Source organism: Mesorhizobium sp. M4B.F.Ca.ET.203.01.1.1, from assembly GCF_004791025.1.
GTDB classification, from domain to species: Bacteria; Pseudomonadota; Alphaproteobacteria; order Rhizobiales; family Rhizobiaceae; genus Mesorhizobium; species Mesorhizobium abyssinicae.
Genome location: NZ_SRUO01000008.1, coordinates 53,424 through 167,982, shown reverse-complemented (window position 1 = coordinate 167,982; position 114,559 = coordinate 53,424). Strand labels below are relative to the sequence as shown.

Here is a 114,559-nt window from a genome sequence, read left to right as displayed (position 1 = left end):
CGGTGACGCCGATCGTGTGCTCGTACTGCGCCGACAGCGAGCGGTCGCGCGTCACCGCGGTCCAGCCGTCCGACAGCACCTTCACATGCGGGCGGCCGAGGTTGATCATCGGCTCGACGGTGAAGATCATGCCCGGCCGCATCTCGACGCCCTCGGTGGCAGTGCCGTAGTGCAGGATGTTGGGCGCGTCGTGGAAGAGCTGGCCGACGCCGTGGCCGCAGAAATCGCGCACCACCGAGCAGCGCTCTGCCTCGGCATAGGTCTGGATGGCGGCGCCGATGGCGCCGGTGCGGGCGCCGGGCCTGATCGCGGCGATGCCGCGCATCAGGCACTCGTGGGTGACCTCGAGCAGGCGCTCGGCGGCGCGCTTGATGGTGCCCACCGGGTACATGCGCGAGGAATCGCCGTGCCAGCCGTCGAGGATGTAGGTGACGTCGATGTTGACGATGTCGCCATCCTTCAGCGGCTTGTTGTCGGGAATGCCGTGGCAGACGACGTGGTTGATCGAGGTGCAGGACGATTTTGTGTAGCCGCGATAGTTGAGCGTCGCCGGCAGCGCGCCATGGTCCATGCCGAACTCGTAGACGAAGCGGTCGATCGTCTCGGTGGTGACGCCGGGCGCGACCATCGGCACCAGCTCGTCGAGGCAACGTGCCGTCAGTTCGCAGGCCTTGCGCATGCCGGCAAAGCCTTCCTCGCCATAGAGGCGGATCTGGCCGGTGTTTCTGAGCGGTGCCGTGGCGGCGTCGAGATAGGTGACCATTTACGTCCGTTTACCGGGTGGGTTGGCTCCTGATGCGAGCCGTCGCGAAAATCTTCCCAGATTTGGCACCGGAAGCCGCAAGGTTCAAGGACGAACTGCCGCTGACGGACTTAAGCCCGCTCTATTTGGCCTCTACGGAGGATGTCCAAGCCGCCGCCTGGTCCGGCGCCCGGGTCGGCGCAGCGCTTTCCTTTTGCAGCTCGACGGGGTAGGCGAAGGGAAGAGTTGGAGACTTGATGGCGTACGCGCGCGCAAACTCATCGCTGTCGGCGATCAGGGCGGCCTGCTCGGGGCTGATGGCCCTGCTGCTGGTGTCGCTGCTCGGTCTCGCCCAGCAACAGGCGATCAGCGCTGCCGCTTCGGGCGGCGCCGGCATCAGCGTGGCGCGGCAGGGCGACCAGGTCGCGCTGCTGCGCATCACCGGCAAGACGCAGGCGCTCGAAATCCGCGCCGGCCGGGCGCTGCCGGTCAAGTTCCTGGGCAGCGCCAATGGCGCGCTTGCGCCGGCGACCCTTGCACTCCTCGTCGACCAGGTTTCGCCGATCCAGGCGGCGGCCGCTCCAGCCGCCACCTCCGCCCGGCAGGCGAGCACCAACCAGCCGCGCGCGCCGCCTTTCGCTTGAATTGAGCGGTCCCAGACCGCACCTTCAACCATTCCCCACTTTTCGCGTCGCGAACCGCGCGGCGGCCGTTGGCCGTCCGTCGCCGCGTGGCGCGCCATTTTCGGAAACATATTCAATGCAACGCATCAAGACATTCAAGACACTGACGCGCGGTGTCTCGGCCGCGCTGTTTCTCTCGGTCCAGGTGATCATCTGCATCGGAACCGTTTTTTGGGCGGTCGCCGAGACGCTCGGCATGGCGGGAACAGCGGCGATGGTGCTCGGCGCCATTTTCGCCGTGCCCTCGGCCTACGCCCTGTTCTTCGTCAGCCGCATGGCTTTCGAGGCAGAGACCGATCCGGCCAACCAATGAGCGCAGGCCGGGCTTACCGCACTCAGGACACATTCCTGAGTCAAAAGCCCGGCCAAAGCGATTTTTCAGGACGAACGCCGGTGCCGTGACAGCACCGGTCGGGGAGACTTGGAATGGACAGATTGCAATTCGAGGTGCCGGTGCGCATTACCCCGGCGCCCGGCCTGCCGGTCGAGGAGATCTACGGCGTCGAGCAGGCGCTGGATTTCCTGCAGGCCTGGCCGGCCCGCCGCCAGGGCAAGGTCCATGAGGCCGCCTTCAATGCCTGCTTCGGCGCCACGGTGGACGTGGTCAAGACCGAGGATGCCTGCCGCGCGTTCATGGCGTTCTGCCGCGTCAGCGGCCTGCTCGCCAGGGACATGATGGTTCCCGGTAAGCGCGGCGGCGAGGCGAGGGGACTGCGGGCCTAAGCTCGCATCGTCCGCCTTTGCCGGCATCTAGCGGCTGAATTTCAGGTCCGGCTTGTCGCCGTCCCAACCCTGAAGCCCTCCAGGCGCCTCGCGAAAGCGCAGGCACCTTGTGCCCATTCGGTCGACGTCGCTCGACTGCCTGTTCCAGGTTCCGGCTGATGCTTGCTCACTTGACCTGTTCAATCTCCGGAGCTGGCGTCTGGTCCGTCGCTGGAGCCGGCGCGCAGTCTTGCCCCTTGCACTCCAGGACAGGGTCCTCGGCCGGGGGCAGGCAATTTTGCCCCTCGCAATGAACTGACGGCTGCTCTGGCACCGCTTGCCCGTTCGGCGGAGCAGGCTGCTCCTCAGCGCTAACGGCCAGCGGCCCTGCCAAGCCGACAATGGCCGCGCACAGGAGTGCCATCCGAAGCAAATGCATTCCCGCCTCCACGGCTGAGAGCAGGCCGAACTTTACACTTTCGAGCGGAGGCCGACTCCTGTCACCCGCGAACGGCCTTAACAGCGCGTTTCTGTCCGAGGCGCGATCTCGCGTTTTCGGCGGTTGGGTTCGTCGTGGCTACGCAAGTCGCCAGCGCCAGAACTGCACTACTCCTTAGGGCGGTAGGGTTAGCGATTGCGCTTTCGCCGGGAACAATGCAGCCTAGCCTGGGGTTCGAGAAGCTACTTCCCGGCGGGACCATGCAGGACGCGGCTCAGCAACTGGTGCAGAGGTCATGACACGCGCTCAGTTGGCCGGCGTCGTCCTGGGCCTGTCGCTGGTAGCGGCGCTGACCATTGTCCGGGCGAGCGACCCGCAGCCGTTGAGACTCGCCCGCGAAGCGACTTTCGACCAATATCAGCGGCTGGCACCTCGCAGCTTCGAGGCGATGCCCGTCCGCGTGGTCGACATAGACGAGGCTTCGTTGCGGCAGTTCGGGCAGTGGCCGTGGCCCAGGGATCGCATGGCCGCCCTGGTCGATAAACTGGCGGAGCTTGGCGCGGCAGTCGTCGCATTCGACATCCTTTTCGCCGAGCCCGATCGTCTGTCGCCTCGCACTGTTGTCCGCGACGTGCCAGGCATCGATCCTGCCCTGCTCGATCGCCTGCCCGACAACGACGAGATCTTCGCCCGGTCGATCGCCGGCAAGCCGGTTGTCCTGGGTTACGGCATCTCCAACGAAGGGACCTATCACCCGCAGGTGAAGGCTGGCATTGCCTTTACCGGCGAGAGCCCGGTCGATGCTCCTCCCCATATCAAGGCAGCCACACCGCTGCGGCCGCAGCTTGAGGCCAATGCCGCCGGCATCGGACATATCAGCCTCAATCCAGGCAAATCGACCGCTGTGGTGAGGACAGCTCCACTCTTTCTGAGTGATGGCGAGCAGCTTTATCCGGGTCTTGCTCTCGAAGCCATGAGGGTAGCGCAGGGCGCCTCCACCTATCTGATTGCCGGCGCGCCCGAGGGGCAGGGCATAATGACCTCCGTCAAGATCGGCGACTTCGTTATCCCGGTGACCTCGGCAGGCGAACTCTGGCTCTATGTCAGCCCCGACAGGGCGGAACGGTATGTTTCGGCGAAGGACGTGCTTGCACCCAATGGCGTCTCGCCCCAAACAAGGGCCGCGATCGAAGGCAACATCGTGTTTGTCGGCACTTCCTCCGCCGGGCTGCAGGATATTCGTGTCACGGCGCTCGGTGAGAACGTGCCGGGCGTCTCGCTCCACGCGCAGATGGTTGAACAGGTGCTGTCCGGCCACTATCTGTCGCGGCCCGACTGGGCAAACGGGCTGGAAATCGCGTCGATCGCGATGCTGGGCAGCCTTCTGGTGCTTCTCACGATTTTCGTGAGCCCTGCGATTGCTCTCGCCTGCGGCCTGGCGATCACCGGCATGGCGCTCGTTGCATCATGGCTTGCCTTTTCGCTTGCGGGACTGCTGTTCGACCCGTTTGCGCCAATCGTCATGGGCTCGATCACGCATTTCGCGACCACCTCTTTCCGCTTCCTGGTGACTGACCGGGAGCGGCGCGCTATCCGGCGGGCGTTCGGTCAATATTTGTCGCCATCGCTGCTCTACCGTATCGAGCACACCCGCGACGCGCTTCGTCTTGGCGGCGACGACCGCGAGTTGACCGTGATGTTTGTCGATGTACGCAACTTCACCGAGATCAGCGAAAGACTGCCGCCCACCGCCGTCGTGGGGTTTCTGAACACGCTTCTCGACGCGCTCAGCCGTCATGTCACCGCCAACGAAGGCACACTCGACAAGTTCATCGGCGATTCGATCATGGCCTTTTGGAATGCCCCAATCGATGTCGCCGATCATCCCGCCAAAGCCGTTCGCGCGGCATTGGCCATGCGCGAGACGATTGCCCGCCTCAACGAAAGCGACGCATTCGGATTCGGGGCCGAGCAGGCGGTTCGCATCGGCATCGGAATCCATACCGGCGTCGCCTGCGTGGGAAACATGGGTGCTGAGTCGCGATTCAACTATTCGGCGGTGGGCGACGCAGTGAACACCGCAGCGCGTATCGAGACGGTGTGCAAGACGGTGAGCTTCGACATCCTCGCGTCCGACGACACCGTAAGATCGCTGCCAGGCTGGGCTTTCCTCGACGCGGGATCGCTGGAGCTCAAGGGAAAAAGGGCGAGGACGAGAATCAATGCCGTCGTCGGCGATGAAAGTGTTGCCTCGTCGCCGGATTTTGCGGAATTGCGGCTTCTGCACGGCAAGCTCATCGAGGCGTTGCGTTCGCGCTCGCCAGGCAGCCGAAAGATCATCGCGGCGGCCAAAGCCAAGGCCGCGGGCTTGCCGGCGGGCTTGCAGGACTTCTATGGCAGGATATCGCGCAGAGCGGATGATTTTCTTGCCAAACGGGCGGGAGCGGGGGTGGAAGCGACTGCCGGCTATGCGGAGCAACAATTCGGCTCCAACTCCTGACCTGCATTTGGACACGGCAGTTGGCCGCCGCGCTCGCTGCTCTTTTTCGGCCACACCGATCTAGAAGGACTCAGCCCCGACCGGCCAGCGAAGCCGAGCGCAGGACGCGCCAGGAAAAAGAGCGGCTGTCTGTTGCGCTTGCCCTATCAGTATTTTCGGCCAGGACCGTAGGATTTTCCGGGATTGCTGGGGTCGTGCTTGCCCGGGTCATTTCCATGACCGTTGTTGCCGTCATCCGTTGGCGGGGCCGGCGGGTCCGGCGGATCCGGCGGATTGGGTGTGCCCGGACTGGGTGGACTGGGCGCCCGTTGCTGCTGCGGCCGCGGCGTATGCTCCTGCTGAATGGCGACCTTAAGCCCGCAATTTCCGCCGGTACCGAAGCCTCCCGAAAGCTGCTGAGTGCCGGTCAGAAACGGCAACGCCCGCTGGGTGCCGAGTGCGGTGAGCACAGATCGATTGACCTTGGTAACGTCGCTCATTGCGCCTGATGGCGACGCGACCACACAATCGCAGCGCTGCTTCAGTTCCCTGCATCCGCCACCGCTGCAGAACCGAGCCGACCCCTTCAGGAGCACGACGGCGGTTTTGCCGTTGGGCGCGATGTGAACGTCGAATGCTGTTCCCCGCACCCCTATCGTGCCCGCGGGCGTGACGATCTGGTAGGCGGACGAGGACGAGCTTCCGCTTATCCAGCGAAACGTTCCCTTGGCGGCGCGGATAGTAAGGTTCTTCACCGAATTATCATCGTTGAAGACGTACTTGTCGATGACGACGGAAGAGCCCCACCCTACAGCCAGTTTGGTGCCATCCAGGAACACGAATTGGCCAAGCCCGGTATTGGATGTCCTGATACGTTCGTCCCGATGAACGGGCGCGCTGACCACCAGCGGTCCGGTTGCGCCGGTGACGGCAGTCTTGATCACGACGGCCTTGCCGACTGTTTCGGCGGCGGCTATCGGTGTCGTATTGCTGAGCGTCGCGGCAAGCGCGACAACAGCAGCCCACCTCAAGGACGGCATGGCATCCCTCCTGCCATGGCTTATTAGCACATGCGCAAAAGGCTGTCCTTACGTCAGGGCATACCTCAAATGGAGTAGGGCAGAGCCACAATCCCTCCTGGTGCCCAAGGGCTGCGGCAGCGGAATTTCCATGTAGCACGTACCATCGAACCTGATACTTTGGACTTCTCTGAACAACTCGGACTTCACTAATGGAGCGCCGGCTTACCGCGATCCTCGCTGCCGATGTGGTCGGCTACTCCAGGCTCATGGGGCTGGACGAGGCGGGCACGCTGTCGGCGCTGAAGACCCACCGACGCGAGATGGCGGACGCCAAGATTGCCGAACACCGGGGGCGGATCGTCAAGCTCACCGGCGACGGCATGCTGGTCGAATTCCCAAGCGTGGTGAACGCCGTGGCGTGTGCCGCCGAGATCCAGCGCAAAATGCGCGAGCGCAATGTCGACGTTTCGGAAGACAGGCGGATCGAGTTCCGCATCGGCGTCCATCTCGGCGATGTCATTGTCGAGGACAACGACATTTACGGCGACGGCGTCAACATCGCGGCGCGTATCGAGAGCATGGCCAGGCCGGGGGGCGTAGCAGTATCCGGCTCGGTCCGCGACAATGTTGGCAACCGGCTCGACTTGGCCTTCGACGATACGGGCGAGCAGATATTGAAGAACATCGAGCGGCCGGTCAGGGTCTATAACGTCGACCTCTTCGCAGACGCGCCGCCCCGATCCATTGCCTCGATCGCTCGAGAGAAAACCGAGCCGGCCGCCCAGGCCAAGCCGTCGATCGCCGTCCTTCCCTTCAACAACATGAGCGGCGACCCCGAGCAGGAATATTTCTCTGACGGAATCACCGAGGACATCATAACGGACCTCAGCAAGGTCGGCGCATTGGCGGTCACTGCGCGCAACACGACCTTCGCCCTCAAAGGCAAGGCAATGGACGTGAGCGAAGCGGCGCGGCAATTGCGCGTTTCGCATGTGCTGGAAGGCAGCGTGCGCAAGGCGGGTAGTCGCGTTCGCATCACCGCGCAGTTGATCGACGGGATGAGTGGGCATCATCTGTGGGCCGAGCGCTACGACCGCGATCTCAACGACATATTTGCGCTCCAGGACGAGATCGCGCGGGCCATCGTCGATGCCCTGAAAATCCGGCTGATGCCGGCCGAGCATGCTGCCATCGGCAAGCGCACGACCGAGAACGTCGAAGCCTATCAATATTACCTGATGGGACGGCAGCATTTCCTGCGTCTGGGCCGTCGCAATCACCTTTCCGCCCGACGCCTCTACCAGCGAGCGCTCGAGATCGATCCCGAATACGCGCTGGCGCGGGCCGGGCTGGCGCTGGCTGAAGGCATGTTGCTGAGATCCGGAGATCGCAGCGCAAATCTCGTCACCTTAAGCGCCGAGGCGCAGCGCGCGCTGGCATTGGACTCGACGCTGGCGGAAGCACACGTGGCCGACGCGATGGCACATTTCCAGAAGGAGCAGATCGAGTTGGCAGGCGTTGCCTGCCGGCGAGCAATCGCGCTCGATCCCAATCTCTACGAGGCGCACAGGACCCTGGGCGACGTGCTGCGCATGGAGCGCAAGTTTGCAGAGGCCGCAGCCGCCTATGAGAAGGCGGCGGAGGTCGATCGCAACAGCTATGGTGCGATGTGCATGCTGTGGGATTGCCGCAAGACCCTGGGCGACGACGAGGAGGCCCACAGGCTTTCACGGGGGGTGCTGACCCGCATCGAGAAAGCCATGCAACTGTATCCGGACGATGGGGCAGCCTATGCCTATGGCTGTTACATCCTCCACAATCTCGGCCTGGAGGAACGCGCCCTTGAGTGGGCCGAGCGCGCGATCACCATCGATCCGGAGGACTACAACAGCCACTACAATGTCGCGTGTTTCCTGGCGGCGATCGGCGCCGTCGAAAAGGCGATCGACACGTTGGAGCACAGCGTGCCGCAGCTTGGATTGCAGCAAGTGCACTGGATGGCGCAGGACGTGGATATGAATCCGCTGCGCGATCATCCGCGCTATCGGGCGCTGATCGAGCGCCTGGAGATCAGCTTGGCCGAGGCGGAAGGCCGATCAACCAGCGGGCCCGAAGCGCGGTCTGGTGGAGCTTAGCGCCACTTCCCGTACAGGATTGCGATGACGGCTGTGGGGGGCACAGGGGACTGCGAGGACAACACAGCGCTGCGCTCGGTGGAACAGCTCTCTCGTTTGTTCGGAAGCGTCTTCGAACACTCAATGAAATCAAGGCACTTGGGAATTTGGTACGCCCAAGGGGAATCGAACCCCTGTTACCGCCGTGAAAGGGCGGACTTTTCGCCTCATGGGGATCGCCTGATCGTCTACTCGTGTCTATCGGCGTATAGCATAAACCTTTGTATTCGTTTGATAGTTTGTGAGACATGTCTAGGGTTGTCTTCTCGCGTCCGCGGGTGTATTTCGGGACCGATTTCGGGTCAACTCTTGAGGCGGGACAGGCCACATGGCGCGAACCAGGACAGAAGCGGCGATAACGACGCGCAATGCCCGCAAGCAGCTCAAGCCGCGAAAGAAGCCGTATTGCCGGTCACTCGGGCCAACCCTTGCTATCGGCTACCAAAGAAAACCGCGGGGAGGGGTTTGGCAGGCGATCGAATCGCTCGGCGACAAACGTTACCGCGTTGAGCAGATTGGCATTGCGGATGATTTTTTGGACGCGGATGGCGTCAACGTTTTTGACTTTGAGCAGGCCAAGAGTGCTGCCCGGGCGAAGATTTCCTCGTGGCATGCAGCGGAAATAGCTTCCGCGGAGGGCCCTGCGCCGACAGTGCGTTCGGCCGTGGAGAACTACATTGAACTGCAGGCCGCGCGGGAACGTGCCGTGGCAGGCAAAGGCAGATTGCGGGGTGATGCACGGCTGAGGCTTTCCCGACACGTGTTGTCGGATCCCGTCTCTGATGTAGCGCTCTACGATTTGAAAGAGGCTCATTTTGACCAATGGAGGAGCCGTCGACAGCCCGATCTGTCAGTGTCGACTGTTCGCCGGGTGGTCAACGATCTCAAGGCGGCCCTCAACGCCGCAGCTGTCAAAAATCGTTCCCGCCTTCCGGCTGATGTGGCGGTCGTCATCAAGAATGGGTTGTCAGCAGGCGAGGCCGCGCCACCTATTGCTCGCGACCAGGCCGCACTGCCCGACGCAGATATCCGCCGCATAATCGAGGCGGCGAGCCTGGTCGATGCCGACCAGGGTTGGGACGGTGACCTTTTGCGCATGGTGCTGGTGCTGTCCGCGACCGGAGCCCGCTTTTCGCAAGTCGCTCGCATGACTGTAGGCGATGTTCAGATACCACAAAGCCGATTGATGGTGCCGACGAGCCGTAAGGGCAGGGGTACGAAAAAAACAACGCACGTCGGTATCAGAGTTGGCGTTGATGTTATCGATCAGTTGCGCCCCGCGATTGCAGGAAAGCAGCGCGGTGACGCTTTGCTTCAACGGTGGCGCCATGTTCAAACGAAGGCCACCGACTCCCAGCCGCCACAATGGGTTCGCGATGCCCGTGGACCTTGGATTGCAGCAAGCGAATTGGCTCGGCCTTGGCTGGAGATCGTCACCCGCGCCGGCGTGTCGCGCGAGGTCGTGCCTTATTCATTGCGGCATTCGTCCATCGTTCGCCAGCTTAGGGCAGGCCTACCCGTTCGGCTTGTGGCCGCGCTGCATGACACCAGCACGACGATGATTGAACGCCACTATGCCTCGGCCATCGTCGACCTGCTCGATGAGCTATCTGCGAGCGCCATCATTCCGCTGATAACAGACCAATGAGCAATGTTGTGCCCCTGCGCGTTGGCGAACAATGATGGGGGCCACCTTGTGGATAACGGGGATAATGTCCGAAATCGAACTCAAACCAAAAATCGCCTACAGGTCGTCCTAGCGGCTCTGCAGGCAGTTATAGAGAAATCGAATGGAAAAATCATCTGCAGCTAGTCGTAGCCGCTCTGGGGGGCGTTCCAGAAATCTTTGATTGCTCACGCGGCGATCGACCAGGGGCTTGGTCGCCAATGTCCTTGTTTACACTCATATAGACGTGCCTACTAATCGTGCTGGCTCAATTTCCCTGTGAGGCAGCATCATGACGGCTTCCAAGTCCGGCCGTACGCCAACCGCAACACCGCAGCGCCCGCAATCGGCAACAGACGTCAAGGGTGCGGTGATCTATACCGGCTTGTGCCGCGCCCAGCTCTATAAGGATATGCGTGCCGGCCTGCTAATGGCTCGTAAGAAGGGCGCCCGCACCGTCCTCTTCTACGAAGATCTAGATCGCTATCTGCGAGCCCTGCCGCACGCAAAATTCAAGCCTGCTGGCGAGGTTGCCCCGGCCGACGAAGCCGGCAGCTGCTCGTAGGTCGCGAAATGGCCGCCCCTCCAGTTCGCATCCGACAAGCCCTGCTCATCGCGATGAGTGCCGCATCGTTTCCGGGCGAGAAGCTTGCCGCGCTTGATTTCCTCCGGCGGACGCTGATCGCGATGGGACATGACGAGCACTGGCTCGTTGCCAGACTGCAGGTCGATGACAGCCCGTACGAGATCATTGTCCAGCGCAAGTTCGACGCGAGCTGGGCGGAGGGTTGGCCAACCTGACCGCCAGGCACCGTTAGCTCTGCAGGCGCGGGGCACGGGCAGATCCGGGGACAGGCGGTGATCCATGAAGCGAGCTACACCAACATGGTTGTTGCGAATGCACTAACCGACACGGAACCAACCAGCTTCGCCTGAATGAGGCAAGGCGTCCCGCGACGCTCTCGCGGATATCAAGATGCTGTGCCCCGGGGGAGCGCGGCTGAAACCGCAACGAAAGGAAAAACAATGCCCGAACTGAAAGACATCTATCCGAGCAAATATCTTTCAGCTTCAGATCTCAAGGGCAAAAAGGTCACGGTGACCATCAAGGCCGTTCACCTCGAGGACTTCGAGGAAAACGGCCGCAAGGTGCAGAAGCCCATCCTCTACTTCCATGGAGCTGACAAGGGCCTAGTCTGCAACAAAACCAATGCCATGACCGTCGCCAACATCACCGGCAAGACCGACACCGATGACTGGCTTGGCGCTCGCATAACCCTTTTTCCGACGATGGTTTCGTTCGGCGGCAAGGTGACGGACGCTATTCGCATCGAGAAGCCGACGTCCGCCGAGGTGGCGCGCGCCACCGTGGAGGCGCCCGCCGCAACGACACCGGCCCCAGCACCGGCCTATGCGCCCGTTGCCCGCGATCTCGATGACGACATCCCCTTCTGAGATCGGAATAGGAAGCGTGGCGGCGGTGTTATGACCGCCGCCAATTTCTCCTCTGCAAAAGCAAAGGACGACCGGATGCCCGCGAATCTTTACCGGTCTGCAATGGCGTATGCGACACGCGGTATGCCAGTATTTCCATGCCAGCCTCGTGGAAAGGAGCCTGCGACCGCGCGAGGCCTGTATGGTGCGACGACCGACCGCGGAATCATAGAAAGCTGGTGGGGGTCGGCAGCCGAACTAAACATCGGCATACCAACTGGTGCACCTTCTGGCTTTTTTGTCTTAGACATCGATAACGAAGACGGTGAAGCCAGCCTCCGCGCCCTTGAAAAAGCGCACTCGGCCTTGCCGCCGACCAACGAAGTGATCACAGGGCGCGGCAGACACCTGTATTTCCGATACGGGGAACATGAACTGCGCAACAGCGCCGGCAAAGTGGGCATCGGTATCGACGTGCGTGCCGAAGGTGGCTACGTGTTGGCGCCACCCAGCATCCACCCTACCGGCAGGGCCTATGCGTGGTCGGTCGACTGCACCGGTGAGTTCGCAGATGCACCGGAATGGCTCTATCAGATCGCTAGCCACTCGGAAGGCCCCGGGAAGGGCAAGAAACTGGAAGAGTGGCACAAGACTCTGACAGGTGTGATCCCTGCCGGCAGCAGAAACACCACGCTGGCGAGCATTGCCGGCAAGCTGCTTTTCCATGACGTCAACCTCATACTGCTTCGAGATCTTCTTCTTTGCATCAATGACGCGCGATGCGATCCGCCGCTTTCGGTCTCGGAAGTCGACCGGATTGTCGCGTCGGTTGCGACGACGCACTTGAACAGCGCAGGCGGCCGCAAGTGAGCGATGAAATAGATCCGGAGATCATAAAGCTGTCGGTGGCGTTGGAGTCAGATAGAAGCCGGCCAACCGATCTGGACGAGTGGGATGCCGGGGATGACGTAGACCCGATACCGCCCCGCCAATGGCTTCTAGGCAATATATTTTGCCGTCGTTTCGTCAGCTCGCTGCTTGCGGATGGCGGAACAGGAAAAACCGCACTTCGCGTGGCACAAGCGCTATCCCTCGCCACGGGCCGCAATCTGACCGGGGGACATGTTTTCCAGCGCTGCCGCGTTCTTCTGATTTCCCTCGAAGACGACAAGGACGAACTGCGCCGCCGGGTGAAGGCAGCGCAACTGCACCACGGCATTTCCGATACAGATCTGAAGGGGTGGCTTTTCCTCGCTGCGCCCGGTGGCAAAGCAGGCAAGCTGATGATTCCCGACGGCAAGGGACGCCCCGCGATCAGCAGCCTGGGTGAGGCGCTGAAACAGACCATCCAACGTAGAAAGATCGATTTCGTCTGCCTCGACCCTTTCGTCAAAACGCACGGCCTGAGCGAAAACGACAACAACCAGATGGACGGGGTGATCGAATTCCTGGCCAATTTAGCCATCGAAAAGAACGTCGCTCTTGATGTGCCCCATCACACAGCCAAGGGTGCCTCCACCCCCGGAAATGCCGACCGTGGACGGGGCGCCAGTGCCATTAAGGACGGCGCCCGTCTCGTTTATACCTTGACCACAATGAGCGACGAAGAGGCCGCTCGATTTGGGGTGTCCCTTGCCGACAGGCGGCTCTACGTTCGTATGGACAGTGGGAAGGTCAACATCACACCGCCTGCTGCCTCGGCGAAATGGTTCAAGCTGACCAGCGTTGCACTACACAACGGCAACGACCTGTATCCTGATGGCGACAATGTCCAAACCATCGAGCAGTGGTTCCCGCCGGAAACGTGGGAGGGGCTGACCGATGACCTGGTAAACCGGATTCTGAATGACATTGACGCAGGCATGCCGGACGGAGAACGCTACTCCGACGCTGGTGCCGCAAAGGCCCGCGCAGCTTGGAAAGTGGTTCAGAAACACGTCTCCAAGAAGAGCGACCAACAATGTCGCGACATCATCGCGACATGGGTCAAGAACCGGGTGCTACTCAAGGAGACATATCACAGCCCCGTGACTCGAAAGGACCGCGAGGGGCTCCATGTTGACGACATGAAACGTCCGGGACAGGTCACCTGAAGTGCATTCTGGACTTGCGCCATTGGGAAAATCTGATGGCGCACCATTGGCGCAAAAAAGCGGTGCGCCATTACCGTAGGTGCCCTAAGGAAATTCAATGGCGCATTTAGTGCGCCAATTGTATTTCCCCGATGGCGCACCGATGGCGCAATGGCGCGAGAATGGTACGCCCAGAGCTCTTCAGGATAGCAGAAGGCCGTCGGCTGCAGTATTCTGGCACCGCAATGTCAAATGCAAAATTGAACATACGCCAGGAGCGTTTCTGCTTTGGCCTCGCCGAAGGCCTTCCACAATCTCGCGCCTATGTCGAGGCGGGCTACGCTGCGCGCGGCAACGCTGCTGAGGTGGAGGCCTCCAAGATGGTCAGATTACCTAAGGTGGCCGCCCGCGTCGCTGAGTTGCGGGCCGAGGCCGCAAAGCGGTCAGAGGTTACGGTCGACGATCTGGTCGCCGAGCTTGAAATCATGCGCAAACTCGCCATGGCATGCAAGAACCCGGCCGCAGGTGTAGCGGCAGTCATGGGCAAGGCCAAGCTGCTCGGTCTGATCGTTGACAAAGCGGAGGTTGACCAGACGCTTCGGCGTCCAATGCGCGAGCCGGGTGAGGTCAAGCAGATGAGCCTCGAAGAGTGGCAGAGGCGGTTTGCGCCGAAGCCCCAGTGACCCATGATGCCGTGCTGGCAGAGCTTTAGCGTATTAGACCGTGCTTACGGCCTAGGTTTTCGGTGTCGAGCCCTACTCTTACCCGCCATTCCCAGTGCTCGCGGAGCGTCTTATTGTGTTTTTCCCTATTGCATTGGGCGTGCGCCAGGAGGAGGTTTGCTGCCACGTCAAGGCCATTTCTCGAAAGTGGGTCGACATGGTCAATCTCTCCGTTTTCGGCTTTGTCTATCGGCCTGAAGCAGCACAGGCAGAGTCCATTCTGTTTCTTGAACAAATCTTGCTTGGCCCTCGGGTCCGAGCCCCGGCGAATGCCGCCTAGCGACTCTGCCCGCTTTTTGTCGCGTTCGCGCCGCGCATCTTTGTTCTTCTCTTCATATGTTGCAGATACTTTGTTCATGCAGTTCCGGCAGTAACTGCGCAACCCGCCGGATGGCGTTGACCCGAAGAACTCTCGCGTAGCCGGCTTTGCCTCGCCACAACGGGTGCACGTTTTTCCGGACATGCGTATTGTTTCCTGTCGTCGAGTTGCTGTTCGATCCGCAGAGTGCGCACCTTCGTCGTGTCGGCGCGACGGCGCTAATCCCACATTATCTCGCGGTGTCCACCGACATTTGTACCGAAGCGAAGCTCAAATTCACCGCACCTGGGACAGCGATAGTGGCCGCTCGTTAGCGTCAACTCTCCCCAACTCTCGAATACGTGGCCGTCTCCCTTCCACCACTGACGGTCGGTTGGTGGAGTAACGTCGCCGCCTTTGCACTCTTCGCAGGATAGGGGGATGTGCTCGAAGTCGGCAGTCGTGACTGCAGCGCACGTCCTGCAGCTAACGGGCCACGCTGCATACGTTGGGTCCGTCATCCCGCCACCGAGGCTCAGAAATGTGTCGTAACCGCAGGCGAAACAGTGAGCATCAGTTGTTGTTCCCATTTGTACTCCACGGAAGCGCGAAACATGATTGCACAAACCGGCCCTGCTGACCAAGGAAGTGATGGATCGCGTCGAGGATAGTTCTTGACTTTCGACAGCTAAAAATTGTCAAATGCTGAAGCAAACGATATGACGGCGAGGCTGCAGGCTATGAACAGCAAGGCTTTGAGGCAGGCAGTGGCTTATCTCCGCACTTCATCCGCTGCCAACATTGGCACCGACAAAGACAGCGAGCGGCGCCAGGGCGAGGCCGTCAAGGAGTTTGCTCACTCAAACGGCTACGAGATCATCGACAGCTATTACGACGCAGCGGTGAGCGGTGCCGACCCGGTCACGGTGCGTCCCGGTTTTTCCGCAATGCTTGAGCGCCTCCTGTCCAATGGCGTACGCACAATCTTCGTAGAGACCGCCTCCCGTTTCGCCCGCGATCTGATCGTTCAGGAGACCGGCTACGAGATGCTGAAATCACGCGGGATCGAGCTGATAGCTGTCGATAGTCCCGACAGCTTTATCGGCAATACCCCGACTGCAAACCTGATCCGTCAAGTGCTTGGCGCGGTCTCGGAGTTTGAGAAAGCGATGCTGGTGGAGAAGCTCAGGGGTGCCCGCGAGCGCAAGCGCCGCGAGACCGGCAAGAAAGTCGGTGGGCGCCGAAACTATGCCGAGATTGATGGCGGACCTGAGCTGATTGCGCTCGCAAAGAAGCTGCACCGTTATCGGGTCAATGGCCGGCAGCGGACTCTGGCTGATGTGGCGACGGCGTTGGCGGACGCGGGGTATCTGTCGAGTGCTGGAACGCAATATACACCGACTGCAGTTTCGAGAATGTTGGCATCTGCAGGAAATAGCCATGCCCAGCCACTCAAGGGCAAGGCAAAATCATTGTCTTCGCCCCTTGAACCAGATGCTGCCGAGCTCAAGGACAATATGACCGAGGTCACGGACCCCTTAAAGCGGACACCGCTCGGCTCGCGCTGGTAGCCACGCGCCCTATTGTTTGATTTTGGGAGGACGGATGGCTCTTCAGCTCTGGGTCAACGAAGCGGCCACTATTTCGTGGACACTACGCTTGGCGACATCCAAGTGGGCCAAACTTGGTGCACGCCTTATGGCGACTGGGGGGTCGAGGTTAACGATGAGGAGTTTTCTGCGCCGGACCTCGAGGCAGCAAAAGAGCTGTTTGTCGACCTATATGATCGATCCCGGATAATGGTGAGCCCATTCGCTGTCTCCGCCGAAGGAGACGGCTTGGAAGCGAATTTCAAAATTATCGACCTGCGCCGATAAGAACGCACAAGTAGAGGCGCCCCCGGGGCATCTGCCCCCCCCGAGATTTGTCGGTGGCGGGGGTTGGGGGTGCTAGTGGGCCCCGATCAAGTGCCCCTAGCAACACAGTCGGACTTCCTCATGCCGGCCGCGTATAGCAACCCTTGCGCTGTCGAAAATGGACTTCTCATGTAAATTCGTTGGGAGCATTGAGATAATGCTCGACGATGTGCAGCGAAGATATGTGGCGAAGGTGTACGACATCGTTCCCGCAGTCACATTGCTCCGGGTGAACTTCACGCTGCCAAATCCCGTCATTGCCGACGCGGTAGTACCACCCTCTGTTTATGCCAACCCCCGTCATTTCGAGTCCGGGGTGCTCGACTTGGAGTTCACAAACCTCGATAAAATCGGGTTCGTGAGCAATCGCAACCACTCCCTTCTGATAAACGGCAGTTCCTTGCATGGTGACGTGTTGGATGAGTTCGTCCACTTCGAATGCAACGCTACGGTGTTCAGATAACAACTCTCCGATCTTGGGAAAACGCAGAGGTGCAGCATCCGCTGTGCCAAAGAGAATAATCTCAGGGACAGGGACAGTGATACCACCATACTGATCTCCATCAATGCTGCCGAGATCGGACGCGCGCGCCTTCTGGAAGAAAGCGGTGGTCCCAGAAACTATCTTGACGAAACTGTCATGATACTCCGGGAGATCCAGAGCCCGCTGAAAGAAAGGTATTTTGAGCTTGTCGTTCTTGTTTTCAATTTTCTTCCAAGGCAGGCCCAAAAGCGCCGCGAGAATAGGGTCCTCTTTGACCGGTGGAAAAAGGGCATCGGTCGAGTCCATCGATTCCTCTGCGGCGAAGTCTCGAAACACATCACGAGGACCTCTGATGTGCGCAAGGAAACATTCGTAAGGTACCTCGGTGTTCCGGAGCGGCCCCAGAAGCCAAGCATCTTGTGCTTGTGTTCTTGGACGCGCTGACTCGATGGCGAGCGCGGCCAAATCAATCGCACCTGTACGTTCTGCACAGTTTGCGAGATCAAAGGCGTAGAGGTGACCGTCTCCGTCGGCATAATCATACCGGGCCATCCTCTTGCTGAGCATTACCGGACGTTCCCCGCAATCTTCACACAGCTCCAGCGAGCGCTTGTCAGAATACACATGGCTCGCGAACCATGCGGAGACGGCAGCGCTCGCAGAGCAGTCCACGTAAAATGAGCGCCATCCATAGTGCTGCAGCAGCGCCTGCATAAAATCGAGCGAACGGGCCACCGGGCCGATGTAAGCTTCTAATGCGCTCTCGGCGTATCGGCTCCATTTCAGCATCTGACTTGGTATGCAGCCTTTTCGATCAAACGAAGTCACGACTGAGGGATTGCCGCCCTTCAAATAATGAGAGGTCTGCCCGCGAAATAGAACGCCGTAGCCCAAGCCTCTGACGACTTCGCGGAGCTCTTCTACGGTGGTAACCGCAATTTCTTCCATCTCGACACTTGCTCAGTTGGCAACTCGTGGTGTTGCAGAAAAGGAGTCACATAGTAATGAGTTTCAGACGCGCACGGGCGGCCAAGTCGCTGCCCTGCCAACCTCATTCATGTATAGATTAAGGACGGATAGCAACTTCGTTTTTTCATCTCGCCGACGCGCCGTGCCGGATTCGAGGTCGGTCCAGACAGCCACGCTGCTAGAGACGTCCGCCATTCCAGCCAAAGTAGCCATTCGATCGCAAGGATCGAATGACCGCTCTTGCGCAACGTACTGTTCTGATTGGCGAGCCGAACGGCAACTTCCCATCCATCTCGGCCATTGGCGGCAGTCAGGTGGTAGAGTTTGACCCTAGAACGCCAGCGGGTGAGACCGCCGTCGCCGGGCGGCGCTGGTCGATACCCGCTGTCGTTGGACCGACGTTTGCTGAAGATGAAGGTACCTCGCGCGAATTGCAGGCGCTGTTCGCAACCCATGAGACCGCTTATTGCGCGCTCCATCGAGTTGTTCATCGAGCGTGCAGCAGCCGGTACGACCGCCAAGACGGCGGACCCGATTGAGGAAGAGGCGTTGCTGGCCATCTGCTCCTATCCTGCGGCCACCCGAGGCGACCGCCGGGCCAACGCTGAGTACCTGTTGGCCGCTGAGGCGAGAGGTGAACTCGACCTGGAAGTGCACATGCAGGCGATCTTGCACTAGATGATGCGAAACTGATCGGGGCTGGGCCGGTCTCAAGAAGCCTCAACACGACGGCTGCGTGCGGGACGTCAGGCAGCATAGCCCGATGATGCCGGGGCGAAAGGCGGCCGGGTTTGCCGGCGACGGTGGGGATGGCTCTTGGGGCCCCTGCTACATATGCGTTTTTACGTGCTGGGCGGACTTCCATCAGAGTGGCGTCGCGAATTGACTATGCGGTTCGCAACGGTTCTCTCATCGTTGCTCGCGCCGGTTCTATGGGCGGACTCATCTTTTGCTCGTCGTCTGGGGACTTCATACCGCAGCTCGGTTCGATCCTTCTAGCGCTTCATCGATCCGAACGACATCGAGCCAGACACGGCGCCTGCCACTGCATGTCCGTTCGTGCTAGCGGGATGGCTACCGAGCGGAGGGCTCAGCCCGCGAACGACGATTTCGACTGTCAGGTCGCAGCGCATTACGCCGAGCCCTTGAGATCGGCAGGGAGGCCGTGACCCAACGCAACTACGCGGCGCGTCGTTGAGGAAAATGGAGACCCGAACGGACTCGACGAGAGTCGACGGCGGTCACGATGCTGTGGTGGTGATCGCAGTAGACGCGATCCGGTGAAGTTGGCCCAGCACAAAAACGGTAACCGCCGGGTACTGACGGGTCTTCGCTCACCGGGAAGCGGCACTGATAGACCCCTAGCTGAATGAGGGGAACGTCTCTCGAAGTTGGTCTGATATTTTCAGGCATGATGGTTTCAGATTCCTAGTTTCATAGCCATTGCCGGCCGAAGGCCGCAGTGCGACCCCGTCGGGCAAGCTTCTCTCGTTTTGGAGGTCTATAGACCAGCATATGGTGTCGGTCGCAGGGCCAATGAAGCCTGAGGCTATGCATTTGGACGCCAATTGTTTGCGACCTAAGGCCACACCTGCGCGGGTAGGAACGCACAGGGAAGTCCAATGTAGGCTGCCTCGGGCGCCGGCCCCGCCGAGGTTTGTCGGTGGCGGGGGTGGGGGGTGGCTTGTGGGGCCCTGTCAGGCGCCCCACCGACAACTCGTTCACAGTCGGGCCTTCCTCAACCGCTCTCGTGCCCAACCAAAATCACTTCGAACGACCGAGTTCGACCCCCAGCGACTTCATTGTCCGCGTTGTCGCCATTCACGCCGGATTGCCGCATCCGAAAGCCGAACTTCGTTCATCTTAGTTTTGGGGGCGCGTTACGGTGTGCGCTACGGGGAGCCGTGTAGACTTAACTGGCAGGTGCGCATCTGACTACTGCAACACTTGACGATCCCATGATCGTCCGGCCTATTCTCTAAGAGGGGAGGGATTTTCCATGGGGAGCTTAGTTCCGACGCTCGACGAGCTTCACGCTCGTCGATTCGAAGAGCATCGATCGACATCGAACGTGCTTGAGCGAGAGCGAGTGTCGGCCGATGGCTAGTGGTCCGGCCGTCGGCTGGTTCATGCTATCGGAGGCCGACCGCGACGCCGCGAACCGCTATCTGTCGAAGCTCGCGTCAGATGGGACTCGCGACGAGCTCGGGTTCGCGCCCATACACTTCGCCTTCGCCGATCGGTTCTTCCCAGGGACGTCGGTCCAGCACGCGCAGCTCCGCTACGTCTTCTTCGTGGCGTGGGCCTACCAGGAGTTGCTCGCGTCGACCGCCGGCGAGCGCTTCAGCCGCGACCGTCTGTTCGAGATCGAGCGCCGCTACTCGAGGCGGCTGATGGATACGGTGCGCCAACTGCAGAACTCGGGGATCTCGGGATGGATGAAGTATCAGACGGGCGAGCGTCCGGTGGTCCGTGCGAGCACGATCTACTGGACCGCGCTCAGATCCTGGCGGATGGCAAGCCCCGTAGCTGGCATCACCGGCGCCCCAACGGAAGTGCAGTTGCAAGGCCTCTGGCCCCGCCTGCTCACCCGTGACGACGGTGACGGCGGAAAGGTTCGGACTGGCACGCTGTTCGAGGATCTCCCCGGACCGCCACCGGGCTGGGCGAATAAGTCCGGGCAGTTGGACTTCGCCCTTCGGCGCTCGGAGGCCGACTACATCCGCTGCAAGTGGCGGGGGGCTGGCGAGGGAGGGACTCAGCCGCTTCTCAGCAGACTGGCCGAGGCCGGAGTGACGGCGCAGTCGCTCTGGTCCGCCAAGATCAGGAACGTGGCGACCGTCGAGGAGCGGAAGGATCTGCTGCTGGCGGAAAGGGCCGCCTCGGTCGCCTGCATCGCGCGGGGCGCCTACGCCGCCCTAGTCGAGGCCAAGCGCAATCAGGACCGCAGCACCGATGATCGTACTCACGCGGAGGCGCTTCCGCTACTCCGGGCGGAGCACCAGGATGCAGTCCTGGCGCTCGACGTCGCTGAACTGCGCAAGGCGACCCGCATCGACGGGCGCCTGACCAACTTCGTCGAAGCAATCATCGACTGGGTGCGCGCCGACAAGCCGCTCGAGGCAATTATGCGGATTTTGGAGACCCGCGAGCGCGACCTGAAGGATGGCCGCGCTTACCTCTTGAACCAGAAGCGGCGCGCCGACTGGCGCAAGGGGATCGCGATGCCACTCGACTACCGATGGCCCGTGGTCCGCAACATGATCGAGTGTGTGCGGAGCGTCGGATGAGCTTCCGGAAAGATGACCGCGTGTCGATCTTCGGCGCGCTGCGGCCGGATGAAGGCCAGACCGTCTCCCGCGCGGTGGTCGCGACATATTCGCTCGACCTGATCGCCATGCTGGGGCTTGTGCTGGCGCTCGGCGGGGACGCGGAGGTCGAGTTCGAAAACTCGCCACTTGGTCTCGTCCAGGCGTTCGACCGCGTGCGGGGCAAGCTCCAGGTGATCCATCAGCTCGGCCGGATCGTCGCGCCGCGCGCGCACCGCTCCGTCCTCCCGCTGCTCGACACGATGGTCTCCGCGATCGCCACGAACGAGCGCGAGCAGAGCTGGCATCCCAAGGTCGCGCTCATCCGCTACGAGGGCGACGCGGTCCAATGGCGGTTCTGGATCGGAAGCCGCAACCTCACGGGATCCTCCGACCTGGACGCCGGTCTGCTCCTCGTCAGTTCGCGCGACAAGTCAGCGCGGTCCGTCCCGGATATCTCCAGCCTCGCGCGAGACCTCCTCCGGGAGTCTAGCCTTACGGCGGACGAACTCGAGGAGCTGGGGATGGCGCGATGGGTGGCGCCGCCAGGCGTCACAGTGCGCAGCCTCCTCTGGCGCCGACCGGGCGAGACGCGCAGGTTCGTCGGAGCGCCGCTCCTCGGTCGCGGCGAGCGGGCGAGCGCGGTCAGCCCATTCATCGACCGTACTGGCTTGGCAGAGGTTCTTAAGGCTGGCTGCGCCAAGGTTACGCTGCTCACCACCGACATGGCGGCCTTCGACTGCTCGCCAGTCAGCGGCGTCGCCTTCCGCACTGCTACAGCGCCGGAACCCGAGACGGAGGTCTCGGTCGAGCAACAGATCGACGACAAGGTCGGGGAGTTCACTGAGCTGCCTCCAGCAGGCGTCCACGCGAAGCTCCTCGCCGTCACCAAAGGGAGCAGGACCGCGCTCATGGTGGGCAGCGCCAACTTGACGGAGCGCGGGCTGATCGGGCCCAACGCCGAGGCGGTCGCCATCCTCGACCTGAGGGATCCCGTGCTCGCCGACACCCTGCACGAGTTCGTCCATTCGGGTTTCGAGTTCCGCAAGGTTGAGATCGATGAGGAGCTCGCTGAGCACGAGCGCGCGAGGCGACAGCTCGACGAGCAGATCTCGATGCTACTCGAATGCGATTTCAGCCTCGCGTACGACGAGGAAGGGCTGCTGCTGCGGATCGGGGAGGGCGCCTGCGAGACGCTCGCGACCGCCCGCTTCGAAGCGTCGCCCTTCCTCGAGCCGGATGCCTGGGTGGATCTGGGCAGTGGCGTCCGGACAGTCCGTTTGCTCAAGGGCGTGGTGACGCTGAGCGAGCAGACCTCGCTCGTCGCTTTCCGGGCGAGCAGCCTCGGCGATCCCGCGATCCAGAGGAGTTGGGTGCTCTCGCTGCCGGTCGAGGGGATGGACGACGAGCGCCGCGACCGGGCGCTGCTCGTACGCTACGTCGGGGCGAGCAGGTTCCGCGACTGGCTCAGATCGCTGCTCGACGGTGTGGACGGGACGGCGGGACAGCGATGGTCGGAGCCGCGCCCGGGCAGGGAACCCGGAGTTGCCCTACGGCTGTCCGAAATGTTCACCCTTGAAACCATGCTCGCTGCTTGGGCCCGCGATCCACGGACGTTTGAGGGCCGCATCACCAGCATGATGGCAATGGTGGAATCCTTCCGGGAGGCCTTTCAGGCGCTCCCAGACGAGGAGGAAAGGCGGGCGGCGCTCGACGATCTCGACGACGTCCAACCGTTCCTCCAGGCGGTCCATGGCGCCGTGCATGGAGTGGCCTGATGGACTTGGCAGCCTTCCAACAGCGCACGGTGGAGGTGGCGCGCCAGACCCTGGAGGCCAGCGGCCCGAGGCGCTTCTTGGTCGCGGACGAGGTCGGCCTCGGCAAGACCGTCATCGCGCGTGCCATCGCCAAGGAGCTGCGCACGAGCCGGAAGCGACTGAACGTGATGTACATGTGCCCCAGTCTGGAGATCGCGGGGCAAAACAGGCCGAAGTTCGTTTCGCTCACCGAAATCGATGAGAAGGAGTATGACGCCGGCGAAGACCGGCTCGCCCTGGTACCCGGAGCCCCGCCCCAGGAAGGGGAGGGCTTCCGCATCTTCACCTTCACGCCGGAGACGAGCCTTCCAGGCTGGAAGCCGGGGCCAAGGACGGGCCGAAAGGCGGAGCGAGAGCTGATCCGGTCTGCGCTCGACCGTTTCCCGTTGCTCCGCTCCGTCGTGCTGAAACTCGACCGAGACCGTGGAGGGAATGGGCGCCGGCTACTCCAGGAGCGCGGAAACCTGAAGGGCTACACCGCCATCGGCATCGAACGCGCAATGCGCGACATCTTCGGCTGCCCGACCGGCAAGGTCGAGATGGCCGTCCTCGCCTGGCTGGACCGCGAGGACGTCGATGTGGTCGAGTTCGTCGCCCGCTTCCGCTCCGTCCTCGCACTTGCAGCACTCCGGTCCAGAACGGTGAAGCCCGATCTCGTGATCCTCGACGAGTTCCACCGCTACGCCGACCTCATACTTCCGAGGCCGGAGCAATCGGACTTGCGGCTGAAGTGCGAGCGTGCCCGAGTGCACCGACTACTCATCGACGCACTCCTCGGAGGTGAAGACCGTCCGGCGGTGCTGCTGCTTTCGGCTACGCCCTACCGGTTGCGCCGACTCGACGGCGAGGAGATCCATCCCGTCGACCACTATCGCTCCCTGATCGACCTGGTCGGGTTCCTCGCCGATGACCGAGACCACAAGGCCTTGGTCGAGGGCGCTTTCCGCGAATATCACGACGCGCTCCGCACCGGCGGCACTGCCGACGGAATACGCCAGTCGGTCCATGCGGCGAAGTTGCGCCTGGAGGGGCTGCTCCGACCCTTGATGGCGCGCACGGAGCGCGCGCTGGTTCACGAGGAGGACTTGTTCGAGCGCCGGAACCGGCAGGTGGAGATCGAAGCGCAAGACCTCGTCCTGTTCAAGCACTTCGCGGAGACATCGGGCAGCGAGTTCGCCGGCTGGGCCCCGGCAATGTGGAGCTCGATCCCTTATCCCGCTCAGACGATGCACGGCTACAAGGTGTGGGACGTCCTGACCACTGCGAAGCCGGCGCCGATCGAGGCGGGATCCGGCCGCGGTGCCTTCGCACATCCTCAGCTCCGACAACTCGCCGAGATGTCCGGCGACGCGGCGCACCTATCGTTGCCATGGCAGCCGCCGACCGTGGGTTGGTGGAAGCTCGAGGGGCCGTGGTCCACCAAGAGGCTGCTGCCGGGCAAGACGCTGCTCTTTAGCAAGTGGCGCGGTGCGCCCACCGCGATCTCCGCCCTGCTGTCGATCCACCTCTCCGGCGGGCTGCGCAAGCCGAAGGAGAAGGCGCCCACACCGCTCCTGCGTCCAGGGGGCAGCGAGACTGGGGCGCTAGTCGGCCTGTTCATGCCGTGGCCGAATCTTTCCCTCGCGGTCGAGCCTCTGAAATCGGCAGATGCGTCGGTCGCTACGGTACGTGCAGACGCGCGACGGCAGCTCGAGGACTATCTGCGCGGCAGAGGCATCAAGCTTGACGGCCGCGAGAAGCGACCGACGTGGATCGTGGCCGCCGGCGTCGAGCGAGCTCTCTCCATGTCCTCCTACCAGCGCATCTCTTCGCTAGCCTCTAGGGCGAGCCGAGGTGCCAAGGCGAAGGACTGGCAAACGCTCGGTCAGATCTTCCATATCTCCCACGCCGAACTCGTCGCGCTGGCGGAGTATCTACTCTCGTCCCCGGGCTCGATCATCGCGCGATGCGTCGCCCGACACCGCGTGCCGCAGGACACCTCTCGCAAGAGGCAGCGAGTGTTTGCCTTCGCGTGGGACAACCTGAGGCCGTATCTCGGTCACCGGACCTTCGCCGATCTGATACTCGCCGCCACCAGGCGCAAGCGCTATCCGGACGCGCTTGGCGAAGCGATGCTGAAGGGAGGCTTCGAGGCCGTCCTCGACGAGCAGATGGGACTGCTTGGCCAGCTCGGCGACGCGGAGGGAATCAAGATCATCGATCAGCTCTCCGCGAGCTTGCTGGATCGTCCAGGCTTGGTGCAGTTCCGCCGCGGCAGGACGAAGCATCGCGTGCCGGTCCAGGCGGTGTCGCCCTTCGCCGGCGGAGATCAGAGCCGCGGCGGCAAGAAGAAAGGCAAGCGCGTTCGTAGCGACACGCTGCGCCTCGCGTTCAATTCGCCCTTCTGGCCGCACATGCTTTGTACGACCTCCATCGGTCAGGAAGGACTGGACTTTCACCTATGGTGCAGCCGGATCGTTCACTGGGACCTCCCCAGCGACCCGGTCGACTTCGAGCAGCGCGAGGGACGCATCGCGCGCTACGGCAGTCTCGCGGTGCGCCAGTCCCTGGCACGCAGGCACGGCGAGGAGGCCCTGTCGCGGGCTGACACCGGGAGTCCCTTCGGCAAGCTCATCGCGCTCGCCCGACAGGTGAAGGATGGCCGGACCGGTCTGGAACGCTGGTGGCTCCCTGAGAGCGGGCGGCCGACCAGCGTCAGCTTCGACTGGCGCTTCAGCCTGAGGGCGGCACGTCGCGAGAGAATGCTGCAGGACCTGCTCTACTACCGGCTCGCACTCGGACAGCCGGATCCGGATGCGTTCGTAAGCATGCTGCAGCGCTTGGGTGCCGACGAGACCGACGCCCGAAGTCTCGCCATCGACCTATCGGCGATCTCGCGCCTTTCTGCTCCACCAGGCTGACGCGAACGCTAGGCGTCGGGGGGCGTGAGAGATGGAGCAACTGGCAGGCTGGACCTGAACCGCTCGCCGGCACATGCGGTAAGCTTTGCTGATACCCTACCGAGCGCATCAAGCTGCCCTTCGAAATCTTGTTGCTCCGGATTGGGCATCTTCCATCGCTCGTCCTTTCGCGCCCCCCATCTCCAAGAGGCATCCCGAGACTCGTGATGAAAGACCAATTCGTCGACGACCGGAATTCCTAGCCGTCGAGCACCTGCGGCGAACCCAGCAAGAGAATATTCTTCGAGTTCACCTGTTTTCAGGCCGCATTGGTTGACGCAGAGTGCGATCAACATCGGCAGCCCACGGGCGTAACAAACGTCGAGTAGCCGATCTAGGTGGCCGTTTGCGCCACTTATGAGCCAGTGTGCCTGGCTCCATGCAACATCGCTAGCCTTCGCCAGATCCCCATAGGTTATGCATCTTTGTTCGATCGCTGCCGGGCGCAAGAGAGCGAGCGACTTGTCGATGTTAAGTTTGTGCTTGATCTAGCTGCGCCTTGCCCGTTCCTCCAGCAGTTCGTGATCGAACGGCAGGGCCGTTGCGCCCTTCTGCTCGTAATGGCGGATGAAATTTTCAATCTCCTTGTCTGTCTTCGCCGGCCCCTCAGGCGGTTTAGAGGTGGGCGCCGAGCTTGCATTTCGGTGCTGTCCCTCTTGCCCTGGATTGCATCTACGAAATTCCAGCGTATCCTGCTTGTGCGCATGTGAGCAGAAGGTGGCGCCTGGCGCCTTGATTAGCCACCACACTAAGAACCACCGTCGGGATGGCGACCGACAAGGCTGATGTCACAAACGCCCCTTCCAGAAGGATGATCCACTCATGGATTCCAATGCCATTATTGCGTCCCTGCCGGTTGCAGGGGCCGACCGTGCTGTACTGATCGACGCCGCCAACACCGCGTTCGAGCGTGTAATTGAGCGGATTGAACCGAACGATGAGGAGCTAACCCGAAGCCTCTGGGATGCCGGTGACTACATCGACAGTTGGCTGGCTACCGACCTAGTCGACAAGCTGCCGATGCCGCGCGACGAGGTCGCGTACTACATCGATGTATTCCTCGTTCATCATGTCATTGGACTCGCGGTTGAGGCGGACAGAGAAGCCGCCGAACCGCAGCCCTGAACCGCCCAAGGCGGTAATCGGCTCAGGCCTTGCCAGTTGCGGCGGCGTCTGCTTGTTGCCCCGTTCTTGAGGACGGCGCGATCAAAAGGGTAAACTTTGCCGCCACCTCTTCGAGGGTGGCGGTAAGCCGGTTTATCGGTGACGCCGTTGCCGCCAACTCTGGGCCGTACCGGGTGATGAGATATTCCCGGTTCTGGCTGAGGGACTGAAGATGATTGGCGGTTTTCGCGCGAAGGCGCAGCCTCGCTTCGACGGTGTGCTTCGCCCGCGCCGCCAAGTCGAGTTGCATTTTGCGGATTTGATTGGGATCGTGGCCACGTTGGAGCAAGAGCGCCGTCAGATAGAGTCCGATCCCGTGGATGGCGGATAGTCTGAACGGCGCTCGGGTAAGCGGTTTGCCCGATCGGCCCAGCTGAAGCAGCAAGGTTGCGGCCTTTCGATACTCTTCCGCCAATTCATGTATCTGCTGCGGGGAGGCGAGCTCTCCCGGATATTTGCCCTCTGTCATCGCTCTTCACGCAATGTGGAATGTTACCGTTTGCCACAACGCGGCACGGGTCATCGAAGTATTTCCGACATAACGCTATTCGAATATTGTACGTTGAGGAAAGCCGAATCCAAGAAACCTGCGATGGGACCCGTAGGCGTCATTCCAGTTCCTCTACAACGAGCGTCGGCTTCAGGTCGCCGAAAAGGTCGACCAGAATTTCCCGCAATGTGCTACGGGGCACGAATGCAGCGCCCGGCACTTCATGATGATTCTTGCGGATCGGACGGACCCCGTTCTTGTTAGGGGTCACACGCCGCGAGTTTGGAAGGTGGTTCAGCGCCGCTAGCGGCTGACCGGGAGGGCCCCCAAACCAGAAGAACGGCCCCATGCCAAGATCGGGCTCCAGTCGGATCCAGATGGCGCATCCACTTGGTTTCTCAGCCAAAGCACGGGACAGTGAAACGGAGCCGGGCTTCTTCTGCGTTCCAGTTTTGAACTGGATGTGCCGAACGACCTTTCCCCTTGCCATAACCAGGTCGTACCCGTGGGCGTCGAATTCCGACCGGAGCACTTCAACGTCGTAAACGCCGAGCCGCCAAAGCTCGCGGAGAGCGTCCCCAACAAATACGTGCTCGACGATCCGCTCCCGCAAGGTCGAGTAGAGGTAGTTTGACGCGACCGTCCTCATATCCGGTCCACATCGAGGCCGGCGTCGACCAGCCTGCTTGCGATCTTGCGCATCTTGGCAAATTCGGTCCCAAAGGCCGGCGTCAGTCCCACGGCCTCGCAAAACTCTCTACCCGTTACGCCATCCAGGATACTGGCGTACTTGATCACCTGAACGTGAAGCTCGGCGATATATCCGTTTCTCGGCGATGTCTCGATGGCAAGCTTGATCTTCCTAAGTGCTTCGTCCGCAGTCATCCCGTACACCTCAGCAGTTATCTACCGGGTCATCGGCATAATTTAGCTAAAAGCTAATTGCAATATGCTAAGCCCATAGCGTGCAAACTTTTCTGGTCCTGAATTGCGAGGGCACGAGGATCTGAACCGACCGCAGCCTTAATCGCAGGCTCATGCTGCTTGCATTTTGTCGTAATCAATAGCGGGACGGCTAGTCCTCCCCGCCCAAAGCCTCACGAATCTTCTTCTTGAAGAATTCGGGCTGTTGTCGTGGGCGATTGGGATAGAAGGATCGACAGCGCTGGCGAATCTCGGCCTTATGCGGGTATCAAGTTGTCGCGACTGCCTGCCTTCTAGGCAGTTGTTCCGCCTTGACTGTTGATTGATTGTCGAATGCAAACAACAATCTGGAACAACCAGAGGGATTGGGGGAAAAGTGCCGATGGGCAGGGGCATAATAGTTAAGTTTCCGACGCCGGAAGCGCAGCTAAAACGCGCGGTCCGCCAGCATCTCAAGCGCCTTGGGTTCAAAAAGGGTAAGAACGGCTTGCTATTGCCGCCGGCGCAAGACAAGGAGGCGGTGCGGCAGCTCCATGGCGAGCAACGCAGAGGCAAGCTTGAGGCGAACACGGTCTTCCTTGCCCGATGTGTCGAGGAACTCCTGCCCCATTTTGCAGACGGCGACGAGATTGAACCTGCCAACATCAGGTTGGCGCTTCGGCGAGTGCGTAGCGATACCAAGGATGCGGACTTGTTCCGGCTGGCCACGCTAACCTGGTCCGTACCCGTATCGGCGGGATTTGGCCGCCGCCTGCGCTACCTGGTGTGGGACGAGGGTCACGACCGTCTGGCGGGGATCATCGCTTTGGGCGACCCTGTTTTCAATTTGTCGGTCCGCGACAAGTTGGTCGGCTGGAACTCGGCTGACCGTTCGTTGCGGCTGGTGCACCTGCTGGACGCTTATGTGCTGGGTGCTGTGCCGCCGTATTCGTTCCTGCTCGGCGGCAAGGCTGTGGCTGCACTGGTGCGGACGCAGGAAGTGGTGCGGGACTTCAAGGACACCTACGGTGAGTCCATCGGCATCATTTCGGGAGCCGCCAAGCACGCCAGCCTGCTGATGGTGACAACTAGCTCATCGATGGGGCGTTCGTCGGTCTATAATCGATTGGCCCTTGGCGGCACGCGGTACTTTCAGCCGGTGGGTTATACCATCGGCTGGGGGCACTTCCATATTACAGACGCCCTGTTTGAGAAACTGCGAACCTATCTCCGGCAGCTCAATCACGGCTACGCCGACCACCATGAGTACGGCAAGGGACCGAACTGGCGGCTGCGCACCATCAAGGCGGCGCTGACGCGGCTGGGCTTCAAAGACTCGCTGCTAAAACACGGCATTCAGCGGCAAGTGTTCCTGTGCAGCCTGGCCGCCAACACGGTCGACATCCTCCGTGGGAGCGGCGCCGATCCTGACTACAGCAACCTATTGAGCGTCGCAGAAGTGTCGGCGCTGGCCGTAAACCGCTGGATGGTACCGCGCGGCATCCGTGAGCCGGCTTATCGCAATTGGTGCAAAGACCGCGTGCCAGAGCTTGTGAGCGGCGCCGTTGCCGGTAGTCTCGCCGAGTTGAAGGAACAGTCTGCGCAACCTGCCAGTCGAACGGGTTGAGAGGATGTATTTCGCCATCGACGTTGCGAGCGGACAGCGGGTAGAGGCCTCGCTGGCGCAGCGGTACCGGCGGTACTCCTGCCCTGTGTGCGGTGCCCGCGTTAGCCCCCGGCAAGGCACCTACCGCGATGCGCACTTTGCCCACGTCTCGGGTGCCGCGCGACCGGAGTGCTACCTTTATCATGCGTCCGGGGGATGGCAGGGGCCAGGGGCGCAGTCGGCCGTGCAATCGCGGCCAGAGCCAGCCACTCCTCAGTTGCCTCTTGCCCTTACTCTGCATGTGCAGCCGCCCGTCAGCAGGGTACCTGCCCGCTGGGGCCTTGAGGTGCAGATTCCGCGCGCGCCCACCCCGAGAGGCAGGTTGACCTTCGACGGCGGTGGCGACGGGTTCCGGGTCGAGGTAGCCTGTGCCCGGCTGCATGTCGGCGCGCAGGCCTACGCGGTTAACCCTGACTCCCCGGCGTTCCGTGTGGTTTGGGTCAGCGGAGACGTGGACAACGCCTTTGGCGTCGCCGTGCAGGGGCGCATACCCGGTTTGGATTCCTTGCGGAGCACGGTCTTTTCGGCCGGCAGGGGCAGCCGACAGGCGTTGGCAACCGGCCTGGACTGGGGCACTGCCTATTACTTCGTGCAGCGTGCCGAGCTCGTCACGAGGGTGCCGCGGCAACTCGCAGTCACCCGTCTGGCCGACCTGAAGCAGTGGAGCTGCCTCCTGGTCACGCTCCCGCAGGTGGCTGACGAAGGGCTGGCCGAGTGGGTCAGGCAGGCTACCGGTTTGGCGGTACAGCAGGCCAAACGTCGGTGGGGTGTGGTGTCACCGCCCATGCACGTCATTGACGCATCGGCGCGCCTTGTCCTGGACACCAAAAGCGAATTCACCTTGGCGATCCATGCAGGCGATGGCCATGGTGAGGCCATCCTGCGCGCGCGCAGCGGTGATGACAGTGCCTCCGTACCCCTTGCACGGGGACAATGGCAATTCATACGGGTCAGCGGCTTTCCGGCGGCCGAGCCGCCTATTCTGGAGGTCGAGGGGCGGGCGTTGCCAGAGCTGCTGGTCAAACCTGTCGTGCGAGCGGCACGGGGGGCATTTCTGACCTTTGGTTCACGCTCGGTTTCGGCAAACTCGGCCGAGGCACGGCCACTACTTGAGCAGGTGCGGGCCGGCTCGCTCGACCTCTCTGGCCTCAATGTTCCGCGCGGCCTTGTTCCGAGCCTTCGGTCACGGCCAGCGGAAGCTGTCGATTGGACCCAGCGCGCCTTCGCGACCACCGCCGCGGAACTCCATTCGGCAACCGAGACAGTGACGACGGAAGCCCTCGCTAAACTACAAGACGCGCTGCGTGACACCAAATGCGACGTGGTATTGGACTTGGGTCCGTTCGGCGCATGGTGGTTCGATATGCGGGTGGCCACGGCTGGGCCGACCCGGCACCTGCCGCCAGCCACGCGTGCGCATGCCCGTTGGGTACTCGCTGCCGCTGGGCAGGCGGGCATTGCTTCAAGGTCGCAGTCCGACGAGGCGCTTTCGACCGCATTGCGCGCCATGATTGCGCCGCGTTGGCTTGAGGCTCACCACCGTATTGCCTTGACCCGCATTCGCGGAAACAGAGACGCAACATGACCCAGCCGTCGCCCACACCACAGGCTGTCGAGCGGCTACGCGCGCTTGGTGACCGCGAACTGCTGGCCTTCTTCAGCGAAGTGACCAGCAAGGCCAGCCGGGAACTGTTGCGTGTGCTGCCTAGTGTTGACGGCTTTCGCAAGGAAAGTGCCGCCAGCCTCCCGAAGCGCAAGCAGGCGCTGCTCCATCACTTTCTCAAGAAGGGCGGCGCTCCTAAGGCCAACAAGGAGCGCGCCGACCTCGCCTACTACTATCTGTGGCGCGCGTGGGCGGAACAGCACCTGAAGGATGTCGAGGGTCTCGCCGCGTTGCTCGACGCAATCGAGAATGCAACAAAAGACCATCCACAGGTGGTCACGGACCAGCCGCAAGCGGAGATTGAAGCGCTGTTCCGCTGTCTGCATGAACAGTCCTTTCTCAACAATTGTGCGGCAGAGACGATCTCGCGGCTTCTCCAATTTAGCCCCTTCGAAACCACCGATACGCTTGAGGGGCTGGTAAGCAGCGCCAAACCGCTGGTGGCGGTGGAGAGAGACCGGGAGTTGTCCATCCTCCCGAAGCGTATACAGGGCTATGAGGAACTGTTGAAAGGCCTGCAGGGCGACGTTGAGAGGTCGTCAGGCGAGGTTGCGCGATTGGCGGAGACTGTGACCGGTCTCGTGGCCCGGCCAGCCCAGGTGGTCGAAGAGGGCGCCTCTACGCGCGCACTAGAAACGGTGCTTGCCGAACTGGCGGCTGTGCGGAAGGAATTGGAAACCCATGGCGAGGCCGTTGCGCGCGTCAGCGCCACGGCAGACGGGCGCCTGAAGGCCGTTGAACGTAACGTGACCGACCTGGAGGCGCTCTGGAGTGACACCGAGGACCGGGCGGGCAAGCACACCGCGGAGCTTCAACAACAGCTTACCGACATTGCCGAAAGGGTCGGGCAACTAGGACAGAACACCAGCCCGGCTCCGGTGCAGACCGACGCGCCATCCGTGGCCTCTACGCCATCGCTACGGGTTGTGCCGCTGGAGCAACAACCGGACCCGATCAAGGCCCTGGCGACGGGTACAGAGGCTGCGGCCCTGCTGACATCGAACTACGCTGCGCTTGGCCTCAAGTCTCCGGGCGCCGCGGTCTTCGCGGAAGAAGTGCTCGCCGCTGCCGTGACCGGCAGAGTGCTGTTTCTCAAGGGATCATTCTCGACCGAGCTGGCCCGTGCGACCGCAATGACGTTCGCCGGGAAGCATGTGGTGCGGGCGCGGGTGCCGGTCGGTTTTGTCGATGCAGCGACGCTCGACACCGATGTGGTGGCAGCATTTGGCAAACAGGATGGCATGATCGGGGCGCTGGTGCTGGAGCGGGTCAACAATGCACCCTTCGAACTGCTGGCCGATGCGATCGTGGACCTGATCCGCGACGCAAGCGTCTTGGTGGTGGCAACACTGGCGGACGGAGTTTCGACGTTTCCAGAGCAGCCGCTCTATCTCCAATTGGGACCGGTGTTCGACGCGGATGTGCTGGACTGGAGCATTTTCCCCAAGGCAAACGCCATTGTCTCCGCAGGGGCGCTGGCGTCACTCGATCCCAAGGCCTTGTCGATGCAACTATCCAAAGGCAAGGCCCAAACGGAAGAGTTGTTAAGGCTTCTGCGGCGGGATCGTTCGTTGCGCAACCCGCGCATCGAGCGGACTGCAACAGCCTTCATGTCCACGCTTGAAGGTTTCCGTACTTCAAATGCGCCTACCTCGCTCCAATCCACCTCCTATGGCTGGCTGTGGCCGCTATGGCGCATGACGGGCCTGGCACCGGAGGACATCGAGGAGGAACTCGATGGCGGGCGGATCGATAGCGAGGACCATGTGGACACCCGCCTCCAACTCCTGCTCGACCTTGCTGGTATCAGGAGGGAGTAAGCACCGAGATGGCCTTGTCACTGCGTGTCCTTTCCGCCTCCGAGGTGCTGGCGAGTGCGATGGTCGGCTTGTCGATCCAAGGGCCCCCAGAAGCGGTTCGGCGCGCGTTGATTGCGGCGCACCTGCATGCGGCGTGCGACGCAGACGGAGCACGGGATGGTCACGGCGTGTTCACAGGGCGCCTTACCGACATGATCGAAACGAATCTTGGAGGCTTAATTGCGCCTGCTGAGGCGCGCCCGCTGGCTAACAAGGTGTTGGAGGCGCTCGAGGAAACGGGCGACCTTTGGCGGTCACCTAGAGGCTACTGGAAGTCAACACCTCCGCGCGCCGTCGCATTATCGGGAGGGTTGTCCTTCTTGCTAGGCGCTCTCCCGTCAGGTGGCTTTGTCACGGCAGGGGTCATGCGCTATGCGACTGCCGGCGCCACGGAGATGGTCGTGCAGAGCTTCGATGATTGGCTCGGTCGCGCTGAACCCATCGCCGTTTGGATGGGCAGGGCGCTCAAGATCTATCGCCCACGTCTCCAGCAGGCGGCAATGCCAGCCGACCACCTCGAAGTATACGCTCCGGACCAAGCGGTGCAGCAGTCGCGATCGCGCTGGATAAATGCCCGCGAGATTGAACTCGCCGGTGTCTCTTTGCGGCTGTGCCGGGCGCAGGCAAAGCCGACGTCACTCTACAACCGACCGTATTATCTCGGAGAGTTCGAACCCACGGCCGATGGGCTACTATTGCGGCGCGCAACTACGGTCGACCATGGACACGCGCGTCGGTTCCGCTTTGCCTACGATGACGCGCTTCGCGCTACACGCACGTTAAATGCCAGGCGGGACGGCGATCTGGTGCAGGTTACGCTGGTCAAGGATCTGCCCATAGAGGAGGCCCGCGTTCTGGCGCTTGGGTGGGAGTGTGAAGGCGCAACCCCTCGGTCAGTCCGTTCCATGGCCTTCCCAGTCCGCGCCATGCCGTTCGTGACACATGCGCTTGGGCGGCTGGGGATAAAACTGAGAGGGGCAGTGTCATGAGCAACGGGGTCGAGCAGAGCGAGCACGGCGTACACGCCACGGTCGGGCGGCTGGGCGCAAGCCTGCGCGGCTACATTGAGGCGCAATACCACGTGCGCAACCAGGCAATCATCCTAGAGCGGCGGCTGCTGCTGCAGGAGGACGGTGCGGTCGCGCAGGCTCCATTTGTTGAGTCTACTCCGGTTTATGAACTGGGGGCTCCCTATGACCAACTTGATCTGCCCCCAGCGCTGGCAAGGATGTTGGCGGAGCTTGCAGCGGCAAAAGCCGGCTTGTTTCCCCGGCCCTACGTCCATCAGGCACAAGCCCTTGAGAGGTACTTCGCGGGCTCCGATCTCATCGTCGCCACCGGTACCGGCTCGGGAAAGACCGAGAGCTTTCTGATGCCGATCATCGGCCAACTGACCCAAGAGGCACTCGACCGGCCAGCTACGGCGGCGCTGCCGGGCTGCCGCGCCTTGCTACTCTATCCGATGAACGCGCTTGTCAATGATCAACTCGGCCGCGTTCGCCGGCTCTTCGGCGACGAGGTTGCGTCGGCTATTGTTTCGGCGGGTCGCAACCGGCCGGTGCGCTTTGGCAGTTATACCGGCCGATCACCCTATCCCGGACTGCGCTCGGCTAAGCGCGACGGCGAGCGTATCGAACCGCTGTTCGAAAGCTTTTACCTGCCGCTGATGGCAACACCAGAAACAGTGTCAGGCCTTACCAAGATTGGGCAATGGCCGTCGAAGGACCTGGCCGCGTTCTACGGCAAGCAACACGAAGAACTGAAGCCCAATCCAAAAGGCGGTGCACCCCGGCGCTATCGTCACTGGGACCGCCGTCTCATCACCCAGCCCGGTGACCGCGAAATGATGACTCGCGATGAAACCCAGCGGGCATGCCCGGATATCCTTATCACCAACTACTCGATGCTCGAATACATGCTGATGCGGCCGATCGAGAGGTCCATTTTCCGGCAGACGAAGGAGTGGCTGCACGCTGACAGCGCCAATGAGCTGATTCTGGTACTGGATGAGGCGCACATGTATCGGGGCGCTGGCGGTGCGGAGGTTGCACTGCTGATCAGACGCTTGCTCGCACGTCTTGATGTACCGCGGGAACGCGTGCGCTTCATCTTGACCAGCGCCAGCTTGGGGCAGGGTACAGCGGCTGAGGCAGCGATCGACGAGTTCGCCCGCAATCTCACTGGATTGCCGCGCCAATCGCGGCGTGGGTTCGCGGTTATCACCGGTACGCGCGAACAGCGCCACGGCAGCGGCCAACCTAGCGACCGCGTGACCGACTTGCTCGCGGTTTTTGATTTGGCAGCTTTCGAACAATATGCAACCCATCCAGAGACTGCGCGAGACGCGGTGGCCGCATTGGCCGCTGGGTTGGGCTGGTCAGAACCAACGTCGGCGGAAGACCTGCCCGACTACCTGTTTGCCAACCTTACTGGTTTTCCAGTGCTCGAAAGGCTCATCGAGCTTGTATCCGGCAAGGCCCTCGCACTGGATGCCCTGCAGGAGCAACTATTTGAGCACCATCCCGAAGGTACTCGCGCTCTATCGGCCCTGCTTGCGCTGGCCCCTTTTGCGCGCCGCAAAGCGGACGACCGCGTACTGTTGCCCACCCGCCTGCACATGTTCTTTCGTGGCCTGCCGGGGCTATACGCCTGCGCCGATCCGAACTGTTCCCATGCACGCCATCAGGGACCCGGCCGGATTCTCGGCAGGCTACATACCCACCCCCGCCGGCAGTGCCAGTGCGGTGGACGGGTCTTCGAACTCCTGACGCACCGTGAGTGCGGTACCGCCTACTTGCGGGCTTACGCGGATGGACCGCAACCTGATTTCCTCTGGAGCACACCGTCAGGGCCGTTCCGTGAAGGCCGCCAGCCGCCGCTGGTTGAAGTGGAAGTGCTGATGGAACCGCCCAACCCGAGCTTTCTCGACTGCGTTTCCGCCTGGCTGGACATCCGGAGCGGCCGTCTTGATTACAGCGCCGAGCGGCCGGCAGAAGGCTTTACCCCCGTCTATCTGCCCACCCAGAACCAGGACTGGGTCAAGAATGGCGTAAGGTTTAGCAATTGCTGTGTCTGCGGCGAACCAACTCTGCGCAGTGAGACATCCACTATCATGGACCACGCCACCAAGGGCGAGGCGCCGTTCGCCAACCTAGTGAAGACGCAGTTGGACAGCCAACCGGCTTCGCGGACCGAAACCCGCGAGTATCCCAATGGCGGTCGGAAGGTGCTTCTCTTTTCGGACGGTCGGCAGAAGGCGGCCCGGTTGGCTCGCGATATTCCGCGGGAGGTAGAGCAGGACATTTTTCGACAAGTGTTGGCGCTGGCCACACGGGCGCTGCTCCAGGCGGGTCGCGAACCGCGGCCTGATCGCGGTCTTTACATCGCCGTGCTCAAGGTTCTGAGCGACAGCAATTTGCCAATCTTTGACCGAGAGGATGCGCAAACAATCGAGGACCAGGTGAAGCGCCTCCAAAAGGATCATGCAGACCAACCTATTGAGGAATTGCTGGCCGACTTCGACCCTGGACCGCCGCCCAGCCGCTACAGAATGGCCCTGCTTAGGCAACTGTGCGGGCGATATTACTCGCTGGCCGGCACGACGGTGGGTTGCCTCTTTCCGGCCCGGCGCGCGCTGGCGAAGCTTGTCAGTGCGGCTGCACCGTTGGTTCCAACGCTTCCCGCTGCAGACATGTCCGGCCTGGCCGCCGGGTGGCTAATGCATGTGGCGGACGGCTACGCCTTTGACCATACCATCGAGGGGAACGTCCGCGGGTCGGCGGCAGGCCGCTGGAGGAACGCGTGGGGCAGCAACGGCGCTTTTCCGAAGGCGATCCGGCCTGCGCTGGCCGCCGCCCTGCAGATCGACCTGGCTACCCTCGGTTTGGTCGAGAAGGAACTCGCGAACGAATTGGGGCTGGCTGACTCCACCGGCGCGATCTTCATCGATCCTGCCAAGGTCATCGTTCACATCGACCTGGACATGACATGGCATCACTGCGCCGACTGCACCGCGCTGTTGCCGATGACCGTTCATGGTCATTGCGCGGCTTGTGGATCAGGATCCGTCCAGTCGGTCACGCCTTCCCAGAGCGAATATATCAGGGCACGCAAGGGCTTTTGGCGTGCGCCGGTGGAACGTGTGCTGACAGGCGGTGCGCAACTGCGCAGCATTTCGGTCGAGGAACATACCGCCCAATTGTCAAACCGCGACAATGCACGGGTGCACGCGACCACCGAGCAATTTGAGCTGCGTTTCAAGGACGTCCGTATTGCGAAGTCCGACAAGCCGATAGACGTGCTGAGCTGCACCACGACCATGGAAGTGGGTGTCGATATCGGCTCCCTGGTTGCGGTAGGCCTGCGCAACGTGCCGCCGCAGCGGGAGAATTACCAGCAGCGAGCCGGCCGGGCGGGACGCCGCGGCTCGTCGCTTTCAACCGTGCTGACCTATGCCCAGAATGGCCCTCACGACGGCTACTACTACAACAACCCCAAACAGATCGTCGCGGGCGATCCCCGCAATCCCGACGTCAAGGTCGACAACCCAAAGATCGCGCGGCGCCACATCGTCGCCTACCTCTTCCAAACGTTTTTCCACAACTACATGGACCATCACGATGTATCCGTCGGGGCTGGATCGTCTGCCCTGTTCCGGGCACTTGGCAAGGCTACGGACTTTTTCCTCGGCGAGCCGATGTCGGGGCTCGATATTGCAAGCTTCGATATGTGGGTGCGTCAGGAGCTTCTTGCGCCAACCGGCCAACTGCGCCCTCTAATTCGCAACTGGCTGCCGGACAACCTCCGCGTCGCCCCTCGAACGATCGACGCCTGGATCGGCGATGAGGCCGCAGACTTGCTGGCGACTCTCGCCCGTTTCCGGGCTGAACTGGTAGCAGCAACCGCAGCAGGCGAAGGTGAGGAAAATGCTGCCGCAGGCGGCGAAGAGGAGGAGGACCGGCGTTCCGAGCGCGAGGCCATCGCTGATCAAGAACTGCTTGAGTTCCTATTCGCCAAGGGTTTGCTGCCCAGCTATGCTTTCCCCACGGACCTATCGAGTTTCCTTGTGGAGCGCCTGATTCAGCGCAACAACGAGTGGAAGATGGAGGTCGTCGAACGGCCGCAGCAGTCCATTGGCAAGGCCCTGAGCGAATATGCTCCCGGACGTCTGATTGTCATCAACAAGGAAACCTATCGCTCCGGCGGGGTGGTCGCGAACACATTGCCCGACGTCGAGAATCGCGCAGAGGCGATCTTCGAGCAACGCCACACGTTGGTGCACTGTGAGAACTGTAGCTTTGTCGCGGATTTGAATGACGTGACACAGGGTGGGGCGCGTTGTCCGGTGTGCGAAAGCGACCTGAGACATACGCACATGGTGGTGCCGCAGGTATTCCTGCCAGAGGAAGGCAGGGCGCTCAAGGACGACGATCGCGATCAGGACATTACCTACGCGACGGCCGCGCAGTTTCCCGTCCCGGTGGGCAAGGATGATCTGCCCAGCCTGCGACCCGTCGGCCGCAACCTCATGTACGTAGTCACCACTGACCGCCAGTTGGTGACCGTCAACAAGGGACAGGAGACGTCGGACGGTCGCAGCGGGTTCTGGATATGCAACCAGTGCGGACGCGCCTCGGTCGACGAGCAGCCGCACTTGTCACACAGCCGACCCTATAAGATTGAGTTCTCGTACGGGAAGCCGAGGCCGGGGTATCAGTGTGCTGGTACCTATGAAAACGTGTTCCTAGGTCACGTATTTTCCACCGATTTGCTGTTGCTGCGTATCAGCCTGAGGCAGCCGCTTGTTACCGAAACGGGCGACCCCCTGCAGTTGAGGATACTCGAAGACGCCCTGTACTCGGTTGCCGAAGGCTTGCGGCTGGCAGCCAGCCGGCATCCACAAATCGATCTTGATCCTTCCGAGTTCGGTGCGGGCTTCCGTATCGTCCCGAACCGGGAGGATGACACGCTACTGCTCGACGTCTACCTTTACGATACCTTGTCCGGTGGGGCCGGCTACGCCGATCTCGCGGCAAGGAACATTGAGGAAATCCTCCAGCAAACCCTCGCGCTGTTGGAGCAATGCCCCGCCAAATGCGAGCAGTCATGCGAGAGTTGCCTGCGACACTATCATAACCAGTACCTCAAGGAACGTCTTGACCGGAACCTCGGTGCCGAGCTGCTCCGCTACGCGCTCGATGGCACGCTGCCTGAGGAGAAGGCACCGGCGGCACAGGCCAATCTACTGCGCAACCTTCAACGGCTGCTCGAACTCGAGGGCTTTGCGTGTAAAGGACCTGTCGAAATGCAAGGAGTCACTGTGCCACTTGGCGTTTCCAGCTCCAATCAGCAAATCGCTGTTGGGCTGCGCCCTGCTTTGCTTACGCCGGAATGGCAAGGGCACTCGTTCAGTAACCTACCCCCAACAACCTCCTCAGTCGTGCTGAACGAATTCGTCCTGGGTCGTAATCTGCCAGATGAACATCAGATGGTGCGCAACGCAGTCCTCTATGAGAAATAGGTCAACCAACTAACCGCTGGCTCGGGACGGCGGCTGGAAGTTGGTCGGAGAAAGGCGATCCGCCGTCTTCGCAGCCTTCGAGCCTGCGGAACTCGGGACGTGCTCGTGGACCGAGTCCACTCGGGACGTGCTCGTGGACCGAGTGTCCGGATAGGGCATCGGGCCGACGGTGCACGCCGTTTGAAATACGTCATCTTGGCGGATCTGGGCTCCCTGAGGGGAGCCAGCGCCATTTTCGTCGAAGGCGCCAATACCAAGACTTTACGATCAGGGCTTTCGTAAGGAAGGAAAAATTGCGGATATGCCAGCAAGCGCACCCAGCGCGATCATCAGGACCGCGGCTCCGGAGCTAAGCTTCCCGGCAGCATTTGCGGCAATCATTCCTGGGCCAGCAGTCGCGATACCGATCGCAACAGCACGAATAGAAGCTAGGACAAGCGATCCGCCAAAGATCATCTGGAGAGAGATGTCTTGGCATACACGATCTTCTCCGTCGCCCTCTGCCGAAAGGAATAGTCTAATACCGCTAACGCGCCTCATCACCTCCGGTTCGGCTGCAAAAACGTAGCGCTTCAAGTCATAACGTGAATCGATGACGCTGCGTTTGGCAGATGCAAACTGGATCGAATCGTCATTTGCCTCGGCGACCAAGGCAAGTTCCTTTGGCGTCGGCCGGGCACCATCAGCGTCGATCGGGTGCTCGAACAACCTAAGGCAGTACACCTCGCATTCGTAGCGCTTGCCAGTCCGAAGTCGAAACGCGCCCTGCTCGACAGCACTCGACCGAGGCCAAGTTCCAAACCAGCTTCGGCCGGAGATCCTGCTGATCTGACGTACAGCGAAGAACGCGCTTTGCTCGGCTGCGAACGATTTATGACGGCTCAGCTGCTTTGCAGTCTCCTCAAAGGCTTCGAACGTCAAACGCTGGTGCGGTCGCAACTCAAAGTCGAGGGAAAAGCAATAGAACTCACTCGGCGCTTGAGCTGCGCTAGGCAAGCGCTCGCGACAGGCAGGACTGATTGCTGCGCGCAATTCACCAGTTGTCGCTTCACTGACATAGGCATCGGCAGCAAGAGTAAATATGTAAGACGTTCCGACGCTCTCAGCCCGAACAATGCGAGCGATGCGAATAGGTATCAATTCATATGGGACTGGATCACCGCTACCGGCTACAAAGCACACTAGTGCATACTCGCCGGCGAGTTGCTCGCAAGGAACCCTGTTACGAACATCGTCAGCAAGCCACTTGCTATCGTAGCGGAACTGCAACTGGCCGCCACGTGGAAGCGCGAGCATGCGGATGATATCATCCGCATAGCGGGCTCGGGCCGACGAAGACAGAAACACGATCATAGCGACCGATTCCCGAACTGACTAGCGCACGAAATTCGGCAGACCCGGCTTCGTTTCCCAAATAAGGTGGATCCAACCCTTAGGAATGTAGTGAGATAAGCCCTGACTGTCGAAGATGCGGTGACCGCCGCTGTCGCTCACGTTCAGCCTCTGCGGACTATCGATGCGGACCTTAGCACCCGATTCAAAATGATACTCGCGCCACGCCTCGCTGGAGATATCGCTGAAAACGAGATCGCTTTCGTTCTTGAACTCCGACGCTGTCGCAGAGGCCATGATGCGGTTCCGTCCTGTCTCTTGTCCAAATTTCATACAGTGATTTGGCCTCACGCGCAGCTTCATTCTGAGGTGGCGGTTCGTACTGTTTCAAACTCAGCAGCGATGACGTTACTGATCTAGCGATCGACTCAGTGCCGTTTTTGAAACTTCACAATATCAGAGCGCAAATGATACCTCTCGGCCATCGGTCGAATGTGATGTTCTCGTGACATTTACTAGGTCTTTGTCCTCCAAAGAAGGCTAGCTTTGCGCCCCTTCGTCCTTTCACTGCAACGCTTTCAGGACTGGAGCCTTCTACCTGCGCCCGAAAAATGCGCCGGGCGCAAAAGCCTCACGGGTTCACAATCCTGCCTCGATATTTGGGGCAGAGCACTGTGAAGGCTGGCGCGGCGAAGATGCCGCCGGATGCACAGTTCTCGTCAACGGGCATTTTGAAGGTCATCTCCCCTAACCTGAGGGTTCCCTTGCTGCAATTTGCCACCGCACTAATTTCGTCGCCAAGGAGGGTCACCTTCGTTTCGCGAATGCACTTTTCCGGCGACGAGAAGGTGCCTTGGGCCACATAGCCTTCATGGCATGCCTTAACGATGTCTGGTTCGCTGAACTTTGCCTTGGCCCGCGCATGTTTAGTGTTTACGCCCGTAAGCTCGATAACTGTCGCAGGCGGCTCGATGCAGCTTCGCTGGAGCTCGGCGCCTGGTGCCGAAGCGGCGAAGGCCAAGAAGCCGATGGCGAAGATGATGGCGCTAGTTGAGGACATCTGTAGCAGCGCCCTACGGGGAGCGACCCCCGACGCGGTTTGGGTTTGTTCAAGGTCTCGTCCGGCATGGTTCATCCTCCTGGTCCGACAGCTGTTGGGCGGTTGTTCCCCGCCGACGGCTCGAGCCCGCCTGAGCAGTTCGCTCATCTGCACTTCGCAGGTGCTGGCTGAGAGAGTAGGATTAGAACCCACGGTAGGCCTGCACGCACTTGATGCCCCAACCAATTCGCCATCTCTCCATTCCGCTTTTTGCCCGAAAAAATGCGCCGGCGCAAAAAACAATCGCGCCGAAGACATTGCCTATCTCGGCCATTTCTCCCAGAGCGCAGGCTCCCGCACTAGGATCTATTCTTCTGCAGGGTTGGTGGTTTGCACGCTCACGCTCTGAACCCAGCGCGAGCGGTTCGTTTTGCGCTCGTGTATAGCCAGGAACAAAGATCGTCCGTTTCGCAGCAGCGCGAGCGCGTCGCTCGCAAAGTATGGGGAAACGCGAAGCCACACAGTCCAGCATCGCTCGCCGCGGATCTTGGCGATGAGCCCCATGCCTGGGGGAGGAGTGTAAATCGGGATCTGTCGACCGCGGTATTGGCGATATTTGGGCGCACCGTACTTGTCGCGCTCCTGCGCATCTTTGAGTGTCGCACCGATGTCGCCTGAGCCCAAGTTGTCGCCGGAGACTGTGATCTCATAGGTGTCGCCCGCGCGCTCCTCTGGGTAGATGGATATTCCGGCGACAGTCAGTCTCGTAGTGAACCGATACAGGGGGGCGTCATCGTCTGAGTCCCAAGCGGATTGCGGCGAGTAGACGTTGTAGTTGACGGCACCCTCGACGCTCGCCTCGTAACGCTCCACTCTGATGACGAGATACGTGTGATCGTCTTCGGGCCGTTTCTGGCACTTCCTCTTGCGGAGCATCGGAACATCCGCCCAATAACTGATCGCTTTCATTCATTGGCGTAATGGGGACTTGAGGCAAGAATTCAACCGAACGAACCGTCTATCTACCCAGTCGCGCGCGAGAAGCTCCGCTGTCATGCAGGTTGATTCTGGTCACAGTGACGGCTGCTTTTCGGGTCTCTTATCGGGACCAAAAGCAGGCAGGTCAGCTAAGTGCTTGAAATTTCTGGTACGCCCAAGGGGAATCGAACCCCTGTTACCGCCGTGAAAGGGCGGTGTCCTGACCGCTAGACGATGGGCGCGCTCAGATGAAGCGGCTTATAATTGCGTTGTTCGCAACCGGCAACCCGTCTGCCGCCGCCTGCGACAACTTTTTTCAACAGTGGCAAAAATCGCGATTTGGGCACGCCGAGGGATGGGTTTCGAGCCCAAGCGGTTTCGGAAACAGTGCCGGCAATCGGCAAGGCTGGTGAAGGATCAGCCGTCGCCGCCGCCGCTGCGCCGGCGGCAGCGCCAGTTCCAGTCGCGCTCGGGACCGACGTCAACATGGATGGATTCGGTGTGGCAGTAGGTGCCGACGCCGCCGCGGCCGGGCATGGAGCGGACGTAGCTTGCCAGCTCCCATTTGGAGACGCCGGGAACCTGGATGTCGGCGGCGGCGCAATACATGTGCAGCGAATTCTTGGCGCCGTTGGCGCGGCGGTTGCGGGACGGGTCGCGATAGCCTGAGGTGACGACCATCTTGCGGCCATAGTGGCCCTCGATCGTCTTCAGCACCCGCACCAGCGACGGCTTCAGGCAGGCGACGTCGACGCTTTCGTTCTGCTTCAAGAGGCCGTTGGGCGCGAGCCGCGCCATGCCGGCGGCCGACGCCACCTGGTAGGAGCCGCCCTCATCCTCGTTGAGGTCGACGTCGCTCTCGTCGTCGATGCCGGACTTGCGCTTGATCTCGAACAGCGCCGTCTGGCGCACGCCGGGCAAGGCATCGGCGCCGGTGATGTGGTTGCTCGGGTCGTCGAGCGAGGCCAGTTGCACCGGCTTTTCGGCCGGGGTGGCGGAAGCGAGCGTGATGATTGGCTTGGCGGGCGCAGTCGCCTTGGCGGCCGCCGGCTGTTCGCCCGAGCGCGTGTTGACCAGCGGCGTGGGCGCCGCCGACGCCGGCGCGGTGCTGAACAGCGAGGCAAACAGGCCCTTCTTCGGCGCGGCGATCGGCTGCTGGGGTGCTTCGCCGGCGGTCACGTAGACGCCGTTGTTCATCGGCCGCGCGGCGGCCTCGGCCTGCGGCTTGGCTGCGGTCGCGGCGGCATCGCCAGCGGCGACCTGCTGCGCGACGGCCTGCGTCTGCTCGGCTGCCTGGGCCTGCTGCACCAGTGGCTGCGGCGTGTTGCCGGCGATGGTGTCGGCGCCGGCGGGCACGTTGATCGGGAAGGCCGATCCGGGCTTCGTCACCGGTACGTAGGCAACCTTCTCAGGCAGAGGCTTGTCGTCCTCGCTCATCACGGTCGACACCGCCTCCGATGAGGCCGACGTCACCTGCAGAGACGAATCGGTCGAGGTCGCTGGCTTGGCGCCGGTTGCAGCGCTCATCTCGGTGGTGGTGGTATTGTAGCCGGGCATGCCGACCGACATCGTGGGGTCGCCGGCGGAGGTGCAGGAGGCCAGAAGCACTGAGAAAAGCGCTGCCGCAATGCTGCGACCTTCCCTCCGCGCGAGACGCCAACCACCTGATCTCAAAACTAAATTCCCCCTCGGTATCCGGCCGTCTGGTCATCGCCGCAGCGTTCTACGCCCCTCGCAACGGCTGTTCTGTTCCCAAACCGGAAACGGGACCTGTGTCAAATCTGCAAGCCTCGGAAGTAATCGTTTTTTCCAGGCGAAATGAAGCCGCCAGATAGCTGACGCCACCATTTCGACCTGTTTTAGCGGGCCGTCAACTCACCAGACATTACAGACTGTTACACGCGCACCTTGACATAGGTGCCCGGCGCATCGCCCAAGGTTTTCATATGCTTGCCGGGTTTGCGCGCCGGCACGCGGGCTTTGTCCTGGGTCTCGACCCAGTGCTGCCAGTGCGTCCACCAGGAGCCGGGATGCTCCACGGCGGCGGCGAACCACTGGCCGAAATCACCCACCGGTTTGCCGCCGGTCCAGTACTGATACTTCTTCGCGGCCGGCGGATTGACGACACCGGCGATGTGGCCGGAGCCCGCCACTACATATTCGACGTTGCCGCCGAAATAGCGCGAGCCGAGGAACACCGACAGCGCAGGCGCGATGTGATCCTCCTTGGTGGCCAGGTTGTAGACGGGGATCCTGATGTCGCCCAGCGAGACGGTGCGGCCGGCAAGCTCCATAGTGCCGCGCGAGAGGTTGTTCTCGAGATAGCAGTTGCGCAGGTAGAAGGAATGGTTGGCCGCCGCCATGCGGGTCGAATCGGCATTCCAGTACAAGAGGTCGAAGGGCAGGGGATCCTTGCCGCGCATGTAGTTGTTGATGACATAGGGCCAGATCAGGTCGCCCGAGCGCAGCATGTTGAAGGCGGTCGCCATCTTGGTGCCGTCGAGATAGCCCTTCTCGTTCATCGACCGCTCGACCGCCGCGACCTGGTCCTCGTCGACGAATACTTTCAGGTCGCCGGCATAGGTGAAGTCGACCTGCGTGGTGAAGAAGGTCGCCGATTTGATGCGGTTGTCGCCCTCTTGCGCCAACAGCGCCAGCGCCGCGGCGAGCAGCGTGCCGCCGACGCAGTAGCCGATGGCGTTGACTTCCTTCTCGCCGGTGGCCTTCTCGACCATGTCGAGGCCGAATTGCAGGCCTTCGCGGATATAGGCTTCCCAACCCTTGGAGCCGTGGCGCTCGTCCGGATTGATCCAGGAGATGACGAAGACGGTGTGGCCCTGCTCGATCGCCCAGCGGATGAAGGATTTCTGCGGGTTGAGATCGAGGATGTAGAACTTGTTGATCCACGGCGGGCAGATCAGCAAGGGACGCTTGAGCACGGTCTCGGTCACCGGATCGTACTGGATGATCTCGGCGACGTCGCTGCGACCGACCACCTTGCCGGGCGTCGTCGCCACGTTCTTGCCGATCTCGAAGGGCGAATAGTCGGCCTGGCGGAGCTTCAGGTCGCCCTTGCCGGCGGCGATATCCTCAGCCAGCATCTTCATGCCGCGAACCAGGTTCTCGCCGTTGGAGGCGACGGTCTCTCGGAACAGTTCCGGGTTGGTCAGGATGAAGTTCGACGGCGCGATCGCGTTGGACACCTGCTTGACGTAGAAGCTGGCCTTGTGGCGCGTGTGCTCGTCGAGACCCTCGGCATGCTCGACCAGATCGGCCGCCCAGCGCGAGGTGACGAGATAGGCCTGCTTCAGGAAATCGAAGAAGGCGTTGCGGCCCCATTCCGGGTCCTGGAAGCGCTTGTCGCCGCGTTCGGGCTTGACGGCGTCGTCAGGCGGCGCCTCGCCATTCGGGCTGACACGCTGGATGGCGTTTGCCCATACCGTCATGTAGCCGGCGAACAGCCGCGTCTGCGCCTCCAGCGCGCGCTGCGGGTCGGCCAGCCAGTACTCGCTGAGCTTGGAGAAGGTCTTGACCATGTCGACGACAGGCTCGGCGACGTGGTCGCGCACCTCGCCCTTCTCGCGCGGCTCGGCCCAGGCGGAAGCCGCCTTGCCGGCCTGCTCGACCATGCGCGCCATGTTCAACGCGAAGCGTTCCGGGTCCTTGACCAGATATTGCTCGACCGACGAAGGTCCGCCATCTTCCGCTTTGTCCGAATCGGCAGCTTTGGACATGGTTCGCGGGGTTCCTCCCGGGGCGTTTTCTTGACATATTATCATGGGACATCTGACCGGGTCCAACACGCTCTAACCCGGCTGCCAGGAAAACAATATGACGATTAATATTGGCAAGACGGTTTTTTCGGACGCCGGTCGCATTTGCCGCAACGCCGCGGCGATGGCGTTGCTGTCGGCCGGCATGCTGGCGGCGGGCGGCTGCTCGACCAGCAACACTTCGAATACGGCGCCGGTCGCCGGCGTCGAAGGGCCGAAGGACACCGGTTCCTATCCGAACCTCAACATTCCGCCGCAAGTGGCCGCCAAGCAGCTCACCAAGGAGGAGACGGACGCCAAGCTTGCCCAGTTGAAGGGCGAGCAGCAGGCGCAACTCGCCAAGAGCGGTGGCGGCGGCCAGACCGCAAGCCCGGCGGCGCTCAACTCGCTGGCCAAGAACCATGGCGACCAGGCGCTGAAGCAGATCGAGACGAAATGCGATCCCGCCCTCGACCCTAGCTGCAATTAGGGATATATCGCGCGCCGAAAACCACCTTTGAATGTCTGGAACTGACATGGAAGAATTTCACAAGGTCCGCCGGCTTCCGCCTTACGTGTTCGAGCAGGTCAACCGGCTGAAGGCCAGCGCCCGCTCGCGCGGCGCCGACATCATCGACCTTGGGATGGGCAATCCGGACCTGCCGACGCCGAAGGCCATCGTCGACAAATTGTGCGAAGTGGTGCGCGATCCGCGCACGCATCGCTATTCCTCCTCGCGCGGCATTCCGGGCCTGCGCCGCGCCCAGGCGGCGTACTATCAGCGCCGCTTCGGCGTGAAGCTCAATCCCGACACGCAGGTGGTGGCGACGCTTGGCTCGAAGGAAGGCTTCGCCAACATGGCGCAGGCGATCACCGCGCCCGGCGACGTGATCCTCTGCCCGAATCCGACCTATCCGATCCACGCTTTCGGCTTCATCATGTCGGGCGGCGTCATCCGCTCGCTGCAGGTGGAACCCGACGACGGCTTCATCCCGGCGGTCGAGCGCGGCATCCGGCACTCGATCCCGAAGCCGCTGGCGCTGATCCTCAACTATCCGTCGAACCCGACGGCGCTGGTCGCATCGCTCGATTTCTACAAGGACGTCGTCGCCTTCGCCAAGAAGAACGACATCATCATCCTGTCGGATCTCGCCTATTCCGAGATCTATTTCGACGGCAATCCGCCGCCCTCGGTGCTGCAGGTGCCGGGCGCGATCGACGTCTGCGTCGAGTTCACCTCAATGTCGAAGACCTTTTCCATGCCCGGCTGGCGCATGGGCTTCGCCGTCGGCAACGAGCGGCTGATCTCGGCGCTGACGCGGGTGAAGTCCTACCTCGACTACGGCGCCTTCACGCCGATCCAGGTGGCGGCGGCGCATGCGCTCAACGGCGACGGCGCCGACATCGCCGAGGTGCGCGAGGTCTATCACAAGCGCCGCGACGTGATGGTCGATTCCTTCAGCCGTGCCGGCTGGAGCATTCCGGCGCCGGCAGCCTCGATGTTCGCCTGGGCGCCGATCCCGGAGCAGTTCCGTCACCTCGGCTCGCTCGAATTCTCCAAGCTCTTGATCGAGCACGCCGACGTGGCGGTGGCGCCCGGCGTCGGCTTCGGCGAGCATGGCGACGATTTCGTGCGCGTGGCGCTGGTCGAGAACGAGCACCGCATCCGCCAGGCGGCCCGCAACATCAAGCGCTTCCTGGCGTCCACCGCCAAGCAGCCCAACAATGTGGTGCCGCTCTCCGCGCACCGCTGAGTTCGCCTGACATCACCGATCGAATTTTTGAGGGGCATCGCCGGACATGGCTGAAGCGTTGCGTGTTGGAATTGCCGGCCTCGGCACGGTCGGCGCCTCGGTGGCGCGCGTGTTGCGCGACAAGGCGGCCGAGCTCACCCGCCAGTGCGGCCGCGACATCGTCGTGGCAGCCGTCTCGGCCCGCGATCCCAAGCGCGACCGCGGCGTCGACCTTGGTGGCGCTCAATGGTTCGACGATGCGGTCAGGATGGCGGAGACGGCCGATATCGACGTCTTCGTCGAACTGATCGGCGGCGACGAGGGGCCCGCGCGGGCCTCGGTGAAAGCAGCACTCGAGGCCGGTCGCCATGTGGTCACCGCCAACAAGGCGCTGCTGGCCAAGCATGGCGTGCAGCTGGCCGAGATCGCCGAGAAGAAGGGCGTGCTGCTGAACTACGAAGCGGCGGTCGCCGGCGGCATCCCGGTGATCAAGACGATGCGCGAGGCGATGGCCGGCAATTCGGTCACCCGCGTCTTCGGCATCCTCAACGGCACCTGCAACTATATCCTGACCCGCATGGAAGCCGAGGGCATCACCTTCGACGCCTGCCTGAAGGACGCGCAACGGCTCGGCTATGCCGAAGCCGATCCGACCTTCGACATCGAGGGCCACGACACCGCGCACAAGCTGTCGATCCTGACCAGCCTTGCCTTCGGCACGAAGATCGCCGCCAACGACATCTACATGGAAGGCATCTCCAACATCACCCAGGCCGACATCCGCGCGGCCGGCGACCTCGGCTACCGCATCAAGCTGCTTGGCGTCGCGCAGCGCACCGAGAGCGGCATCGAGCAGCGCGTGCACCCGACCATGGTGCCGACGGCTTCCGTCATCGCGCAGGTGCACGGCGTCACCAACGCGGTGGCGATCGAGACCGACATCCTGGGCGAGCTCCTGCTTTCCGGCCCCGGCGCCGGCGGCAACGCTACCGCCTCGGCGGTGATCGGCGATATTGCCGACATCGCCAAGAGCCGGCCGGGCTTCCAGCACGGTCCGGTCTTCGGCCGCCCGGCGAAGGAGCTGAAGCCCTACAAAAGGGCGCAGATGCGCAGCCATGCCGGCGGCTATTTCATCCGGCTCACCGTGCACGATCGCATCGGCGTCTTCGCAGCGATCGCCAAGCGCATGGCCGACAACGACATCTCGCTGGAATCGATCGTCCAGCAGGCGGCCGGGCCTGAAACCGACGCCCAGAAGACCGTCATCCTCGTCACCCACGAGACGACGGAGGCCGCGGTGCGCAAGGCTGTCGAAGGCATCACCAAGGACGGCCATTTGACCGACAAGCCGCAGGTGATCCGCATCGAGCGGGCGGAATAGCCAAACTCTCCTTTAATCGATTGATATTGCTGGGATTTCAAAAAATCCGCGGCCAAGTCTTGCCGTTGTCACGGAGCTTTGACACAAGAAACGCGCCTCTGGCGGGAGGCAGCGTTTCAACGAGGAACTGCCGCTTATGAACATCGCGCAGAACATTGTCGCCGGCCTCGACCGGATACTCACCATGGAGTTGGTGCGCGTCACCGAGCGGGCAGCGGTGGCGGCCGCCAGACTGCGCGGGCGGGGTGACGAGAAGGCGGCCGACCAGGTCGCGGTCGATGCCATGCGCCAGGAGCTCAACCGCCTCGCCATCAAGGGCACGGTGGTGATCGGCGAGGGCGAGCGCGACGAAGCGCCGATGCTCTACATCGGCGAGGAGGTCGGCACCGGCAAAGGCCCGGCGGTCGATATCGCGCTCGATCCGCTCGAAGGCACGACGATCTGCGCCAAGAACCTGCCCAACGCGCTGGCGGTCATCGCCATCGCGGAAAAGGGCAGTCTGCTGTTCGCGCCCGACGTCTATATGGACAAGATCGCCATCGGTCCCGGCTATGCCGACGGCGTCATCGACATCGATGCCGCGCCGGCCGACAACATCGCCAGTCTGGCCAAGGCCAAAGGTGTCGCGGTGTCCGACATCACCGCCTGCATCCTCGACCGCCCGCGCCACGCCAAGCTGATCGATGCGGTGCGCGCGACGGGCGCGGCGATCCGGCTGATCGGCGACGGCGATGTCGCCGGCGTCATCCACACCACCGATCCGGAAGAAACCGGCATCGACATCTATCTCGGCACCGGCGGCGCGCCGGAAGGCGTGCTGGCGGCGGCGGCGCTGCGCTGCACCGGCGGCCAGATGCAGGGCCGGCTGATCCTCGAGACGCCGGAGAAGGTGGCGCGCGCCGCCAAGATGGGCATTTCCGATCCGAAACGGGTCTATCAGGCGAAGGACATGGCGCGCGGCGACGTGCTGTTCGCGGCAACCGGCGTCACCGACGGCAACATGCTCGACGGCGTCAAGTTCGGCCGCACCTTCATCACCACCCACACCATCGTGCTGCGGTCCTCGTCGCGGACGGTGCGCGAGATCAAGGCGCGCCACCAGGATCTGGAAAAGTTTTGATTCCGTCCCGATTAGCCGTCGCATATTAGTATCGGCACTATGAAAATATGCGGGCGGCGCGTCGCATGACGGGCGAAAGACGGCTTTTCCTGGATGTCAGGCAGTCGGCCACCGGTGTCTCCTGGGAGCACCGGCTGACCGAACGGCAGGATATGAACGCGCTCGCCATCGCCCAGGGCCACGGCGTGCCCGACATCGTCGCACGCGTGCTGGCCGGACGCGGCGTCACTGCCGAGCAGACCGAGCGCTTCCTCGACCCGACGATCCGCGACCTGTTGCCGAACCCGGCCTCGCTCACCGACATGGACAGGGCGGCGGCGCGCATCGCGGAAGCGATCGTCGCCAAGGAGAAGGTGGCGATCTTCGGCGACTACGATGTCGACGGCGCCGCGTCGTCGGCGCTGCTCAAACGGTTCCTGGCGCATTTCTCGGTGCCGTCGGAAATCTATATTCCCGACCGCATCTTCGAGGGGTACGGCCCCAATCCGGAAGCCATGCGCGACCTCGTCTCGCGCGGCGCCAAGCTGATCGTCACCGTCGACTGCGGCACCAACAGCGCCGTCTCGATCGAGGCGGCGAAGGAAGCGGGCGCCGATGTCGTGGTGCTCGACCACCACCAGGTCGGCGGACCGCTGCCAGCGGCGAATGCGGTGGTCAATCCCAACCGCGAAGACGATCTTTCCGGGCAGGGCCATCTTTGCGCCGCCGGCGTCGTCTTCCTCTGCCTGGTGCAGACGGCGAAGGTGCTGCGCGGCCGGCTGCCCGAGGCGGCACAGCCGGACCTTCTGTCATTGCTCGACCTGGTGGCGCTGGCCACCGTCTGTGACGTCGTCCCGCTCACCGGCGTCAACCGCGCCTTCGTCGTCAAGGGGCTGCAGGTGGCGCGCCAGCAGAAGAACGAGGGTCTGGCAGCCCTTGCCCGGGTGTCGCGCATCGGCGAGCCGATCAGCACCTTCCACCTCGCCTATCTGATCGGGCCGCGCATCAATGCCGGCGGGCGCATCGGCGACGCCGCGCTCGGCAGCCGCCTGCTTGCCACCGACGATCCGGTCGAGGCCGGCACGATCGCCGAGACGCTCGACCGGCTGAATCAGGAGCGCCAGCAGATGGAGCTGGAGATGCTGGCCGAGGCCCGCGCCGAAGCCGATGCCGAGCTTGCCGGCGGCAATGGCCCGGCCATCGTCGTCACCGCCAGCCAGACCTGGCATCCGGGCATTGTCGGGCTGCTCGCCTCGCGGCTCAAGGACCATGCACGGCGGCCGGCCTTCGCCATCGCCTTCAACGCCAATGGCGTCGGCACCGGCTCCGGGCGATCGGTGTCTGGCTTCGATCTCGGGCGGCTGGTGCGCGAGGCGGCCGATGCCGGGCTGATCGTCAAGGGCGGCGGCCACGGCATGGCGGCCGGCATCACGGTCGAGCGGGCCGGGCTCGGCGCGCTACGCGCCTTTTTCGAAGAGCGCGCGGCGGCCGATGTGTTCAGGCTGCAGGACGAGGAGAGCCTGGCGATCGACGGCGCGCTCGCCGCCGAGGGGGCGACGCTCGCCTTGCTCGACGCGCTGGAAAAGGCCGGTCCGTTCGGCGCCGGCCATGTCGCGCCGGTGTTCGCGCTGCCGCGCCACCGGCTGACCGACGCGCGGCCGGTCGGCACCAATCACATCCGCGCCGAGCTGCAGTCGCAAAGCGGCGGCCGCATCCAGGCGATCGCCTTTCGCGCCGTCGATACGGCGCTCGGCGAATTCCTGTTCAGGAACCGGGGCAGGACGGTGCATATCGCCGGGTCGCTGTCCGGCAACTACTGGAACGGCAACCGCACGGTGCAGTTCCGCATCACCGACGCGGCGCTGGCCTGAGGCTTTCGGGTGATCGTGAATTAGGCGAGAACGGTCTGCAGCCGGGTCAGTTCGCCGATCTGCGCCTTCGTCGCCTGGTAGCCGAGGCTGATCGCCTCGTCGGCGCGATGGAATTCGGTCAGGCCGATATGGCTGAGCTTGGGCTGCAGCGACATGTCGGGCGGGTCGCCGGCGAGCCTGGCGCGCGAGATCCGGTCCTGGATGATGTTGAAGGCTTCGACCATGACGCCGGTGATGCCAAGCCGCGTCTGGTGCGACTGGTGCGCAGCATCGATGTGGCCGGGTTGAGGCGCGTCCTTCTCGATGACCAGCTCGCCGGCGCTGTGCTTGATGACGGCGGCGCGGCCGAACAGGTCATAGTGGAGGTTGACCGCCACGACGAGCGGCTGCTCGTAGGCGCGGCAGACCGAAACCGGCACCGGGTTGACCAGCGCGCCGTCGACCAGAACGCGGCCGTTACAGTTCACCGGCTCGAACACGCCCGGCAGCGCATAAGAAGCGCGCATGGCCGTGATCAGCGAACCGTTGGACAGCCAGATCTCATGGCCGGTGCGGATTTCCGAGGTGACGGCGACGAAGGGCTTCGACAGGTCCTCGAAGCGGATGCCGGCCATATGCTCGCGCAGCCTTGCGTCGAGCTTCAGGCCGCCGAACAGGCCGCTGCCGCGCAGATTGAGATCGAGGAGGCCGAAGATGCGCCGCTTGGTCAGGCTGCGGGCGAATTCCTCCAACTGGTCCAGCTTGCCGGCCAGGTAGCAGCCGCCGACCAGGGCGCCGATCGAGGTGCCGGCGATCATCGACACTTCAATGCCGGCCTCGTCGAGCGCGCGCAGCACGCCGATATGGGCCCAGCCGCGCGCGCAGCCACCGCCGAGCGCCAGCGAAATACCCGTCTTCTTGCCAGGCTTCTGGTCGGATGCGCCGCCGGACGAGGAGGGGCCGTTGGCCTCTCGAACATCTGGTCTGCCACGTAATGACGCCCATTCGAGCATCATAATCTCCCCTTATCCCACATTCCTTCTACAGCAAGGATGTTTGAGAATAGTGAACATGAGTGGTTTGTGAATATTGAATGGTTCACACCGGCTTCCGATACGTTTCACCCGCATCGAACAGCGGCCTGCTGCCGTCGTCGGCAAGCACCGCCTTGCCGTCGTTCAGCCCCACCGTCCGATAAAAGCAGGAACGTCGACCGGTGTGACAGGTTGCGTCGTGGCCCAACACTTTCACGCGAAGCCATATCGAATCCTGGTCACAATCTGTGAGCATCTCGACGACGGTCTGGACATTGCCCGAGGTCTCGCCCTTCTTCCACAGCGCGTTGCGGGAGCGCGACCAGTAGTGGGCGATGCCGGTTTCCAGCGTCAGCGCCAGTGCCTCGGCATTCATGTGCGCGACCATCAGCAGCTTGCCGTCCTCGGCGTCGGTGACGACCGCGGTGACAAGGCCGGCTGCATCGAAGCGCGGCGAAAAGGCGGTGCCTTCCTCCAGCGCTTTCTTGTCTGATGGAGCCTCTGGGAATTGCAGTGCCGACATCGCCGGTCCTTAGCTATTAAAGATATTCAGGGGAGGCTGGGCCATGCAAAATGGCGGCTTCCGCCGCTTCCAGTGCTCACGTACTTTTCATACGCTCAGCTCCGGACCTCGGAAACCACCATTTTCGACTAAGCCTACGCCTTTGGCAGGTGACGGCCGACGATCAGCCGCGCACCATGGTGACGAAGCGGACCTGCTCCTCGGGCGTGTCCTTGAAGACGCCGGTGAAGGTCGAGGTCAGCGTGGTGGAGTCCTGCTTGCGGATGCCGCGCATGGCCATGCACATATGCTCGGCCTCGATCATGACGGCGACCCCGCGCGGATTGAGCACGTCCTGGATGACGCCGGCGATCTGCGCCGTCATCGCTTCCTGCGTCTGCAGGCGATGGGCGAAGATATCGACGACGCGGGCGATCTTGGAAAGGCCGACGACCTTGCCGTCGGGCAGGTAGCCGACATGCGCCTTGCCGATGATCGGCACCATGTGGTGCTCGCAATGCGAATGGAATTTTATGTCCCTGACGATGACGAGGTCGTCATAGCCGGCGACTTCCTCGAAGGTGCGGCCGAGTTCGTCGGCCGGGCACATGTCGTAGCCGTTGAACATTTCGCGGAACGCCTTGGTCACACGCTTCGGCGTGTCGATCAGGCCCTCGCGATCCGGATTGTCGCCGGTCCAGCGCAGCAGCGTGCGCACGGCGGCCTCGACCTCGGCTTCGCTCGGCCGATCGGTGATCGGCTTCTCCATGTATTCGGAGGGTGGCATGAGTTTCTTGATGACGGCATCCATAAAAGGCGTCTCCCGTAGTCCCTCTCTCAGGAGGAACGAGTTGAACGGACCACGACCTTTCGGGTGTTAGAAACTCGCCCGGTTTCCAGCCCGCAAGCGGCGTGAACAAATTTGGGCAGCGATGGCGGCTTTTGGCTGCCTTGTCGATGCCCGACTGCCAGCATTATATATGGTCGTGCCGAGCGAATGAAAGACGCATCAGCGGCAATCCTTGTTCGCTGGGCGGCGACAGATTGGAAAAATATGATCGACGACGTCTACAATGCGAAAATCCTCGGCTTCGCCGGAAACATCGCCCGGATCGGCCGGCTCGAGCAGCCCGATGCGACGGCGCGCGCGCATTCCAAGCTGTGCGGCTCGACCGTCACCGTCGACCTCAAGATGGACGGCGACGTCGTCACCGATTTCGCGCATGACGTGAAGGCCTGTGCGCTCGGCCAGGCCTCGTCCTCGATCATGGCCCAGAATGTCGTCGGCGCCCACGCCGATGAGTTGCGCGCAGTGCGCGAAACCATGCTGAAGATGTTGAAGGAAAACGGCGCGCCGCCCGAGGGCCGCTTCGCCGACCTCAAATTCCTGGAGCCGGTGCGCGACTACAAGGCGCGCCATGCCTCGACCATGCTGACCTTCGATGCCGTGGTCGACGCCATCGGCCAGATCGAGAGGAAGCGGGCCGGGCAGGCGGCCTGAGGATCGGGCTAGGCAGCTCTTCTGGTCACGGCGAACTCGCTTCTGATCCACTCGGCGAACGCCTTGGCGGGTTCCGGCAGATCCCGCAAGCTCCTGGCCACCAGCCAATAGGCGCCGGAAGCAACATCGATGTCGAACGGCTTTATCAAAGTGCCTGACGCGAGTTCCTCGCCGACCTGTAGGAGATCGCCGAGGGCCACGCCATGGCCGAGCAGGGCCGCCTGCTTCGAAAGCGAGATGTCGGCCAGCATCGGGCCTCGCGCGGCTACCGCGTCGGCGGGCACGCCGGCAGCCTGGAACCAGCGCGCCCAACCCTGGCGGTTTTCTTCGTGCAGCAGGGTGTAATGGCGAAGGTCGATCGGCTTTTCCAGGGGAGGGCCCGATGCCAGCAAGCCCGGTGACAAGACAGGTGAATCGACAGTCGAGACCAGGCGCTCGGCTTCAGCGCGCGGCCATGACGTGGCGTGCGCGCTGAAACGCAAGGCGAGTTCGGGCTGATCGCTGCGGAACTCGATCGGTCGCACATCGACTTCCAGCGACACGTCGATGTCGGGCCGCAATTGGCGAAAGCGATTGAGCCGCGGGACCAGCCACACGGCGGCGAGCGATGGTTCGACGCTGACGCGGACCACGGATTGCGCGGGCGAGGCCGCCAGGTCAGAAAGCACCCGGTCGATGTCGTCGAAGCTTCTGACCAATCGGTCGAGCAGCCGTTGCCCCGCATCCGTCAGCTCGACCCGCCGATGCAGGCGATGGAACAGCGGTTGGCGCAGGAAGGCTTCGAGTTCCCTGATCTGACGGCTGATGGCGGCCTGCGAAACGAAAAGCTCTTCGGCGGCGCGGCTGAAGCTCAGATGCCGGCCGGCGGCTTCGAAACTTCTGAGAGCCGTGAGGGGCAGGCGGCCGCGTTTCATTCGCATAACCTCAAGTTATCCGACCTGGACGTTATACTCGTTTGAGGGAGAAGACCAGCGGCGGTCTAATCGGCACTCAAAGGAGAGCTGACATGATCCAGTTCCTGAACATTCTTCACGATGTCATGCGGATCGCGACGTTCCAGTGGCGGGGCGACACGCAGCAGAGCGGATGCGGCGAACGATGGCCCGGCCACGGCCGCGGCGAAAGCGCGTCGATCGATCGCCATCGCATCCGTCGTGCGCGGCCGTGAGGACGATCGCCGACATGGGATTGCGTTCGGCGCGCAACCTCCACATCTATGGCGGGGAGAACGCGGCGATGCGGAGATTGCGGTGCACGATCACCAAGGGCATGCGCACGGCGCCGGGCCGGTCCGGCGCGGGCGCAACTGGCCGGGACCCTGGCGCAGGACGCCGGGCCGTGTCTTCGGCACGTCGCTTGTCCGTCTCTATCAACTGACGCTGTCCGGCTTCGTCGGCAATTCCTGCCGGCATCTGCCGACCTGCTCCGAATACGCGCATGAGGCGATCGCCCGCCACGGCCTGTGGGCCGGCGGCTGGATGGGGCTTTTCCGGGTGCTGCGCTGCGGTCCGTTCGGAACGCATGGCATCGACCTTGTGCCCGAGACGCTCGCCAAACGCTATCTCTGGTTCACGCCCTGGCGCTACCGCCAGATCGGCAAGAAGCGCGGCGATCTCGAGGCCTGAGGGTCTGCCACGGAGCGGTGGCCGGACCATCAAGTCTTAACGATCTGGTTAGGTTAACCGCATGTTGCTGTGAACTCGCGCATTTGAGACAAAATCGAGACAAGAGGCCCCGCTAAGTCGCTCCTGTACCCTTCAGGAGAGAGACTGCCATGCGCCAGATAGATCGCCTTCCGTTCGTTTTTGCCGCCGTTCTCTTCCTGCTGGCCTGGCTGCTCGGGTTCCCGATGCGCGCGCAGTCGGCGCCGCTCGGAGATATCGAATGCACGCTGATCCAGGATGCGGCGAGCGGTGACACACTCTATCGCGACGGTGTCTGCGACCAGCGCTTCAGCCCGGCCTCGACCTTCAAGGTGCCGCTGGCGCTCATCGGCTATGATGCCGGTGTTCTCACCGACGAACATACGCCGAGCTGGGACTACAAGCCTGAGTTCAACGCGGTGAAGCGCGATCGGAAGACGGTCGATCCGACAGTCTGGGAGCGCGATTCCGTGCTCTGGTACTCCCGCGAAATCACGCGCAAGGTCGGCAGCGAGCGCTTCGCCGGCTACGTTTCGAAATTCGGCTATGGCAACATGGATGTCTCCGGCAATGCCGGCAAGAATGACGGCCTCACACATTCCTGGGTGAATTCCTCGCTGGAGATATCGCCTGCGGAGCAGACTGCCTTCTTGCGGCTGCTGCTTGCCGGCAAGATGCCGGTTTCGGCCAAGGCGCATCAGATGGCGGAGGCGATCGTCCCGAGCTTCGAGGCCGGGGGCTGGGCGGTGCAGGGCAAGACCGGCAGCACGAGACTGGGCAAGGGCGGCGAGGACGAGCGCTCGCTCGGCTGGTTCGTCGGCTGGGCCGCAAAGGGCGAGCGCCGGATCGTCTTTGCCCGGCTGGTCGTCGACACGAACCGCAGCGATATGCCAAAGGGTCCGAAGACGCGGGCAGGGTTCCTGAAGGATTTGCCCGGCCTGGTCAAATAGAGGGGTGCTGCAGCTTTACGGCGGCGGCATCTGCCCATAAAAGACTGCCGCCGCCGGACGCATCCGGCATTTCACCACCCGCGCTCGTTTGCGGGACTGGATAGGAGAACTCCATGCTGAATTCCGTTTCCCTGACATTTCCCGATGGCTCCGTCCGCGACTACGACGCGGCGATGACCGGCGCCGGCCTTGCCGAATCGATCTCGAAGTCGCTGGCCAAGAAGGCCGTGGCCTATGCCATCGACGGCACCGTGCGCGACCTTTCCGATCCGCTCGGCAAGTCCGGCAAGGTCGAGATCATCACCCGCGAGGATCCGCGCGCGCTGGAACTGATCCGGCACGATGCGGCGCACGTGCTGGCGGAAGCCGTGCAGGAACTGTGGCCGGGAACGCAGGTGACCATCGGGCCGGTGATCGAGAACGGATTCTATTACGACTTCGCCCGCAACGAACCGTTCACGCCCGACGATTTCCCGGTGATCGAGAAGAAGATGCGCGAGATCATCCAGCGCAACAAGCCGTTCAGCAAGGAAGTCTGGTCGCGCGAGAAGGCGAAGAAAGTGTTTGCCGACAAGGGCGAGCGCTACAAGCTGGAGCTGATCGACGCCATCCCGGACGACCGGGACCTCAAGATCTACGCGCAGGGCGACTGGTTCGACCTCTGCCGTGGACCGCACATGGCCTCGACCGGGCAGATCGGCAACGCCTTCAAGCTGATGAAGGTGGCCGGCGCCTATTGGCGCGGCGACTCCAACAACCCGATGCTGACGCGCATCTACGGCACGGCCTGGGCCGACCAGGCGCAGCTCGACGCTTACCAGACGATGCTGGAAGAGGCCGAGAAGCGCGATCACCGCAAGCTCGGCCGCGAGATGGATCTGTTCCATTTCCAGGAAGAGGGCCCTGGCGTCGTCTTCTGGCATGCCAAGGGCTGGAAGATGTTCCAGAACCTGGTCAACTACATGCGCCGGCGCCTCGACGAGCAGGGCTATCAGGAGGTCAACGCACCCCAGGTTCTGGACAAGAGCCTGTGGGAGACATCGGGCCACTGGGGTTGGTATCGCGACGCCATGTTCAAGGTGACGGTGGCCGGCGACGACACCGACGACGACCGGGTGTTCGCATTGAAGCCGATGAACTGTCCGGGCCATGTGCAGATCTTCAAGCATGGGTTGAAGTCTTATCGCGACCTGCCCGTCAAGCTTGCGGAATTCGGCAATGTCCATCGCTACGAACCTTCGGGCGCGCTGCATGGGCTGATGCGCGTGCGCGGCTTCACGCAGGACGATGCGCATATCTTCTGCACCGAGGAGCAGCTTGCGTCCGAGTGCCTGCGCATCAACGACCTGATCCTGTCCACCTATGCCGACTTCGGCTTCGACGAGATCAGCGTGAAGCTGTCGACGCGGCCCGACAAGCGCGTCGGTACCGACGAGGCCTGGGACCATGCCGAGGAGATCATGAGCGGCGTGCTGGACACGATCCGCACTCGGTCGGGCAATCGCATCAAGACCTCGATCAACCCGGGCGAGGGCGCCTTCTACGGCCCGAAATTCGAATATGTGCTGAAGGACGCCATCGGCCGCGAATGGCAGTGCGGAACCACGCAGGTCGACTTCAACCTGCCGGAACGCTTCGGCGCCTTCTACATCGGCTCGGATTCGGAAAAGAAGCAGCCGGTGATGGTGCACCGTGCCATCTGCGGCTCGATGGAGCGTTTCCTCGGCATCCTGATCGAGAACTATTCCGGCCATTTCCCGCTGTGGTTCGCGCCGCTGCAGGTGGTGGTGGCGACGATCACCTCGGATGCCGACGACTACGCGAACGAGGTGGTGGCCAAGCTCAAAGCCGCCGGACTTTTGGCGGAGGCGGACCTGCGCAACGAGAAGATCAACTACAAGGTCCGCGAGCATTCGCTGGCCAAGGTCCCGGTCATCCTCGTTTGCGGCAAGCGCGAAGCCGAGGAGCAGACGGTCAACATCCGCCGGCTGGGGTCGCGCGACCAGGAATCGCTCGGCCTGGCCGAGGCGATCGCACGGTTGAGCGAGGAAGCGGTAACGCCGGATCGCAAGCGCAAACGCGCTGCCTGACCCGCACATTCCCGATGGCATGGCGGTGGAGCGTTCCACCGCCATTTTCATATGCCTGTCACGCCAAGCCTGTAACGAGCCGCCATGCTCAAGCTGAAACTGCGGGAAAGGCCGTTTCCCGAGCTTTCCTATGCCAGTTCGCATCAGCCGGCGCTGACGCGCTGGCTCATCCATTCGGTCGAGGGCCTGTCCGGCCGCGACCGTTTTGCAGCACTTTATGATTTCTGGCGGCGCCAGGTGGCGCCGAGCGGCGAGCGCGTGTTCAGCCGCATGCTGGAACTCATCGACGTCAGGGTCCGGAACGCCGCTCCATGGCCGCCGGCGAAGCTGCCCGACACGCCATTGGTGATCGTCGCCAACCATCCGTTCGGCATCGGCGACGGCATTGCCGTGCTGTCGCTGGCCGAGCAGCTCGGACGGCCGTTCCGCGTCATGATCCACAAGGATCTGCTCAAGATCCGCGAGATGGAACCCTATTCGCTGCCGATCGACTTTTCCGAGACTAAGGAGGCGCTGAAGAACAATTTGGCGGTGCGCCATGAGGCGGTGCGGCTCTTGAAGGAAGGCATCACCATCGTTGTCTTCCCGGCCGGCGGCGTCGCCACCGCGCCGAAGGGATTCGGCCGAGCAATCGACCTGCCATGGAAGATGTTCCCGGCCAGGCTCATCCAGGACGCCAAGGCCTCGGTCGTCCCCATGCATTTTTCCGGCCAGAACGGCCGGCTGTTCCATCTGGTCAGCGGTCCGATGAACATGGCCGAGCGCGAAGGGCGGGTGGCGAAGTTCGTCGGCAAGGCGTCGCTGACGCTGCGCTTGTCGCTGCTCATCCGTGAATTCGCGCGGCTGTCGGGCAAGGCCATCGACGTGCGCGTCGGCGATATCCTGACCTGGAACGAACTGGAGCCGCTGCGCGACCGCAAGGCGCTGCTCAACCGGCTCCATCGCGGCGTCTTCGACCTGGCGCCGATCGCGCCGCGCGGTCGCGTGCAATTTCTGCCGCGCCGCATGCGCAAGGCGGCCTGACGGGCAGATCGATCAGTCCGCGCCTTCCTCGGGATCGATCGCCGAAGCCTCTGTGGCCAGCACCTCTATCTCCTGGTTCTGGCCGGCGACGACGGTGAAATCCTTCTGGTAGATGCGGTCGCGGTTCTTGGCGATAATGGTGTAGTCGCCTTCGGCCAGCACCATCGAGGCGAAGGCGCCGACGGTTTCCTTGATCGGGTCGCCGGATTCGTTGAGCAGCGACCAGGAGGTGTCGGCGATCGCTTCGCCGCCGGCCTCGCGCACCAGCTTCATCGTCATCTCGGCGGCGCGATGCTCGACGGTCGCTTCGGTCAGCTTGCCGGCCTCGACGCGGATGTCGGAGCGGATGACGGCATTCACCGAGCCGTAGGTGGAGACGACATGGTAGGTGCCGGCATTCAGCCGCACCACTGCGTTCGGCTCGACGTCAGGGACGATCAGCGCGCGGTCGCCATTGGCCTCGACCTTGTCCTCGTAGATCGAGAAACGCAGCTTTTTCGGCGGTATGTGCACGCCGCCCGACAGCACGGCGTCGAGCTTGAGGCCGCCGGCGTCGAGGACCAGGCTTTCGCGCTTGGCCTCTTTGCCGACGGTGATGCGCTTGGTGGCGCCGGCACGTCCGTAGGAAGCATGGACAAGATAGCTGCCGGGCTCGAGCTGGAACACGGCGGTGCCGCCATGCGCCGAAGCCACCATCGGCAGCTGGCCGTCGCTGGCCGGCTCGGGCTTGAAGACCCGCCAGACGATGCCACGGGTGATGTCGGCGCCCTTGTCGGTCAGTTGCGCCGATAGCGTAATGGCGCCGCCGCCGCTCAAGGCCAGCGACGTGTCGCCTTTCGGCGTCGCATAGCTCGAAATTCCCGGCAGCTTCAGATTGCTGATGCCGTCCGCGTTCTGCGCAAAAACCGGCGAAACCGGCACTGCGAGCAGTGCGGCCGCGAGCCAGACCAGGAAAAGGCGCAGTGTCCCCTCAAACATGCCTTGCGTTGAAGCCCAAGGCGGTGGCAATTTCAAGGCTTAAGAGTCTACAAGGCTCTTGCCGTCCGGCGCGAAGCGCCATTGCCCGAGCCGCCCGAATTCCCGCCGGCGCGCTTCAGCCCAAAACTTATCTTCTAGGAGACTTGCGCCCATGGCGTCGCCGATCATCGACTTCCTGCTGACCCGGAACTCCGCGCCGATCCCGGACCTGAAGGAACCGGCGCCCAGCGACGCCGAGATCGCCACCCTGATCACCGCCGCCACGCGCGTGCCGGATCACGGCCGTCTCGAGCCTTGGCGCTTCATCCTCTACCGCGGCGAGGCGCGCATCGAGATCGGCAAGAAGCTGGCGGCCTTGGCCGAGCAGCGCGAGGGACCGCTGCCCGAGGGCCGGCGCAACCAGGAGCTGGCGCGCTTCTCGCGTGCGCCGCTGGTGATCGGCGTGGTGTCGGTGCCGAAGGAGAATCCGAAGATCCCGCAATGGGAGATGTTCCTCTCGGGCGGCATGGCGGCTATGAATCTGATGATCGCGGCCAACGCGCTGGGCTACGGCACCAACATGATCAGCAACTGGTATTCCGACGTGCCGGAGGGCCGGGCGATCCTTGGCTTGGCGCCGCAAGAGCGCGTCATCGGCTTCGTCCATATCGGCTCCTACGAGGGACCGGCGCCGGAGCGGCCGCGGCCAGATCCGGCAAAACTCTATGCCGACTATTCCGGACCTTGGGCAGGCTAGAGGCCAGATGTTCTACGAACCGTCGAAGGGCCACGGCCTGCCACACGATCCGTCCAAGGCGATCGTGGCGCCGCGCCCGATCGGCTGGATCTCGACCATCGACCGGCAAGGCAAGATCAACCTCGCCCCCTATTCGTTCTTCAACGCCTTTTCGACAAAGCCCTTCATCGTCTGGTTCTCGTCCGAGGGCGAGAAGGACAGCGCCACCTTCGCCGAGGAGACCGGCGAGTTCGTCGCCAATCTGGTCAGCCGCGAGCTGGCGCAGAAGATGAATCGCACTGCGGTCGACGCGCCGCGCGGCGTCAGCGAATTCGGTTACGCCGATCTCACCATGGCGCCGTCGCGCCTCGTCGCGCCGCCCCGGGTGGCCGAGGCGCCCGCCGCGCTCGAATGCCGGGTGACCGAGATCATCCGGCCGCGCGCGCTCGATGGCACGCAGACCAGTGCCGTCGTCGTCGCCGGCGAGGTGGTCGGAATCCACATCGACGACGCTTACCTGAAGGACGGCATGTTCGACATCGTCAGAGCCGGCAATGTCGGCCGGCTCGGCTACATGGACTATGCCAGCGTCGACCAGACCTTCTCGATGCGCCGGCCGCGCTGGGAAAAGGGCTGAACAGAGCTCGGGCAGACGCCGGCGGGGCAAGTCACGAAAGGCTGGTCATGATCGCGAGACTGATCCTGCAGACATTCGTGTGGTTCGGCGTCATGGGCGCCGTGCTGTTCCTCTCGGCCGGCACGCTGAACTGGCCGGGAGCCTGGGTGTATCTGGTGGTGATGATCGGGCTCAGCCTGACGCTCGGCATGTCGCTGGCCCGTCGCGATCCCGGCCTGATGAACGAGCGGCTCAGCCCTCCCATCCAGAAGAACCAGCCCCTGGTCGACAAGGTGCTGCTTTCGACACTGCTCGTCGCCATTTTCGCGTGGCTGGCTCTGATTGGGCTCGACCTCCGTTTCGGCTGGTCGGCGGTTCCGTTGTGGGTATTGGTGATCGGCGGGGTGATCCTGCTGGTTGGACTCTGGATCTGCTACCTGACGATGCTGGAGAACAGCTTCGCGGCGCCCGTCGTGAAGATCCAGGACGAGCGCGGACAGCATGTGATCACCACAGGTCCCTACAGCTATGTCCGCCATCCGATGTACGCCGGCGCCATCCTCTATTTTGCCGGCACGGCGCTTCTGCTTGGTTCCTGGTGGGGGCTGGCATCGGTGCTCTTCTTCGTCGGGCTGTTGGCGATCCGCACCTTCATCGAGGAGCAGGCGCTGCGGACCGGCCTGCGGGGCTATGACGACTACGCGGCCAATGTCCGCTACCGCCTGATTCCGCTGGTCTGGTAACGGTCAGGCGGAAATCCCCGCGGCGCGGGCGCGCGCCAGGAGACGCTCGGCCAGGCGCAGGTGTGGCCGGTCGTACATCTTGCCGTCGATGCCGACCACGCCCGGATTTCCGGCCGCCGCGAAGGCATCGACGATTGCCTGTGAGTGTTTTACGGCTTCTGCCGACGGCGTGAAGGCGGCGTTGATGACCGGCACCTGGGCCGGATGGATCGCCATCTTGCCGGTGAAGCCGTCGCGCTCGGCCTCGAGGCATTCGGCTTCGAAGGCGGCCATGTCGCGGAAATCCGGAAAGACGGTGTCGATCGCCGCGACTTCGGCCGCACCGGCCGCAAGGATGGTCATGGCGCGGGCGAGACGGAAGACATCGGTGTAACGGCCGTTCTCGCCGCGCGCGGCGCGGGCGCCGATCGCGGCCGACAGGTCCTCGGCGCCCCAGGTGAGGCCGGCGAGCCGCGCGCTGGTTCCGGCGTAACTCCCCGCCGCCAGTACGCCCACCGGCGTCTCGGTGATGATCGGCAGGATCCTGATCGCGCCGTCGGGCAGGCCGTTCTCGGCCTCGTGCATCCTAAGCTTGGCCGAGAGCTGCTGGACATCCTGGCCGCTGTTCGACTTCGGCAGCATGATGCCGTCGGGTCGAACGGGAACAAGGGCTGCGAGATCGTCGTCGGTGAGGCCGGTCGACAGATCGTTGACACGTACATAGATCGCGGAGGCCGTCTGGTGCCTGTGCCCGGCGATGAAACGCGCCGCGATGTCGCGCGCGGCGGGCTTGTTGCCGGCTGCGACGGAATCCTCGAGGTCGACGATGACGACGTCGGCGCCTGCGCCGAAACCCTTTTCGAGCTTCTTTTCGGAGTCGCCGGGAACGAACAGCAGCGAGCGCATCAGGCCGCCTTCTTCATCATCATCGCCTGCCTGGTGCATTTGGCGACGAGAACGTCATCCTGGTTGTAGGCGCGATGCTCGAACTCGACGATGCCGCGATCGGGTTTTGAGCGGGACTCGCGCACCGAGATCACCGTGGTTTCGACACGGATGGTGTCGCCATGGAAGACCGGATGCGGAAACACGGTTTCCTTCATGCCGAGATTGGCGACGGTGGTGCCGACGGTGATGTCGTTGACCGAAATGCCGATCATCAACCCCAGCGTGAACAGCGAGTTGACCAGCGGCTTGCCCCATTCGCTCTTGGCGGCGAAGTCGAAATCGATGTGCAGCGGCTGCGGGTTCAGCGTCATCACCGAAAACAGCATGTTGTCGCTCTCGGTGACGGTCTTGCGCAGCGTGTGGCGGAAGACGTGGCCGACGACGAACTCTTCGAGATAAAGCCCGGCCATGCACGATCTCCTCAACGGCTCATGGGTTGATAGGCGCTGCCTGCGGTGCCCGCAAGCCAGTTAATAAACATGGTGAACCGTTCGTAAACCATTTCAGGCCTACGGTTTCCAACGGGGCCGGGACGTTCCGGCAAGGGCGCAAGCTGGTCGGCATGATTGTTTCGCATTTTCTAAAATGGATCGATACGGCAAGGGTTGCCGAACGCGCCGCCGCGGCCAGCGCGCTGGCTCGCGCCTATATCAAGTCCGACCTGCCTTTCGAGGACCGCTGCGCCGCGGAAGCGGCGTTGACGCTGCTGCTCGACGACGCCTCGTCGAAAGTGCGGCTCGCGCTCGCCGAGGCGCTGTCGATGAGCCATCACGCGCCGATCCAGATCATCAGCGCGCTGGCCTCCGACCAGCCGGAAGTGGCCGCCATGGTGCTGGCGCGTTCGCCACTGCTTACCGATGCCGATTTGATCGACCGGGTCGCCGGCGGCCAGAAGGCGACGCAGAAACTGATTGCCGACCGGCCGGTCGTCTCGATGGCGCTGGCGGCGGCGATCGCCGAAATCGGCGAGCCGGAGGCCTGCGCCGTGCTGCTCGCCAACAGCGGCGCCGATATCGCATCGCTGAGCTTCCGCCGCATGGCTGAGCGCCACGGCCATCTGCCGCTGGTGCGCGAGGCGCTGATCGCCGACGAGCGCTTGCCCGCCGATTGCCGGCACATGTTGCTGGTCAAGCTCGGCGAGACGCTGAAAGGCTCGCCGCTGGTGCTGGCGCTGATGGGCGCGGCAAGAGCCGATCGCGTCATGCGCGATGCCTGCGTGAAGGCCTCGGTGACACTGATCGAAGGCACGCGGGCGGAGGAACACGCCGCGCTGATCGAACATCTGCGCCTGCGCGGCGACCTCACAGCGAGTTTCATCATCCGCACCATCGCGCATGGCAAGGTCGACTTCTTCGGTTCTGCGCTGGTGGCGCTTGCCCAGCAGTCCGAGCAACGGGTGAGGGCGCTGCTCGCCGGTGGGCACGACGTAGCGCTGCAGGCGCTGTTCCGCAGCGCCGGCCTTGCCGCGGCCACCCACGGCATCATCCTGCGCGCGCTCAAAGTGTGGCGCGAGGTGGCCAATGGCAAACGCGTCGCCGGCGTGCAGGAAGTGAGCTGGCTGATGCTGAAGGAGCTCGGCGGGCAATCGGCCGAGGGCGACCTTGCCGGGCTGGTGAAGTCGATCCATCTCGACGCGCTGCGCGAAAACGCGCGAGGGCATGCGCTGGCGATCGCAGCGGCCTAGCCGGCGTCAGCCCGGCCCTTCGCGAAGAAATCCGGATAGTCCTCCATCGCGGCGGCGATGATGCGCAGCGAGGCGGCGACCTGCAGCATTTCGGCCTTGTCGCTGCGCTCGGCGATGCTCGCCGCATATTGCCTGGCGACGGCGATGGTCGTCGTCTGCGGTTCGCCAGGCCTGCGAAACAGCAGCTCGCGCGCTAGCCCGCGCAGGAAATTGGTGATCGAGAGAACCGTTTCCGGCGGGATCTCCGCATCCTGCTGGGCGCTGCGCAGCCGCAGGATCTCGAGCCCGACGGTCACCGCCGCGATGCTACCGCCGAGCACGGCGTCGCCCTTCCTGCCGACGCGCTGCAACAGCGGCATCAACTGGTTGACCCGGTCATAGGCCAGACTCTCGAAGGCCGACCTTCGGGGCACGCGTTCATGCAGGCAAAGCCGGGCCAGGTCTTCGCGCATGGCCTGGAGGATGCGGTTGACGGTGACCCATGGATCGGCGGGCAGCACGACGATGAAGACGCCGATGGCGATGAGAATGCCGACCAGGATCGACGCCGACCCGGCGAGGAACGGGCCAGGATCGTAGGTCATGGCCTGATGCGGACTGAGGAAGGCGAGGAAATTGATGGCGAAGGCGGTGGCGACGCCGACATGGCGCGGATTGGCCATGCCGAGAGCCGCCGGCACCATGATCGGCACGACGAAGAGCGTGAACCAGCCGAAGCCGGGGAGCGCCGGCAGTGCGACCTGGCCGACGAGGAACGCAAAGGGCAGCGCAAGCAAGGTCCCCTTGAAGAAACCCCACGCCGAGTCGACAGGGTCGGGGCGGGCGGCGAACAGGCTGGAGACGACGGCGACGAGGATGACCGTGCCGGCGGCTTCCGACCATTTCGTCGTCAGCCAGAACGCCGTGACCAACAGCGTCGCAAGGCCCGCCCGAACGGCGTTGCGCCAGGCGGCATGATAGTCGCGATGGACGACGAGCGCCGGCTGGCGGCGGTCGCGCGAGGGCCGCGAAGCCGGCGAACGGAGCGCGTCCAGCCCGCGCAGCACCTGCTTCAGCGCTTCGGCAAAATCGGCGGCGATGGTGAGGCGGGTGATGGCGCCGAGGCGGTCGCTTTCGGGATCCGGTGACGCCTCGGGCGTCTGCCGCGCCTCATGGGCGATCGCGTCGAGCCGCGCCACCCACGGGCCGGTGTCATCCAGCGCGCCCGGGCTGGTCGCCATTTCGCCGACCAGGGCCTGCAATTCGCTGCGGACCGGGATAAGGGCGGCATTCTTCGGCGCGGCATGCGAATGCAATGCGCGTGCCGCCGAGAGCGCCCACAGGAGCTGGCCGATCGTGCGCCGGACCGGATGGGCGCGGGGAGCAAAGCTCGGCGCTTCGAGCCTTGCGTAGGTGCGCATCTCGGCCAGCGTCTGGGCGTCGGCGATCAGCTTCCTCTGCAGACCGGCCAGGGTGGCGGCGTCACCGCCCGAAAAGGCGCCGCCGGCATAGGTGGCAAGGTCGAGGATGCTGCGCTTCAGCCTGGAGATGATGGCGTCGGCGGCCAGCTTCGGCAGGATCAGCCGACTGGTGAGGCCGGCGCAGACGATGCCAAGCACGATCTCGGCGCAGCGCGCGACGGCAAGGTCAACGACGAGGTGCGGCTGGCCGAAGGCAGGCAGGCCGATGATCATCGCGGTGTAGCCGGCAAGCGCGGCGCCATAGGCTTCGGGGTTGCGCAGCAGCGACGAGACCAGCGTGCAGATCCCGATCCACATCGCGAGCACGACGACCAGCAGCCAGGGATTGGCGCCGAACAGGGAGGTGATGCCGATCGCCGCTAACCCGCCTGCCAGCGTGCCAAGCAGGCGGTAGAAACCCTTGGCCAGCACCATGCCGGCGACGGGCTGAGCAACGATGAACACCGTCATCATCGCCCATTGCGGGTGGTCGAGCTTGAGGGCGTAGGCGGCGAGCAGCGCGATCAGCCCGGCCGAAACGGTGCGCAGGGCGAAGATCCAGTCCGAACGCGTCGGCCGGGTCAGCCCACCGAACCTCGCCTCGATAAGACCCTTCAGCCGCGCCAAGGTCACATGCTCGTCTCCGCAACGGAGCCTTTATGGACCGGTCAGCACTCAGATATCCAGCACGTCCGCCTCGGCGAATTCGGCGCGTTCCTGGATGAAGCGGAAGCGGGCTTCCGGCTTGGTGCCCATCAGTTCGTCGACCCTGTCCTTGGTCGCCGCCGCGGCTTCGATCACGTCGACCCTGAGCAGCGTGCGCTTCCTCGGGTCCATGGTCGTCTCCTTGAGCTGCGAGGCCATCATCTCGCCCAGGCCCTTGAAGCGGCCGATCTCGACCTTGGCGCGGCCGGTGAATTCGGTGCGCAGCAGCTCGTCCTTGTGCGCGTCGTCGCGGGCATAGGCGACCTTGCCGCCCTGCCGGATCGAATAGAGCGGCGGCACCGCCAGATAGAGATGGCCGCCGTTCACCAGATTCGGCATTTCCTGGTAGAAGAAGGTGATCAGCAGCGACGCGATGTGGGCGCCGTCGACATCGGCGTCGGTCATGATGATGACGCGGTCGTAGCGCAAATCCTCGTCGCGGTATTTGGAGCGCGTGCCGCAGCCGAGCGCCTGAACCAGGTCCGAGATCTGCTGGTTGGCCGCCAGCTTGTCGCTGCCGGCGCTGGCGACGTTGAGGATCTTGCCGCGCAGCGGCAGCACCGCCTGGCTGGCGCGGTCGCGCGCCTGCTTGGCCGAACCGCCGGCGGAATCGCCTTCGACGATGAACAGCTCGGCGCCGGCCGCAGCGTTCTGCGTGCAGTCGGCGAGCTTGCCCGGCAGACGCAGCTTGCGCACCGCGCTCTTGCGCGACACTTCCTTCTCCTGGCGCCGCTTGACGCGCTCGTCGGCGCGCGCGATCACCCAGTCGAGAAGCTTGGAGCCTTCCTGCGGATTGTCGGCCAGCCAGTGGTCGAACGGATCGCGGAGCGCCGTCTCGACGATGCGCATGGCTTCGATCGTCGCCAGCCTGTCCTTGGTCTGGCCGACGAATTCCGGCTCGCGGATGAACACCGACAGCATGCCGGCGGCCGAGATCATGACGTCTTCCGAGGTGATGATCGAGGCGCGCTTGTTGCCGATCAGGTCGGCATAGGCGCGCAAGCCCCTGGTCAGCACGTTGCGGAAGCCGGCCTCGTGCGTGCCACCCTCGGCGGTCGGGATGGTGTTGCAGTAGGAGTTGAGGAAGCCGTCGCCGCCGAACCAGGTCACGGCCCATTCGAGCGAGCCGTGGCCGCCCTGCTTGTCGCTCTTGCCGGCAAAGACTTCGCGCGTGACCTGGAACTCGTCGCCGAGCGTAGCCTTCAGATAATCCTTGAGACCGCCCGGGAAATGGAACTCGGCCTTGGCTGGGGTGGTGTCCTTGCCCTTGATCAGCGAGGGATCGCAGGTCCAGCGGATCTCGACGCCGCCGAACAGATAGGCTTTCGAGCGCGTCATGCGGTAGAGCCGCGCCGGCTCGAAGGCGGCGCCCTTGCCGAAGATCTGCTCGTCGGGATGGAAGCGGGTCCTGGTGCCGCGGCGGTTGTGCACCTCGCCGAGGTGCTCCAGACCGCTCACCGGAATGCCGCGCGAGAAGCGCTGGCGATAGAGCTGGCGCCCGCGCGCGACCTCGACCTCGAGGTGGTCGGACAGCGCGTTGACCACGGAGACGCCGACGCCGTGCAGGCCGCCCGAGGTCTCGTATACCTTGCTGTCGAACTTGCCGCCGGAATGCAGCGTCGTCATGATGACTTCGAGCGCCGGCTTCTTGAATTTGGGGTGCGGATCGACCGGAATGCCGCGTCCGTTGTCGGTGACGGTCAGATAGCCGTCGGCCGAAAGCTCGACATCGATGAAGGTGGCGTGGCCGGCGACCGCCTCGTCCATCGAATTGTCGATGACCTCGGCGAACAGGTGGTGCATCGCCTTGTCGTCGGTGCCGCCAATATACATGCCGGGCCGCCGGCGCACCGGTTCCAGACCCTCCAGCACTTCGATGTCGGCGGCGCTGTAGCCCTCGCTGCCGTCGCGCGAGGCGGCCGGGCGCCTGGCCGCCGCCTGCACCAGGGAGTCTGCAGGGCGCGTGCTGGCGCGAACCGGCTGCGGTTGCTTTTCCAGGTTGCCGAAAAGGTCGTTGTTGTCGTCCATGCTCGCCTAGAGTCCGGTACTGCGAATCACTCCTCGATACTGCCACGCTTTTGACGGGCGAACGAGGTTCCTGTTCCGTTCGGGGTTTGGAGCCCTCTTATCCTAAAACCTTTCGATAACCAAGCCGGCTGAAATAGGTCGAATCCAACGGGTTCGGATACGTGTTTCTTTAACAATAACCCCTAGCGTAAGCCCTAACGAACAAAAGACCACGGGCGTCAGGGGTTTCGCGTGAGGGGCAAGGCCATAACCATGATCGGCATCGCCGCCGTTTTCGGCGCGATCTCGATCTTTGCCGCCGATTTCTGGGTCAAGAGCCAGGCGAGAGCCGATTCCGAAGAGAAAACGGCCTCGATCGTGGTGCCCCAGGCGCCCAAGGTCGAGTTCAAGACCATCGTGGTGGCGAACGCGCCGCTGCGCTACGGCATGCAGCTCGACAAGGCTCAGCTCAACGAAATCCCGTGGCCGCAGGATTCCCTGCCGCAAGGCGCGTTCACCTCCGTCGACGAGTTGCTCAAGGAAGGCAGCCGCGTGGTGCTGTCGCCGATCGAGGTCAACGAGCCGGTGCTGCTCACCAAACTGTCGGGGCCGAACGGCCGCGCGACGCTCTCCAACATGCTGTCGCCGGGGATGCGGGCGGTGACCATCCGCACCGATGAGATCGCCGGCGTCGGCGGCTTCGTGACGCCGGGCGACCGCGTCGATGTCGTGCTGACCCGCGACGCCGGCGATATCCAGGAAGTGGCCAAGAACGCGCAGGGCGCATCCGGCTCGACGATCACGTCCGAGATCGTGGTCGCCGATGCCAAGGTTCTGTCGGTCGGCCAGGGCGCTGACGAACGCCAGACCGAGCCGCAGGTTGCCAATTCCGTGACCCTCGAGGTGACGACCGACGGCGCGAAGCAGGTGGCGCTGGCCCGCACCGTCGGCACGCTGTCGCTGTCGCTCCGCTCGGCCAGCGACAGCAGCGCCGGCACGGACGGTCTCACCACGATCTCGTCCTTCGGCGGTTCGGTGGCGGCAACCGCGGGGGCGGCGGCCGGCTCGCTGTTCAACGCGGTGGCCACGGAGCCTGAGAAGCCGAAGTTCAAGACGATCATCGTGACGCGCGGCACGCAGGCGGAAGAGTACAAGGTGCCTTCGCCGGACCAGCAGCAGCAATAGCCGGTGGGGACCGGCGGGGACAGGGATAATGTTTGGGCTGAACACACATAGCTTGACGCAGGGGCTGCGCCTCGCAGGCGCGCTCGTCGTGGCGGTTGCGCTGGCCGGGGCTGGAGTGCTTGCGTTCGGCGGGCCGGCGCGAGCCGGCAATGACGTCGTCTATGTCTCGGCGACCAAGAACGCCTCGATCAAGGTTGCCAAGGGCAAGCCGCGGACGATCATGACGAGCGCGGCCTTCTACCAGATCGTCATCGGCGATCCGGAGATCGCCAACGTCAACCCGTTGACCGACAAGTCCTTCTATGTGCTCGGCAACAACCTCGGCACCACCGGCATCGCGCTGTTCAACGAGAGCAAGCAGCTGGTCGGCACGATCGACATCGAGGTGACGCTCGACACCGAGCAGCTGGCGAACACCATCCGCGCCAGCGTGCCGGACGCCAAGATCAACGTCGGCTCGGCCAACGGCCGCGTGGTGCTGTCGGGCGAGGCGGACGATGCGGTCGCCGCCGAGAAGGCGAACAAGATCGCCAGCCGTTTTTCCGGCAACGAGGAGGTGATCAACTCGGTCAACATCTCGTCCTCGCAGCAGGTCCAGCTCAACGTCCGCTTCGTCGAGATCAACCGCCAGGCCGGAATTGATCTCGGCGCCAAATACAGCGCCAATTTCGCGTACGGCCTCGGCGGCCGCGACGTGACGATCGATCCGGGAACGATCCCGGCGGCGGGAACCGGCGAGATCATCGGCCGGCTGCTATCCAACGGCGTCTCGATCGACATCGCCATCAAGGCGCTGGAGGAGCGCGGCCTCGCCCGGCGGCTGGCCGAGCCGAACCTGATCGCCCGCTCGGGCCAGACGGCAAGCTTCCTCGCCGGCGGCGAATTTCCGATCCCGGTCTCGGAAGAAAATGGCAAGATCAGCGTCAGCTACAAGAAATACGGCGTCAGCCTCGATTTCACCCCGACCGTGCTGAAGGACGGGCTGGTCAGCCTCGACATCGCGCCGGAAGTGTCGTCGATCGATGCGTCGGCCTCCTACAATATCGGCGAGATCTCGGTGCCGGGCTTCATCGTGCGCCGGGCCAAGACCTCGATCGACCTGAAGAACGGCCAGAGCTTCATGATCGCCGGCCTGCTGCAGTCGCAGAACGACATCACCACGTCGCGCCTTCCAGGTCTCGGCAAGCTGCCGGTGCTGGGTTCGCTGTTCTCGTCCAAGGCCTATCAGCGGCGCGAGACCGATCTGGTGATCATCGTCACGCCCTATCTGGTCAAGCCGGTCGATCCGTCGAAGAAGATGGTCGAGCCGACCGACGGCACGCAGCCGGCCAGCAATTCGGATTATTTCCTCAACAACACCGAGGAAGTGAAGGTTTCCGATTCAAACCGCGCCGTGGCGATGGCCGATGGCCGCGTCACCCAGCCTGCCGCGCCGACGGCCGGGCATTTCCTCGATCTGCCGAAGGATTGAAGCCATGCGTCCGGTTCCGCGACTGATGCTAGCCCTGTTGCTCGCCGGCCTCTGCGGCTGCACCAGCGACGACTATGTGCGCACCGAGGGCGTGTCGCCCGCCGCCGGCAACGCGCAGGCGGCCAATACGGTCATGCAGATGGTCGATCCATGGAAATACGGCGTCCAGAACACCAGGCTGCTGGTGCCGGCGCAGCGCAGCAGCGCGACCGCCAGCGGCGGCGCCGACCAGGCGGCAGGCGAGAAGACGGCGCAGACGAGCACGACAACCAACTGATTTCTTTGACCTGACGGGTTGACGACATGGCAAGCGGCATCAAGAGCAAGAAGATCCTGCTCGTATCCACCGACAGGACGTTCCTGCAGGACACCCGCACGGCGTTCGCCGCCTCGGACGTCATCGAGCTTCTGACGGTCGAGAAGAACGTCACCGAGCTGCGCGGCGAGGTCCAGGAGGCGGATTTCGGCGCGCTGATCGTGGACATGGACGCGGCCAAGCTGGAGGAGATCGAGTCGCTGCAGCGCGTCATGCGCCGGCTGGAGGGCCGCGTGCCGGTCGTCGTGGTCACGCAGGAATTCAACGCCGCGGCGGTGCGCATCCTGGTCCAGCTCCAGGTCGCCGACTTCCTGGTCAAGCCGATCACCACCGCCGACCTGGTGCGTTCCGTGGTGCGGGCGCTGCAAGGGCCGGGGCGCGAGGAAAACACCGAGTCGCAGATCTACACCTTCATGCCCGCCGCCGGCGGCGTCGGCACCACGACGCTGGCGCTGCAGACCGCCTTCCAGCTGCATCATTCGGTGACGCGCGGCGCCTCGACCTGCGTCGTCGACCTCAATTTCCAGCAGGGCGCCTGCGCCGAATATCTCGACCTCGAGCCGCGCTTCGACATCACCGAAATCGAGAACCAGCCTGAGCGGCTCGACCGGCAGCTGCTGGATGTGATGCTGTCCAAGCATGCGAGCGGGCTGTGCGTACTGGCCGCACCGACGCGCCCATCGGAAATGCGCTCCTTCAAGACCGACGTCGTGGTGCGCATGCTCGATCTCGTCTCGGCCTATTTCGACAATGTCGTCATCGACATGCCGCGCACCTGGTTCCCGTGGACCGAGACGGTGCTGCTCGGTTCCAACAAGCTCTACATCGTGGCCGAGATGACGGTGCCGTGCCTGCGCCACACGCAGCGCCTGATCCAGGCGATCTACGAGACCGCCGGCAGGGAAGTGAAGCCGAACGTCATCGTCAACCGCTTCGAGCAGAAGATGTTCGACAACGGCATCAAGCAGGCCGACGTCCAGGACATCCTCGGCGAGCATTTCGTCGGCGGCATCGCGAACAACTACCGGCTGGTGCGCGAAGCCGTGGACCGTGGCGTGCCGCTGCACGACATCGATCCGAACGCCAATGTCGTCAACGATCTCAAGAAGATCATCTTGCCCGAGGAAGCGGTGACGACGACGGTCAAGTCGAAGTCGCTGTTCGGCATCGGCAAGGGTCTCTTGAAGAGGAAGGCCGGATGACCAGCCGCTTTTCAACCCTGCAGAACCGCGACCTGCGTCCCCAGCGCCCGGCCGAGGCCGCTCCGGTCGCGCACCATGCCGTCGTCATCCCGACGACCCGCAAGCCCGTGGCGCCCAAGGCCGAAGCAGCGCCCGGCAAGAACACCAACAAGGTGCTCGACGCGCGTGTGCGCATCCACCGCATGCTGCTGGAGGAGATCAACCTCGTCGCGCTGGAGCGCCTGCCGAAGGACGAGATGCGCCGGCAGGTGCATGAATTCGTCTCGGAAAAGACCCGCCAGGAGCGGATGGCGATCAACACCGCCGAACTCGACGCGCTGGTCGACGACATCGTCGACGAGATGGTCGGCCTCGGCCCGCTGGAGCCGCTGCTCAAGGACCCGGAGATCAACGACATCCTGATCAACGGCCACCAGAACTGCTTCGTCGAAAGGCGCGGCAAGCTGCAGCAGGTGCACATCCCGTTCAAGGATGAGGCGCATCTGCTTCGAATCATAAACAAAATCGTCGCCGCTGTCGGCCGCCGCGTCGATGAATCGGCGCCGATGGTGGACGCGCGCATGCTCGACGGCTCGCGCTTCAACGCAGCCATCCGGCCGGTCGGCGTCGACGGGCCGCTGGTGTCGATCCGGAAATTCTCCAAGAACAAGCTCGGCCTGCACAAGCTGGTCGAGTTCGGCGCCATCACCCAGAACATGGCCGAGGTGCTGGCGGCGGCCGTGCACGCGCGCAAGACCACGATCATCTCGGGCGGCACAGGCACCGGCAAGACGACGATGCTGAACGCGCTGTCGGCCTTCATCCCCGAGGACGAGCGGCTGATCACCATCGAGGACGCGGCCGAACTGCAGCTGCAGCAGCCGCATGTCGCGCGCATGGAGACGCGCCCGGCCAATATCGAAGGCCACGGTGAATTGAAACAGCGCGACCTGGTCAAGAACGCGCTGCGCATGCGTCCCGACCGTGTCATCCTCGGCGAGTGCCGCGGCGAGGAAGCCTTCGACATGCTGCAAGCGATGAACACCGGCCATGAAGGCTCAATGGCGACCATCCACGCCAACACGCCGCGCGACGCCATTTCGCGCCTTGAGCAGATGCTCGGCATGACCGGCATGCCGATGACCGTGCAGTCGATCCGCAGCCAGATCGCCAGCGCCATCGACATCATCGTGCAGTTGACCCGCCTGTCGGACGGCAAGCGCAAGGTGACCAGCGTCGCCGAGGTGACCGGAATGGAAGGCGACGTCATCCAGATGCAGGAGATCTTCCGCTTCGTGCGCACCGGCATGGAGGCCGACGGCAAGATCCTCGGCCATTACGAGGCGACCGGCATCCGCCCGCGTTTCCTCGAGGACCTGCGCGCCATGGGCATCGAATTCCCGGGCAAGTATTTCGAACCCGGCCGTCCGCAGGAGTGAACGGTGTTCGAGGGTTTTAGCGCGATCTACGTCGTCTACGCCGCCGCCGCGCTCACCGGCATCATGATCGCCGAGGCGTGCTACCTGCTTTATGCCGGCCGCAGCGACAAGCGCACGGCCATCAACCGGCGCATGAAGCTGCAGGAGAACAAGATCAGCCAGGAGCAGGTGCTGATCCAGCTGCGCAAGGAACGCGGCCTGGAGGCCGGCGCCTCGGCGTTCTCGCTCGACCGGTTCCGCGCGTTGCGCACCCAGTCCGGCATGACGATGCCCTTGTCCAAGTTCCTGACCATCACCTCCGGCGTGGCGCTGGTGCTGGGCTGCGTGGCCGTCTGGTACGGACTGCCGCTGCTGATGGGCCTTCTCCTGTTTGTCGTGCTGCTGCCGGTGCTGCCGGTCATGGCGATGCGTTTCCAGCGCGGCCGCCGGCTGAAGCGGTTCGGCATGCAGTTGCCGGAGGCGCTGGAACTGATCACGCGCGGCCTCAAGGCCGGCCATCCGGTGCCGGTGGCCATCGCCATGGTGGCGCGCGAGATGCCGGACCCGATCGGTACCGAGTTCGGCGTCATCGCCGACGAGGTGACCTACGGCTCGGACCTGGTGTCGGCGCTGAACTCGCTGTTCGACCGCGTCGGCCACGAAGACCTGCCGCTGTTCGTCACCGCGGTCTCGATCCAGACCAGCTCGGGCGGCAATCTGCGCGAAATCCTGGACGGGCTGTCGTCGACGATCCGCGAGCGCGGCAAGCTGCGCCGAAAGGTGCGCGCGATTTCGACCGAGGGCCGCATGTCCGCCTACATCCTGACGGCGGTGCCGGCGCTGCTGTTCGCCGCCATCATGGTGCTGATGCCGCGGTTCTATCGCGAGGTGTGGGGCGAAGCGAAGACCTGGTACCTGCTGGGCGGCTCGATAACCTGGCTGATGCTGGGCAACGCCATCATGTTCAAGATGTCGAACTTCCGGTTCTGACATGCAGCGCGTGATCGAATTCCTCGCCTCGCTCGCGCCGACCTCGCTGATGCCGGTGGCAGTGCTGCTGCTCCTGCTCGGCGGCAGCGCGGTGGCCTGGCCGCTGGTCGTTGCCAAGGGCGACCGCAACGAGGTCAAGCGCCGGCTGAAGGTCGAGGAGGCGAGCAAACCCGTCGAACAGGCCGAACCGGCGCCGCGCAAGAATTCCAACGCGGTGCGCGAGAAGGCGGTAAAGCGGGCGCAGGAATTCTACGCCAAGAGCGACCCGGAAAATGTCGCGCGGCTGCGCATGAAGCTCATCCAGGCCGGCTACATGGAACCGCGCGCGATCGGCACCTTCTTCCTGATCCGCTTCGCGGCCTTCATCGGTCTGGCTCTCGGCGCCTTCCTGGTCAACCACTGGATGGCCAGCGCCGATTCGACCATGACCAGCCGCTGGAGCTTCGTCATCCTTTCGGGCGCCGCCGGCTACTTCCTGCCCGGCCTGGTGCTGAGCCAGAAGGTGCGCGAGAAGATGCGCGAATACCGCAATGGCTTTCCCGACTTCATGGACCTGATGATCGTCTGCTCCGATGCCGGCATGAGCATGGAGGCCGGCATCGAGCGCGTCTCTAAGGAGCTCGCCAAGACCTATCCGGCACTCAGCCAGAACCTGCAGCTGGTTTCGCTGGAGCTGAGGGCTGGCCGCAGCCTCGACGACGCGTTGAAGGCGCTCGCCGATCGCTTGAGCCTCGACGAGGTGCGCTCCTTCGCAACGCTGCTGCAGCAGTCGAAGGAGTTGGGCACCAGCCTGTCGGGCGCGCTGCGCGTCTTCTCCGACGAAATGCGCCACAAGCGCATGTCGCTCGCCGAGGAAAAGGCGCATGCCTTGCCGGCCAAGATGTCGGTGCCGGTGACGGTGTGCATCCTGCCCGTGGTGCTGATGATCGCCATCATTCCCATCATCGTCAAAATGACGGCGCACTAAGGTTTACGCTCCGCGCCGGTTCTCGGAATCCGCCTAGTTTGGTCGCTTCGCGCCCGTCTCCGACTCCGGCTCGGCCTGACCTGAGTCTCAACAGACCTTGGGTCGAATTGGACCTTTGTTCGAAACCAATTCTTAGGCGCGTTTCGGCACCGAAGGTTAATCGCCCTCTTGTAGAGTGCTTCCTGAAGAACGACCCGGCAAATCGGGCGATGGGGCAGGGGCATGCGTCACAGACTTCCCACGGCAGCGGCCGCACTGGCAGCCGTCTTGATGATCACCGGTTGCACGACCAACAACGCCGTCGACACGACCAAGACGACCGCGATCCAGCCGACGTCCAAGGACGTCAGCGCGTCGGACCTGGCGGAAGGCAAGGCGCAGTTCCGCGAAGCGAATTACGGCCTTGCCGAAAAGCATTTCCGCAAGGCGGTCGAGCTCAAGGCCGACAATGCCGAGGCGTGGATGGGGCTCGCCGCTTCCTATGACGAGCTCGGCCGTTTCGACTTCGCCGACCGCGCCTACGACCAGCTCCTGAAGGTCGCCGGGCGCAAGCCGCAGATCGTCAACAATATGGGCTATTCGCAGCTGCTGCGCGGCAACAAGAAGAAGGCCAGGGTCCTGCTGCTCGAGGCCAAGGCCCACATGGCCGACCAGACCGTCGTCGACGCCAATCTGGCACTGCTGAACAAGAGCTAGAGGCCTTACCAGGCTGGACTGGGTCGTTCCGCTCGAATTCACCGGCTATTCGCCGGTTGGTTTCGCGCTGGCGGACGGCCCGCCTCGTCCGCTGGCTTGTCCGATTCACAACATCGGCGTGCGTCCTCCTTGGGAGGGATCGACACGGGGTCGCAACAGAACTGTTCCAATATAAACCATAACGTTCCTAGTCTTCATATCTGCCATGCCAAGTAGTGGACGCTTTGTAAACCTTGTCTGAAAGTAGGGTCGAAAGGTTAGCGGAAAACGGTGTCGGCGGGCCGCCGTTAACCTAGAATGGGGGTGCAACCGACGACTCCCAAGAGGCTGCGCTCAAGAATGTTGGATTTTAGTTCGCTCCTGCTCGCCGCGGCGCTGTCGGGCACGTGCCTAAGCATAACCATGCTGGCGATCTGGTTCACCGCTCCGCGGGCGCGCTTCGTGCTGACGGTGGCGTGCGGCATCCTCGTGCTCGTTGCGCATGTCGTGCTGTTCTGGCAGTACACCAAAGAGCCCAACCCCTGGCTCTGCCAGGCGGTGCTGGCGCTGCTCAGCCTCGGCTTCCTCATCATCTGCCTGTCGGCCATGCAATATCTGGGTGTCGGCAACCAGGGCAGCGTCGTTGTGCCGACGGTGACGGCCATGGCCGTCTGCGCGCTCGTGACCTATCTCGGCTTTGACGGTGTCGGCTTCATCATCACCTATACGACCGTCACGGCGCTGCTCGCCGTGATCGGGGTGATGTTCTGGACCAAGGGCGGTCACGATCGTCGGATCCTGCTGGTCGTCTCGTTTCTCAGCGGTACCTGTGCGGTGTCCTTCGCGCTATGCGGCGCGATGCTGGCGATCCATGGACAATGGGTGCTCGGCGTGGCGCCCGATAACTGGGCGGAGCGGCTGAATACCGTCGTGGCGGTCGCCTGCATGACCGGTCTCGGCGCGCTGACGCTTTCGCTGCATCATCTGCAGGCGCAGATCGAATTGAAGGCCGAGACGCTGACCGATCCGCTGACAGGGCTGATGAACCGGCGGGCGCTGAACTCGCTCTACGGCGAGCGTGCCTTCGGTCCGTTCATGGCGGTCGTCATGTTCGACCTCGACCATTTCAAGAGGACGAACGACCTGTTCGGCCATCCGGTTGGCGACAAGGTCTTGTGCCGCTTCGCCGCGATCATCAGGAAGTACGGCAGGAACGGCGTCGATGCCTTCCGCCTGGGCGGCGAGGAGTTCGCGCTGGTCATCTCGCGCATGACGGAAGAGAAAGCTTACGATCTTGCCAGCAAGATCGGCGTCGCCTTCGGCGCCGAGGTCGTGCCGACGCCGCGCGGTCCGTTGCGAAGCACCGTCAGTGGCGGCATCGGCTTTGGCGCGGCCGGCGGCAGCAGCCTGGACGAAGTGCTGGCCGAGGCGGACAAGGCGCTCTATGCCGCCAAGCACGCCGGACGGAACCGCGTGCTCGTCCTCGACAAGGAGAGCAAGGCCGGCGGGCCGGCCCTGCGTTCCGCCTGATTGCCGGCCAGGCTACTCGGCGGCGCCCAGATATTCCGACAGCGGCGGGCAGGAGCAGACGAGGTTGCGGTCGCCGGCGACATTGTCGATGCGCGATACCGGCGGCCAGTATTTGGCCGACGTGTCGGCATCGCCGGCGGGATAGGCCGCCTCCAGCCGCGAATAGGGATGCGACCACTCGCCGGCCAGCGCCTCCGCCGCGGTGTGCGGCGCGTTGACCAGCGGGTTGTCGTTGAGCGGCCACTCGCCCTTCGCCACCTTGGCCGCCTCGCCGGCGATGGCAATCATCGCCTCGCAGAAGCGGTCGAGCTCGCGCTTGGGCTCGGACTCGGTCGGCTCCACCATCAGCGTGCCGGCGACCGGGAACGACATGGTCGGCGCGTGGAAGCCGTAGTCGATCAGGCGCTTGGCGATGTCATCGACGCTGATGCCGGCGCTCTCCTTGAGCACGCGGGTGTCGAGGATGCACTCGTGGGCGATGCGATCGTGCCTGCCCTTGTAGAGGAGCGGGAAGTGCGGCGCGAGCCGTGTCGCCACATAGTTGGCCGAGATGATGGCGGTCTCGGTAGCCTGCTTCAGTCCGGAAGCGCCCATCATGCGGATGTACATCCAGGTGATCGGCAGGATGGACGCGCTGCCGAAGGGTGCTGCCGCCACCGCATGCGCAGAGCCTTCAGTGACATGACCCGGCAGATAGGGTTTCAGGTGGGCCTTGACGCCGATCGGGCCGACGCCGGGGCCGCCTCCGCCATGCGGGATGCAGAAGGTCTTGTGCAGGTTCATATGGCAGACGTCGGCGCCGATGTCGGCGGGACGGGCAAGGGCGACCAGGGCGTTGAGGTTGGCGCCATCGAAATAGACCTGGCCGCCATGTTCGTGGATGAGGGCGCAGAGGTGGCGCGCGCCTTCCTCGTAAACGCCATGCGTCGAGGGATAGGTGAACATCAGCGCCGCGAGATTTTTGGAATGCTCGTTGGCCTTGGCCCTCATATCGTCCATGTCGATATTGCCGTCCTCCAGGCAGCGCACGACGACGACGCTCATTCCCGCCATAGCCGCGCTTGCCGGATTGGTGCCATGCGCGGAGGAGGGGATCAGGCATACGGTGCGATGGCTTTCGCCGCGCGAGCGGTGATAGGCGCGGATGGCGAGCAGCCCGGCATATTCGCCCTGGCTGCCGGCATTGGGCTGCAGGCTGACCGCGTCGAAGCCGGTGATCTCCGACAGCCAGCCCTCCAGTTCGCCGACCATGGCGCGATACCCCGCCGAATGGCTGGCAGGCGCGAAGGGATGCAGGTTGGCGACGCTAGGCCAGCTGACCGGCATCATTTCGGCCGCAGCGTTGAGCTTCATGGTGCAGGATCCCAGCGGGATCATGGCGCGGTCGAGCGCAAGGTCTTTGTCGGCCAGCCGGCGCAGGAAGCGCATCATGTCGGTCTCGGAGTGGTTCTCGTGGAAGACCGGCTGGGTCAAAAACTCCTTGCCGCGCGGTTTTCCCGGTACGGTGCGATCGGCCGCTGCGGCGGCCTTGGCGGCGAACAGCGCGGCGATCGCCTCGAGGTCGGCCTCGGTCGAGGTTTCGTCGAAGGCGACGCCGACATGGTCGGCGTCGATGACGCGCAGCAGCCGGCCGATCTTCTCGGCGGCGGCGGCGATCGATTTCGCCTTGCCCTTCACTTCGACCGTCACCGTGTCGAAGTGGCTGGCGCCGAGCACGGAAACGCCCGATGCGGTTAGGCCGGCGGCCAGGCGGCTGGCGAGCCCATGGATGCGCTCGGCGATCGCCTGCAGGCCGGCGGGACCATGCCAGATCGCATAGGCGGTCGCCATGTTGGCGAGCAGCGCCTGGGCGGTGCAGATGTTGGAGGTCGCCTTGTCGCGGCGGATGTGCTGCTCGCGCGTCTGCAGCGCCAGCCGGTAACCGGGACGCCCCTTGCTGTCGGTCGACTGGCCGACGAGGCGGCCAGGCATCAGCCGGGTCAACTTGTCGGAAACGGCGCAATAGGCGGCATGCGGGCCGCCAAAACCCATCGGCACGCCGAAGCGCTGCATCGGGCCAACGGCGATGTCGGCGCCGAGCTTGGCTGGCGTGTCGGTCAGCGTCAGGCCGAGCGGATCGGCGATGAAGATGACCAGCGCGCCGGTGGCGCGGGCTTTCTCGATCGCCGCCTTGTGGTCGCCGTAGACGCCGAACGTGTCGGGCCAGGAAACGAGAAGAGCGGCGGTGTTGTCGTCGATCGTCTCGCCGTCGACCTCGGTGCCGAGCGGCTCGGCGCGGGTGCGCACGACGTCCAGCGTCTGCGGGTGCGGCGTGCCGGCAAGCGCCACCTTGGTGCGCTTGTCGCGATGATGGCGCAGCGCAATGCCGACGGCTTCGGCGACGGCTGTCGCCTCATCGAGCAGCGAGGCCGACGCCACCGGCAGGCCGGTCAATTCGGTGACCAGGGTCTGGAAGTTGAACAGCATTTCCAGCCGGCCCTGGCTGATCTCGGCCTGGTAGGGCGTGTAGGCGGTGTACCAGGCCGGGTTCTCGAACAGGTTGCGCTGGATGACCGGCGGCACGTGGACGCCGTGATAGCCGGTGCCGATGAAGCTCTTCAGCACCTTGTTCTTCGCCATCGTCGCAGACAATTCGGCCAGCGCCTCGGCTTCGCTGGCCGGCGCGGGCAGGGTCAGCGGCAGGTCGAGGCGGATCGATCTCGGCACGGCCTGGCTGATCAGCGTCTCGACCGACGGAACGCCGATCACGGCCAGCATCGCTCGGACATCGTTGAGGCCGGGGCCGATATGGCGGGCCGAGAAGGGGTATGGTGCTGCGGTCATCGTAACTGTCCTGCTTTTCAGCCGATATGGGCTTTGTAGGCGGCCTCATCCAGCAGGCCTTCGAGCTGGCTTTCGTTGGAAAGCCTCATCTTCCACAGCCAGCCGTCGCCGGTGGCGGCCGAATTGACCAGCGAGGGGTCCGACGAGAGCGAGCTGTTGGCCTCGGTGATCTCGCCGTCGACCGGCGCATAGACGTCGGATGCCGCCTTGACAGACTCGACCACGACGGCGGTGTCGCCCTTGGTCAGCTTGCGGCCGGTTTCCGGCAATTCGACGAAGACGAGATCGCCGAGCTGCTCTTGTGCATAGTCGGTTATGCCGACCGTGGCGACGCCGCCCTCGACACGGAGCCATTCATGGTCTTCGGTGAAATAGGTTTTTGCCATCGGGACTTATCCTTTGCGGTAGCGATGAGGTGTGAAGGGCAAGGGGTTGATATCGATCGGGATTTTCGCCCCGCGCACATCGGCGAACAGTTTTGTTCCGGGCTTGGCCAGTGCTGTGTTGACATAGCCCATGGCAACCGGATGGCCAGCCGAGGGGCCGAAACCGCCCGATGTGACATGGCCGGCCCGATTGCCGTCGGCGTCGAACAGGGCAGCGCCCGCACGCACCGGCTGGCGGCCCTCCGGCTTCAGCCCGACACGTTTCTGCGCCGGGCCGCGCTCCAGGATGGCGCGCAGCGCGTCGGCGCCGATGAAGGAGCCGGTCGCCCGGATGTCCTTGGGGATGGCCCACATCAGGCCGGCGCTGGTCGGGTCGAATTCCTCGGTGATGTCCTGGCCGTGGAGGCAGAGCCCCGCTTCCAGCCGCAGACTGTCGCGAGCTGCAAGGCCGATCCAAGCGACGCGCTCGTCCTTGAGCAATGTCGCGACCAGATCCCGCGCATCCGCTTCCGGCAGACCGATCTCGAAGCCGTCCTCGCCGGTGTAGCCGGAACGGCTCATGAACCAGTTTTGGCGCGGCTCGATGCCGTGCATGAACAGCAGCGAGCCGGTCTCGATGCCGGCGCGGGCGAGGGCGGCCCAGGCCTCGGGACCCTGGATGGCGAGGAAGACGCGGTCGAGCGCATCCACCTTTGCCTCGAAATCCCCGGCCAGTGCCCGCAGATGCTTCTCGTCGACGGCTGCGTTGCCGGCATTGGCGACGACCATGAAGCGGTCGTCGCCAAGCCTGGTGATGATGAGGTCGTCGATGATGCCGGCGGCCTCGTTGAGGAAGAAGGTGTATTTCGACTGGGAAATCTCAAGCGCGCCGGCATCGAGCGGGCAGGCGCGGTTGAGCAGGGCAATCGCGCCCGGGCCGCTAACCAGGAACAGCTTCATGTGCGAAATGTCGAACAGGCCGGCATGCTCGCGGGTGTGAAGGTGCTCCTTCATCACCCCGGCAGGATAGGTGAGCGGCATCGACCAGCCGGCGAACGCACCAAAGCGCGCGCCAGCAGCCGTATGCAGATCTTCGAGGGGTAGGTGTTTGGTTTCGTCGCCCGTCATGTCATCTCCAGAGTCGCACGCAATCGGCCGCTGATGGCGACCAGTCCGTGCCCCTCTGTCTGAAGCCTGAGAGACTCGCGCCCCGTAACTCTGTCGGCAGCGCTTACACCTTCGGCGCGGGGCACGAGCCCCGACTTTCCAGAGTGTCTTTCCCGTCTACGGTTCTTTTGCCTGAGAGATTTCGGGCGATTTCCCCTTCGGCGGCAGCTCTCGCTGCTCTCTCCCGCAAACAGGTAGGACTCAGGGTTGAGCCCTCGACTCCTCATCCATAGCCCGTCAACGACACCTTGTCACCTGCCTGCGACATCTTGCTGACAAGTCTTCGCTAACCACGCGGTTTGCCGGTTTTTCAAGACACTGCTGGTATGTTGGTCGAAACGACCTTTGGGTCCGGCTAAGGCCGGCGGCGACGGGGACAAAAATGGGCGAACTGATCATGAGCGCTCCGGTGGCGGGGCTGACCTCCAAGAACCGAATCACGGCCGAAGACGTGGTGATGCTGCGCCGCGAAGTATTTGGTGACGGCGTGGTAAGCCGTGGCGAGGCCGAGGCGCTGTTCGCGCTCGACCAGACGGCGCGCGACAAATGCCAGGAATGGCCGGCGTTCTTCGTCGAGGCGGTCACCGATTACATCGTCCACCAGGAAAAGCCGACGGGCTATATCTCCGAGGACAATGCCGACTGGCTGATCCGGACGATCTCGCGCGACGGCATGGTCGACAGCCTGACCGAGCTCGAGCTCCTGGTGCATGTGCTGGAGAAAGCCAAATCGTCGCCCAGCCGGCTTTCCGCCTATGCGCTGGAGCAGGTCTCGCATGCGGTGGTCGACGGCAAGGGGCCGCTGATGCTGGGCGGCCAACTGGTTCCGGGATTGGTGGCCAAGGCCGAAGTCGACCTGTTGCGCCGCATCCTCTACGCCTACGGCGGCGACGGCAATATCGCGATAACCCGCGCCGAGGCAGACGTGCTGTTCAGGATCAACGAGAGCACGGCGGTGGCCAGCAACGATCCGTCCTGGAACGAACTGTTCGTGAAGGCGATCGCCAACTTCGTCATGTGCTCGGCCGGCTACGAAGCGCCGACGCGGGATGTGGCGCTGCGCCAGGAGAACTTCCTCGATGCGGGCGAGCCGAACATCGGCGGCTTCTTCGGCCGCATGGTTTCCGGCGGGCTTGCCGGCATCATGGAGGCCTACCGCTCGCCCGACGATATCGAGGCCGATTGGGAAGCCAGGAACCGGGCCGTCGAGGCAATGGCCCGCCGCGCCGAGACGGTCGACGCCGGCGAAGCGAAGTGGCTGGCGGAGCGGATCGGCCCGAACCGGCCGCTCAGCGAGAACGAGCGCGCGCTGCTGACGCTGATCAAGCACGCCTCGCCGGAAATCCATCCGGCACTGAAGCCGCTGCTGGATAAGGTCGCCTAGGCGGCGACCGTCCTGCAGAGAATGATGTTGGAATGGCCTTCGGGCCACCCGGCGAATTCGCCCATACGCTCGAAGCCCGCCCTCTCGTAGAGACCCGGTGCCTGGAAGTCGTGCGTTGCGACCCAGATGCGTCGAACTCCTCTCGCGGAAGCCTCGGCTACGAAGGCATCGAGCAGCTTACTGCCATGGCCAAGACCTCGACAGGCCTCGTCGACCCACATCAGCTTTAGTTCGGCGATCCCCGCCCAGGAATGGCCCGCAGCGATGCCAATCGGGCGTCCGGCTGTGTCCCGCAGCAGAAAGACTAGGCCGCGATCATCGTCGCGGCCTGTCAGACGCCGGTTGTCGCCGTCGAGACGTTCCTCAATGGCGTTGAGCTCGGTCGGCGCAAGATCGTGCTCAGCCCGCAGGCGAGGAAAATCAAATGCCGCCGTACCAGTCGTAGCCATTGTCTTCCCAGTAGCCGCCGCGGCCGCCGCCGATCGCGGCGAAGCTGTCGACCAGTTCGATCTTGTAGAGATACTTCGGCATCTTGTAGCCAAGCTGGCGCTCGACGCGTACGCGCAGCGGCGCGCCGTTCTCGACCGGCAGCGGCTTGCCGTTGACGCCGTAGGCGAGGATCGTCTGCGGGTGGCGGGCATCGATCAGGTCGATGGTGCCGTAATATTTGACGTCGCCCGAGAGGCTGCGGTCGATCGTGTCGAGGCAGTGGAACATCACATACCGGGCCTGGGGTTTCACCACCGCCTGGTCGAGAACTAGGGACAGCGGCGTGCCGGTCCATTTGGCGATGCAGCTCCAGCCCTCGACGCAGTCGTGGCGAGTGATCTGGGTGCGGCTCGGCATATTCTGCAGCTGCTCGCGGGTCAGCGACAGCGGTTTCTCGACAAGGCCGGAGACCTCGAGGCGCCAGTCGGCGAAGTTGTTGGCAAGCAGGCCCTTATAGGTGTCGTCGTCGGGGGCGGTGACGCCGTTCGGCCGCTGCGGCTGGCGGATATCGGCCTCGGTGAACTCCTGCGCCAGCGCGTCGCGGCCGGCGAGCAGGCGCTGGGCCCGGTATGTCAGGCCATTGGCATTCTCGAGGAAGCTGCGCAGACCGCCGCCGATGCCGAGCCCGCCGTCGAAGGCATCGCAGCCCGACAGCGCGATGCCGGACAGGCCGAGACTGGCGGAGGTGAGGAATTTCCTGCGGTTGATTTGAAACTTGGCCATATCAGGCGCTCCTCTCGGACGAGCTGTCGTCATGCGCCGGCGGGTCGGTGCGGTACCAGCCGGTGATGATCGAGCGCAATTCGTTGATCGGGCCGGCGGCGAGGATCATCAGCATGTGGATGATGAAGAAGCCGACGAGCAGCACCATGACAGTGAAGTGGATGGTGCGCGCCGTCTGCCGGCCGCCGAGCACATCATTTAGCCAGGGCAGCACCGAATTCATGCTCGGCGACATGGCGAGGCCGGTGATGATCATTAGCGGCAACAGCACGAACAGCACGCCGCCATAAGCCATTTTCTGCAGCGTGTTGTATTCGCGCGTGTGATGGAACTTCAGCTTCGCGTGGTCGACGATGTCCCGCGGCAATCGCCGGAGATCGTCGAGGCGCGGGGCGAGATCGCGCCTGACATGGCCGTTGATCAGGCCGGCGACCAGCCAGACGAGCAAGGTGGCGGAGAGCACCCAGGCGAAGAAGAAATGAACGACGCGGGCGGTGCCGAGATCATAGTAGGAGGGGATCGTCGCCCAGGACGGGAAAGCGCGGGGCGACTCCTGTCCGGGCGGTCCGGACCAGCCGAGCACGCCGGTCGTGTCGAAGTGTTTGCCGAAGATTTCGGTGTAGCCGCGCGGACCCTGGTCGGTGTTTTCGGCGCCGATGGCGAAGATGGTGTTGTTGTAGCCGAAGCCGGATTCCTTGCCGATATAAAGCTGGGGGCGGGCGTTGAATATCTGCAGGCCGGAAAGCAGCATGAAGAACAGCGCGATCGCCCAGAGCCAGTGGGTCAGTCGCGTCCAGCGGGACTGGCGGTAGATCAGCGTCGCGTCCTTCGATGCGGCTTGCGCATCGGCGGCGGGCTCGCTCCTGGCAACGGTTTCCATCGTCCTTCGTTCTCCCGGCCTTGTAGCTCTTCGTTCTCCTCCCAATACGTCGCCAGCCAAAGCGATGTTTCATCCGATCACGGATTTATTACGGGCAAGCGGTCAAGGACTGCTCAGGCTGACGGCGAGATTCACCGCCGCCGCGACGATCACCGTGTTGAAGAAGAACGACAGGATCGAATGGATGAGCACCACCTGGCGCATGTGCGAGGTGGTGATGGCGGTGTCGGCGGTCTGCGCGGTCATGCCGATGACGGTCGCAAAATAGAGGAAATCCCAGCCCTCGGGACGCTTGTCGCCGGGGAAATCCAGACCACCGACCGGAACCTTCTTCTTGGTGGCGACGTCGATCTCTTCGCCGTTCATCCAGTAGACATGCGCGTAGTGGAGCGAGGCCATGGCGTGGATCGTGAACCAGCCGAGCGGAATCGACAGGATGGCGAAGCTGAGCTCGAATGGATGCGCGGCCTCCTTCTGGTTGATCAGATGGAACAGCGAAACGGTGGCGACGCCGACGATGAAAAGGGTAACCGCAAAGATACCAAGTACCGGGAGATCGGTAGCGCGCGCGTTCTTGCTGAGATAGCGGCCGGTAAGCCTCGGCATCAAGGCGAGGACGAGAATGATGTAGGTGGCAAAAAAGACATTCGCGCCGATCGAATAGGCGAGCGGCACGCGCAGCAGCGAGGCCAGCAACAAAGCGACAATGCCAATGGCCGCCGACAAAGCGAACTGGATATGCGGATGCATCGGCGTTTTGACGGATGTGTCGTCGTCACCCATGGCCCGGCCTCCAGATCAGTCCGGTGTGGCGGATTTCAGCGCCCGCCGCAAGATGCGGTCGAGTTCGCCAAGAAAGCGCGAGCGGTCCTGCGGCGTGAACCCGGCATTGTAGCCTTTGCTTTCACCAGTCTCGCGCAGATGCTGCTTGAGGTCGCGCATCGCCACCGCCATGCCGATGGTTTCAGGCGTGAAGGGACGGCCGGTCGGGCCCAACACATGCGCGCCGAGCGCCACGGTGCGCGCGGCAAGCGGGATGTCGGCCGTCACCACGATGTCGTTGGACAGTGCATTCTCCACGATCCAATCGTCGGCGGCATCGGCGCTCTTGGATACAACGACGTTGCGGATCATCGGATCGCGCGATGGGCGCAGGCCGCCATTGGAGACATAGGTGACCATGACGCCGTGGCGCTCCGCCACCTTCTCGACCTCCGCCTTGACCGGGCAGGCGTCGGCATCGACGTAGATGATGGGTGCGGGCATCGTCCCTCCAAAACGAACATGGGGCCGGTTTTGACCGGCCCCATGGCAGAAATTCTCGAACTTGTCAGGCCGGCAAGGCGCCGGACTTCTTGGCCGTCCAGGTGGCGATGTAGTCCATCAGGCCGGGGTTGAGGCAGTCATAGGGTTCGAGCCCGATCGACTTCAGCTGGGCGCGGATACCGTCCATGCGTTTCGGATCGACACCGGATTCGATGATCGAGGAGACGAAGGCGGTGAAGCCCGGAGGCGACCAGCCGTCCTCCTCGAAACGCTCGGGATGGATGAAGCTCAGGCCCTTGAACGGATGGTCGCGCTCGACCGGTCCGTGCATGTGGACGCCGCAGCCGGTGCAGGCATGGCGCTGGATCAGCGCGCTCGGATCGACCACTTTCAGCTTGTCGCCATTCTCCACGACGGTGACGTCGCCGGTGCCGGCAACGGCCACGACGGAGAAGATCGCGCCCTCGGGCTTCCAGCATTTGGTGCAGCCGCAGGCGTGGTTGTGGGCGATCTGGCCCTTGACCTTCACCTTCACCGGCTTGCTGGTGCAGGCGCAGACCAGCGTGCCGCCGGAGAAGCTCGCGCTTTCCTTGGGCAGGCCATTGTCGATTCTAGGATGCAGTTTTTCCGGCATTCCATTCCTCCCATGTTTCACCACAGAGGTCGCTGGCCGGTAGGCCGGCGGCGTGCGGCTTCCTCAGTAAACCACGACACTGCGGATCGACTTGCCCTCATGCATGAGGTCGAAGCCCTTGTTGATGTCCTCCAGCTTCAGCGTATGGGTGATCATCGGATCGATCTGGATCTTGCCCTCCATGTACCAGTCGACGATCCGCGGCACGTCGGTGCGGCCGCGCGCGCCGCCGAAGGCGGTGCCCATCCAGGTGCGGCCGGTGACCAGCTGGAACGGACGTGTCGAAATCTCCTGGCCGGCGCCGGCGACGCCGATGATGACCGATTTGCCCCAGCCACGATGCGAGGCCTCGAGCGCCTGGCGCATCACCTTGGTGCTGCCGGTGCAGTCGAAGGTGTAGTCGGCGCCGCCGATCTGGTCGGCGCCGCGCTTGGTCATGTTGACCAGATAAGGCACGATGTCGCCGTCGATCTCCTTCGGATTGACGAAATGCGTCATGCCGAACCGCTCGCCCCACGGCTTCTTGTCGTTGTTCAGATCGACGCCGATGATCATGTCGGCGCCGGCAAGCTTCAGGCCCTGGATGACGTTGAGGCCGATGCCGCCGAGGCCGAAGACCACGGCGGTGGCGCCTTGCTCGACCTTGGCGGTGTTGATCACCGCGCCGATGCCGGTGGTGACGCCGCAGCCGATGTAGCAGATCTTGTCGAACGGAGCGTCGGGATTGACCTTGGCCAGCGCGATCTCGGGCAGCACGGTGAAGTTGGAGAAAGTCGAGCAGCCCATATAGTGGAACAGCTTGTCCTTGCCGATCGAGAAGCGTGACGAGCCGTCCGGCATCAGGCCTTGCCCCTGCGTGGCGCGGATCGCGGTGCAGAGGTTGGTCTTGCGCGAGAGGCAGGACGGGCATTGGCGGCATTCGGGCGTGTAGAGCGGGATGACGTGGTCGCCCTTCTTGACCGAGGTCACGCCCCTGCCGACGTCGACGACGATGCCGGCGCCTTCATGGCCGAGGATCGCCGGAAACAGGCCTTCCGGATCGGCGCCCGACAGCGTGAACTCGTCGGTGTGGCAGATGCCGGTCGCCTTGATCTCGACCAGCACCTCGCCGTCGCGCGGCCCTTCGAGGTCGACCTCCATGATCTCCAGCGGCTTTCCGGCGGCGACAGCAACAGCGGCGCGCGTTTTCATGAGGCAGTTCCTCCCAAGGCAATAGACAAACTCTGATGTGGCCGGCTTGTTGAGCCTGCCCGGCGAAGCGAAATGCCCGCCAGCCCTCCGCAATGAGCCACGCGCCACTCTACAGAGTTCGGCGACGGCGGCCAACTTCCTTGCGACGTTTTTCGGCGCGGTATTCGCAATCCGGGCAGGGCGGATGCTCGTCGCCCGGCCACTTGAGCCATGGCGGGATTGTCCATAGAACTGGTTTCTCGCCGGAGGAACGACGCCCGAATGTTCAAGAAGATCCTGATCGCCAATCGCGGCGAGATCGCCTGCCGTGTGATCAAGACGGCGCGCAAGATGGGGATTGCCACCGTCGCGGTCTATTCGGACGCCGATCGCGACGCCGTGCATGTCGAGATGGCTGACGAAGCCGTGCATATCGGGCCTTCGCCCGCGGCGCAAAGCTATCTGCTCGCCGACAAGATCCTTGCCGCCTGCAAGCAGACCGGAGCGGAGGCCGTGCATCCCGGCTATGGCTTTCTTTCCGAACGCGCCGCCTTCTGCGAGGCGCTGGAGAAGGAAGGCATCGTCTTCATCGGCCCGAAGCCCAAGGCGATCAGGGCGATGGGCGACAAGATCGAATCGAAGAAATTCGCCAACGAGGCGAAAGTGTCGACAGTGCCCGGCTGGCTGGGCGTCATCGAGAACGCCGACCATGCCGAAAGAATAGCCGGCGAGATCGGCTATCCGGTGATGATCAAGGCCTCGGCCGGCGGCGGCGGCAAGGGCATGCGCATCGCCTGGGGCGAGGCGGAAGTGCGCGACGGCTTCGATCGGGCGCGCTCGGAAGCGAAAAGCTCGTTCGGCGACGACCGAGTCTTCATCGAGAAGTTCGTGGTCGATCCGCGCCATATCGAGATCCAGGTATTGGCCGACGCGCATGGCACTGCGCTCTATCTCGGCGAGCGCGAATGCTCGATCCAGCGGCGCAACCAGAAGGTGGTCGAGGAGGCGCCGTCGCCATTCCTCGACGCCACGACCCGAAAGGCGATGGGCGAGCAGGCGGTGGCGCTGGCCAGGGCCGTCGGCTACCAGAGCGCCGGCACGGTGGAATTCATCGTCGACAGCGAAAAGAACTTCTATTTCCTTGAAATGAATACGCGATTGCAGGTCGAGCACCCGGTGACCGAGCTCGTCACCGGCATCGATCTGGTCGAGCAGATGATCCGTGTCGCCGCTGGCGAGAAGCTCGCCATCAAGCAGAGCGACGTGAAACTGAACGGCTGGGCGGTGGAAAGCCGCCTCTATGCCGAGGATCCGTACCGCAATTTCCTGCCCTCGATCGGCCGGCTGACGCGCTATCGGCCGCCGGAGGAGGGGACGTTCGGCGATGTGGTCATCCGCAACGATACCGGGGTCACCGAAGGCTCCGAGATTTCGATGTTCTACGATCCGATGGTGGCCAAGCTTTGCACCTGGGCGCCGACCAGGCTCGAGGCGATCGACGCCATGTCGGAGGCGCTCGACAGTTTCGTCGTCGATGGCATCGAGCACAACATTCCGTTCCTGGCGGCGCTGATGCAGCATCCGCGCTGGCGGGAGGGGCGACTGTCGACCGGCTTCATCGCCGAGGAATATCCGCACGGATTCGCGCCGATCGCGCCGGACGCCGAAGAAAAGGCGGTGCTGGCGGCGGTCGCAACGGCGATGGAACTGCTGCGCCGCGACCGGCTCGACCGGCTGAGCGGACGGCTGGCGCCGCATTCGGGCATCCTCAAGCGGGACTGGGTGGTCAAGATCGGCGCCGACTACCTTTCGGCCGCTGTTCTCGAAGGCATGGTCTCGATCCCCATGGAAGTCGATCTGTCGATCGATGGCGGCAAGCCGCTGACGGTGGCGTCCGACTGGCGGCCGGGCGATCTCATCTGGCGCGGCACGGTCGGGAGCAACACGGTCGCGGCACAGGTGCGCCCGGCGCTGAACGGCTTGCGCATCGCCTGGAAAGGCATGTCGGTGACGGCCCAGGCCATGCTGCCGCGCACCGCCGAGCTCGAAAGGTTGATGCCGGAAAAGCTGCCGCCGGATACGTCGAAGATGCTGCTTTGCCCGATGCCGGGCCTCGTCGTATCGATCGCCGTCGCCGAGGGACAGGAAGTCAAGGCCGGCGAGACGCTGGCCGTGGTCGAGGCGATGAAGATGGAGAACGTGCTGCGCGCCGAACGCGACCTCACCGTGTCCAGGCTCAACGCAAAACCGGGCGACAGTCTCACCGTCGATGCGGTGATCATGGAATTCGCCTGACCTGTGCACAGGAGATCGCTGGACTCGCATCCCGCGCTCCCGGACAATACATCTGCACTGATTGTTGAGTCCTTTCGAGCGACGCGAGCCCCATGGCGGATGAACGACTTCCACGCGACCCGTTGCTGCGCGAAGCAGCGGTAAAGGAAGCGCGTCCGGAAACGCCGGCGCGGCCGTTCATCCATCTGCGCGTGCACTCTGCCTATTCGCTGCTCGAAGGCGCCTTGCAGCTCGGCGCCATCGTCGGCCATGCGGTCAAGGACGAGTGCCCGGCGATCGCCGTCACCGACACCAACAATCTGTTCGGGGCGCTGGAATTCGCGCAGAAGGCGGTGAAGGACGGCATCCAGCCGATCCTCGGCTGCCAGATCGATCTCGCCTTTTCCGGCGAGGCGGGCGATGGCCAGCGCGACCGCCGCCGCCAGGGGCCGGAGATGCACGCCGTCGTGCTGATCGCCGCCACCGAGGCCGGCTACGCCAATCTGGTCAGGCTGATCAGCCGGGTCTATCTGGAAACGCCGCCCGGCGAGCCGGTGCACCTGACCAGCGCGATGCTCGAGGGACAATCCGACGGCTTGATCTGCCTGACCGGCGGTCCGCGCGGTCCGATCGGCCGCGCCTTGAAGGAGGACCGCCGCGACCTCGCCGAGCAGCGGCTGCTGACGCTGAAGGCGATGTTCGGCGATCGGCTCTACGTCGAGCTGGAGCGGGTCCAGGGCTACGACCGCATGATCGAGAAATCGACGGTCGACCTTGCCTACAGCCACGATCTGCCACTAGTCGCCACCAACGAGGCGTTCTTTTCCAGGCGCGACGACTATGAGGCGCATGACGCGCTGGTCGCCATCGCCGAGGGTTCGGTGGTCGCCGCCGACAATCGCCGGCGGCTCTCGCCGGACAATTTCCTGCGCAGCCAGGCGGAGATGGCGAAGCTGTTCTGCGACCTGCCGGAAGCAATCGACAACACGGTCGAGATCGCGCTGCGCTGTTCCTACTATCCGAAGAACCGCAGCCCGATCCTGCCGCGCTTCACCGGCGGCGATATCGCCGACAAGGATGCGGCGGAGAAGGCGGAGGCGGCCGAGCTCGCCCGCCAGGCGCGCGAGGGGCTGGAGGCGCGGCTGGCCGCGCACGGTCCGACGCCGGGCTATACGGTCGAGCAATATCGCGAGCGGCTCGATTTCGAGCTCGGCATCATCGAGAAGATGAAATTCCCGGGCTACTTCCTGATCGTTGCCGACTTCATCAAATGGGCGAAGTCGCAAGGCATTCCGGTCGGGCCGGGACGCGGTTCGGGCGCCGGTTCGCTGGTCGCCTATTCGACGACCATCACCGATATCGACCCGCTGCGCTTCTCGCTGCTGTTCGAGCGCTTCCTCAATCCCGATCGCGTCTCGATGCCTGACTTCGACATCGACTTCTGCCAGGACCGGCGCGAGGAGGTGATCCGCTACGTCCAGCAGAAATACGGCCGCGACCAGGTCGGGCAGATCATCACCTTCGGTACGCTGCAGGCGCGCGCGGTGCTGCGCGACGTCGGCCGCGTGCTGCAGATGCCTTATGGCCAGGTCGACAAGCTCTCCAAGATGGTGCCGCAGAATCCGGCTAATCCGGTCAAGCTGGCGGACGCCATCGCCAACGAGCCGCGCTTCGCCGAGGAGGCGGAGAAGGAGCCGATCGTCCAGACGCTTCTCGATACGGCGCAGAAGCTCGAAGGCCTTTATCGCCATGCCTCGACGCATGCCGCCGGCATCGTCATCGGCGACCGGCCTTTGTCGGAACTGGTGCCGATGTACCGCGATCCGCGCTCGGACATGCCGGTCACCCAGTTCAACATGAAATATGTCGAGCAGGCCGGGCTGGTGAAGTTCGACTTCCTCGGCCTGAAGACGCTGACCGTGCTGGAAACGGCGGTGAAGCTGATCCGCCGTCGCGGCATCGACATCGATCTCGCAACGATCCCGCTCGACGATCCCGATACCTACGCCATGCTGTCGCGCGGCGAGGTGGTCGGCGTGTTCCAGGTGGAAAGCGCCGGCATGCGCAAGGCGCTGATCGGCATGCGGCCGGACTGCATCGAGGACATCATCGCGCTGGTGGCGCTCTACCGCCCCGGCCCGATGGAGAACATCCCGACCTACAACGCCCGCAAGCATGGCGAGGAGGAGATGGCCTCGATCCATCCCAAGATCGACCATCTGGTGAAGGAGACGCAGGGCGTCATCGTCTACCAGGAACAGGTGATGCAGATCGCGCAGGAGCTTTCCGGCTATTCGCTCGGCGAAGCCGACCTTCTGCGCCGCGCCATGGGCAAGAAGATCCGCGCCGAGATGGACAAGCAGCGCGAGCGCTTCGTCACGGGCGCGGTCGAGCGCGGCGTCGGCAAGCCGCAGGCCGATTTCATTTTCGACCTTCTGGCGAAGTTCGCCGACTACGGCTTCAACAAGTCGCACGCCGCGGCTTACGCGGTCGTGTCCTATCAGACCGCCTACCTCAAGGCGCACTATCCGGTCGAATTCCTCGCGGCATCGATGACGCTCGACATGGGCAACACCGACAAGCTCGCCGATTTCCGCCAGGATGCGCTGCGGCTCGGCATCGAGGTGGTGGCGCCGTCGGTGATGTCGAGCTTCCGCCCCTTCGAGGTCGGCCAGAACAAGATTTTCTATTCGCTGGCCGCGCTCAAAGGCGTCGGCGACGCGGCGGTCGAGCACATCGTCGCCATGCGCGGCGAAAAACCATTCAAGAGCCTGGCCGACTTCTGCGAAAGGGTCGATCCGAAGATCGTCGGCAAGCGCGTCTTCGAAAGCCTGATCATGGCCGGCGCGCTGGACTGCTTCGGCCATGACCGCGCCGCCATGATGGCCGGCGTCGAGCGGATGATGGGGCTGGCCTCTCTGGCGCAGCAGAATGCCGTCTCCGGCCAGGCCGACATATTCGGCGCCTCGCTCGGCGCCCAGTCGCAGGCGCTCAATTTGCCGGCGACCGAACCGTGGCTGGCGGCCGACCGGCTGCACCGCGAATTCCAGGTGGTCGGCTTCTATCTCTCGGCGCACCCGCTGGACGAGTACAAAGCGGCGCTGCAGAAGATGCGGGTGCAGAACTGGGCGGAGTTCTCGGCCGCCGTCAAGCGAGGTGCCGCCGCCGGGCGACTCGCCGGCACGGTCACCACCAAGCAGGAGCGAAAGACGCGCACCGGCAACAAGATGGGCGTGGTGCAATTTTCCGACACGACGGGGCAATACGAGGCGGTGCTGTTCTCCGAAGGCCTGGCGCAATTTCGCGACATGCTGGAGCCTGGCCGCTCGGTGGTGATCACGGTTTCGGCCGAAGACAGGCCGGAGGGCATCAATCTGCGCATCCAGACGGTGCAGTCGCTGGAGGATGAGGCCAGCCGCATCCAGAAGGCCCTACGCATCTTTGTCAGGGACGATAGGCCATCGTCGATCATTCAGGCCCAGCTCAAGCAGCGCGGCGACAGCCAGGTCAGCATCATCCTTCTCAAGGGAGAAGCGCAGGGCGAGATCGAGATCGATTTGGGTCGTTACCGCGTCTCGCCGCAAATCGCGTCCGCCATGCGCGCGGTGCAGGGCGTGGTGGAAGTGGAACTTATCTAGGAGAAGCGGTACCATCTCCAAGCCTGCGGATGGGGGGAGGCATGGACCCGCGAACAGCCGCTTTCGAAGTGATACGCATGGTCAATGAGTACCGGGTGTCGCAAGCGATCTCGGTCGCGGCGATGCTCGGCATCGCCGACCACATCAAGGATGGCAAGCGCTCGGCCGTCGATCTCGCGAGCCTGACCGGCACCCATCCGCGCGCGCTCTACCGCTTGCTGCGCGCGCTCGCGGCGGCCGGCATATTTCACGAGGCGGAAGACGGGCAGTTCTCGCTGACGCCGCTCGGCGGCGCCTTGCGCTCCGACGCCGAGCATTCAGCAGCGCCCTGGGCGGCGTTTGTCGGTCGGCCTTACTATCGGCAGGCGTGGAGCGATTTGCTCTACAGCATCCAGTGCGGCAGGAATGCGTTCCGCCACGCGCATGGCAAGGGCGTCTGGGAATACCGGGCCGAACACCCCGAGGAATCCGGCATTTTCGATCTTGCGATGGCGGCGAACTCGCGCGGCGTCGCGGCGGCGATCCTTGCGGCCTATGATTTCTCGCGCTTCCCGGTCATCATGGATGTCGGCGGCGGGCAAGGTGCGCTGCTCGCCGAAATCCTCGCCGCCAATCCCCGCAGCCGCGGCATTCTGTTCGACCAGCCGCATGTGGTGGCTGCGGCCGGCCGGGTGATGGCCGAGAAAGGCGTGGCCGAACGTTGCGACATCGTAGGTGGTGATTTCCTCGCGGCGCTGCCCTCAGCGGCGGACGCGCTGCTGCTCAAATGGATCCTGCATGACTGGGACGACGAGACCAACATCTCGATCCTGAAAAATTGCCGCAAGGCCATGCGCGCGGACGGGAAGCTGCTGGTGTTCGAGGCCGTGCTCGCGCCGCCCAATGAAGGGGCGACGGCCAAATTCGCCGACCTCAACATGCTGGTCGCGCCCGGCGGCGAGGAGCGCACGGCCGAAGAGTTTCGGTCGCTGCTGGCAAAGGGCGGCTTCGAGGTCGCCGATATCATCGAAGCGGGGCCACGCATCAGCGTTATCGAGGCGAGGCCGGTCTGATGTCGCGGAGGTGGCGCGCAGCGCCGCTATGAAGCGGCGATCTCGGCCGGCTGCGGTGCCTTTTCAGGTTGAGCAGGTTGCCCGTCAGGATCAGCAGTGCGCCGCCGGCGGTGAAGACATCGATCTGCTCGTGGTAGAGCAGCCATCCGATCAACGCCGACAGCGGCACGCGCAGGAAATCCATAGGCGAGATGAGTGTGGCGTCGGCATGGGTAAGGGCGCGGGCCATGCAGAAATGCGACGACATGCCGGTGAAGGCGATCACCACGATCCACGGCCAGAGCTCGAGCGGCGGGTTGCGCCATTCGTAGAGCGCCGGAGCCAGGCCGAGCACGGACTGGATGATGAGCATCCAGAAGATGATGCTGACGACGCTGTCGGTGCGGGTCAGCGACTTGACCAACACCACCGAGGTACCGAAGCAAACCGCTGCGCCCAGTACGATAAGCTCCCCCAGATTCATGGTGCCTAGCCCGGGCCGTACGATGATGACCACGCCGATCAGCCCGAGCACGATCGCCGCCAGCCTTGGCCGCGAAAGCTTTTCGCCAAGGAAGCTGACGGCGAGGATGGCGGTCCAGATCGGTGTCGTGAACTCGATCGAGATCAGCACCGCCAGCGGGATCAGGGTGAGCGCGTAGAGCCAGGCGGCCTGACCGGAATAGTGGACGATGTTGCGGGCAAGATGGGCGAGCGGACGCTCGGTGCGCATCGCCGCGAAGCCGCCGCTCATCATCACCAGCGGCAGCAGGATGAGGAAGCCGATGACCGAGCGCAGCTCCAGCACCTGGAAGACGTTGAGCTCCGCCGTCGTGGCGCGGCCGGCGACCGACATCGCCAGGAACGAGGCGATCGACAGCGCCATCCAGAACGCGGCCTTGGGGATCGAGGGAGCGGGTGCCATGCGCGCTATGTCGCAAGCCGGACCTTCGAGGGCAACCGCTAGTCGGCGCATTCGACTGGGCCAGCCTCGTTAAAAAACAGTCACGTTGAAGGCGGAACCTGGGGTCGCCGCAGGCGTTCGAGTCCCTATATCCGCGCTTAGGCATTTCCGATTCTACCGGGGGAGACCTTCGATGAAATCAATGCTGCTGCTTCTGCTCGCCGGCGGCCTGACCGCCGTGAGCCCCGCGCATGCCGACGATGCCGATTTCCTGCGCTCGTTCCAGGGCAGTTTCGCCGGCAACGGCACCGTCAAGGTGACCACCAATGCGCCGACGGTGAACGTCTCCTGCACCTTCAATTCCGGCGCGACGTCGACTTCGCTGTCGCTCGACGGCAATTGCCGAGGTCTCGTGCTGGTGACGCGGGCGATCAGCGCGGATTTGAAATCCAACGGCAAAGGCTATACCGGCGTTTATGTCGGCTCCCGTACCGGGCCGGCGCAGTTGAATGGCAAGCGGTCGGGCAATGCGCTCAGCCTCGCAATCCGATGGGCCAAAGAGGTGAATGGCGACCGGACAGCGCGGCTAACCGTCGAGAAGACCAGCGGGGACGGCATGCGGCTCACCGTGACAGACGCCGATCCGAAAACCGGCAAGACGGTGGTGACAAGCCGGATCGATCTCAAACGCACGTGAGTGGCGGAAGCCGGATTCGATCACTCCTCGATCGGCTCCGGCGGATTGGCGCCGCGGCCCCTGCCGAACGTATAGCCGGTTTCCACGGCCTTCTTGCCGAACTTGTCGCGCAATGAATCGATGGCGCCCTCGGCCAGCGCGCGCTTGCGCGACTGGATGTCGACCAGGTCGGGCGGGTCGGCCTTCCCGTCATCGGACAGATCGCTGACGCCGATGCCGAGCAGCCGGTATTTTGTCCCGTCGGCTTCCCGGCGCAAGAGGTCGAGGCCGGTCTGGAAAATCCGGTCGGCCAGACGCGTGGGATCGGCAAGCTGGCGGTTGCGCGTGCGGAGCTTGAAGTCCTGTGTCTTCAGCTTCAGCACCACGGTGCGCCCGGCAATGCCCGATTTCTTCAGCCGCGCCGAGACCTTTTCCGACAGCGCCCGCAGCACCGGCACCAGTTCGGCCATGGCGCCGATGTCGGTGTCGAAGGTGGTCTCGGCCGACACGCTCTTGGCGTCGCCATCCGGGTCGACCCGGCGGTCGTCCTCGCCGCGCGAGAGCCGGTAAAGCCGGTCGCCCATCACGCCATAGCGGCGCATCAGCTCGGCCCGCTCCATGCGTTGAAGCTGGCCGATGCTGCGGATGCCGTCGCGTCCCAGCGTGGCGGCGAAGGCCTTGCCGACGCCCCAGATCATCGTCACCGGCTGTTCGGCCAGGAAGTCCATCGCCTCGGCCTCGCCGATCACCGAAAGGCCGCGCGGCTTGCGGAAGTCGGACGCCACCTTGGCGAGGAACTTGCAGTAGGAAAGACCGGCCGAGACGGTGATGCCGAGCTCCTTTTCCACGGACAGCGCGAAACGCGCCAGGACGAGGGCAGGGGGCATGCCGTGCAGGCGCTCGGTGCCGGCAAGATCGAGGAAGGCCTCGTCGATGGAGAGCGGCTCGACCAGCGGCGTCAATGCCTGCATCAACGCGCGGACTTCACGCCCGACCCGGACATATTTCTCCATGTCGGGAGGAATGACCACCGCCTCAGGACAGGCTTCCAGCGCCTTGAACATCGGCATCGCCGAGCGCACGCCGTGGATGCGGGCGATGTAGCAAGCGGTGGAGACGACGCCGCGCCGGCCGCCGCCGACGATCACTGGGCGGTCCTTCAGCGCGGGATTGTCGCGCTTTTCGATGGCGGCGTAGAAGGCGTCGCAGTCGATATGGGCAAGATGCAGCCGGTAGAGTTCGGCATGGCGAGCAAGCCTGGGGCTGCCGCAGCGCTCGCAGCGACGTGCATCGCCGCGCTGCAAGGCCAGGCAGTCACGGCAAAAACCGTGTTCGGGATTGTTGACAGGAGCCGCCATTGCTGCGAACATAAAGAGAACAAACGCAATGGTACGACAGCGCAGGGCAAGCAACAAGGTTGGCCTGGGGAGAACGCATGAGCACGACCATCGCGCCGCTGGCGCCCGAGCTCTGGGCGGATTTCGAGGATCTTTTCGGCAAGCAGGGCGCCTGTTACGGCTGCTGGTGCACGCATTTCCGTTTGGCGCCGGCGGTACGACGGGCCAACGACAAGCAGCGCAACAAGGACCATATCAAGGCGCGCATCGAAGCCGGGCCGCCGCCGGGGTTACTGGCTTTCGAGGATGGCAAGGCGGTCGGCTGGATGCAGATCGGGCCGCGCGCCGACGTGCCCGAATGGAACAACCAGGGCAGGGGGTCGGCGCCGGTCGATCTGGCCGATGCCGCCGACGCGGGAGTCTGGGCGATCTCGTGCTTCTTCATCCGCGTCAAGGCGCGGGGCAGGGGCATCAGCCATCGCCTCGTCGAAGGCGGCATCGACTTTGCCCGCCGGAACGGCGCGCGGCTGGTCGAGGCCTGCCCGATCGACCTGTCGCGCGATTCGCGTTCGATCGGCCTGTTCGTCGGCTCGTCACGGGTGTTCGAGAAGGCGGGCTTCGAGCGGCTTGTCGAGCGCAAGCCCGGCCGGCCGCTGATGCGGCTGGTGCTTTAGGAAGGCGACTAGCCTTTGTCTTGCGGCTGTGATGGTATTTGCCTACCAGCAGCGCGAAGCGATTTTGTCTTCCGAGCCCAAACGGAGAATCGACGTGAAGCGTGTCCTGCCCCTAGTTTTCCTTCTCGCGCTCGGCGCGCCGGCTTTCGCCCAGACGGTCGATAGCCAAGGCGCCAAGCAGCTTTCCGAGGACCTGTCCCGCTACGTCGGCAAGAAGGCGCTCGACACCGGCGTGCTGAAGGTCTCCGTCGAAGGCGACGCCTACCGGATCGCCATTGATTTCAAGGCGCTGGTCGAGGCCCTGCCGGACCAGAAGCTGCTGAAGTTCGACGTCGCGCCTTATGCCTTGAAGGTGAAGCCGCGCAGCGATGGATCCTGGGACGTCTCGATGGATTTCTCGCAGAGCGCGTCCTTCGAGTTCAACGGGCCGGAAGGGCTGCAAAGCACCCAGTTCACCGTGAAGGACGGCAAGGGCAGCGGCGTCTATGACCCCGCGCTCGCAGCCTTCACCAGCGGCGTCAGCACCATAGCCAGCATGACGATGACGTCCAAGGACGCCAAACAGCATGTTGACGCCAGCTTCGGCGCCGGCACGGCGAACTTCGCCGCGACCAAGGCCGCCAATGGCGGCGTTGACGTCACGATGACGCAGAAGATGTCGAGCTTTACAGAGGCGGTCAATTTCGACGATCCCGAGAGCGGAATGAAATTTCCGGTGACGATAAAGTCGCCGGAGCTGTCGGTGACCGCGAACGGCAAGGGCGTGCGAAGCAAGCCGCTGCTCGACCTGCTGGCCTTTGCCGTGGCCAATGAGGACGAAGCGGCGCTGAAGGCGAACCAGGCGCAGCTCAAGTCGCTGCTGCTTGCCGCGCTGCCGGTATGGGAAAGGCTCGATGGAACCTATGGGTTCAAGGATTTCGCGGTCGAAAGCCCGATCGGTACGTTCGGGGCGACGCAATTGAGCACGGCCTTCGGAATGGACGGCGTCTCCCAGAGCGGCAAGATCAACTACGCGATCAAGGCCTCTGGCCTGAAGATTCCGCAGCAGATGCTGCCCGGCTGGAGCGTGGCGTTGCTGCCCACCGACATCGACCTGAACTTCGGCGGCGCCAACATCGATCTCGACAGCATGGCGAAGAAGGCGATCGAAACGCTTGATCTCAATAAGAATCCGCCGCTGCCGGAAGATTTTGGCGACCAGATCTCCGCCGATTTCCTGGCCAAGACGCCCAAGGCCGTCATCGGCCACAGCACGCTGAAGAACAAGGACATCGAGATCGCGCTGGAAGGCGAGATGACCTTCCCCGGCGAGAAGCCCGATGCGAGCGTGACGGTCGATATCGCAGGCTACGACAAGATCGTCGAAGCCTTGCAGACCGCGGCCAAGACCGACCCGGAAGCCGCGCAGTATTTTCCGATGGTGCTTGCGGTCAAAGGGTTCGGCAAGATGCTGCCTGACGGACGCATCGAATGGGCGATCAACGCCAAGCCCGATGGTTCGGTGACGGTCAATGGTGCCATGCTGAAGCCGGCGGATGCCGTTGAGGACGATAGCACCGATCAGGATGACGGCACCGATCAGGATGTCGTTCCCGGCGAGGGCAATAGCGGGGCGGGCGCGAAGCTGCAGCCCTGACGCATTTTCGGGAAAGGGCGGAGCGGTTTTCCGCCCCCGGGTTCTAGAGCGGTTCAGCGTTTCATGGAATCGCTGAACCGCTCTAACTATTTGTTTCTACGCAATTCCGGACGGAAAACCGTTACACACTTTTCCACGAACTTGCTCTAGAGCCCGAGCGCGCTGACGATCTTCGGCGCCGCCTCGTGCCAATCCTCGACCGAGACGATGCCTTCGGGCGTTGGCGGCAGGAAGGCGCGCAGCGAGTTGTCTGCCATCAGGTGGAAGAGATGCGCGTCTGCCACCGAGTGGCGCACCGACAGAAGGTTGTACGGCTGGTCGTCGACGAAGGCGACCGGCCGACCGTTGGCGCCGCGCAGTTTGGCGACGGCCGGTCCTTTCGCCATCTCCGTCGTCAGCAGCGGATAGTTCAGCCCAAGCGCGTCGAGGTGGGCGCGGCGCGCCGCGCGGTGCTTGTGCGGCATGGCCGTCAAAAGCACGATCTCGGCACGGCCGCCGAATGTCGACAGCGCTTGCGCCGCACCATCGGTGACGCTTTGCCATTCGGCCTGGGCGTCGAAGAACTCGCCGAGAAGCGCCGTCACCTCAGCCTGCTCGATCAACCGGCCGCTTGCCGTCTCGGCAATGTTGCCGGTGAGGCGGAAGGAGGCCAGCGTCAGGGCGAAGCCGCGCGATTGCAGAAAATGCGGGAACGGCCGGATGAACTCCAGCACGACGTCGTCGACGTCGAGCACCAGAAGCGGCCGGTCGTCCGCGGCAAGCTCTTCGATCTGCCGCGCCGTCTCGGGATCGTCGCTCATACCGAGCGCTCGTGATCGTCGTTGCCGAGCGGCAGCGCCCGCAAGGCCTTGCCGACGGCGTCCGGCGGCGTGCCGGTCTCCTCGGCGAAGCGCAGCAGCGTCGGCTCATGGGCGAGGATGAACTGCAGCACGCCGGCCAAAAAGCCTGGCTCGCCCGCCGCCCGCCGGATCGAGTGCGCCTCGATGCCGGTGATCGCCAGGAAGCGCGGCAGGAGCTCAGGATCGGCGGCGACGAAGCCGAGAGCCCTGATGGCAAGGGCTTCCGCTTCCTCGCGCATTGACGCCGCGTTTGTCATGACTACCTTTTGTGCGTGGAATTTGAGTCTCTCCGCAGTAACGGCAAGCGCGACTTGCGGCAAGCCATTGCCCTCCCCGAGACGGGATCCGGCCAGTTTTTTGGGGCCACCGGTTTGCGTTTCGTCAATCATATTGGCGTAGCGTGGATGAGGGTTGGGTGCGATCCGGCAAGGACGCATGACGGTGGTCTTCGGCGTCGAGGACCGTCGGGACGGGAAATCGATGCCTAAGAAGGTCATGATCGTCGAGGACAACGAGCTCAACATGAAGCTCTTTCGCGACCTCATCGAAGCCAGCGGCTACGACACGGTTCGCACGCGCAACGGCCTCGAGGCGCTGGACCTGGCGCGCAAGCACCGGCCGGACCTGATCCTGATGGACATCCAACTGCCCGAAGTGTCCGGGCTGGAGGTGACCAAGTGGCTGAAGGAGGATGACGACCTCCATTCGATTCCGGTCATCGCGGTGACCGCATTCGCCATGAAGGGCGACGAGGAGCGCATTCGCCAGGGTGGCTGCGAGGCCTATATCTCGAAGCCGATCTCGGTGCCGCGTTTCATCGAAACCATCAAATCCTATCTGGGCGATGCCTGATGCCCAGCCAGACCGGAGCCTTGTGAGATGACCGCGCGGATCCTCGTCGTCGACGACATCCCTGCCAATGTCAGGCTGCTCGAGGTCAGGCTGCTGGCCGAGTATTTCGAGGTGCTGACCGCCTCCAACGGACCGGACGCCATCGAGACCTGCGAGAACGGCAAGGTCGATGTCGTGCTGCTCGACGTGATGATGCCCGACATGGACGGCTTCGAGGTCTGCCGGCGGCTGAAGAGCGACCCGGCGACATCGCATATCCCGGTCGTCATGATCACCGCGCTCGATCAGGTCTCCGACCGGGTGCGCGGCCTGGAGGCCGGCGCCGACGATTTCCTGACCAAGCCGGTCAACGACCTGCAGCTGATGACGCGCGTCAAGAGCCTTGTCCGGCTGAAGTCGCTGACCGACGAATTGCGGCTGCGCGCCTCGACCACGCGCAACATCGGCATCGAGGAGCTGTTGAGCCGCAACTTCGCCGCCGAGGATGCGAAGCCGAAGGTGCTGCTGATCGACGAGCGCAAATCGTCCTTCGAGCGCATCAAGAAGATGCTGCGAAGCAGCGCCGAGCTCGACGTCGCCACCGATCCCAATGCCAGTTTCTTCCAGGCTGCCGAGACCGCCTACGAGTGCGTGCTGATCTCGACCGCTTTCGCCGACTTCGATCCGCTGCGACTGTGTTCGCAACTGCGGTCGCTCGACCGCACCCGCTTCCTGCCGATCATCCTTTTGGCGGACGCAGGCGAGGAGGGGCGCATCATCCGCGGTCTCGAACTCGGCATCAACGACTATCTGACGCGGCCGGTCGACCAGCAGGAACTGACCGCGAGGCTGCGCACCCAGGTGCGCCGCAAGCGCTACAACGACCAGCTGCGCGCCAGCGTCACCCAGACCATCGAGATGGCGGTGACCGACGGGCTGACCGGGCTGCACAACCGCCGCTACCTCGACAGCCATCTGCAGACGCTGTTCGACCGCGCGGTGGCGCGGCGGCGTCCGCTGTCGGTGATGATCACCGACCTCGACCGCTTCAAATCCATCAACGATGCGCATGGCCATGACGGCGGCGACGACGTGCTGCGCGAGTTCGCGCGGCGGTTGCGCAAGAACGTGCGCGGCATCGATCTCGCCTGCCGTTTCGGCGGCGAGGAGTTCGTGGTGGTGATGCCCGACACGGAGGGCGCGGTGGCGGAAAAGGTCGCGGAACGCATCCGCGCCGAAATCGCCCAGTTGCCGTTTGCGATGGGCCATGAGGGCAAGGCGATCGAGGTCACCGTCAGCGTCGGCGTGTCGTCGCTGCTCAAGGGGGCCGATACGGTGGCCGCCCTGATGAAGCGCGCCGATCTCGCTCTCTACGAGGCCAAGAGCGGCGGGCGCAACCGCGTGGTCGCCAAGGCGGCGTAGGCTTGGGCGCCAATTAACCGGTCAATCCGACAGGGTTAGCAATTTACCTTAATCCAAGCGATTCGGGTGGCTTGGTTAAGAAACTGTTGATTTTCATAAGCTCTTGCGCAAATGTACAGCATAGACAAAACGAGGCCGGCACGAGGGTAGACCGCCGGATCGTTCCGTTAAATACCCCATGATGCTCAGGTCCGCCGCATCTCCTGGGTCCGTGGGGTCGGCCGGCCGGCGCTGGCACATAGTGGCCTCCTCGTACCGCTGCCAAACGCCGACCGGCCCCCTTTTTCCAAAAAAATGAACGTCAGGACTTCGCGCCAATCGGCGGAAGCTTCTGCTATCGGGTCAGGCCGAATCGCCGGCCAAAAACAAAAACGCCGCCCAAAGGGCGGATAATTGCCTTTGTCTTTCAAAGCGAAAGTGGTGGAAACCCTTGCAAACTAACGCGTTTCGTTGACATTGGCGTCACCTGTAACCATAGTAGCCACCAGAAAGGTTATGGTGGATAGTATGGTAAGGAACAAGTTGACCGACGCAAAAATCAAGGGACTTAGCAAGCCAGGCGTCTATGCCGATGGAGCGGGACTATATATCCGCGTCCATCCTGGCGGTAGCAAGTCATGGTTTTTCATTTATCGCCGCAAAGGGATTCGGCGCGAAATCGGGCTGGGCGGGCTCGCTGGCACGGCGCCCGTTACGCTCGCTATAGCGCGCCGTAAGGCAGACGACATGCGGGACATGCTAGCCAATGACCGAGACCCCTTCGCTGCCCGTCAGGCTGCCAAAACAACGCCAACATTCGCCAAAGTCGCGGAACAACTGATTGAAGCCAAGCGCAAGGAATGGACGCCGAAAACTGAACAAGAGTGGCGGGTTCACTTGCTTGAGCATGCATCCAAGCTCGGCAACCTTGCCGTGGACATTGTCGGTACTGAGATAATCGAATCCACCCTCTTACCGATTTGGAAGAAAACACCGGCCACGGGCCAACGCGTGCGCGGCAAGATCGAGTCGGTGCTGGACTTCGCCATAGCCAAGAAGCTCCGTACGGGCGACAACCCGGCACGCTGGAGCGGACACCTTGAGCACATTCTGTCGGCTGCCAAGCGCACCACCGATGCCAACCATGAGGCGCTGCCGTATGCCGAGGTGGCAAAATTCCTAAGCGTCCTTGGAGGCACGCCGGAGGAGAGGTGCCTTCGGTTCACCGTATTGACGGCGTGCCGCTCTGCTTCGGCGATTGAGGCGCATTGGGACGAGATTGATTTGGCGACGAAGACATGGACCATCCCGACGCCACGCACAAAAACCAAGGTCAAGCCGCACATTGTCCCGCTATCCGACGCGGCGATTGCCGTCCTTGGAGAGGCGGGAACAGGATTTGTGTTTAAGGGTGCGCGCGAGGGCCGGCCGATAGGCAACAGCCGCATGCGCGAGGTGATGGCTGAAAAGCGCCCTGGCGTGACTGTTCACGGCTTTCGCAGCACGTTCCGCGACTGGGCCGGGGAGGAGACGAACTATCCGCGCGAGATTGCGGAATGGGCGCTTGAGCACTTGGTCGGCAACGACGTCGAGCGAGCTTATCGCCGCGGCGATGCGCTAGAGAAGCGGCGCGCGCTAATGGCGGATTGGGCCAATTATTGCGGCAAGTTGACGCGACAATAAAAACTGCTTGACATTCTTTCTTTTTGCGAGACTCGTTTTTTCTTGACACGCAAGGCGAAAACGCTTATAAGTGCCGCCATGGTTATCTTGGATAGCCACTGAGCAGCGGCATCGCCGTCGTAGGCCCTCACGAAACGAGGGCGGTGCAAAGCGCCGGTCAATCCTCTTCCACAAATCCCATACGTTTTGCGCGCGCTCGATTCCGCTCGGGCGCTAAAGAGGAATCTTATGAACGACAATCTCGAACTCGTTTCGCTAAACGAGGCTGCCCGCATGACCAGCCTCTCACGCACGTTTCTCAATCGGCTAAGAGACCAAGGACGCTTTCCGGCCGCAGTGCCAATGGGCGAGCGCCGCATCGCCTTCGTCAAAAGCGAGGTGCTTGGCTTTATTCGCGACCGTATCGCTGCCCGCGCAGCCTAAACCAACAAAAGAGCAGCCGATGAACGGCGCCCGCAACCACGACCCACAACGGGAACAAACCCTCTTGAATATTCTGGATATCAGGCCGGAGCCGCCAGGTTCGGGCAGCACACTTGCACGCTTTGATTTGCAGCTGACGCCGACGTGCCGGCTGTTCAATCTGAAGCTTGTCGACGGACCTCGAGGCGTTCGGGCCTACGCCGCTTCTGCGTTTGGCACCAACACAGCAACTTTTCACCCTGATCTCGCCGACGACATTAGACGCGCCGCCTTGGCAGCCCTTGGAGAGAAGACCGCGCATGACCGCATCGCAGCCTGAAGACACGCGCCGCGAGCGCGCGGAGGCATACCAGCAAGAGTGGGGCGGGACGACCTTCGAACAATCTGACGGCGATTGGCTCGTTGTCGGTTCAACGATCGGCACCGGAGCAGTGCAGTCCGTCCGGTTCACCCATACTGGAATAAGAAAGGTCGATATCCCGTTGGGCGGCAGGTCGCGGCCGAAGCCCGCACCCGCCAACGACAACAAGAAGAGCGCCAAGCACGAAGCGGCGCCATTTCCTGGCGTTGTCTCGAGCGGCGAGTTCGTCGCTGACTTCACACCGCCCGACTACCACATTGACGGCGTAGCGCAGGCTGCGTTCATCTACTCGCTCACCGGCATGACAGGCGCCGGCAAGACGGCCGTTCTGCTCTGCCTTACGTACTGCACAGCGCTCGGCAAACGGCTGGGCGATCGTGAGGTGCGGAAGGGCCGGGTTATCTACAGTGCGGGCGAGAATCCGGTCGATGTGCGCATGCGTTGGCTGGCTATGGCGCACGAACTGCAGTTCGACCCAACCGACATCGACGTCCACTTCATCGCCGGCACGTACAGTATTCCGGACTCGATATCGAAAATCGAGGAAGCGGCCGAGGCATTGGGTGGCGTCGACCTCGTCATTGTCGACACCAGTGCGGCCTACTTTCAAGGATCCGATGAGAACAGCAACGTCGAGATGGGCAACCACGCTCGAGACATGCGCAAGCTGACCGAGTTACCCGGCAAGCCCTGCGTCTTCGTCGCCGCCCATCCTGTCAAAAACGCCAGCGCGGAAAACCTTTTGCCGAAAGGCGGCGGCAGTTTCCTCAACGAAATCGACGGCAACCTGACGCTGGCGAAGGTAGACGGGGGTGCGCGGATGCACTGGCAAGGCAAACATCGCGGACCGGACTTCGAACCGGTGCACTTTGAAGTGAGGACCGTCACCGCGCCTGCTCTGGTGGACAGCAAAGGCAAGCCGATACCGACCGTCATGGCTCACGCATTGACGAGCCGCGGCGCTCGCCAGGCTGCCGATACCGCACGCAAAGATGAGGACGAGGTGCTTCTGCAAATAGAGCGCGACGGGAAGCAGTCGCTCACCGACATGGCTGGTGCCTTGGGCTGGCAGGACAAGGAAGGCGTAACGGATAAGCGGCGCGTTTCCTATGCCGCCGAAAAGCTCAAGAAGAAGCTCGTCACATATGACGAGCCCCGCAAGAAATGGACGCTAACCGCGGCAGGCCAAGTGGCCGCAACCGAGGTGCGCCAGCGGCGTCACGTGAGCAGCAATATTGCTGCCATGGTGGCGAGAAGCGGGGCCCGCGATGACGACTAAAATCGTCCGAAACGCTCCGTACGAACCGATCGGTTCGATTTGCCATTTTTCCGCAAATCGTCCGTACGGACGAAATCCCGTACGACTTCAACAAAAACAGGCAAAAAGCTCAATGAAATCAAACCGTACGCTCCGTACGGCTTTTCTCTAAAAACAGCATTGGTGGTGGGTGGTTTTAACCACCAACCACCGTCGTACGTACGTACCCTTTTCCTAGGAACGGACGAACGGACGATTTCACCGAGACCAACCAACCAGAGGAGAGAACCATGAAAGCACAGAAATGTTTGCAATCGAATCGTACGCCGCTGAACGCCAGCGCTTCACCAAGAACGACAAGGGCGGCCTAGACTGCCCATGGGAGCCGTGCCGGGTGATTGGCGTGACAAAGGATGGGGACGGCGAGTTGGTCTTCATTGTTGAAACCCAACACGGCCGCGACCGCATGCTGGAAACCGAAACGTACGTGCGGCGCGCATGAAGAAGGTGCCGCTGGACAATCAGCGCTTGGCCGATCGACGCCTCGGCGGTGACCTCCGCGTACCGCGTGCGGGCTCTTCATCGCGAAACAGACTCCGAGCCGCTTCGCGGGAGTTCTCGCGAACAATCATCATGGCCAGGTAACCCGCCAGGCCAAACATCAACCATCTCAACATCGATCAGATCCTTGTCGAGACCAGCAACGCGGCTGCACCGTCGCGGTTCCACGCCCAGCCCCCGGAGGGGTACTTCCATCTCTAGGGGCATCGACTCCACGGACCGCTGGCAACCCCATCGTGCATATGCGCGAGGGACCGGTTGAGAAAATATTTGACCTCGCTTTGAGCAACAAGGCGTTGTGGCCTGAGAACAGGTGAAATCAGCATGAAATCAGATACGATTCAGGCGGCAAAACCGCCCACCCACCTACGTCCAGCGACAAAGAAGTGGTTCAAATCCGTCACCGAAAACTACGAACTCGACGGCCACCACGTGCGCCTTCTCACACTGGCAGCCGAAGCCTGGGACCAAGCCCAGACTGCGCGAGAGGTTCTGGATAGAGACGGCCAGACTTTCAACGATCGCTTCGGCCAGCCGAAGGAAAGGCCAGAAGTTTCCATCAACAATTCGGCTCGCATCGCGTTCGCCAGGCTCATCCGTGAACTGGCACTAGACGTCGATGCGCCTGCCGACAGCCGACCGCCAAGGACAAGGGAATATCGCTGATGGTCCGTCGCATCAAACAGCGCCGCTCCAAGCGCACCGAAATCCCGCTAGTTGACGCCGACCTCTTGATGCGAGCTGGGCGCGACTATTTCGAATGCCTGGCGGATTACGGTTTCGACCCAGCGCCGAGACCGGGCATGATCGAGGATGAGACGATGCTCGCAATTTGGGATGACCACTGCGACGAACTCGAGGCCGCATGGCGGGATCCGCGGTCACCGTTCAGAATGTGGCCCGAGCAGGCCGAGCCGTACATTTACGAAGTGCTACGGAGGCACGCATGAGACGGTTGAAGGCGAGACGAAAGCATGCCGTCCGCGCCGACTTCCCGATCTCGCGGGAACTGAAGGCGGCGTTCGACGCCTATCTGGCCAGCGAGCCCCACCAGCCGGCAAGCGCCTGGCCGGAGTTCATTCGGCTGGCGGATATGCTCGAGGAAGCCGGCGCGCCGGTTCAACCGCTGTTGGCCGGATGCGTGTGTTGGCATCCGCGAGCAGGCGGCATGACGATGCCGGGTGAATTGGCAGTTTATAGGCGATTGGTGGCGCTATAACGAACGGCAGTTCCGGTGTGCAAACTTCAAGATCGCTCGATCAGTGAATTCAGAGTAACTCGTGTCGCTGCCATCTGAATTCTTTGAAATGTCTTCGTGCGCGATTTGGTGGGCGACAGCCCAGATTACCCCCAACTTGAAGTCGATGCTTGGACCATCATGCATGCGGAGATAGAAGTTAAAAGAACCATACTTGGTCACCTCAGAATCGGCGATCTTCCCGTCAGCGTAGGCTTGTAGAAAAGCTGTTCCTTGATCGTACGCTATTTTGAATAGACGATCCTCCTCGTCGCGGAATCCTGCACTTGATGCTAAAGCGGCACACTCAAAAGCAGCCCACGACCGGACGCTCATATTGGCTATTTCTTGAGTAGTCGCAGCCGAAGCGGGGCTCGCCGCAACGCAGCACACCGCCAGAACCATGAACCGCATAGGACACACCCCTCCGCTGTTCAGCATGCACAACGGTGAGCGAGGTTGCAACTTTTCGCCACCAATTTATCCGCCGCAGCCGTGCAAAATCGCGAGCGCAATAGTCACAAGTATCTGGAGAAGCTTGAACACCTCATCTCGCGTGAGGCGCCACCATGGCTGCTTCGGTTTCCGGGGAGTGCGCACGTAGATCTCCATTAACAAAAGTCATGAAGATCATTTCGGTGCGATTTAGATTCCTTGGACCAACCGTCCTGGTTGCGTCAAGAGCAGGATCTCGGTGTTAACGGATAGCACGGGCTTTCTGGGGATAAAGCCGTTGAAAGATGGGCCGCGGGTAGGCGGTTTGAAAGGCCACCAGTCGGCTGCGGATCGCAAAGCGTTGCTCATTTGCAACGAACTTTCCCATTATAGACGGGCTCGCAAATTTCTGAGCCTAACCGGTCCCCTTTTGGCCTTTGAGCCCGGAGTATAGTGAAGGGGTGCGGTTCCTTATTCGCGATCTCGTGACCCTGTAATAGTGAGGGCCAACGTACCTAGCGCCGCAAAATGCGGTTGAGCACGGAGTATAATGAGGGCTGGTTATAACCAGTCGGCCGCCAAGTCGCCTATAAGGTAGGTAGTGCGCACCAGATTCCCGAAACTACCAGTAATGGTAGGAGGGCTTGGTACGTACCAGTTTGCCGCCAGGTTGCCTTTATATAGGCAGCATGCGCAGTTCGGCGCCAGGATGCCTATAGGTAGGCAGGAACACCTCCAACGTCATTCGTCATTGCTGCAGTTCAGCAGGCGATAGCTCGCGCTCCGGCGCGGGCTTTTTTTTAAACCCATCGCAATCGCGATTTTCCAACTTCAAGGAACAAACATGACTTCCACAGCACAGGCCGTGGGCGCT

Annotated in this window: 101 protein-coding genes, 2 tRNA genes and 1 riboswitch (2 of these 104 only partly in view); of the genes, 64 read left to right on the top strand and 39 right to left on the bottom strand. The window is 63.1% G+C overall.

Annotated features, from left to right (window positions below; genetic code table 11):
* Positions 1-763 carry the 5' portion of a type I methionyl aminopeptidase gene (map, locus tag EN846_RS19170; RefSeq protein WP_127285547.1) on the bottom strand. 65 nt of this gene lie to the left of the window's left edge, so only the first 763 of its 828 coding nucleotides appear in the window; its start codon is at positions 761-763; the stop codon falls past the left edge of the window.
* Positions 764-999: 236 nt separating this feature from the next.
* On the opposite strand from map, the gene EN846_RS19165 reads away from it, so the two are divergent.
* The 4 genes from EN846_RS19165 to EN846_RS19150 all read left to right on the top strand — a co-directional run bounded on the left by EN846_RS19165 (position 1,000) and on the right by EN846_RS19150 (position 5,066).
* Positions 1,000-1,386, top strand: a complete 387-nt coding sequence (locus tag EN846_RS19165; RefSeq protein ID WP_245478495.1) for a hypothetical protein — start codon at positions 1,000-1,002, stop codon at positions 1,384-1,386.
* A 115-nt stretch (positions 1,387-1,501) separates the two neighbouring features.
* A complete protein-coding gene (locus EN846_RS19160) occupies positions 1,502-1,738 on the top strand; it encodes a hypothetical protein (RefSeq protein ID WP_127285546.1) in 237 nt (78 codons plus the stop codon).
* A 113-nt stretch (positions 1,739-1,851) separates the two neighbouring features.
* Complete coding sequence (locus EN846_RS19155; protein ID WP_127285545.1) at positions 1,852-2,148, top strand: DUF982 domain-containing protein; 297 nt, start codon at positions 1,852-1,854, stop codon at positions 2,146-2,148.
* Between the two features lie 713 nt (positions 2,149-2,861).
* On the top strand, positions 2,862-5,066 hold the full coding sequence (locus EN846_RS19150; protein WP_127285544.1) for an adenylate/guanylate cyclase domain-containing protein: 2,205 nt from the start codon (positions 2,862-2,864) through the stop codon (positions 5,064-5,066).
* 146 nt (positions 5,067-5,212) lie between these two features.
* Here EN846_RS19150 and EN846_RS19145 read toward each other — a convergent pair whose 3' ends face one another.
* Positions 5,213-6,085, bottom strand: a complete 873-nt coding sequence (locus EN846_RS19145; protein WP_127285543.1) for a FecR domain-containing protein — start codon at positions 6,083-6,085, stop codon at positions 5,213-5,215.
* A 191-nt stretch (positions 6,086-6,276) separates the two neighbouring features.
* On the opposite strand from EN846_RS19145, the gene EN846_RS19140 reads away from it, so the two are divergent.
* Positions 6,277-8,202: an adenylate/guanylate cyclase domain-containing protein gene (locus tag EN846_RS19140; RefSeq protein ID WP_127391555.1), complete on the top strand. Its 1,926-nt coding sequence runs from the start codon at positions 6,277-6,279 to the stop codon at positions 8,200-8,202.
* Positions 8,203-8,349: 147 nt separating this feature from the next.
* On the opposite strand, the gene EN846_RS19135 is transcribed toward EN846_RS19140, so the two are convergent.
* Positions 8,350-8,421, bottom strand: a tRNA-OTHER gene (locus tag EN846_RS19135).
* Between the two features lie 148 nt (positions 8,422-8,569).
* On the opposite strand from EN846_RS19135, the gene EN846_RS19130 reads away from it, so the two are divergent.
* From EN846_RS19130 to EN846_RS19090, 8 genes are all read left to right on the top strand, one after another.
* Positions 8,570-9,889, top strand: a complete 1,320-nt coding sequence (locus EN846_RS19130; RefSeq protein ID WP_127391556.1) for a site-specific integrase — start codon at positions 8,570-8,572, stop codon at positions 9,887-9,889.
* A 310-nt stretch (positions 9,890-10,199) separates the two neighbouring features.
* Positions 10,200-10,472 carry a hypothetical protein gene (locus EN846_RS19125; RefSeq protein WP_127391557.1) on the top strand — a complete coding sequence of 91 codons (273 nt, stop codon included), beginning with the start codon at positions 10,200-10,202 and terminating at the stop codon, positions 10,470-10,472.
* 8 nt (positions 10,473-10,480) lie between these two features.
* A complete protein-coding gene (locus EN846_RS19120) occupies positions 10,481-10,708 on the top strand; it encodes a hypothetical protein (RefSeq protein ID WP_127391558.1) in 228 nt (75 codons plus the stop codon).
* Between the two features lie 225 nt (positions 10,709-10,933).
* Positions 10,934-11,362 carry a hypothetical protein gene (locus tag EN846_RS19115; RefSeq protein WP_127391559.1) on the top strand — a complete coding sequence of 143 codons (429 nt, stop codon included), beginning with the start codon at positions 10,934-10,936 and terminating at the stop codon, positions 11,360-11,362.
* 30 nt (positions 11,363-11,392) lie between these two features.
* Positions 11,393-12,211 (top strand): bifunctional DNA primase/polymerase, encoded by an 819-nt coding sequence (locus EN846_RS19110; protein WP_127391560.1) that lies wholly within the window; start codon positions 11,393-11,395, stop codon positions 12,209-12,211.
* Entirely contained in the window at positions 12,208-13,434 is a 1,227-nt protein-coding gene (locus tag EN846_RS19105) for an AAA family ATPase (protein WP_189379526.1), read from the top strand. The genes EN846_RS19110 and EN846_RS19105 overlap by 4 nt, the downstream gene beginning before the upstream one ends.
* Before the next feature lie 224 nt (positions 13,435-13,658).
* Complete coding sequence (locus tag EN846_RS19100) at positions 13,659-14,096, top strand: terminase small subunit (protein ID WP_127391562.1); 438 nt, start codon at positions 13,659-13,661, stop codon at positions 14,094-14,096.
* Between the two features lie 1,077 nt (positions 14,097-15,173).
* Positions 15,174-16,004, top strand: coding sequence for a recombinase family protein (locus EN846_RS19090; protein WP_189379528.1), 831 nt, complete (start codon positions 15,174-15,176; stop codon positions 16,002-16,004).
* 472 nt (positions 16,005-16,476) lie between these two features.
* On the opposite strand, the gene EN846_RS19085 is transcribed toward EN846_RS19090, so the two are convergent.
* Together EN846_RS19085 and EN846_RS35190 are read right to left on the bottom strand one after the other, a co-directional pair.
* Complete coding sequence (locus EN846_RS19085) at positions 16,477-17,781, bottom strand: hypothetical protein (protein WP_127391564.1); 1,305 nt, start codon at positions 17,779-17,781, stop codon at positions 16,477-16,479.
* A 107-nt stretch (positions 17,782-17,888) separates the two neighbouring features.
* Complete coding sequence (locus tag EN846_RS35190; protein WP_128347099.1) at positions 17,889-18,362, bottom strand: hypothetical protein; 474 nt, start codon at positions 18,360-18,362, stop codon at positions 17,889-17,891.
* Positions 18,363-19,901: 1,539 nt separating this feature from the next.
* On the opposite strand from EN846_RS35190, the gene EN846_RS19070 reads away from it, so the two are divergent.
* The 4 genes from EN846_RS19070 (at position 19,902) to EN846_RS19050 (ending at position 26,991) form a co-directional block, all read left to right on the top strand.
* On the top strand, positions 19,902-21,092 hold the full coding sequence (locus EN846_RS19070; protein ID WP_127391171.1) for a DUF6361 family protein: 1,191 nt from the start codon (positions 19,902-19,904) through the stop codon (positions 21,090-21,092).
* Positions 21,089-22,888, top strand: a complete 1,800-nt coding sequence (locus tag EN846_RS19065) for a phospholipase D family protein (RefSeq protein ID WP_127391172.1) — start codon at positions 21,089-21,091, stop codon at positions 22,886-22,888. The genes EN846_RS19070 and EN846_RS19065 overlap by 4 nt, the downstream gene beginning before the upstream one ends.
* Positions 22,888-25,827 carry a DEAD/DEAH box helicase family protein gene (locus tag EN846_RS19060; protein WP_127391173.1) on the top strand — a complete coding sequence of 980 codons (2,940 nt, stop codon included), beginning with the start codon at positions 22,888-22,890 and terminating at the stop codon, positions 25,825-25,827. Before EN846_RS19065 ends, EN846_RS19060 begins: the two co-directional genes overlap by 1 nt.
* Before the next feature lie 861 nt (positions 25,828-26,688).
* Positions 26,689-26,991, top strand: coding sequence for a hypothetical protein (locus EN846_RS19050; protein WP_127391174.1), 303 nt, complete (start codon positions 26,689-26,691; stop codon positions 26,989-26,991).
* 22 nt (positions 26,992-27,013) lie between these two features.
* Here the strand turns inward: EN846_RS19050 and EN846_RS19045 are convergent, their stop codons facing one another.
* The 3 genes from EN846_RS19045 to EN846_RS19035 form a co-directional block, all read right to left on the bottom strand.
* Positions 27,014-27,499, bottom strand: a complete 486-nt coding sequence (locus tag EN846_RS19045) for a hypothetical protein (protein ID WP_127391175.1) — start codon at positions 27,497-27,499, stop codon at positions 27,014-27,016.
* A 139-nt stretch (positions 27,500-27,638) separates the two neighbouring features.
* A complete protein-coding gene (locus tag EN846_RS19040) occupies positions 27,639-28,169 on the bottom strand; it encodes a hypothetical protein (RefSeq protein WP_127391176.1) in 531 nt (176 codons plus the stop codon).
* Complete coding sequence (locus EN846_RS19035; RefSeq protein WP_127391177.1) at positions 28,166-28,405, bottom strand: transcription factor; 240 nt, start codon at positions 28,403-28,405, stop codon at positions 28,166-28,168. The genes EN846_RS19040 and EN846_RS19035 overlap by 4 nt, the downstream gene beginning before the upstream one ends.
* Positions 28,406-28,826: 421 nt before the next feature.
* Between EN846_RS19035 and EN846_RS19030 the strand changes: the two genes are divergently transcribed.
* The 5 genes from EN846_RS19030 (at position 28,827) to EN846_RS19010 (ending at position 40,131) form a co-directional block, all read left to right on the top strand.
* Positions 28,827-30,050: a Druantia anti-phage system protein DruA gene (locus EN846_RS19030; protein WP_127391178.1), complete on the top strand. Its 1,224-nt coding sequence runs from the start codon at positions 28,827-28,829 to the stop codon at positions 30,048-30,050.
* Between the two features lie 361 nt (positions 30,051-30,411).
* Positions 30,412-31,674: a hypothetical protein gene (locus EN846_RS19025; protein ID WP_127391179.1), complete on the top strand. Its 1,263-nt coding sequence runs from the start codon at positions 30,412-30,414 to the stop codon at positions 31,672-31,674.
* Positions 31,671-33,572: a hypothetical protein gene (locus tag EN846_RS19020; RefSeq protein WP_127391180.1), complete on the top strand. Its 1,902-nt coding sequence runs from the start codon at positions 31,671-31,673 to the stop codon at positions 33,570-33,572. The genes EN846_RS19025 and EN846_RS19020 overlap by 4 nt, the downstream gene beginning before the upstream one ends.
* Before the next feature lie 8 nt (positions 33,573-33,580).
* Complete coding sequence (locus EN846_RS19015) at positions 33,581-34,600, top strand: hypothetical protein (RefSeq protein WP_127391181.1); 1,020 nt, start codon at positions 33,581-33,583, stop codon at positions 34,598-34,600.
* Complete coding sequence (locus EN846_RS19010; RefSeq protein ID WP_127391182.1) at positions 34,597-40,131, top strand: DEAD/DEAH box helicase; 5,535 nt, start codon at positions 34,597-34,599, stop codon at positions 40,129-40,131. The genes EN846_RS19015 and EN846_RS19010 overlap by 4 nt, the downstream gene beginning before the upstream one ends.
* 267 nt (positions 40,132-40,398) lie before the next feature.
* Here EN846_RS19010 and EN846_RS19005 read toward each other — a convergent pair whose 3' ends face one another.
* From EN846_RS19005 to phaC, 7 genes are all read right to left on the bottom strand, one after another.
* Positions 40,399-41,484: a hypothetical protein gene (locus EN846_RS19005; RefSeq protein WP_127391183.1), complete on the bottom strand. Its 1,086-nt coding sequence runs from the start codon at positions 41,482-41,484 to the stop codon at positions 40,399-40,401.
* Positions 41,485-41,505: 21 nt separating this feature from the next.
* Positions 41,506-41,760 (bottom strand): hypothetical protein, encoded by a 255-nt coding sequence (locus EN846_RS19000; RefSeq protein ID WP_127391184.1) that lies wholly within the window; start codon positions 41,758-41,760, stop codon positions 41,506-41,508.
* A gap of 334 nt (positions 41,761-42,094) precedes the next feature.
* The gene (locus tag EN846_RS18995; RefSeq protein WP_127391185.1) at positions 42,095-42,598 is read right to left on the bottom strand and encodes a hypothetical protein; all 504 of its coding nucleotides are present in this window, start codon (positions 42,596-42,598) and stop codon (positions 42,095-42,097) included.
* Between the two features lie 270 nt (positions 42,599-42,868).
* Entirely contained in the window at positions 42,869-43,471 is a 603-nt protein-coding gene (locus EN846_RS18990) for a hypothetical protein (protein WP_127391186.1), read from the bottom strand.
* Positions 43,472-43,647: 176 nt separating this feature from the next.
* A tRNA-Glu gene (locus tag EN846_RS18985) sits at positions 43,648-43,722 on the bottom strand.
* Positions 43,723-43,897: 175 nt separating this feature from the next.
* Positions 43,898-45,049, bottom strand: a complete 1,152-nt coding sequence (locus EN846_RS18980) for a YcbK family protein (RefSeq protein ID WP_245493296.1) — start codon at positions 45,047-45,049, stop codon at positions 43,898-43,900.
* A gap of 326 nt (positions 45,050-45,375) precedes the next feature.
* Entirely contained in the window at positions 45,376-47,214 is a 1,839-nt protein-coding gene (phaC, locus tag EN846_RS18975) for a class I poly(R)-hydroxyalkanoic acid synthase (protein WP_127283310.1), read from the bottom strand.
* A 97-nt stretch (positions 47,215-47,311) separates the two neighbouring features.
* On the opposite strand from phaC, the gene EN846_RS18970 reads away from it, so the two are divergent.
* The 5 genes from EN846_RS18970 to recJ all read left to right on the top strand — a co-directional run bounded on the left by EN846_RS18970 (position 47,312) and on the right by recJ (position 53,316).
* A complete protein-coding gene (locus EN846_RS18970; RefSeq protein WP_187331290.1) occupies positions 47,312-47,722 on the top strand; it encodes a hypothetical protein in 411 nt (136 codons plus the stop codon).
* 46 nt (positions 47,723-47,768) lie between these two features.
* On the top strand, positions 47,769-48,986 hold the full coding sequence (locus EN846_RS18965) for an LL-diaminopimelate aminotransferase (RefSeq protein ID WP_127283311.1): 1,218 nt from the start codon (positions 47,769-47,771) through the stop codon (positions 48,984-48,986).
* A gap of 46 nt (positions 48,987-49,032) precedes the next feature.
* The gene (locus EN846_RS18960; RefSeq protein ID WP_128346125.1) at positions 49,033-50,346 is read left to right on the top strand and encodes a homoserine dehydrogenase; all 1,314 of its coding nucleotides are present in this window, start codon (positions 49,033-49,035) and stop codon (positions 50,344-50,346) included.
* 136 nt (positions 50,347-50,482) lie between these two features.
* A complete protein-coding gene (glpX, locus tag EN846_RS18955) occupies positions 50,483-51,466 on the top strand; it encodes a class II fructose-bisphosphatase (protein WP_127283313.1) in 984 nt (327 codons plus the stop codon).
* Between the two features lie 65 nt (positions 51,467-51,531).
* Positions 51,532-53,316 carry a single-stranded-DNA-specific exonuclease RecJ gene (gene recJ, locus EN846_RS18950; protein WP_127283314.1) on the top strand — a complete coding sequence of 595 codons (1,785 nt, stop codon included), beginning with the start codon at positions 51,532-51,534 and terminating at the stop codon, positions 53,314-53,316.
* 20 nt (positions 53,317-53,336) lie between these two features.
* Here recJ and EN846_RS18945 read toward each other — a convergent pair whose 3' ends face one another.
* From EN846_RS18945 to folE, 3 genes are all read right to left on the bottom strand, one after another.
* A complete protein-coding gene (locus tag EN846_RS18945) occupies positions 53,337-54,308 on the bottom strand; it encodes a patatin family protein (protein WP_127311330.1) in 972 nt (323 codons plus the stop codon).
* Positions 54,309-54,393: 85 nt separating this feature from the next.
* Positions 54,394-54,852, bottom strand: a complete 459-nt coding sequence (gene hisI, locus EN846_RS18940; RefSeq protein ID WP_127283316.1) for a phosphoribosyl-AMP cyclohydrolase — start codon at positions 54,850-54,852, stop codon at positions 54,394-54,396.
* A gap of 163 nt (positions 54,853-55,015) precedes the next feature.
* Entirely contained in the window at positions 55,016-55,642 is a 627-nt protein-coding gene (gene folE / locus EN846_RS18935; protein WP_127283317.1) for a GTP cyclohydrolase I FolE, read from the bottom strand.
* A gap of 243 nt (positions 55,643-55,885) precedes the next feature.
* Here folE and EN846_RS18930 point away from each other — a divergent pair, with 243 nt between their 5' ends.
* Positions 55,886-56,332 (top strand): iron-sulfur cluster assembly scaffold protein, encoded by a 447-nt coding sequence (locus EN846_RS18930; RefSeq protein ID WP_127283318.1) that lies wholly within the window; start codon positions 55,886-55,888, stop codon positions 56,330-56,332.
* Positions 56,333-56,340: 8 nt separating this feature from the next.
* Here EN846_RS18930 and EN846_RS18925 read toward each other — a convergent pair whose 3' ends face one another.
* Entirely contained in the window at positions 56,341-57,246 is a 906-nt protein-coding gene (locus EN846_RS18925; protein WP_127283319.1) for a LysR substrate-binding domain-containing protein, read from the bottom strand.
* A 92-nt stretch (positions 57,247-57,338) separates the two neighbouring features.
* Between EN846_RS18925 and EN846_RS35185 the strand changes: the two genes are divergently transcribed.
* The 5 genes from EN846_RS35185 to EN846_RS18905 all read left to right on the top strand — a co-directional run bounded on the left by EN846_RS35185 (position 57,339) and on the right by EN846_RS18905 (position 62,038).
* Positions 57,339-57,500: a hypothetical protein gene (locus EN846_RS35185; protein ID WP_187331291.1), complete on the top strand. Its 162-nt coding sequence runs from the start codon at positions 57,339-57,341 to the stop codon at positions 57,498-57,500.
* Between the two features lie 82 nt (positions 57,501-57,582).
* A complete protein-coding gene (gene yidD, locus EN846_RS18920; protein ID WP_127283320.1) occupies positions 57,583-57,957 on the top strand; it encodes a membrane protein insertion efficiency factor YidD in 375 nt (124 codons plus the stop codon).
* 149 nt (positions 57,958-58,106) lie between these two features.
* On the top strand, positions 58,107-58,925 hold the full coding sequence (gene blaOXA, locus EN846_RS18915; protein WP_128346531.1) for a class D beta-lactamase: 819 nt from the start codon (positions 58,107-58,109) through the stop codon (positions 58,923-58,925).
* A 113-nt stretch (positions 58,926-59,038) separates the two neighbouring features.
* Positions 59,039-61,015 carry a threonine--tRNA ligase gene (thrS, locus tag EN846_RS18910; protein WP_127394046.1) on the top strand — a complete coding sequence of 659 codons (1,977 nt, stop codon included), beginning with the start codon at positions 59,039-59,041 and terminating at the stop codon, positions 61,013-61,015.
* Between the two features lie 84 nt (positions 61,016-61,099).
* On the top strand, positions 61,100-62,038 hold the full coding sequence (locus tag EN846_RS18905; RefSeq protein WP_128275423.1) for a GNAT family N-acetyltransferase: 939 nt from the start codon (positions 61,100-61,102) through the stop codon (positions 62,036-62,038).
* 12 nt (positions 62,039-62,050) lie between these two features.
* On the opposite strand, the gene EN846_RS18900 is transcribed toward EN846_RS18905, so the two are convergent.
* Positions 62,051-63,016, bottom strand: a complete 966-nt coding sequence (locus tag EN846_RS18900; protein WP_127283324.1) for a hypothetical protein — start codon at positions 63,014-63,016, stop codon at positions 62,051-62,053.
* A 151-nt stretch (positions 63,017-63,167) separates the two neighbouring features.
* Between EN846_RS18900 and EN846_RS18895 the strand changes: the two genes are divergently transcribed.
* The 3 genes from EN846_RS18895 to EN846_RS18885 are packed head-to-tail and all read left to right on the top strand — an operon-like array spanning position 63,168 to position 65,090.
* Positions 63,168-63,752 (top strand): nitroreductase, encoded by a 585-nt coding sequence (locus tag EN846_RS18895; RefSeq protein ID WP_127393967.1) that lies wholly within the window; start codon positions 63,168-63,170, stop codon positions 63,750-63,752.
* Positions 63,753-63,759: 7 nt separating this feature from the next.
* On the top strand, positions 63,760-64,368 hold the full coding sequence (locus tag EN846_RS18890; protein WP_127393968.1) for a flavin reductase family protein: 609 nt from the start codon (positions 63,760-63,762) through the stop codon (positions 64,366-64,368).
* A 47-nt stretch (positions 64,369-64,415) separates the two neighbouring features.
* Positions 64,416-65,090: an isoprenylcysteine carboxylmethyltransferase family protein gene (locus EN846_RS18885; protein WP_127393969.1), complete on the top strand. Its 675-nt coding sequence runs from the start codon at positions 64,416-64,418 to the stop codon at positions 65,088-65,090.
* A gap of 3 nt (positions 65,091-65,093) precedes the next feature.
* Here the strand turns inward: EN846_RS18885 and EN846_RS18880 are convergent, their stop codons facing one another.
* Together EN846_RS18880 and EN846_RS18875 are read right to left on the bottom strand one after the other, a co-directional pair.
* Positions 65,094-65,975: a CoA ester lyase gene (locus EN846_RS18880; RefSeq protein WP_128346530.1), complete on the bottom strand. Its 882-nt coding sequence runs from the start codon at positions 65,973-65,975 to the stop codon at positions 65,094-65,096.
* Positions 65,975-66,427 carry a MaoC family dehydratase gene (locus EN846_RS18875; RefSeq protein ID WP_127283329.1) on the bottom strand — a complete coding sequence of 151 codons (453 nt, stop codon included), beginning with the start codon at positions 66,425-66,427 and terminating at the stop codon, positions 65,975-65,977. Before EN846_RS18875 ends, EN846_RS18880 begins: the two co-directional genes overlap by 1 nt.
* Before the next feature lie 152 nt (positions 66,428-66,579).
* Between EN846_RS18875 and EN846_RS18870 the strand changes: the two genes are divergently transcribed.
* Positions 66,580-67,701: a DUF2336 domain-containing protein gene (locus tag EN846_RS18870; RefSeq protein ID WP_127394196.1), complete on the top strand. Its 1,122-nt coding sequence runs from the start codon at positions 66,580-66,582 to the stop codon at positions 67,699-67,701.
* Here EN846_RS18870 and EN846_RS18865 read toward each other — a convergent pair.
* Complete coding sequence (locus EN846_RS18865) at positions 67,698-69,773, bottom strand: FUSC family protein (protein ID WP_135858387.1); 2,076 nt, start codon at positions 69,771-69,773, stop codon at positions 67,698-67,700. The two genes, EN846_RS18870 and EN846_RS18865, sit on opposite strands and share 4 nt — an antisense overlap.
* A gap of 42 nt (positions 69,774-69,815) precedes the next feature.
* Positions 69,816-71,873: a DNA topoisomerase IV subunit B gene (parE, locus tag EN846_RS18860; protein WP_135913944.1), complete on the bottom strand. Its 2,058-nt coding sequence runs from the start codon at positions 71,871-71,873 to the stop codon at positions 69,816-69,818.
* Between the two features lie 231 nt (positions 71,874-72,104).
* Between parE and cpaB the strand changes: the two genes are divergently transcribed.
* The 9 genes from cpaB (at position 72,105) to EN846_RS18815 (ending at position 81,585) form a co-directional block, all read left to right on the top strand.
* Positions 72,105-73,037: a Flp pilus assembly protein CpaB gene (gene cpaB / locus EN846_RS18855; protein WP_245493463.1), complete on the top strand. Its 933-nt coding sequence runs from the start codon at positions 72,105-72,107 to the stop codon at positions 73,035-73,037.
* Positions 73,038-73,065: 28 nt separating this feature from the next.
* Complete coding sequence (locus EN846_RS18850; protein WP_127391510.1) at positions 73,066-74,508, top strand: type II and III secretion system protein family protein; 1,443 nt, start codon at positions 73,066-73,068, stop codon at positions 74,506-74,508.
* A 4-nt stretch (positions 74,509-74,512) separates the two neighbouring features.
* On the top strand, positions 74,513-74,785 hold the full coding sequence (locus EN846_RS18845; protein WP_127391509.1) for a hypothetical protein: 273 nt from the start codon (positions 74,513-74,515) through the stop codon (positions 74,783-74,785).
* Positions 74,786-74,811: 26 nt separating this feature from the next.
* On the top strand, positions 74,812-76,026 hold the full coding sequence (locus tag EN846_RS18840; protein WP_127310889.1) for a response regulator: 1,215 nt from the start codon (positions 74,812-74,814) through the stop codon (positions 76,024-76,026).
* Entirely contained in the window at positions 76,023-77,444 is a 1,422-nt protein-coding gene (locus tag EN846_RS18835; RefSeq protein ID WP_127285763.1) for a CpaF family protein, read from the top strand. Before EN846_RS18840 ends, EN846_RS18835 begins: the two co-directional genes overlap by 4 nt.
* Before the next feature lie 3 nt (positions 77,445-77,447).
* Positions 77,448-78,413 carry a type II secretion system F family protein gene (locus tag EN846_RS18830; RefSeq protein ID WP_127285764.1) on the top strand — a complete coding sequence of 322 codons (966 nt, stop codon included), beginning with the start codon at positions 77,448-77,450 and terminating at the stop codon, positions 78,411-78,413.
* A gap of 1 nt (position 78,414) precedes the next feature.
* Complete coding sequence (locus EN846_RS18825) at positions 78,415-79,380, top strand: type II secretion system F family protein (protein WP_127285765.1); 966 nt, start codon at positions 78,415-78,417, stop codon at positions 79,378-79,380.
* Positions 79,381-79,602: 222 nt separating this feature from the next.
* Positions 79,603-80,076, top strand: a complete 474-nt coding sequence (locus EN846_RS18820; RefSeq protein ID WP_127285766.1) for a tetratricopeptide repeat protein — start codon at positions 79,603-79,605, stop codon at positions 80,074-80,076.
* A gap of 339 nt (positions 80,077-80,415) precedes the next feature.
* Positions 80,416-81,585, top strand: coding sequence for a GGDEF domain-containing protein (locus EN846_RS18815; RefSeq protein ID WP_127391508.1), 1,170 nt, complete (start codon positions 80,416-80,418; stop codon positions 81,583-81,585).
* A 12-nt stretch (positions 81,586-81,597) separates the two neighbouring features.
* Here the strand turns inward: EN846_RS18815 and gcvP are convergent, their stop codons facing one another.
* The 3 genes from gcvP to gcvT are packed head-to-tail and all read right to left on the bottom strand — an operon-like array spanning position 81,598 to position 85,901.
* On the bottom strand, positions 81,598-84,408 hold the full coding sequence (gcvP, locus tag EN846_RS18810; RefSeq protein WP_127391507.1) for an aminomethyl-transferring glycine dehydrogenase: 2,811 nt from the start codon (positions 84,406-84,408) through the stop codon (positions 81,598-81,600).
* Between the two features lie 17 nt (positions 84,409-84,425).
* Positions 84,426-84,794, bottom strand: a complete 369-nt coding sequence (gcvH, locus tag EN846_RS18805) for a glycine cleavage system protein GcvH (RefSeq protein WP_127287394.1) — start codon at positions 84,792-84,794, stop codon at positions 84,426-84,428.
* Positions 84,795-84,800: 6 nt separating this feature from the next.
* Positions 84,801-85,901: a glycine cleavage system aminomethyltransferase GcvT gene (gene gcvT, locus EN846_RS18800; protein WP_127391506.1), complete on the bottom strand. Its 1,101-nt coding sequence runs from the start codon at positions 85,899-85,901 to the stop codon at positions 84,801-84,803.
* A gap of 149 nt (positions 85,902-86,050) precedes the next feature.
* A riboswitch (glycine riboswitch) is annotated at positions 86,051-86,137 on the bottom strand.
* Positions 86,138-86,322: 185 nt separating this feature from the next.
* Here gcvT and EN846_RS18795 point away from each other — a divergent pair.
* Positions 86,323-87,324, top strand: a complete 1,002-nt coding sequence (locus tag EN846_RS18795) for a hypothetical protein (protein ID WP_128346878.1) — start codon at positions 86,323-86,325, stop codon at positions 87,322-87,324.
* On the opposite strand, the gene EN846_RS18790 is transcribed toward EN846_RS18795, so the two are convergent.
* The 7 genes from EN846_RS18790 to EN846_RS18760 all read right to left on the bottom strand — a co-directional run bounded on the left by EN846_RS18790 (position 87,321) and on the right by EN846_RS18760 (position 92,507).
* Entirely contained in the window at positions 87,321-87,773 is a 453-nt protein-coding gene (locus tag EN846_RS18790) for a GNAT family N-acetyltransferase (RefSeq protein WP_127391867.1), read from the bottom strand. The two genes, EN846_RS18795 and EN846_RS18790, sit on opposite strands and share 4 nt — an antisense overlap.
* Positions 87,745-88,536, bottom strand: a complete 792-nt coding sequence (locus EN846_RS18785; RefSeq protein WP_127286471.1) for a molybdopterin-binding protein — start codon at positions 88,534-88,536, stop codon at positions 87,745-87,747. Before EN846_RS18785 ends, EN846_RS18790 begins: the two co-directional genes overlap by 29 nt.
* 1 nt (position 88,537) lies before the next feature.
* Positions 88,538-89,416, bottom strand: coding sequence for a cytochrome b/b6 domain-containing protein (locus EN846_RS18780; protein ID WP_127286470.1), 879 nt, complete (start codon positions 89,414-89,416; stop codon positions 88,538-88,540).
* A gap of 102 nt (positions 89,417-89,518) precedes the next feature.
* Positions 89,519-90,199 (bottom strand): DUF1345 domain-containing protein, encoded by a 681-nt coding sequence (locus tag EN846_RS18775; RefSeq protein WP_127311423.1) that lies wholly within the window; start codon positions 90,197-90,199, stop codon positions 89,519-89,521.
* 15 nt (positions 90,200-90,214) lie between these two features.
* Positions 90,215-90,682 carry a YaiI/YqxD family protein gene (locus EN846_RS18770; protein ID WP_127286469.1) on the bottom strand — a complete coding sequence of 156 codons (468 nt, stop codon included), beginning with the start codon at positions 90,680-90,682 and terminating at the stop codon, positions 90,215-90,217.
* A gap of 64 nt (positions 90,683-90,746) precedes the next feature.
* Positions 90,747-91,316 carry an S-(hydroxymethyl)glutathione synthase gene (gene gfa, locus EN846_RS18765; protein WP_127286468.1) on the bottom strand — a complete coding sequence of 190 codons (570 nt, stop codon included), beginning with the start codon at positions 91,314-91,316 and terminating at the stop codon, positions 90,747-90,749.
* Positions 91,317-91,379: 63 nt separating this feature from the next.
* A complete protein-coding gene (locus EN846_RS18760) occupies positions 91,380-92,507 on the bottom strand; it encodes an S-(hydroxymethyl)glutathione dehydrogenase/class III alcohol dehydrogenase (protein WP_127391868.1) in 1,128 nt (375 codons plus the stop codon).
* Positions 92,508-92,768: 261 nt separating this feature from the next.
* On the opposite strand from EN846_RS18760, the gene EN846_RS18755 reads away from it, so the two are divergent.
* From EN846_RS18755 to EN846_RS18745, 3 genes are all read left to right on the top strand, one after another.
* Entirely contained in the window at positions 92,769-94,781 is a 2,013-nt protein-coding gene (locus EN846_RS18755) for an acetyl/propionyl/methylcrotonyl-CoA carboxylase subunit alpha (protein ID WP_127391869.1), read from the top strand.
* Between the two features lie 92 nt (positions 94,782-94,873).
* Entirely contained in the window at positions 94,874-98,398 is a 3,525-nt protein-coding gene (dnaE, locus tag EN846_RS18750; RefSeq protein ID WP_127391870.1) for a DNA polymerase III subunit alpha, read from the top strand.
* A 41-nt stretch (positions 98,399-98,439) separates the two neighbouring features.
* Positions 98,440-99,450, top strand: a complete 1,011-nt coding sequence (locus tag EN846_RS18745) for a methyltransferase (RefSeq protein ID WP_127311401.1) — start codon at positions 98,440-98,442, stop codon at positions 99,448-99,450.
* On the opposite strand, the gene EN846_RS18740 is transcribed toward EN846_RS18745, so the two are convergent.
* Positions 99,428-100,354, bottom strand: coding sequence for a DMT family transporter (locus EN846_RS18740; RefSeq protein WP_127391871.1), 927 nt, complete (start codon positions 100,352-100,354; stop codon positions 99,428-99,430). The genes EN846_RS18745 and EN846_RS18740 overlap by 23 nt on opposite strands.
* Positions 100,355-100,526: 172 nt before the next feature.
* Between EN846_RS18740 and EN846_RS18735 the strand changes: the two genes are divergently transcribed.
* Positions 100,527-101,030 (top strand): hypothetical protein, encoded by a 504-nt coding sequence (locus tag EN846_RS18735; RefSeq protein ID WP_127391872.1) that lies wholly within the window; start codon positions 100,527-100,529, stop codon positions 101,028-101,030.
* A gap of 20 nt (positions 101,031-101,050) precedes the next feature.
* On the opposite strand, the gene EN846_RS18730 is transcribed toward EN846_RS18735, so the two are convergent.
* Positions 101,051-102,379, bottom strand: a complete 1,329-nt coding sequence (locus tag EN846_RS18730) for a DNA polymerase IV (RefSeq protein ID WP_127391873.1) — start codon at positions 102,377-102,379, stop codon at positions 101,051-101,053.
* A gap of 65 nt (positions 102,380-102,444) precedes the next feature.
* Between EN846_RS18730 and EN846_RS18725 the strand changes: the two genes are divergently transcribed.
* Together EN846_RS18725 and EN846_RS18720 are read left to right on the top strand one after the other, a co-directional pair.
* Positions 102,445-103,020, top strand: coding sequence for a GNAT family N-acetyltransferase (locus EN846_RS18725; RefSeq protein WP_127391874.1), 576 nt, complete (start codon positions 102,445-102,447; stop codon positions 103,018-103,020).
* 94 nt (positions 103,021-103,114) lie between these two features.
* Positions 103,115-104,656 (top strand): hypothetical protein, encoded by a 1,542-nt coding sequence (locus EN846_RS18720; RefSeq protein WP_128346567.1) that lies wholly within the window; start codon positions 103,115-103,117, stop codon positions 104,654-104,656.
* Positions 104,657-104,802: 146 nt separating this feature from the next.
* Here the strand turns inward: EN846_RS18720 and EN846_RS18715 are convergent, their stop codons facing one another.
* Complete coding sequence (locus EN846_RS18715) at positions 104,803-105,456, bottom strand: hypothetical protein (RefSeq protein ID WP_127393644.1); 654 nt, start codon at positions 105,454-105,456, stop codon at positions 104,803-104,805.
* A complete protein-coding gene (locus EN846_RS18710; RefSeq protein WP_127283334.1) occupies positions 105,453-105,752 on the bottom strand; it encodes a DUF3572 domain-containing protein in 300 nt (99 codons plus the stop codon). The genes EN846_RS18715 and EN846_RS18710 overlap by 4 nt, the downstream gene beginning before the upstream one ends.
* 223 nt (positions 105,753-105,975) lie before the next feature.
* Between EN846_RS18710 and EN846_RS18705 the strand changes: the two genes are divergently transcribed.
* The 10 genes from EN846_RS18705 (at position 105,976) to EN846_RS18655 (ending at position 113,232) form a co-directional block, all read left to right on the top strand.
* Positions 105,976-106,347 carry a response regulator gene (locus EN846_RS18705; protein ID WP_127283351.1) on the top strand — a complete coding sequence of 124 codons (372 nt, stop codon included), beginning with the start codon at positions 105,976-105,978 and terminating at the stop codon, positions 106,345-106,347.
* Positions 106,348-106,374: 27 nt separating this feature from the next.
* Positions 106,375-107,748 (top strand): PleD family two-component system response regulator, encoded by a 1,374-nt coding sequence (locus EN846_RS18700; RefSeq protein WP_127393643.1) that lies wholly within the window; start codon positions 106,375-106,377, stop codon positions 107,746-107,748.
* 522 nt (positions 107,749-108,270) lie between these two features.
* Positions 108,271-109,410 (top strand): site-specific integrase, encoded by a 1,140-nt coding sequence (locus EN846_RS18690; RefSeq protein ID WP_189523708.1) that lies wholly within the window; start codon positions 108,271-108,273, stop codon positions 109,408-109,410.
* Between the two features lie 228 nt (positions 109,411-109,638).
* On the top strand, positions 109,639-109,833 hold the full coding sequence (locus EN846_RS18685) for an AlpA family phage regulatory protein (RefSeq protein ID WP_127392575.1): 195 nt from the start codon (positions 109,639-109,641) through the stop codon (positions 109,831-109,833).
* A 19-nt stretch (positions 109,834-109,852) separates the two neighbouring features.
* A complete protein-coding gene (locus tag EN846_RS18680) occupies positions 109,853-110,152 on the top strand; it encodes a hypothetical protein (protein ID WP_127392576.1) in 300 nt (99 codons plus the stop codon).
* Positions 110,133-111,473: an AAA family ATPase gene (locus EN846_RS18675; protein ID WP_127392577.1), complete on the top strand. Its 1,341-nt coding sequence runs from the start codon at positions 110,133-110,135 to the stop codon at positions 111,471-111,473. Before EN846_RS18680 ends, EN846_RS18675 begins: the two co-directional genes overlap by 20 nt.
* 283 nt (positions 111,474-111,756) lie before the next feature.
* Positions 111,757-111,954: a hypothetical protein gene (locus EN846_RS18670; RefSeq protein ID WP_127392578.1), complete on the top strand. Its 198-nt coding sequence runs from the start codon at positions 111,757-111,759 to the stop codon at positions 111,952-111,954.
* Between the two features lie 383 nt (positions 111,955-112,337).
* Positions 112,338-112,679 carry a P27 family phage terminase small subunit gene (locus EN846_RS18665; RefSeq protein WP_127392579.1) on the top strand — a complete coding sequence of 114 codons (342 nt, stop codon included), beginning with the start codon at positions 112,338-112,340 and terminating at the stop codon, positions 112,677-112,679.
* Positions 112,679-112,963 (top strand): hypothetical protein, encoded by a 285-nt coding sequence (locus EN846_RS18660; protein ID WP_127392580.1) that lies wholly within the window; start codon positions 112,679-112,681, stop codon positions 112,961-112,963. The genes EN846_RS18665 and EN846_RS18660 overlap by 1 nt, the downstream gene beginning before the upstream one ends.
* Positions 112,960-113,232, top strand: a complete 273-nt coding sequence (locus EN846_RS18655; protein ID WP_127392581.1) for a hypothetical protein — start codon at positions 112,960-112,962, stop codon at positions 113,230-113,232. Before EN846_RS18660 ends, EN846_RS18655 begins: the two co-directional genes overlap by 4 nt.
* Here EN846_RS18655 and EN846_RS18650 read toward each other — a convergent pair.
* Complete coding sequence (locus EN846_RS18650; RefSeq protein ID WP_127392582.1) at positions 113,227-113,664, bottom strand: hypothetical protein; 438 nt, start codon at positions 113,662-113,664, stop codon at positions 113,227-113,229. The two genes, EN846_RS18655 and EN846_RS18650, sit on opposite strands and share 6 nt — an antisense overlap.
* A gap of 865 nt (positions 113,665-114,529) precedes the next feature.
* Here EN846_RS18650 and EN846_RS18645 point away from each other — a divergent pair.
* Positions 114,530-114,559 carry the start of a hypothetical protein gene (locus tag EN846_RS18645; protein ID WP_127392583.1) on the top strand. It continues 507 nt past the right edge of the window, so only the first 30 of its 537 coding nucleotides appear in the window; its start codon is at positions 114,530-114,532; its stop codon lies off the right edge, out of view.

What these genes read in the sequence shown, in the direction of transcription:
- EN846_RS18895 (WP_127393967.1), top strand. Translation starts at nt 63,168, where the DNA reads ATGGCGTCGCCGATCATCGACTTCCTGCTGACCCGGAACTCCGCGCCG.
- EN846_RS18960 (WP_128346125.1), top strand. Translation starts at nt 49,033, where the DNA reads ATGGCTGAAGCGTTGCGTGTTGGAATTGCCGGCCTCGGCACGGTCGGC.
- EN846_RS19005 (WP_127391183.1), bottom strand. Translation starts at nt 41,484, where the DNA reads ATGATCGTGTTTCTGTCTTCGTCGGCCCGAGCCCGCTATGCGGATGAT.
- EN846_RS18770 (WP_127286469.1), bottom strand. Translation starts at nt 90,682, where the DNA reads ATGCCCGCACCCATCATCTACGTCGATGCCGACGCCTGCCCGGTCAAG.
- phaC (WP_127283310.1), bottom strand. Translation starts at nt 47,214, where the DNA reads ATGTCCAAAGCTGCCGATTCGGACAAAGCGGAAGATGGCGGACCTTCG.
- EN846_RS19020 (WP_127391180.1), top strand. Translation starts at nt 31,671, where the DNA reads ATGACCCAGCCGTCGCCCACACCACAGGCTGTCGAGCGGCTACGCGCG.
- gcvP (WP_127391507.1), bottom strand. Translation starts at nt 84,408, where the DNA reads ATGACCGCAGCACCATACCCCTTCTCGGCCCGCCATATCGGCCCCGGC.
- EN846_RS18820 (WP_127285766.1), top strand. Translation starts at nt 79,603, where the DNA reads ATGCGTCACAGACTTCCCACGGCAGCGGCCGCACTGGCAGCCGTCTTG.
- EN846_RS18780 (WP_127286470.1), bottom strand. Translation starts at nt 89,416, where the DNA reads ATGGAAACCGTTGCCAGGAGCGAGCCCGCCGCCGATGCGCAAGCCGCA.
- EN846_RS19150 (WP_127285544.1), top strand. Translation starts at nt 2,862, where the DNA reads ATGACACGCGCTCAGTTGGCCGGCGTCGTCCTGGGCCTGTCGCTGGTA.
- dnaE (WP_127391870.1), top strand. Translation starts at nt 94,874, where the DNA reads ATGGCGGATGAACGACTTCCACGCGACCCGTTGCTGCGCGAAGCAGCG.
- EN846_RS18785 (WP_127286471.1), bottom strand. Translation starts at nt 88,536, where the DNA reads ATGGCCAAGTTTCAAATCAACCGCAGGAAATTCCTCACCTCCGCCAGT.
- EN846_RS18730 (WP_127391873.1), bottom strand. Translation starts at nt 102,379, where the DNA reads ATGTTCGCAGCAATGGCGGCTCCTGTCAACAATCCCGAACACGGTTTT.
- gcvT (WP_127391506.1), bottom strand. Translation starts at nt 85,901, where the DNA reads ATGACGGGCGACGAAACCAAACACCTACCCCTCGAAGATCTGCATACG.
- EN846_RS19090 (WP_189379528.1), top strand. Translation starts at nt 15,174, where the DNA reads ATGAACAGCAAGGCTTTGAGGCAGGCAGTGGCTTATCTCCGCACTTCA.
- EN846_RS18875 (WP_127283329.1), bottom strand. Translation starts at nt 66,427, where the DNA reads ATGGCCGGGCTTTATCTCGAAGAGTTCGTCGTCGGCCACGTCTTCCGC.
- EN846_RS18705 (WP_127283351.1), top strand. Translation starts at nt 105,976, where the DNA reads ATGCCTAAGAAGGTCATGATCGTCGAGGACAACGAGCTCAACATGAAG.
- EN846_RS18980 (WP_245493296.1), bottom strand. Translation starts at nt 45,049, where the DNA reads ATGTCGGTCGGCATGCCCGGCTACAATACCACCACCACCGAGATGAGC.
- EN846_RS18670 (WP_127392578.1), top strand. Translation starts at nt 111,757, where the DNA reads ATGTTTGCAATCGAATCGTACGCCGCTGAACGCCAGCGCTTCACCAAG.
- EN846_RS19140 (WP_127391555.1), top strand. Translation starts at nt 6,277, where the DNA reads ATGGAGCGCCGGCTTACCGCGATCCTCGCTGCCGATGTGGTCGGCTAC.
- glpX (WP_127283313.1), top strand. Translation starts at nt 50,483, where the DNA reads ATGAACATCGCGCAGAACATTGTCGCCGGCCTCGACCGGATACTCACC.
- EN846_RS18990 (WP_127391186.1), bottom strand. Translation starts at nt 43,471, where the DNA reads ATGAAAGCGATCAGTTATTGGGCGGATGTTCCGATGCTCCGCAAGAGG.
- EN846_RS18900 (WP_127283324.1), bottom strand. Translation starts at nt 63,016, where the DNA reads ATGTTTGAGGGGACACTGCGCCTTTTCCTGGTCTGGCTCGCGGCCGCA.
- EN846_RS18885 (WP_127393969.1), top strand. Translation starts at nt 64,416, where the DNA reads ATGATCGCGAGACTGATCCTGCAGACATTCGTGTGGTTCGGCGTCATG.
- EN846_RS18685 (WP_127392575.1), top strand. Translation starts at nt 109,639, where the DNA reads ATGAACGACAATCTCGAACTCGTTTCGCTAAACGAGGCTGCCCGCATG.
- thrS (WP_127394046.1), top strand. Translation starts at nt 59,039, where the DNA reads ATGCTGAATTCCGTTTCCCTGACATTTCCCGATGGCTCCGTCCGCGAC.
- EN846_RS19070 (WP_127391171.1), top strand. Translation starts at nt 19,902, where the DNA reads ATGGCTAGTGGTCCGGCCGTCGGCTGGTTCATGCTATCGGAGGCCGAC.
- EN846_RS18845 (WP_127391509.1), top strand. Translation starts at nt 74,513, where the DNA reads ATGCGTCCGGTTCCGCGACTGATGCTAGCCCTGTTGCTCGCCGGCCTC.
- EN846_RS19015 (WP_127391181.1), top strand. Translation starts at nt 33,581, where the DNA reads ATGGCCTTGTCACTGCGTGTCCTTTCCGCCTCCGAGGTGCTGGCGAGT.
- EN846_RS35185 (WP_187331291.1), top strand. Translation starts at nt 57,339, where the DNA reads ATGATCCAGTTCCTGAACATTCTTCACGATGTCATGCGGATCGCGACG.
- EN846_RS18745 (WP_127311401.1), top strand. Translation starts at nt 98,440, where the DNA reads ATGGACCCGCGAACAGCCGCTTTCGAAGTGATACGCATGGTCAATGAG.
- EN846_RS18850 (WP_127391510.1), top strand. Translation starts at nt 73,066, where the DNA reads ATGTTTGGGCTGAACACACATAGCTTGACGCAGGGGCTGCGCCTCGCA.
- EN846_RS18675 (WP_127392577.1), top strand. Translation starts at nt 110,133, where the DNA reads ATGACCGCATCGCAGCCTGAAGACACGCGCCGCGAGCGCGCGGAGGCA.
- EN846_RS18945 (WP_127311330.1), bottom strand. Translation starts at nt 54,308, where the DNA reads ATGCTCGAATGGGCGTCATTACGTGGCAGACCAGATGTTCGAGAGGCC.
- EN846_RS18755 (WP_127391869.1), top strand. Translation starts at nt 92,769, where the DNA reads ATGTTCAAGAAGATCCTGATCGCCAATCGCGGCGAGATCGCCTGCCGT.
- EN846_RS18680 (WP_127392576.1), top strand. Translation starts at nt 109,853, where the DNA reads ATGAACGGCGCCCGCAACCACGACCCACAACGGGAACAAACCCTCTTG.
- EN846_RS18725 (WP_127391874.1), top strand. Translation starts at nt 102,445, where the DNA reads ATGAGCACGACCATCGCGCCGCTGGCGCCCGAGCTCTGGGCGGATTTC.
- EN846_RS18840 (WP_127310889.1), top strand. Translation starts at nt 74,812, where the DNA reads ATGGCAAGCGGCATCAAGAGCAAGAAGATCCTGCTCGTATCCACCGAC.
- EN846_RS18660 (WP_127392580.1), top strand. Translation starts at nt 112,679, where the DNA reads ATGGTCCGTCGCATCAAACAGCGCCGCTCCAAGCGCACCGAAATCCCG.
- EN846_RS18795 (WP_128346878.1), top strand. Translation starts at nt 86,323, where the DNA reads ATGGGCGAACTGATCATGAGCGCTCCGGTGGCGGGGCTGACCTCCAAG.
- EN846_RS19000 (WP_127391184.1), bottom strand. Translation starts at nt 41,760, where the DNA reads ATGGCCTCTGCGACAGCGTCGGAGTTCAAGAACGAAAGCGATCTCGTT.
- EN846_RS18760 (WP_127391868.1), bottom strand. Translation starts at nt 92,507, where the DNA reads ATGAAAACGCGCGCCGCTGTTGCTGTCGCCGCCGGAAAGCCGCTGGAG.
- EN846_RS19145 (WP_127285543.1), bottom strand. Translation starts at nt 6,085, where the DNA reads ATGCCGTCCTTGAGGTGGGCTGCTGTTGTCGCGCTTGCCGCGACGCTC.
- gfa (WP_127286468.1), bottom strand. Translation starts at nt 91,316, where the DNA reads ATGCCGGAAAAACTGCATCCTAGAATCGACAATGGCCTGCCCAAGGAA.
- EN846_RS19155 (WP_127285545.1), top strand. Translation starts at nt 1,852, where the DNA reads ATGGACAGATTGCAATTCGAGGTGCCGGTGCGCATTACCCCGGCGCCC.
- EN846_RS18665 (WP_127392579.1), top strand. Translation starts at nt 112,338, where the DNA reads ATGAAATCAGATACGATTCAGGCGGCAAAACCGCCCACCCACCTACGT.
- EN846_RS19040 (WP_127391176.1), bottom strand. Translation starts at nt 28,169, where the DNA reads ATGAGGACGGTCGCGTCAAACTACCTCTACTCGACCTTGCGGGAGCGG.
- EN846_RS18700 (WP_127393643.1), top strand. Translation starts at nt 106,375, where the DNA reads ATGACCGCGCGGATCCTCGTCGTCGACGACATCCCTGCCAATGTCAGG.
- hisI (WP_127283316.1), bottom strand. Translation starts at nt 54,852, where the DNA reads ATGTCGGCACTGCAATTCCCAGAGGCTCCATCAGACAAGAAAGCGCTG.
- gcvH (WP_127287394.1), bottom strand. Translation starts at nt 84,794, where the DNA reads ATGGCAAAAACCTATTTCACCGAAGACCATGAATGGCTCCGTGTCGAG.
- EN846_RS19100 (WP_127391562.1), top strand. Translation starts at nt 13,659, where the DNA reads ATGTCAAATGCAAAATTGAACATACGCCAGGAGCGTTTCTGCTTTGGC.
- EN846_RS18740 (WP_127391871.1), bottom strand. Translation starts at nt 100,354, where the DNA reads ATGGCACCCGCTCCCTCGATCCCCAAGGCCGCGTTCTGGATGGCGCTG.
- EN846_RS19165 (WP_245478495.1), top strand. Translation starts at nt 1,000, where the DNA reads ATGGCGTACGCGCGCGCAAACTCATCGCTGTCGGCGATCAGGGCGGCC.
- EN846_RS19010 (WP_127391182.1), top strand. Translation starts at nt 34,597, where the DNA reads ATGAGCAACGGGGTCGAGCAGAGCGAGCACGGCGTACACGCCACGGTC.
- EN846_RS18970 (WP_187331290.1), top strand. Translation starts at nt 47,312, where the DNA reads ATGACGATTAATATTGGCAAGACGGTTTTTTCGGACGCCGGTCGCATT.
- EN846_RS19130 (WP_127391556.1), top strand. Translation starts at nt 8,570, where the DNA reads ATGGCGCGAACCAGGACAGAAGCGGCGATAACGACGCGCAATGCCCGC.
- EN846_RS18775 (WP_127311423.1), bottom strand. Translation starts at nt 90,199, where the DNA reads ATGGGTGACGACGACACATCCGTCAAAACGCCGATGCATCCGCATATC.
- recJ (WP_127283314.1), top strand. Translation starts at nt 51,532, where the DNA reads ATGACGGGCGAAAGACGGCTTTTCCTGGATGTCAGGCAGTCGGCCACC.
- EN846_RS18870 (WP_127394196.1), top strand. Translation starts at nt 66,580, where the DNA reads ATGATTGTTTCGCATTTTCTAAAATGGATCGATACGGCAAGGGTTGCC.
- EN846_RS19060 (WP_127391173.1), top strand. Translation starts at nt 22,888, where the DNA reads ATGGACTTGGCAGCCTTCCAACAGCGCACGGTGGAGGTGGCGCGCCAG.
- EN846_RS18995 (WP_127391185.1), bottom strand. Translation starts at nt 42,598, where the DNA reads ATGAACCATGCCGGACGAGACCTTGAACAAACCCAAACCGCGTCGGGG.
- EN846_RS19050 (WP_127391174.1), top strand. Translation starts at nt 26,689, where the DNA reads ATGGATTCCAATGCCATTATTGCGTCCCTGCCGGTTGCAGGGGCCGAC.
- EN846_RS18825 (WP_127285765.1), top strand. Translation starts at nt 78,415, where the DNA reads ATGCAGCGCGTGATCGAATTCCTCGCCTCGCTCGCGCCGACCTCGCTG.
- EN846_RS18925 (WP_127283319.1), bottom strand. Translation starts at nt 57,246, where the DNA reads ATGAAACGCGGCCGCCTGCCCCTCACGGCTCTCAGAAGTTTCGAAGCC.
- EN846_RS18890 (WP_127393968.1), top strand. Translation starts at nt 63,760, where the DNA reads ATGTTCTACGAACCGTCGAAGGGCCACGGCCTGCCACACGATCCGTCC.
- EN846_RS19045 (WP_127391175.1), bottom strand. Translation starts at nt 27,499, where the DNA reads ATGACAGAGGGCAAATATCCGGGAGAGCTCGCCTCCCCGCAGCAGATA.
- EN846_RS18965 (WP_127283311.1), top strand. Translation starts at nt 47,769, where the DNA reads ATGGAAGAATTTCACAAGGTCCGCCGGCTTCCGCCTTACGTGTTCGAG.
- EN846_RS18655 (WP_127392581.1), top strand. Translation starts at nt 112,960, where the DNA reads ATGAGACGGTTGAAGGCGAGACGAAAGCATGCCGTCCGCGCCGACTTC.
- EN846_RS18715 (WP_127393644.1), bottom strand. Translation starts at nt 105,456, where the DNA reads ATGAGCGACGATCCCGAGACGGCGCGGCAGATCGAAGAGCTTGCCGCG.
- EN846_RS18905 (WP_128275423.1), top strand. Translation starts at nt 61,100, where the DNA reads ATGCTCAAGCTGAAACTGCGGGAAAGGCCGTTTCCCGAGCTTTCCTAT.
- EN846_RS19065 (WP_127391172.1), top strand. Translation starts at nt 21,089, where the DNA reads ATGAGCTTCCGGAAAGATGACCGCGTGTCGATCTTCGGCGCGCTGCGG.
- folE (WP_127283317.1), bottom strand. Translation starts at nt 55,642, where the DNA reads ATGGATGCCGTCATCAAGAAACTCATGCCACCCTCCGAATACATGGAG.
- EN846_RS18790 (WP_127391867.1), bottom strand. Translation starts at nt 87,773, where the DNA reads ATGGCTACGACTGGTACGGCGGCATTTGATTTTCCTCGCCTGCGGGCT.
- EN846_RS19085 (WP_127391564.1), bottom strand. Translation starts at nt 17,781, where the DNA reads ATGGAAGAAATTGCGGTTACCACCGTAGAAGAGCTCCGCGAAGTCGTC.
- EN846_RS18930 (WP_127283318.1), top strand. Translation starts at nt 55,886, where the DNA reads ATGATCGACGACGTCTACAATGCGAAAATCCTCGGCTTCGCCGGAAAC.
- EN846_RS18880 (WP_128346530.1), bottom strand. Translation starts at nt 65,975, where the DNA reads ATGCGCTCGCTGCTGTTCGTTCCCGGCGACTCCGAAAAGAAGCTCGAA.
- EN846_RS19160 (WP_127285546.1), top strand. Translation starts at nt 1,502, where the DNA reads ATGCAACGCATCAAGACATTCAAGACACTGACGCGCGGTGTCTCGGCC.
- EN846_RS19125 (WP_127391557.1), top strand. Translation starts at nt 10,200, where the DNA reads ATGACGGCTTCCAAGTCCGGCCGTACGCCAACCGCAACACCGCAGCGC.
- EN846_RS35190 (WP_128347099.1), bottom strand. Translation starts at nt 18,362, where the DNA reads ATGGCCAGCAACGCCTCTTCCTCAATCGGGTCCGCCGTCTTGGCGGTC.
- EN846_RS19120 (WP_127391558.1), top strand. Translation starts at nt 10,481, where the DNA reads ATGGCCGCCCCTCCAGTTCGCATCCGACAAGCCCTGCTCATCGCGATG.
- EN846_RS19035 (WP_127391177.1), bottom strand. Translation starts at nt 28,405, where the DNA reads ATGACTGCGGACGAAGCACTTAGGAAGATCAAGCTTGCCATCGAGACA.
- EN846_RS19115 (WP_127391559.1), top strand. Translation starts at nt 10,934, where the DNA reads ATGCCCGAACTGAAAGACATCTATCCGAGCAAATATCTTTCAGCTTCA.
- EN846_RS19110 (WP_127391560.1), top strand. Translation starts at nt 11,393, where the DNA reads ATGACCGCCGCCAATTTCTCCTCTGCAAAAGCAAAGGACGACCGGATG.
- EN846_RS18650 (WP_127392582.1), bottom strand. Translation starts at nt 113,664, where the DNA reads ATGCGGTTCATGGTTCTGGCGGTGTGCTGCGTTGCGGCGAGCCCCGCT.
- EN846_RS18815 (WP_127391508.1), top strand. Translation starts at nt 80,416, where the DNA reads ATGTTGGATTTTAGTTCGCTCCTGCTCGCCGCGGCGCTGTCGGGCACG.
- blaOXA (WP_128346531.1), top strand. Translation starts at nt 58,107, where the DNA reads ATGCGCCAGATAGATCGCCTTCCGTTCGTTTTTGCCGCCGTTCTCTTC.
- parE (WP_135913944.1), bottom strand. Translation starts at nt 71,873, where the DNA reads ATGGACGACAACAACGACCTTTTCGGCAACCTGGAAAAGCAACCGCAG.
- EN846_RS19030 (WP_127391178.1), top strand. Translation starts at nt 28,827, where the DNA reads ATGGGCAGGGGCATAATAGTTAAGTTTCCGACGCCGGAAGCGCAGCTA.
- EN846_RS18735 (WP_127391872.1), top strand. Translation starts at nt 100,527, where the DNA reads ATGAAATCAATGCTGCTGCTTCTGCTCGCCGGCGGCCTGACCGCCGTG.
- EN846_RS18710 (WP_127283334.1), bottom strand. Translation starts at nt 105,752, where the DNA reads ATGACAAACGCGGCGTCAATGCGCGAGGAAGCGGAAGCCCTTGCCATC.
- EN846_RS18835 (WP_127285763.1), top strand. Translation starts at nt 76,023, where the DNA reads ATGACCAGCCGCTTTTCAACCCTGCAGAACCGCGACCTGCGTCCCCAG.